This window comes from Leisingera sp. F5, from assembly GCF_001593695.1.
Genome location: NZ_LUKH01000003.1, coordinates 1 through 115,343, shown reverse-complemented (window position 1 = coordinate 115,343; position 115,343 = coordinate 1). Strand labels below are relative to the sequence as shown.

88 protein-coding genes and 2 pseudogenes (1 of these 90 running past the window's edge) are annotated in these 115,343 nt (G+C 62.4%); 42 read left to right on the top strand and 48 right to left on the bottom strand.

The genetic code is table 11. From position 1 onward, the window contains the following. Positions 1–1,801: the 3' portion of an autotransporter assembly complex family protein gene (locus A2I95_RS02990; protein ID WP_291727656.1), read on the top strand. 2 nt of this gene lie to the left of the window's left edge; the window shows 1,801 of its 1,803 coding nt (coding positions 3–1,803); its start codon straddles the left edge of the window (only 1 of its three bases is visible, at position 1); it ends in the stop codon at positions 1,799–1,801. Next, complete coding sequence (locus A2I95_RS02985; protein ID WP_367150664.1) at positions 1,798–5,424, top strand: translocation/assembly module TamB domain-containing protein; 3,627 nt, start codon at positions 1,798–1,800, stop codon at positions 5,422–5,424. The genes A2I95_RS02990 and A2I95_RS02985 overlap by 4 nt, the downstream gene beginning before the upstream one ends. A gap of 21 nt (positions 5,425–5,445) precedes the next feature. On the opposite strand, the gene A2I95_RS02980 is transcribed toward A2I95_RS02985, so the two are convergent. After that, positions 5,446–6,396 (bottom strand): glucokinase, encoded by a 951-nt coding sequence (locus tag A2I95_RS02980; protein ID WP_291727654.1) that lies wholly within the window; start codon positions 6,394–6,396, stop codon positions 5,446–5,448. A 197-nt stretch (positions 6,397–6,593) separates the two neighbouring features. Here A2I95_RS02980 and A2I95_RS02975 point away from each other — a divergent pair, with 197 nt between their 5' ends. Both A2I95_RS02975 and A2I95_RS02970 read left to right on the top strand, forming a co-directional pair. Further along, positions 6,594–7,586 (top strand): glycosyltransferase family 2 protein, encoded by a 993-nt coding sequence (locus A2I95_RS02975; RefSeq protein WP_291727652.1) that lies wholly within the window; start codon positions 6,594–6,596, stop codon positions 7,584–7,586. Next, positions 7,583–8,533: a glycosyltransferase gene (locus tag A2I95_RS02970; RefSeq protein WP_291727650.1), complete on the top strand. Its 951-nt coding sequence runs from the start codon at positions 7,583–7,585 to the stop codon at positions 8,531–8,533. Before A2I95_RS02975 ends, A2I95_RS02970 begins: the two co-directional genes overlap by 4 nt. A gap of 169 nt (positions 8,534–8,702) precedes the next feature. Here the strand turns inward: A2I95_RS02970 and A2I95_RS02965 are convergent, their stop codons facing one another. Next, positions 8,703–9,455 (bottom strand): WecB/TagA/CpsF family glycosyltransferase, encoded by a 753-nt coding sequence (locus A2I95_RS02965; RefSeq protein ID WP_291727806.1) that lies wholly within the window; start codon positions 9,453–9,455, stop codon positions 8,703–8,705. Between the two features lie 195 nt (positions 9,456–9,650). Here A2I95_RS02965 and A2I95_RS02960 point away from each other — a divergent pair, with 195 nt between their 5' ends. From A2I95_RS02960 to A2I95_RS02925, 8 genes are all read left to right on the top strand, one after another. Beyond that, the gene (locus tag A2I95_RS02960; RefSeq protein ID WP_367150660.1) at positions 9,651–11,114 is read left to right on the top strand and encodes a hypothetical protein; all 1,464 of its coding nucleotides are present in this window, start codon (positions 9,651–9,653) and stop codon (positions 11,112–11,114) included. A 261-nt stretch (positions 11,115–11,375) separates the two neighbouring features. Then, positions 11,376–17,807 (top strand): type I polyketide synthase, encoded by a 6,432-nt coding sequence (locus A2I95_RS02955; protein WP_291727646.1) that lies wholly within the window; start codon positions 11,376–11,378, stop codon positions 17,805–17,807. A gap of 5 nt (positions 17,808–17,812) precedes the next feature. Further along, positions 17,813–18,829: a glycosyltransferase family 2 protein gene (locus A2I95_RS02950; protein ID WP_291727644.1), complete on the top strand. Its 1,017-nt coding sequence runs from the start codon at positions 17,813–17,815 to the stop codon at positions 18,827–18,829. Further along, positions 18,826–23,403, top strand: a complete 4,578-nt coding sequence (locus A2I95_RS02945; protein WP_291727642.1) for a MupA/Atu3671 family FMN-dependent luciferase-like monooxygenase — start codon at positions 18,826–18,828, stop codon at positions 23,401–23,403. The genes A2I95_RS02950 and A2I95_RS02945 overlap by 4 nt, the downstream gene beginning before the upstream one ends. After that, positions 23,400–24,089, top strand: a complete 690-nt coding sequence (locus A2I95_RS02940; protein ID WP_291727640.1) for a 4'-phosphopantetheinyl transferase — start codon at positions 23,400–23,402, stop codon at positions 24,087–24,089. The genes A2I95_RS02945 and A2I95_RS02940 overlap by 4 nt, the downstream gene beginning before the upstream one ends. Beyond that, on the top strand, positions 24,086–25,024 hold the full coding sequence (locus tag A2I95_RS02935) for a hypothetical protein (protein ID WP_291727638.1): 939 nt from the start codon (positions 24,086–24,088) through the stop codon (positions 25,022–25,024). Before A2I95_RS02940 ends, A2I95_RS02935 begins: the two co-directional genes overlap by 4 nt. Continuing rightward, positions 25,021–27,537 (top strand): hypothetical protein, encoded by a 2,517-nt coding sequence (locus A2I95_RS02930; RefSeq protein ID WP_291727636.1) that lies wholly within the window; start codon positions 25,021–25,023, stop codon positions 27,535–27,537. Before A2I95_RS02935 ends, A2I95_RS02930 begins: the two co-directional genes overlap by 4 nt. Continuing rightward, complete coding sequence (locus A2I95_RS02925; RefSeq protein ID WP_291727634.1) at positions 27,534–28,370, top strand: glycosyltransferase family 2 protein; 837 nt, start codon at positions 27,534–27,536, stop codon at positions 28,368–28,370. The genes A2I95_RS02930 and A2I95_RS02925 overlap by 4 nt, the downstream gene beginning before the upstream one ends. Before the next feature lie 92 nt (positions 28,371–28,462). Here the strand turns inward: A2I95_RS02925 and A2I95_RS02920 are convergent, their stop codons facing one another. Continuing rightward, positions 28,463–29,671: a glycosyltransferase gene (locus tag A2I95_RS02920; protein WP_291727632.1), complete on the bottom strand. Its 1,209-nt coding sequence runs from the start codon at positions 29,669–29,671 to the stop codon at positions 28,463–28,465. A 235-nt stretch (positions 29,672–29,906) separates the two neighbouring features. On the opposite strand from A2I95_RS02920, the gene A2I95_RS02915 reads away from it, so the two are divergent. Then, on the top strand, positions 29,907–31,277 hold the full coding sequence (locus tag A2I95_RS02915; RefSeq protein WP_291727630.1) for an oligosaccharide flippase family protein: 1,371 nt from the start codon (positions 29,907–29,909) through the stop codon (positions 31,275–31,277). Here the strand turns inward: A2I95_RS02915 and A2I95_RS02910 are convergent. The 4 genes from A2I95_RS02910 to A2I95_RS02895 form a co-directional block, all read right to left on the bottom strand. Beyond that, on the bottom strand, positions 31,243–32,526 hold the full coding sequence (locus A2I95_RS02910) for a DUF874 domain-containing protein (RefSeq protein WP_291727629.1): 1,284 nt from the start codon (positions 32,524–32,526) through the stop codon (positions 31,243–31,245). The two genes, A2I95_RS02915 and A2I95_RS02910, sit on opposite strands and share 35 nt — an antisense overlap. 132 nt (positions 32,527–32,658) lie before the next feature. After that, on the bottom strand, positions 32,659–33,513 hold the full coding sequence (locus A2I95_RS02905) for an exopolysaccharide biosynthesis protein (protein ID WP_291727627.1): 855 nt from the start codon (positions 33,511–33,513) through the stop codon (positions 32,659–32,661). Positions 33,514–33,663: 150 nt separating this feature from the next. Beyond that, positions 33,664–34,431 (bottom strand): sugar transferase, encoded by a 768-nt coding sequence (locus A2I95_RS02900; protein ID WP_291727625.1) that lies wholly within the window; start codon positions 34,429–34,431, stop codon positions 33,664–33,666. Between the two features lie 395 nt (positions 34,432–34,826). Then, positions 34,827–35,843, bottom strand: coding sequence for an AraC family transcriptional regulator ligand-binding domain-containing protein (locus A2I95_RS02895; RefSeq protein WP_291727623.1), 1,017 nt, complete (start codon positions 35,841–35,843; stop codon positions 34,827–34,829). A gap of 360 nt (positions 35,844–36,203) precedes the next feature. Here A2I95_RS02895 and A2I95_RS02890 point away from each other — a divergent pair, with 360 nt between their 5' ends. Then, positions 36,204–37,046: a 2-dehydro-3-deoxygalactonokinase gene (locus tag A2I95_RS02890; RefSeq protein WP_291727621.1), complete on the top strand. Its 843-nt coding sequence runs from the start codon at positions 36,204–36,206 to the stop codon at positions 37,044–37,046. Positions 37,047–37,295: 249 nt separating this feature from the next. On the opposite strand, the gene A2I95_RS02885 is transcribed toward A2I95_RS02890, so the two are convergent. Together A2I95_RS02885 and A2I95_RS02880 are read right to left on the bottom strand one after the other, a co-directional pair. Then, positions 37,296–38,096, bottom strand: a complete 801-nt coding sequence (locus tag A2I95_RS02885; RefSeq protein ID WP_291727619.1) for a TIGR03084 family metal-binding protein — start codon at positions 38,094–38,096, stop codon at positions 37,296–37,298. A 91-nt stretch (positions 38,097–38,187) separates the two neighbouring features. Further along, positions 38,188–39,201: a hypothetical protein gene (locus tag A2I95_RS02880; RefSeq protein WP_291727617.1), complete on the bottom strand. Its 1,014-nt coding sequence runs from the start codon at positions 39,199–39,201 to the stop codon at positions 38,188–38,190. Between the two features lie 367 nt (positions 39,202–39,568). Between A2I95_RS02880 and A2I95_RS02875 the strand changes: the two genes are divergently transcribed. Continuing rightward, positions 39,569–40,870, top strand: a complete 1,302-nt coding sequence (locus A2I95_RS02875) for a hypothetical protein (RefSeq protein WP_291727616.1) — start codon at positions 39,569–39,571, stop codon at positions 40,868–40,870. Positions 40,871–40,941: 71 nt separating this feature from the next. Here the strand turns inward: A2I95_RS02875 and A2I95_RS02870 are convergent, their stop codons facing one another. Beyond that, positions 40,942–42,060 (bottom strand): class I SAM-dependent RNA methyltransferase, encoded by a 1,119-nt coding sequence (locus A2I95_RS02870; protein WP_291727614.1) that lies wholly within the window; start codon positions 42,058–42,060, stop codon positions 40,942–40,944. Positions 42,061–42,336: 276 nt separating this feature from the next. On the opposite strand from A2I95_RS02870, the gene A2I95_RS02865 reads away from it, so the two are divergent. The 9 genes from A2I95_RS02865 to A2I95_RS02825 all read left to right on the top strand — a co-directional run bounded on the left by A2I95_RS02865 (position 42,337) and on the right by A2I95_RS02825 (position 50,895). Beyond that, positions 42,337–44,070 carry an ABC transporter substrate-binding protein gene (locus tag A2I95_RS02865; protein ID WP_291727612.1) on the top strand — a complete coding sequence of 578 codons (1,734 nt, stop codon included), beginning with the start codon at positions 42,337–42,339 and terminating at the stop codon, positions 44,068–44,070. A gap of 168 nt (positions 44,071–44,238) precedes the next feature. Beyond that, positions 44,239–45,315 carry an ABC transporter ATP-binding protein gene (locus A2I95_RS02860; RefSeq protein ID WP_291727610.1) on the top strand — a complete coding sequence of 359 codons (1,077 nt, stop codon included), beginning with the start codon at positions 44,239–44,241 and terminating at the stop codon, positions 45,313–45,315. Positions 45,316–45,322: 7 nt separating this feature from the next. Continuing rightward, positions 45,323–46,417, top strand: coding sequence for an ABC transporter ATP-binding protein (locus tag A2I95_RS02855; RefSeq protein WP_291727608.1), 1,095 nt, complete (start codon positions 45,323–45,325; stop codon positions 46,415–46,417). Then, positions 46,417–47,280, top strand: coding sequence for a carbohydrate ABC transporter permease (locus tag A2I95_RS02850; RefSeq protein ID WP_291727606.1), 864 nt, complete (start codon positions 46,417–46,419; stop codon positions 47,278–47,280). The genes A2I95_RS02855 and A2I95_RS02850 overlap by 1 nt, the downstream gene beginning before the upstream one ends. Before the next feature lie 12 nt (positions 47,281–47,292). Then, a complete protein-coding gene (locus tag A2I95_RS02845; RefSeq protein ID WP_264212642.1) occupies positions 47,293–48,090 on the top strand; it encodes a carbohydrate ABC transporter permease in 798 nt (265 codons plus the stop codon). Further along, a complete protein-coding gene (locus A2I95_RS02840) occupies positions 48,090–48,368 on the top strand; it encodes a DUF2160 domain-containing protein (protein WP_027259960.1) in 279 nt (92 codons plus the stop codon). Before A2I95_RS02845 ends, A2I95_RS02840 begins: the two co-directional genes overlap by 1 nt. A gap of 304 nt (positions 48,369–48,672) precedes the next feature. Then, positions 48,673–49,089 (top strand): BlaI/MecI/CopY family transcriptional regulator, encoded by a 417-nt coding sequence (locus tag A2I95_RS02835; RefSeq protein WP_291727600.1) that lies wholly within the window; start codon positions 48,673–48,675, stop codon positions 49,087–49,089. Beyond that, positions 49,079–50,221 carry a M56 family metallopeptidase gene (locus tag A2I95_RS02830; RefSeq protein WP_291727597.1) on the top strand — a complete coding sequence of 381 codons (1,143 nt, stop codon included), beginning with the start codon at positions 49,079–49,081 and terminating at the stop codon, positions 50,219–50,221. Before A2I95_RS02835 ends, A2I95_RS02830 begins: the two co-directional genes overlap by 11 nt. 425 nt (positions 50,222–50,646) lie before the next feature. Then, the gene (locus A2I95_RS02825) at positions 50,647–50,895 is read left to right on the top strand and encodes a calcium-binding protein (protein WP_027259963.1); all 249 of its coding nucleotides are present in this window, start codon (positions 50,647–50,649) and stop codon (positions 50,893–50,895) included. Between the two features lie 118 nt (positions 50,896–51,013). On the opposite strand, the gene A2I95_RS02820 is transcribed toward A2I95_RS02825, so the two are convergent. Genes A2I95_RS02820 through A2I95_RS02795 form a run of 6 tightly spaced genes read right to left on the bottom strand, consistent with a single transcriptional unit; the run spans position 51,014 to position 55,898 of the window. Beyond that, complete coding sequence (locus A2I95_RS02820; protein ID WP_291727594.1) at positions 51,014–51,238, bottom strand: NnrT protein; 225 nt, start codon at positions 51,236–51,238, stop codon at positions 51,014–51,016. Beyond that, complete coding sequence (locus tag A2I95_RS02815) at positions 51,235–51,408, bottom strand: hypothetical protein (protein WP_291727592.1); 174 nt, start codon at positions 51,406–51,408, stop codon at positions 51,235–51,237. Before A2I95_RS02815 ends, A2I95_RS02820 begins: the two co-directional genes overlap by 4 nt. Before the next feature lies 1 nt (position 51,409). Further along, entirely contained in the window at positions 51,410–53,287 is a 1,878-nt protein-coding gene (locus tag A2I95_RS02810) for a VWA domain-containing protein (RefSeq protein ID WP_291727590.1), read from the bottom strand. 4 nt (positions 53,288–53,291) lie between these two features. Continuing rightward, the gene (locus A2I95_RS02805) at positions 53,292–54,086 is read right to left on the bottom strand and encodes a CbbQ/NirQ/NorQ/GpvN family protein (protein WP_291727588.1); all 795 of its coding nucleotides are present in this window, start codon (positions 54,084–54,086) and stop codon (positions 53,292–53,294) included. 3 nt (positions 54,087–54,089) lie between these two features. Then, positions 54,090–55,433: a cbb3-type cytochrome c oxidase subunit I gene (locus A2I95_RS02800; protein ID WP_291727586.1), complete on the bottom strand. Its 1,344-nt coding sequence runs from the start codon at positions 55,431–55,433 to the stop codon at positions 54,090–54,092. A gap of 12 nt (positions 55,434–55,445) precedes the next feature. Further along, a complete protein-coding gene (locus A2I95_RS02795; RefSeq protein ID WP_291727584.1) occupies positions 55,446–55,898 on the bottom strand; it encodes a cytochrome c in 453 nt (150 codons plus the stop codon). A 124-nt stretch (positions 55,899–56,022) separates the two neighbouring features. Between A2I95_RS02795 and A2I95_RS02790 the strand changes: the two genes are divergently transcribed. After that, a complete protein-coding gene (locus A2I95_RS02790; protein ID WP_291727582.1) occupies positions 56,023–56,229 on the top strand; it encodes a hypothetical protein in 207 nt (68 codons plus the stop codon). A 578-nt stretch (positions 56,230–56,807) separates the two neighbouring features. Here A2I95_RS02790 and A2I95_RS02785 read toward each other — a convergent pair. The 3 genes and pseudogenes from A2I95_RS02785 to A2I95_RS02775 form a co-directional block, all read right to left on the bottom strand. Next, positions 56,808–57,230 (bottom strand): hypothetical protein, encoded by a 423-nt coding sequence (locus A2I95_RS02785; protein ID WP_291727580.1) that lies wholly within the window; start codon positions 57,228–57,230, stop codon positions 56,808–56,810. Then, positions 57,199–57,495, bottom strand: a pseudogene (locus tag A2I95_RS02780) (transposase); the annotation flags it as partial. The gene A2I95_RS02785 and the pseudogene A2I95_RS02780, both read right to left, overlap by 32 nt. 166 nt (positions 57,496–57,661) lie before the next feature. Beyond that, positions 57,662–58,342 (bottom strand): autoinducer binding domain-containing protein, encoded by a 681-nt coding sequence (locus A2I95_RS02775; RefSeq protein WP_291727578.1) that lies wholly within the window; start codon positions 58,340–58,342, stop codon positions 57,662–57,664. 203 nt (positions 58,343–58,545) lie between these two features. Here A2I95_RS02775 and A2I95_RS02770 point away from each other — a divergent pair, with 203 nt between their 5' ends. Further along, on the top strand, positions 58,546–59,214 hold the full coding sequence (locus A2I95_RS02770) for an acyl-homoserine-lactone synthase (protein WP_291727576.1): 669 nt from the start codon (positions 58,546–58,548) through the stop codon (positions 59,212–59,214). A gap of 325 nt (positions 59,215–59,539) precedes the next feature. Continuing rightward, on the top strand, positions 59,540–60,328 hold the full coding sequence (locus tag A2I95_RS02765; protein ID WP_291727574.1) for a thioredoxin domain-containing protein: 789 nt from the start codon (positions 59,540–59,542) through the stop codon (positions 60,326–60,328). 216 nt (positions 60,329–60,544) lie between these two features. On the opposite strand, the gene A2I95_RS02760 is transcribed toward A2I95_RS02765, so the two are convergent. The 16 genes from A2I95_RS02760 to A2I95_RS02685 all read right to left on the bottom strand — a co-directional run bounded on the left by A2I95_RS02760 (position 60,545) and on the right by A2I95_RS02685 (position 76,670). After that, on the bottom strand, positions 60,545–61,918 hold the full coding sequence (locus A2I95_RS02760; protein ID WP_291727571.1) for an aspartate aminotransferase family protein: 1,374 nt from the start codon (positions 61,916–61,918) through the stop codon (positions 60,545–60,547). A 150-nt stretch (positions 61,919–62,068) separates the two neighbouring features. Next, positions 62,069–63,544 carry an NAD-dependent succinate-semialdehyde dehydrogenase gene (locus A2I95_RS02755; RefSeq protein WP_291727569.1) on the bottom strand — a complete coding sequence of 492 codons (1,476 nt, stop codon included), beginning with the start codon at positions 63,542–63,544 and terminating at the stop codon, positions 62,069–62,071. 121 nt (positions 63,545–63,665) lie between these two features. Continuing rightward, positions 63,666–64,451: an SDR family NAD(P)-dependent oxidoreductase gene (locus A2I95_RS02750; protein WP_291727567.1), complete on the bottom strand. Its 786-nt coding sequence runs from the start codon at positions 64,449–64,451 to the stop codon at positions 63,666–63,668. Positions 64,452–64,548: 97 nt separating this feature from the next. Continuing rightward, positions 64,549–65,028: an Lrp/AsnC family transcriptional regulator gene (locus A2I95_RS02745; RefSeq protein ID WP_027257891.1), complete on the bottom strand. Its 480-nt coding sequence runs from the start codon at positions 65,026–65,028 to the stop codon at positions 64,549–64,551. A 12-nt stretch (positions 65,029–65,040) separates the two neighbouring features. After that, positions 65,041–66,033, bottom strand: coding sequence for a N(2)-acetyl-L-2,4-diaminobutanoate deacetylase DoeB (gene doeB, locus A2I95_RS02740; RefSeq protein ID WP_291727562.1), 993 nt, complete (start codon positions 66,031–66,033; stop codon positions 65,041–65,043). 3 nt (positions 66,034–66,036) lie between these two features. Continuing rightward, positions 66,037–67,224: an ectoine hydrolase DoeA gene (doeA, locus tag A2I95_RS02735; RefSeq protein WP_291727560.1), complete on the bottom strand. Its 1,188-nt coding sequence runs from the start codon at positions 67,222–67,224 to the stop codon at positions 66,037–66,039. A 19-nt stretch (positions 67,225–67,243) separates the two neighbouring features. Beyond that, positions 67,244–68,236, bottom strand: coding sequence for an ectoine utilization protein EutC (eutC, locus tag A2I95_RS02730; RefSeq protein WP_291727558.1), 993 nt, complete (start codon positions 68,234–68,236; stop codon positions 67,244–67,246). Next, the gene (gene eutB, locus A2I95_RS02725) at positions 68,229–69,236 is read right to left on the bottom strand and encodes a hydroxyectoine utilization dehydratase EutB (RefSeq protein WP_291727556.1); all 1,008 of its coding nucleotides are present in this window, start codon (positions 69,234–69,236) and stop codon (positions 68,229–68,231) included. Before eutB ends, eutC begins: the two co-directional genes overlap by 8 nt. Before the next feature lie 18 nt (positions 69,237–69,254). Next, positions 69,255–70,019, bottom strand: a complete 765-nt coding sequence (gene eutA / locus A2I95_RS02720; protein WP_291727555.1) for an ectoine utilization protein EutA — start codon at positions 70,017–70,019, stop codon at positions 69,255–69,257. Positions 70,020–70,029: 10 nt separating this feature from the next. Beyond that, positions 70,030–70,467: a universal stress protein gene (locus tag A2I95_RS02715; protein ID WP_291727553.1), complete on the bottom strand. Its 438-nt coding sequence runs from the start codon at positions 70,465–70,467 to the stop codon at positions 70,030–70,032. A 12-nt stretch (positions 70,468–70,479) separates the two neighbouring features. Then, entirely contained in the window at positions 70,480–71,766 is a 1,287-nt protein-coding gene (locus tag A2I95_RS02710) for a TRAP transporter large permease (RefSeq protein WP_291727551.1), read from the bottom strand. Positions 71,767–71,776: 10 nt separating this feature from the next. Further along, a complete protein-coding gene (locus A2I95_RS02705; RefSeq protein WP_291727549.1) occupies positions 71,777–72,343 on the bottom strand; it encodes a TRAP transporter small permease in 567 nt (188 codons plus the stop codon). 69 nt (positions 72,344–72,412) lie between these two features. After that, the gene (gene dctP / locus A2I95_RS02700) at positions 72,413–73,429 is read right to left on the bottom strand and encodes a TRAP transporter substrate-binding protein DctP (protein WP_291727547.1); all 1,017 of its coding nucleotides are present in this window, start codon (positions 73,427–73,429) and stop codon (positions 72,413–72,415) included. 95 nt (positions 73,430–73,524) lie between these two features. Next, positions 73,525–74,889 carry a PLP-dependent aminotransferase family protein gene (locus A2I95_RS02695; RefSeq protein ID WP_291727545.1) on the bottom strand — a complete coding sequence of 455 codons (1,365 nt, stop codon included), beginning with the start codon at positions 74,887–74,889 and terminating at the stop codon, positions 73,525–73,527. A gap of 234 nt (positions 74,890–75,123) precedes the next feature. Beyond that, positions 75,124–76,221 carry a DegT/DnrJ/EryC1/StrS aminotransferase family protein gene (locus A2I95_RS02690; protein WP_291727543.1) on the bottom strand — a complete coding sequence of 366 codons (1,098 nt, stop codon included), beginning with the start codon at positions 76,219–76,221 and terminating at the stop codon, positions 75,124–75,126. Then, positions 76,218–76,670, bottom strand: a complete 453-nt coding sequence (locus A2I95_RS02685; protein WP_291727541.1) for an FdtA/QdtA family cupin domain-containing protein — start codon at positions 76,668–76,670, stop codon at positions 76,218–76,220. Before A2I95_RS02685 ends, A2I95_RS02690 begins: the two co-directional genes overlap by 4 nt. A gap of 260 nt (positions 76,671–76,930) precedes the next feature. Between A2I95_RS02685 and A2I95_RS02680 the strand changes: the two genes are divergently transcribed. Both A2I95_RS02680 and A2I95_RS02675 read left to right on the top strand, forming a co-directional pair. Beyond that, complete coding sequence (locus A2I95_RS02680) at positions 76,931–77,524, top strand: GNAT family N-acetyltransferase (protein WP_291727538.1); 594 nt, start codon at positions 76,931–76,933, stop codon at positions 77,522–77,524. Between the two features lie 322 nt (positions 77,525–77,846). Next, positions 77,847–78,857, top strand: a complete 1,011-nt coding sequence (locus A2I95_RS02675; protein ID WP_367150642.1) for a glycosyltransferase family 2 protein — start codon at positions 77,847–77,849, stop codon at positions 78,855–78,857. Between the two features lie 36 nt (positions 78,858–78,893). On the opposite strand, the gene A2I95_RS02670 is transcribed toward A2I95_RS02675, so the two are convergent. From A2I95_RS02670 to pcaQ, 5 genes are all read right to left on the bottom strand, one after another. Then, positions 78,894–81,539, bottom strand: coding sequence for a methyl-accepting chemotaxis protein (locus A2I95_RS02670; protein WP_291727536.1), 2,646 nt, complete (start codon positions 81,537–81,539; stop codon positions 78,894–78,896). A gap of 244 nt (positions 81,540–81,783) precedes the next feature. Then, entirely contained in the window at positions 81,784–82,242 is a 459-nt protein-coding gene (locus tag A2I95_RS02665) for a hypothetical protein (RefSeq protein ID WP_291727535.1), read from the bottom strand. Between the two features lie 153 nt (positions 82,243–82,395). Continuing rightward, positions 82,396–84,054, bottom strand: a complete 1,659-nt coding sequence (locus A2I95_RS02660) for a transcriptional regulator (RefSeq protein ID WP_291727533.1) — start codon at positions 84,052–84,054, stop codon at positions 82,396–82,398. 367 nt (positions 84,055–84,421) lie between these two features. Next, positions 84,422–85,333 carry an MBL fold metallo-hydrolase gene (locus A2I95_RS02655; protein WP_291727530.1) on the bottom strand — a complete coding sequence of 304 codons (912 nt, stop codon included), beginning with the start codon at positions 85,331–85,333 and terminating at the stop codon, positions 84,422–84,424. A gap of 128 nt (positions 85,334–85,461) precedes the next feature. After that, the gene (gene pcaQ / locus A2I95_RS02650; protein ID WP_291727528.1) at positions 85,462–86,388 is read right to left on the bottom strand and encodes a pca operon transcription factor PcaQ; all 927 of its coding nucleotides are present in this window, start codon (positions 86,386–86,388) and stop codon (positions 85,462–85,464) included. 88 nt (positions 86,389–86,476) lie between these two features. On the opposite strand from pcaQ, the gene pcaC reads away from it, so the two are divergent. The 4 genes from pcaC (at position 86,477) to A2I95_RS02630 (ending at position 89,134) form a co-directional block, all read left to right on the top strand. Further along, positions 86,477–86,875 (top strand): 4-carboxymuconolactone decarboxylase, encoded by a 399-nt coding sequence (gene pcaC, locus A2I95_RS02645; protein WP_291727526.1) that lies wholly within the window; start codon positions 86,477–86,479, stop codon positions 86,873–86,875. Then, complete coding sequence (gene pcaH / locus A2I95_RS02640; protein ID WP_291727523.1) at positions 86,872–87,609, top strand: protocatechuate 3,4-dioxygenase subunit beta; 738 nt, start codon at positions 86,872–86,874, stop codon at positions 87,607–87,609. The genes pcaC and pcaH overlap by 4 nt, the downstream gene beginning before the upstream one ends. Before the next feature lie 61 nt (positions 87,610–87,670). After that, positions 87,671–88,291, top strand: a complete 621-nt coding sequence (gene pcaG, locus A2I95_RS02635; RefSeq protein WP_291727521.1) for a protocatechuate 3,4-dioxygenase subunit alpha — start codon at positions 87,671–87,673, stop codon at positions 88,289–88,291. A 12-nt stretch (positions 88,292–88,303) separates the two neighbouring features. After that, on the top strand, positions 88,304–89,134 hold the full coding sequence (locus A2I95_RS02630) for a 3-keto-5-aminohexanoate cleavage protein (protein ID WP_291727519.1): 831 nt from the start codon (positions 88,304–88,306) through the stop codon (positions 89,132–89,134). Positions 89,135–89,238: 104 nt separating this feature from the next. Here A2I95_RS02630 and cueR read toward each other — a convergent pair whose 3' ends face one another. Together cueR and A2I95_RS02620 are read right to left on the bottom strand one after the other, a co-directional pair. Continuing rightward, positions 89,239–89,628, bottom strand: a complete 390-nt coding sequence (gene cueR, locus A2I95_RS02625) for a Cu(I)-responsive transcriptional regulator (RefSeq protein WP_291727517.1) — start codon at positions 89,626–89,628, stop codon at positions 89,239–89,241. Then, the gene (locus A2I95_RS02620; RefSeq protein WP_291727515.1) at positions 89,625–92,132 is read right to left on the bottom strand and encodes a heavy metal translocating P-type ATPase; all 2,508 of its coding nucleotides are present in this window, start codon (positions 92,130–92,132) and stop codon (positions 89,625–89,627) included. The genes cueR and A2I95_RS02620 overlap by 4 nt, the downstream gene beginning before the upstream one ends. Positions 92,133–92,489: 357 nt before the next feature. Between A2I95_RS02620 and A2I95_RS02615 the strand changes: the two genes are divergently transcribed. Further along, positions 92,490–93,602, top strand: a complete 1,113-nt coding sequence (locus A2I95_RS02615; protein ID WP_027257862.1) for an S-(hydroxymethyl)glutathione dehydrogenase/class III alcohol dehydrogenase — start codon at positions 92,490–92,492, stop codon at positions 93,600–93,602. Between the two features lie 113 nt (positions 93,603–93,715). Here A2I95_RS02615 and A2I95_RS02610 read toward each other — a convergent pair whose 3' ends face one another. From A2I95_RS02610 to A2I95_RS02600, 3 genes are read right to left on the bottom strand one after another with little or no spacing between them, the layout of a single operon-like run. Beyond that, complete coding sequence (locus tag A2I95_RS02610) at positions 93,716–95,230, bottom strand: SpoVR family protein (protein ID WP_291727513.1); 1,515 nt, start codon at positions 95,228–95,230, stop codon at positions 93,716–93,718. Beyond that, complete coding sequence (locus A2I95_RS02605) at positions 95,217–96,554, bottom strand: YeaH/YhbH family protein (protein WP_291727510.1); 1,338 nt, start codon at positions 96,552–96,554, stop codon at positions 95,217–95,219. Before A2I95_RS02605 ends, A2I95_RS02610 begins: the two co-directional genes overlap by 14 nt. Before the next feature lie 18 nt (positions 96,555–96,572). After that, complete coding sequence (locus A2I95_RS02600) at positions 96,573–98,507, bottom strand: PrkA family serine protein kinase (protein ID WP_291727508.1); 1,935 nt, start codon at positions 98,505–98,507, stop codon at positions 96,573–96,575. Positions 98,508–99,237: 730 nt separating this feature from the next. Between A2I95_RS02600 and A2I95_RS02595 the strand changes: the two genes are divergently transcribed. The 4 genes from A2I95_RS02595 to A2I95_RS02580 all read left to right on the top strand — a co-directional run bounded on the left by A2I95_RS02595 (position 99,238) and on the right by A2I95_RS02580 (position 106,603). Continuing rightward, positions 99,238–101,763, top strand: a complete 2,526-nt coding sequence (locus A2I95_RS02595) for an Ig-like domain-containing protein (RefSeq protein ID WP_291727507.1) — start codon at positions 99,238–99,240, stop codon at positions 101,761–101,763. A gap of 72 nt (positions 101,764–101,835) precedes the next feature. Then, positions 101,836–103,125 carry a TolC family protein gene (locus tag A2I95_RS02590; RefSeq protein ID WP_291727505.1) on the top strand — a complete coding sequence of 430 codons (1,290 nt, stop codon included), beginning with the start codon at positions 101,836–101,838 and terminating at the stop codon, positions 103,123–103,125. Then, a complete protein-coding gene (locus A2I95_RS02585) occupies positions 103,122–105,428 on the top strand; it encodes a type I secretion system permease/ATPase (protein ID WP_291727503.1) in 2,307 nt (768 codons plus the stop codon). The genes A2I95_RS02590 and A2I95_RS02585 overlap by 4 nt, the downstream gene beginning before the upstream one ends. Next, the gene (locus A2I95_RS02580) at positions 105,425–106,603 is read left to right on the top strand and encodes an HlyD family type I secretion periplasmic adaptor subunit (RefSeq protein WP_291727501.1); all 1,179 of its coding nucleotides are present in this window, start codon (positions 105,425–105,427) and stop codon (positions 106,601–106,603) included. The genes A2I95_RS02585 and A2I95_RS02580 overlap by 4 nt, the downstream gene beginning before the upstream one ends. Before the next feature lie 69 nt (positions 106,604–106,672). On the opposite strand, the gene A2I95_RS02575 is transcribed toward A2I95_RS02580, so the two are convergent. Next, positions 106,673–107,386: a trypsin-like serine protease gene (locus tag A2I95_RS02575; protein ID WP_291727499.1), complete on the bottom strand. Its 714-nt coding sequence runs from the start codon at positions 107,384–107,386 to the stop codon at positions 106,673–106,675. Positions 107,387–107,928: 542 nt separating this feature from the next. Between A2I95_RS02575 and A2I95_RS02570 the strand changes: the two genes are divergently transcribed. The 4 genes from A2I95_RS02570 (at position 107,929) to A2I95_RS02555 (ending at position 113,354) form a co-directional block, all read left to right on the top strand. Continuing rightward, positions 107,929–110,262 carry a methyl-accepting chemotaxis protein gene (locus A2I95_RS02570; RefSeq protein WP_291727497.1) on the top strand — a complete coding sequence of 778 codons (2,334 nt, stop codon included), beginning with the start codon at positions 107,929–107,931 and terminating at the stop codon, positions 110,260–110,262. Positions 110,263–110,726: 464 nt separating this feature from the next. Continuing rightward, the gene (locus A2I95_RS02565) at positions 110,727–111,272 is read left to right on the top strand and encodes a response regulator (RefSeq protein WP_291727495.1); all 546 of its coding nucleotides are present in this window, start codon (positions 110,727–110,729) and stop codon (positions 111,270–111,272) included. Between the two features lie 524 nt (positions 111,273–111,796). Next, on the top strand, positions 111,797–112,291 hold the full coding sequence (locus A2I95_RS02560) for a response regulator (RefSeq protein WP_291727493.1): 495 nt from the start codon (positions 111,797–111,799) through the stop codon (positions 112,289–112,291). Further along, positions 112,263–113,354: an ATP-binding protein gene (locus tag A2I95_RS02555; protein ID WP_291727490.1), complete on the top strand. Its 1,092-nt coding sequence runs from the start codon at positions 112,263–112,265 to the stop codon at positions 113,352–113,354. The genes A2I95_RS02560 and A2I95_RS02555 overlap by 29 nt, the downstream gene beginning before the upstream one ends. A 321-nt stretch (positions 113,355–113,675) precedes the next feature. Here A2I95_RS02555 and tnpA read toward each other — a convergent pair whose 3' ends face one another. Together tnpA and A2I95_RS02545 are read right to left on the bottom strand one after the other, a co-directional pair. Next, complete coding sequence (gene tnpA, locus A2I95_RS02550) at positions 113,676–113,987, bottom strand: IS200/IS605 family transposase (RefSeq protein WP_291727488.1); 312 nt, start codon at positions 113,985–113,987, stop codon at positions 113,676–113,678. A 415-nt stretch (positions 113,988–114,402) separates the two neighbouring features. Next, positions 114,403–115,218 (bottom strand): annotated as a pseudogene (locus tag A2I95_RS02545) (hypothetical protein); the annotation flags it as partial. Positions 115,219–115,343 lie beyond the last annotated feature (125 nt).

Genomic DNA, 115,343 nt, shown 5'->3' with positions numbered 1-115,343 from the left:
GAATTTTCCTTTCCGCCCGCGACTATTGGCGAGCACCATTGCTTTCAACTTGCTGACCTTTCTGCCGCCTGCCGCCTTTGGCGCCGAGGCGACGCTGCAGGCGCCCGGTGCGGACGAGGCCCTGGCCAGGCGGCTGCGCGGCGCCTCCTCTTCGGTGGCCGCCAGTGGTGAAACCAATGTGCAGGAGCTGTTGGCAGCGGCCCTGTCGGATTACCGCACACTGGTGCAGGTGCTGTATGATGCGGGTCATTTTTCGCCAGTGGTGAATATCCGTCTGGACGGGCGCGAGGCGGCACGGATCCAGCCGCTGAATCCGCCAAAGAACGTCAGCAAGGTGGAAATCACCGTTCAGCCCGGCCCGCGGTTCAGCTTTGGCACGGCAGATCTGGCGCCGCTGCCCCGAACCAGTGACGTGGAGATCCCCGCAGGCTTTGCCCCTGGACAGCCCGCCAGCACCGGAGTGATCCGTGACGCGGCTATTGCCGGTGTGCGGGCCTGGCGGCGCAGCGGCCACGCCAAGGCAACGGTGGCAGATCAGAAGATCACCGCCAACCACGTGCAAGCCCGGCTTGATGCGCAATTGCGGCTGGCGCCGGGGCCGCAGCTTCGGTTCGGGCAATTGCGGATCACCGGCGAAACCAACGTCCGCGAGGATGCCATCCGCCGGATCGCCGGGTTCCCGGAAGGCGAAGCGTTCCACCCCGATCTGGTCTCCAAATCCTCAACCCGGTTGCGCCGCACCGGCACGTTTTCCACCGTGGTCCTGCGCGAGGCAGAGCAACCGAATGCGGATGGCACCCTGGATTTCATCGCCCGGGTCGAGGATCTGCCGCCGCGGCGCCTGACCTTCGGGGCCGAGATCAGCTCCTCCGACGGGGTGGAACTGTCGGCCAGCTGGATGCACCGGAACCTGTTCGGTGCCGCAGAAAAGCTGCGGATCGAGGCACGGCTCAGCGGCATCGGCAGCAGCAATGACATCGACGGCCGTATTGCCATTCGTCTGGACCGGCCTGCGGCACTGGGTCCGGATGACAGCATCTTCTATCTGGCCGAGGCCGAACGGCTGGACGAGGAACACTACAGCGCCACCCAGGTGCTGGGGGCCGTCGGCGTGCGACGGACGTTTTCGGACCACTTCTATGCCGAGGCCGCTTTGGGCGTGACCTCCATCCTGGCTGAGGACGTGTTCGGCAAGCGGCGCTTCAAATACCTGGCAGGCCGGATCCGTGCGGAATACGACGGCCGCGACAGCCGGGTGAATCCGGCAAGCGGCTATTTCCTGCAGGGCGGCGCAACCCCTTTCATCGGCATTGACGGCAGCGACACCGGCCTGCAGCTCAAGGCAGACGGGCGTGCCTATTACGGGCTGGGCGCGGATGACCGGATCGTGCTGGCCGGGCGGCTGCAGATGGGGTCGGTGATCGGACCATCCCTGAGCGGGACCGCTCCCACCCTGCTGTTCTTTTCCGGCGGCGCGGGATCGGTGCGCGGGCATGAATTCCAATCGCTGGGCGTGCCGGCCAATGGCGGCACCGCCGGCGGGCGCGGCTTTCTGGCGCTGTCGGGCGAAGTCCGGGGCAAGGTCACCGACAAGATCTCCCTGGTCGGATTTTACGACCTTGGCTTTGTCGATGCTGACAGTTTCGTTTCCGGCTCATCCGCGCGCCACGCCGGCGCGGGCTTTGGCTTGCGCTATGATGTGGCAGGCATCGGCCCGATCCGGCTTGACCTCGCCTATCCGGTGGACGGCGGGTCCGAAGACGGGCTGCAATTCTATATCGGGATAGGACAGGCGTTTTGAGACAGTTTCTTGCCCTTGCCCTTGCCCTTGGGATGACGATTGCGCCGGCAGCGGCGCAGGACACCACGACCGAAGACGCCGGCGGGCTGCTGGTCGATTTCCTGGAGGACACGCTGTCCGGCGACAGCCGCTATATCAGCGTGACGGGCCTTGAGGGCGCGTTCTCCTCGCAGGCCAAGATCAAACGGATCACCGTGGCGGATGAGGACGGTATCTGGCTGACCGTTGAAGGCGCCGAACTGGACTGGAACCGGCTGGCGCTGCTGCGCGGACGGTTCTCGGTCAATGAACTGTCGGCAGAGCGCATCACAGTGGAGCGCGCGCCCAAGCCGCTGCCGCCGGATCCTGAATTGCCAGAGCCAGAGGCCACGCCCTTTGCCCTGCCGGAACTGCCGGTGGCGATTGAACTGGGCGAGATCAAGGCAGCCCGGATCGAGCTGGGAGAGGAACTGGCCGGTTCGGCGGCCAGCCTGTCGGTCGAAGGCTCGCTGATGCTGGCGGACGGTACGCTGGATACCAAGCTGGCCGCGAACCGGCTGGACAAACCCGGCGATCATATCCGGCTGGAGGCGGGCTATGCCAATGAGACCCGGCAGATCACTCTGGATCTGGCGGTGGATGAGGCCCCCGGCGGTCTGATTTCGCGCAGCCTGAATCTGCCGGGAAGCCCCGAGTTGCAATTGACCGCCAAAGGCAGCGGGCCGGTCAGCGATTTTACCGCTGATATCCGGTTCAGCACCAATGGCGCGGAACGGCTGGCAGGCCAGGTGGTGCTGGCAGCTGTGCCTCTGCCTGCCGGCGCCGCTCCCGGCGCCCCGCGCGACATCGGCTTCTCTGCCGGCCTGGGCGGCAACATCGACGTGCTGCTGCCGCCGGTGCACCGGCCGTTCTTTGGCCCCGGTTTGCGGCTCAACGTCAAGGGCACGCGCGCAGGCAGCGGCGCGGTGGCACTCGACACGCTGGCCTTGCGCACCAATGCCCTGCAAATCACCGGAGCCGCAGCGCTGGATGCGGGCGGCAATCTGGCAACCGCCAACCTGAAAACGGCCATCACCGCACCTGCCGGCCAGGCTGCTGTCACCCTGCCCTTTGGCGGCGGGTTGACGACCCTGGCGGCGGCAGACCTGCAATTGAAAAAGACCGCCGGGGGCAATTGGACCCTGGACGGGGTGCTGGACCAGCTGAGCCACCCCGGTGCCCTGGTGGGCCGGGCCGAGATTTCCGGCCGGGGCACGCTGGACCAAAGCAACACCTTTGCACTGAAGGGACGGCTGTCCGCCGGCCTCAGCGGTTTGCAGCCGCGCGATCCCGCGCTGGCCAAGGCCACCGGCAATGAAATCCGCTTTGAGGGCACGCTCAGCACCGAAGGCCCCGGCGCGTTGCAGATCACGGATATGGAACTGCGCGGCAGCGATTACCAAGCCGTCGGCGATGTGGGTTTCGACGGCCTGGAAGACGGCCTGAAAATCAGCGCCGACCTGACCGCGGGCCTGGCGGACCTGGCCCGGTTCTCGGATCTGGCCGGGCGTCCGCTGGGCGGCGCAGTGCAGGCTGCGGTCAAAGGCTCCTTTACGCCCCTGTCCGGAGCCTTCGACACCGACCTGTCGATGCGGGCGCAGGATCTGTCGGCAGGCATTGCCCAGGCGGATGAGCTGCTGGCCGGCACCACCACGCTGGCACTGAAGGCGGCGCGGGATGAGACCGGCATCGCCATCGACCATTTCGAACTGGCGGGCAGTGCTTTGCAGGCCCGCGCCGCAGGCACGCTCAACAGCGATGCCGGTCGGATGGAGATCGGCGCCAAGCTGAACCGGCTGGAAGTGCTGCTGCCGCAGGCTCCAGGCGCGCTGGAGCTGGCCACCACCCTCACCCGCAATGGCGATATCCTCAGCGGCGTGGCAGAGCTGAAAGGACCGCACACCTCAAGCGCCAAACTGGACGGATCGGTGACGCTGGAGGGCGATGCCGATTTCACCTTTGCCGCCGCCCTGAACGAGCTGGAGCGCTTTGTGCCGCAGCTGGCAGGCAAGCTGACCGCCCAAGGCACCGCCGCGCGCCGCAACGGGGAATGGCAGATTGCGGGTCAGGCTGCAGGTCCTGCCGCAATCGCTGCAGATATCGAGGGCCGCTTTACCGAAAGCAACGGCAGCACCGATCTGCGTTTTGATGCCGCGATCGGCCAGTTGCAGCGGCTGGTCCCCGACCTGCCCGGCCGCCTCGCCGCCAAGGGCACTGCGGCCCGGCGGGACGGCACCTGGACCATCGACAGCACCGCCAGCGGCCCCGCTGGCATCGACAGCCGCGTTGCCGGCAGCTGGAGCGAGGCCAAAGGCACCGCCGATGTGACCGCCAAGGGCACGCTTCGGCTGGAGGGGCTTAACCCGTTCATCTCTCCCAACCTGTTGCAGGGGCCAGCAAACTTTGACCTCGCGCTAAAGGGGGCACCGGCTTTGGACGGTGTGAGCGGCACCATCTCGGTGCCCGGCGCCTCGCTGGCCATTCCGGCGGCAGCGCAGCGGGTGGATGATATCAACGCCACCGTTTCCATCGCCCGTGCCAGCGCGCAGCTGCAGGTCTCGGCCCGCCCGCGCGACGGCGGCACGGTGCGGATCAGCGGCCCAGTGGGGCTGCTGCCGCCGTTCAACGGCAATTTGCAGATCGCCATCGGCGATGTGGTGGTGACTGATCATTTGTCTTACGAAACCCTGCTGAACGGAAGTCTGGCAATGTCAGGCGCGATGGCGGGCAGCAACCGGATCGAGGGGCGGATCGATGTGGGAGAGACCAATATCAACCTCAATACCGCCGGCGGTTCGGTCTCCGCTGCGCCGATCCCGCCAATCCGCCATACGGGCGCGCCGCGCGATGTGCGCCGGACCCTGGCCCGCGCCGGATTGACCGGCAGCAGCAGCGGCGGCGGCGGATCCGGCAGAACCGAGCTGGACATTCTGATCAGCGCGCCCTCCCGGATATTCGCCCGCGGCCGCGGGTTGCGCTCGGAACTGGGCGGCGAGATCCGCCTGCGCGGCACCACCGCGCGGCTGTCGCCCTCCGGCCAGATCAGCCTGATCCGCGGCACTTTTGACATCCTCGGCCGGCGGCTGGATCTGGATGAAGGCCGGATCACCCTCTTGGGCGACCTGAAACCCTATCTGGAGTTCAAATCCTCGGCTGCCACGGATCAGGGCACCGCAACGCTGGAAATCTCGGGCCGGGTCGACGCGCCCGAGATCAAGGTCACCTCTGACCCGCCCCGCCCCAGCGAGGAAGCCCTGGCGCTGTTGCTGTTCGGCGACAATATCCAGGACATCTCACCGTTGGCGCTGGCCCGTCTGGCCGGCTCGGCGCTGACCCTCAGCGGACGCGGCGGCAAGGCGCAAAACAAGCTGCGCAACGCCACCGGAGCCGATGACGTCGATATCGGCGCCGACAATCTGGGGGCCGGACAGCTTGGCCTGGGCGGCTATGTGGCCGAGAACGTCTATACCGATTTCAACGTCAACACCCGCGGCGACAGCGAGCTGAGCATCAACCTCGACATGACGGACAGCCTGACGGTGCAGGGCACGGTGGACAGCGAGGGCGAAACCGGATTCGGCCTGTTCTTCAAACGCGATTACTGACGGGTGGCCCAGCAGCCTGTTTCACACATCTGCCCCGGCGGCGGCCAGCGCCACCCGCGCAGCGCCGCCGACGCCTGCAGCATCATCCGTGATCAACCACAACGGTGTGCCTGCACAGACAGCCCCCAGCTGGCCGCCAGGCGCTGTGAAACTCTCCAGAAAATGGGACCGCGCGGGGGAGTTCAGAACGCCGCGCGCGACGCTGCCGGCAAAGAACAAACCCTGCGCCGGCAGGTAGGCCGCCGTCAGCGCGCGCGCCATCAGGCCCAGCAAATGCGCCCATTCGCAAACCGTCCGTGCCTCAGGCGAGTCCGGGCTTGCCAGACAGGCGGCGACGACCCCCTCGGCACTGCTGGCTGCCGAGCCGGTCAGGGCTTGGTGAAACCGCACCAAGCCAGCACCCGAGAACAGCATTTCTATGCTGGCCGCGTTCTCCGGCTCATGGTCCAGCAACTCCTGCAGGCGGCGGTACACGGCTTGCGGCAGGCTGGCCCGGCCCAATTCGGCCGCCAGCACCGCGCCGTTCAGCGCGGCTGAGACGTTGAACCCGGTGCCGATGCCCGCAACCAGTGCCTGACCACCGCCGTGCCGCCCCGGGTGCAGACAGGACAGCTGTCCCGGGATCAGCGCAGGCAAGGCATGGCACAGGGCTGCAAGGTCGTTAATCACAGTGGCCTTGGCACTTGCTGGCAGTTGCAATGCGGCGGCTATGCTGCCTGCATCGCCCTGCCAATTGCGGTTGCTGAGGTGAAACTGCCCCTCCCGGACCGGGCCTGCCACGGCCAGACAAGCCCCCTGCAGGGGCGGAAACCCCGGCTGCGCGCAATAGGCCTTCAGCACATCTTCCAAACTGGTGAAACTGTCATTGGCAAAGCTCTGCAGCGCAGTGACCCCGATGCCAGGGGCCGCCAGCGCCAGCCGGGTCCGGCTGCCCCCGACATCGCCAGCCAAAACGGTCAGCTCAGCCGCCATGCGCCGCGGTCCTCTCTGATCATTTTCGTGCCATCAAGACTGCAGCATTCCAGCCGCAATTGCAATTGAGCGCACCCGCAGTGCTTGCGGCCATCGGCGGAAGTCTGCACTTTGACAGGGAAATTCCAGGCAACCGCAAGACGGAACCCATCGTGCAGAAATCATTCGGCCAAAGGCTGGCAGCCCGCAGCGGGCGCATGGCACATGCCGCAAGGTTCCGCACGTCGCTGCGCCACCTGCATGGGCCCGCCCGCCGCTTCGCCGCAGCGGATCAGGTGGTGCTAATTGCCCTGGTGCGCAACGGCGCCTTTTACCTTGATGTGTTCCTTGAGCATTACCGGCGGCTGGGCGTTTCGGCTTTTGTATTCTTCGACAATGGCTCAACCGATGGCACGCTGAACCGCATCCGCCATGAACCGGACACAGCGGTGCTGCGTTCGCCCCTGCCCTGGCTGGACTATGAGAACACCTTCCGCGCCTATGCCGCCAACCGCTATGGCCGGGACCGCTGGTGCCTGTTTGCCGATATGGATGAGCTGTTTGATTTCGAAGGCAGCAGCACCGCGGGGCTGGCCGGCTTGACCCGCTACCTGGCATCGCAAAACTATACCGCCTTGCAGGCACAGATGCTGGAGATGTTTCCCAAAGGCCCGCTGGCGGCGGCCCGAAGTCTCAACTACGCCGAGGCTGTAGAGTTCTTCCGCTATGCCGACATCAGTGCGGTGCGGGCGGCGGACTACGGGTCTAAGGATACGGGGCTGTCCTATTACTTGCGCCAGAACCGCCTGCCGCCAGGCGGCGCAAAGATGCTGTACGGCGGCGTGCGCGGCAAGGTTTTCGGCGAGACCTGCTGCCTGAGCAAGCATCCGCTAGTGTTCAACGGGCCAGAGGTGCAAGCGGCAGTGCATCCGCATCTCTCTGCCGGTGTGCGGCTGGCGGATACGGACGGGTTGATCCGCCATTACAAATTTGCCGGTGACAGCCTGGCGCGTGATCTGCAAACCCAGGCCGAAGCCGTGTCCGAACACGGAGAAGACAGGCTGCGCGCCGGTCTGCTGCAGGTCCAGCCTGACCTGAGCCTGTGGTCGGATGCAGCTCTGGAAAACCCCGGTATAGAAACCCTCCAGCAGCGGGGTTTCCTGCGCCGGTCGGCTGACTATAGCGCCTTTCTGGCGGGCGGCGGCGCATGACCGCGCCCTCCGTCGCTGCAGTGGTCATCGGCCGCAACGAGGGCGAGCGCCTGATCCGCTGCCTGCGCTCCTTGCAAGGTCAGGCGCAGCCGCTGATCTATGTGGACAGCGGCTCCAGCGACGGCTCGGCAGCTGCAGCCCGGGCGCTTGGCGCCGAGGTGGTGGATCTGGACCTCGCCAGGCCGTTCACTGCGGCACGGGCACGCAATGCCGGGCTGGCAGCTTTGGGTGAGCGAGCCGGCTGCGTGCAGTTCGTGGACGGCGATTGCGAGGTGAACCCGGATTGGATCGCCACCGCGGCGGCCGTCCTGCAGGCCCGCCCCAGGGCAGCCGTGGTGTGCGGGCGGCGGCGGGAGCGGTTTCCCGATGCCTCGGTCTATAACCGGCTGTGCGATACGGAATGGGACACGCCCCTTGGCGAGGCCAAGGCCTGCGGCGGCGACGCGCTGATGCGGGTTGCGGCTGTCCGGGCGGCGGGCGGATACCGCGAAAGCCTGATCGCCGGGGAAGAGCCGGAACTGTGCCTGCGGCTGCGGCGGGACGGGTGGCAGATCTGGCGGATTGATGCGGAGATGACCCTGCATGACGCGCAGATGCAGCACTTTGGCCAGTGGTGGCGGCGCAGCCGCCGGGCCGGCCATGCATTCGCCGAAGGCGCCGCCTTGCATGGGGCGGGACCGGAACGCCATTGGGCCGCCGAAACCCGCCGCGCTCTGCTCTGGGGGGCGGCGCTGCCGGCGGGTATCATCTTGGCCGGTCTGATGAACCCGTTCTTGATGGTTGCTATACTGATCTACCCGGCACAGTTTCTGCGCCTTGCCCATCGCATGGGATACACGCGGGCGCTGTTTGCCGTCATCGGAAAATTCGCCGAAGCTGCCGGCGCTGTGGAGTTCTACTGGCGCCGCTGGCGCGGCAGGGCGCGCGGCATTCTCGAGTATAAGTAGCGTTTGCCGCATTCGTCAGGGGCTTTGCCCCTCTTGGCCTTACGGCCAATTCACCCCAGGGTTTCAAACCAGAAAGAAACAAGACAGGAAGCATCCCGTCTTCTTCTGGCCCGCAGTATTCCCTGAGCACGCGGCAGAACCTTGCCAAGAGAGTGAGCATTGCCAGGCATCACCGCGCCCGGATGCGCCAAGCCCTGAGCATCTGACCAGGCAGGATCATCAGGCATTTGCCATAGCGCGGCAGCAGCCGCGCCGGGCTGGACAGCGCCCGCCACAGCCATTCCATTGCAATCGCCCTGATCCAGCCAGGCGCCCGTTTCTGATGGCCGCCGAGAAAATCCAGCCCGGCTCCGATGGAGGCGAACCCCGTGCGCGGCGATATCCGGCGGCCGCGTTGGGCAAACCGTTCTTGCTTTGGCGCCCCCAGCGCCAGAAAGCACAACGCAATGCCGGTTCCCTCCAGCCGGTGCAGGATTTGATCCGCCTCCGGCCCGTCCGGGTCAAACCGGCCGGATGGCGCTTGGGTCCAAGCTATGTTCAGTCCCGGCACCTGTGCCAGCAAAGCGGCCTTGGCGTCCTGCAGCGCCGCATCCGTACTGCCCACGAGGGCCACCGGAACCCCGGCCTCTGCCGCCAGGCGGCACAAGGGCAGCACCATGTCCGAACCAGGCATCAGCTCCACCGGGCGGCGGGCAAGCCGCGACAGCCAGACAACCGGGCGCCCGTCTGCGACCACCAGATCCTGCGCCTGATAAGCAGCCAGGAAGCCCGGAGTCTCCGCCATCTTGACCAGGTGGTCCAGATTGACCGTGGCCAGCGCAAACCCCTGCGAGGCCTTGAACCGGGCCCGGACCTCGGCTTCAAGCATGGAACGCGCCGGCATGTTCACCGCAACCCGGCGGCCATGAAATTCGAAATACAATGCTGCCTCCAACGACAATGCCGTCTCCTCATACCGCCGGCACGGCGGCCAAGCCAGCGGCCCCGCATCCGCTGCCCCCTGAGCGTGGCAAAGCTGCACGCTGTTTACCTCTTCTTGCAATTCCGCGGGACAGGGCCGTCCGCAACCGGTAAACTTTGATGCAAATCCGGGGAATTGAGGGGGGGCACCAGGGCTTTGCCCAACGCTTTGGCTTATCTGATGCTGCTGGCCTGGCCGCTGGCCAGCCTGATCCTGTTCCGGCGCCTGCCGCTGGAGCGGGCAATCCTGTGGTGCCTCATCGCAGGCTATCTGCTGCTGCCGCCGCTGGCCGAGTTCGACCTGCCGCTGGTGCCGGATATGGACAAGTTTGCCATCCCTTCGGTGATGGCGTTCCTGTTGTGCCTGCTGCTGCTGCGCCGGCCGGTGCCGCTGCTGCCGCGGCATCCGGCGGTGCGGGTACTGGCATTGCTGTTTGTGTTCGGCGTCATCCCCACGGTGCTGACCAATGGCGAACCGGTTCTGTTCCGCAGCATCGCCAATTCCGAACCGATCATCTTTCTGACCAATCAGCTGCCGGGGCTGCGCTGGCGCGACCTGGGATCCGTGATCATCAACCAGATGATCGTGCTGATGCCGTTTCTGCTGGCACGGCGTTACCTCTCCACCCCCGAAGCACAGCGCGAGCTGCTGCTGGCACTGATGATCGGCGGGCTGGCCTACACCATCCCGTCGCTGATTGAAATCCGGCTCAGCCCGCAGATGAACGTCTGGTTCTACGGCTTCTTCCAGCATGACTTCAGCCAGATGATCCGCCAGGGCGGCTTCCGCCCCATCGTATTCCTGCCGCATGCCCTGTGGCTGGCGTTTTTTATGCTGTCGGCGCTGCTGGCCGCGACGGCCCTGGCGCGGGCGGCCTCTTCCGGCCAAAGGCTTCGCCTGATCCTGGCGGCAGTTTATCTGTTTGCCGTTCTGGTGCTGTGCAAGAGCCTCGCCTCGCTTGCCTATGCGCTGGCCTTCACGCCTGTGGTGGCGCTGGCGCCCCTGCGATGGCAGCTGCGGGCGGCGCTGCTGCTGGCGCTGATTGCAGTAGTTTATCCGATGCTGCGCAACACCGGGCTGGTGCCGACCGAGGCGCTGGTGGCGCAGGCCGAGGCAATCAGCGCCGAGCGGGCGCATTCGCTGAACTACAGGTTCGAGAACGAAACACAACTGCTGGCGCGGGCTGCGGAGAAACCCTGGTTCGGCTGGGGCGGCTGGGGCCGCAACCTGGTGCGCCACGCCGGGACCGGGCAGATCCTGTCGATCCCTGACGGGCGCTGGATCATCGTTTTCGGCACCTTCGGCTGGCTCGGCTATGCCGCTGAAATGGGCTTGCTGGCAGCGCCGCTGGTTCTTCTGGCACAAGCTGCGCGCCGCGCGCCGCGGGGCAGTATCTCGCCCTATGCCGCGCCTATTGCCCTCATCCTTGCGGCAACCATGGTGGATATGCTGCTCAACGCCACCCTGATTCCGATCACCTGGATGTGCGCCGGCTCGGTGCTGGGCTACGCCGAGCGGCTGCTCTACCCGGGCGTGTTCGGCAGGAAACCAGCCCTGTTCAGCGGGGCGCAGGCGCTGATGCCTGACACCGCCGGGCCGAAACGGCGCAGTATTCTGTGATGCCGCAATCTTTCCGCTTTTCAGGCTCAATTCAACACAATGCGTCCACAGGCTGGCCCTATGGATTGACGAAAATAAACCGATTGAAACCGGGTTGCAGCACAGATGGGGATCTGGTGCTGCCAGACCGGGACAAGCCGCCGGGGAGAACCCTGGCACCATAAATCAACCCGTCCGGCGGGCGGCTGCCAGCGCTGCAAAGCAGGCTGGCCGCAGTGCGCCGGGCTGTCTTTGAAGGGTCAGTGGGGTCAGGTATTGGCGATGCAGGACGGGAAACCCGCAGCGGGGGGCGCTGCCGGAGATATAGCAATTGTCGGGTTGTCAGTGACAGTCCCCGGCGCAAATTCTGCCGAGGTCTTCTGGCAGAACCTGCGCAACGGCATTGAATCGATTGAGATCCTGGACCGGGACACTCTGCTGGCGGCTGGCGAAAGCGCCTCCGTGCTGGCCGATCCGAACTACGTGCCTGCCTCTGCCAGGCTGCAGGGGTTTGATGAATTCGACGCCGAGTTCTTTGGTTTCAGCCCCAAAGAAGCCGCCATCCTCGACCCCCAGCACCGCAAGTTTCTGGAAGTGGCCTGGGGCGCGATGGAAAACGCGGGCCATCCGCCCGAAAGCCTGCAAGGCCCGATTGGTGTTTATGCAGGCTGCGGCATGGGCAGCTATTTCTATTTCAACATCTGCTCGAACCCGGCCCTTGTGGATGATGTGGGCATGTTCCTGCTGCGCCATACCGGCAACGACAAGGATTTCCTGTCGACCCGCGCCAGCCATGTCTTTGACCTGCATGGGCCCTCGGTCAACGTGCAGACCGCCTGCTCCACTTCGCTGGTCGCCGTGCATTACGCCTGCAAAGCCCTGCGCGAGGGCGAATGCAGCATGGCACTGGCCGGCGGTGTCACCATCGAGCTGCCGCAGGGCCGCGGCTATCTTTACAAGGAAAACGAGATCCTGTCGCCCGACGGCCATTGCCACGCCTTCGACCATAGGGCGCAAGGCACGGTCTTCGGCTCCGGTGCAGGGGTCGTGGCGCTCAGGCGGCTGGAGGATGCCATTGCCGACGGCGACCACATCTGGGCCGTCATCAAAGGCTCTGCCATCAACAACGACGGCGCCGGCAAGGCAGGATATCTGGCGCCCTCCGTCGGCGGCCAGTCCGCCGCGGTGCAGGCCGCGCTGCAGGCCGCCGGCACTCCGGCAGACACCATTGACTACGTCGAATGCCACGGCACCGGCACCTATCTGGGCGATCCGATCGAGGTTTCCGCGCTCACCGATGCTTTCCGCACCACCACAAACGACCGGGGCTATTGCAGCATCGGCTCGGTCAAAACGAATATCGGCCATCTGGATACCGCGGCGGGTGTCACCAGCCTGACCAAAACGGCGCTGGCGTTGCATCATAAGGAAATTCCGCCCTCGCTGGGCTATGAGGCGCCGAACCCGGCAATTGATTTCGAAACCTCGCCATTCCGCGTGAATGCCACCCTCACGCCGTGGCAACCGCATAAAGGGCCGCGCCGGGCCGGCATCAACTCGCTGGGCGTTGGCGGCACCAATGCCCATGTGATCCTCGAGGAAGCGCCGGAGCGCGCACCGTCCGAAGAAAGCGATTTCCCGTTCCAGATCCTTTGCGTTTCGGGCCAGTCCAAACCTGCGCTGGACGCCAATACCCAGACCCTGGCGGAGTATCTGAAGGCAAACCCCGCGGCTGATCTGGCCGACGTGGCCTATACGCTGAAGGAAGGCCGCCGCGGCTTTGCCAAACGCCGCGTTCTGGTGGCGGAGACTCCTGCCGAAGCCGCCCGGCTGCTGGAAGAAAACGATCCGCGCAAGGTCTTCACCCATGACCGCCTTGGCACAGCGCCCGAGGTGGTCTTCATGTTCCCCGGCGGCGGCGCGCAATACGCAGGCATGGCGCGCGATCTTTACGAAACCGAGCCGGTCTTTGCCGACTGGATGGACCGCGGGCTGGAGCATCTGCAAAAGAGCTTGGATTATGACATCCGCGCCATCTGGCTGCCGGAAGAGGGCGAAGAGGACACAGCCAACGCGCGCCTGCAGCAGCCCTCCGTTCAGCTGCCGTTGATCATGATCGTGGAATACGCGCTGGCGCAGCTTTGGATCAGCTGGGACGTGAAACCCGCTGCACTTGTCGGCCATTCCATGGGGGAAAACACCGCCGCCTGCCTGGCCGGCGTCATGAGTTTCGAGGACTGCATCGATCTGGTCCTCTTGCGCGGGCGGCTGTTTGACACCGTGCCCGCAGGCGGCATGCTGTCGATTGCCTTGCCCCTGGCAGAGGTTGAGGCCGTCCTCGCCGATGATCTGGACATTGCCAGCGTCAACGCGCCCTCCCTCACTGCTGTTTCCGGCCCGCAAGACGCTTTGGACCGGCTTTCGGCGGATCTGACCGCGCGCGAGGTCGAGCATCAGCGCATTGCCATCGACATTGCCGCCCATTCACGGATGCTGGACGGCATCCTGCAGGACTACGGCGACTTCATACGCTCCCTGACCCTGTCGGCGCCGAAACTGCCGGTGATCTCAAACCGCACCGGCGCACTGCTGACGGCGGATCAGGCCACCGATGCAGATTACTGGGTCGGCCAGCTGCGCAACACTGTGCGCTACGCCGACTGCATCGAGACCCTCGCCAAGACCCCGAACCGCGTGTTTCTGGAAGTCGGCCCCGGAAAGGCGCTCAGCGCGCTGGCGCAAATGTCGCCCGCCGTGCAGCCGGGCCAGGTGCTCAGCTCGTTGCGCCACCCCGATCAGGACGTGATGGATGACAGTTACTTCTTCGGCGTCATCGGCCGCCTTTGGGCCTGCGGGGTCGAGGCTGATTGGCAACAGATCTGGGGCGAAGCACGGCGCAACCGCCTGCCCCTGCCCGGTTACGCCTTTCAGCGCAGCCGCTATTTCATCGAACCCGGCAAACCCGCAGTTGAAGAAGACACGCCCCCGGCCCGGCACGAGGACCTGTCGGAGTGGGGCTACCGCCCCGCCTGGCGGCCCAGGTTCGCCGATTGCATCCTGGATGTGGCGCAAGAGCTGAATCAGGAACCGCATGTTTGGCTGATTTTCGAAGATGAAGCAGGCCACGCTGCCCGCGCGGCAGAACGGCTTGAGGCCGCAGCCCATGCCGTTATCCGCGTCCGCGCCGGGGACACTTATGCGCAGCTGTCCCCAACTTCCTACATACTGCCGCCGGAACAGGGCCGCGCGGCTTATGGCATGCTGCTGTCCGATCTGGCAGAGGCCGCGTTGCTGCCGCACCGCATCGCGCATTTCTGGCTGGTGACGGAAGGGGAAAGCTTCCGCCCCGGTTCGTCCTTCTTTGACCGCAATCTTGAGATGGGGTTCCATTCCCTCACTGCCTTGGCTCAGGAACTGGGCAATGCCGATCTGCCCGGCCCTCTGCACATCGACGTCTTCACCACCGGCGCAGCACAGGTGCGCATCGAGGCACTGCCCTACCCGGAAAAAGCGATGATTGCAGGCCCCGCCGGGGTCATCCCGCATGAGCTGCCAGGGCTGACATGCGCCACCATCGACATTGAACTGCCGCCAAAACCGCAAGGGCTGTTTGGGTTCCGGAAACCGGCTGAGGCCCCGGATATCACCCCCCGCCTGCTGGAAGAGCTGATGGCCGAACCCGCAAACGCCGCCGCCGCCTGGCGCGGGGAAAAGCGGTTTGAACTTAACTGGCGCCCGCAGCCGCTGCCCGAACCGGAGACGCCGCCCTTCAAACAAGGCGGGCATTATCTGATCACCGGCGGATACGGCGGCATCGGCCTGACCATCGCGGGCTACCTGATGCGCGAATACGGCGCCAAGGTCTCGCTGATTTCCCGCGAAGGCCTGCCGCCGCGCAATGCCTGGGATCGCTGGCTCAGCAGTCATAGCCCGGCCAACCGCACCGCTCTGCGCATACGTGCAGTCATGGCACTGGAGACGGGTGGCAAGGGCCAGGTGCTGCCGCTGGCCGCCGACGTCTGCAACAGCGGCGATCTGCGCGCGGCGCGCGAACACGCGGAGGCTGCCTTTGGCCCCGTCACCGGCGTGATCCACGGCGCCGGTGTCATCGATGACGGCCCGCTGCTGGCCAAGGACGAGGACCGGATCGCCCGGGTGCTGGCCCCCAAGGTCAGCGGGTTGCGGGCGCTGGATGCAGTCTTCCCCGATGGCAGCCTGGACCTGATGGTGCTGTTTTCCTCCTCCTCCGCCGTGACCCGGCCAGCGGGCCAGGTTGATTACATCGCAGCCAATGAATTCCTCAACGCCTGGGCCAAGCACCGCGCGGGCGGCCTCACCCACGTGATGGCAGTGGATTGGGGCGTCTGGTCCGATACCGGCATGGCCGCCGACGCCATGGCCAACCGCAACGGCGCCACTGCCGCCGGCACGCCGGAACCCTGCCAGCAGCCGCTGTTGCAGGAATGCGGATATGACACTGCCGGCAATCGCATTTTCACACCGCGTTTCAAGACCACCGATTGGCTGCTGGACGAGCACCGCACTGCTGATGGCACTGCGCTGATCCCCGGCACCGGCTATATCGAAATGGCGGCTGAGGCGCTGGCCGAAACCGGCATCGAAGAACCCTACGAAATCCGCGACCTCTACTTCATGCGCCCCCTGGTTGTAGCTGAGAGCAACCCGCGGAACGTCTTGGCCAAGCTTGAAGCTAATGAAAATGGTTATGAACTGTTTGTTTACTCCGCATGTACAAATGGTTACTCTCTAAATTGTCAGGCTATGCTGGCCTCCGCGGCGGCGGCAGAACGCCCCGCCGCACTCAACCTCCAGACGATTTTCACCCGATGCCCGGAGGAGCAGGCGCCAATCGACGGGCGCTTGCGCTCCGCGCAGGAGGCGCATCTGCGCTTTGGTCCGCGCTGGCATGTGCTGAACCGCGCGGCACTGGGAAATGGTGAAGGCCTCGCCACTCTCTCACTCCCGGGCATCGCGGCACAGGACGGCTGTCTGCTGCATCCCGGTCTGCTGGATCTGGCCACCGGCTGGGCGATGGGTCTGATCCCCGGTTATGACGCCAGCGCGCTTTGGGTTCCGGTCTCCTACCGGCTGATCCGGATTTTTGCGCCGCTCACCGCCAGCATTTGCAGCCATGTGCGGCTGGCGGATGCGCCGGATGGCAGCTCTGCCGCCTTTGATATCACGCTGACCGATCCGGACGGCACTGTTCTGGTCCAGATCGAAGGATTCCGGATGCAGCGTCTGGCCGCCGGGTTTGACGCCGCAGCCGCAACGGGACAGGCAGACGCAACCGCCGCAGAGCTGGGCCTGGAACCGTCCCCCGGCACGCACCCCCTGTCACCCGAGGAACGACGCCTGCAGTTGAACATCTCCAACGGCATCAAAGCCGCAGAAGGCGGCGAAGCGCTGGCCCGTGCCCTGGCCACCGGCCTGCCGCAGGTGGTGGTCTCCTCGCTGGACCTGCCCGCATTGATCGCGCAAGCACGGCAGACAGCCACCGCCGCAGAGGAGGCGCAGACATTCGAGCGCCCGCAGCTCGACACGGATTATGCCGCCCCCCGCAACCCGGTAGAGGAAGAATTGGCCAGCCTCTTTGCCGCCCTCCTTGGGGTATCGCAAGTGGGGATCGAGGACAGCTTCTTTGATCTGGGCGGCCATTCCCTGATTGCGGTGCGGCTGTTTGCCCAGGTGAAGCGCGGCTTTGGTGTGGAGTTTCCCCTGTCGGTGCTGTTCGAGGCCCCCAGCATCGCCGCGCTGGCGGAGCGGATCATAGACCGCACTGGCGGCGGGGTTGCCGCGGAACCGGGTAATCCTGCCGCGGCGGTAGAAAACAAACCATCCTTCACCCATCTGGTGCAGCTGCATCCGGGCGACGGCACCGGGCGGCGGCCGTTCTTCCTGGTGGCGGGCATGTTCGGCAATGTGCTGAACCTGCGCCAGCTGGCCCTGCTGGTGGGTAAGGACCGTCCGGTCTATGGCCTGCAGGCCAAGGGGCTGGTCGGCACTGACGCCCCGCACAGCCGGATTGAGGACGCAGCCCGCAGCTGCCTGGACGAGATCCGCCAGATCCAGCCCGACGGCCCCTATCTGCTGGGCGGGTTCTCCGGCGGCGGCATCACCGCCTACGAGATGGCGCAGCAACTGAAGGATCAGGGCCAGGACACCACCGCACTGATCCTGCTGGACACGCCCCTGCCCCTGCGCCCGCCCCTCAGCCGCCGCGACAAGGCGCTGATCAAACTGGCCGAGCTGCGCAGCAAGGGGGCTGGCTACATTGGCGAATGGGCCAGAAACCGTATCGCCTGGGAGATCGAAAAACGCCGCGCCCGCCCGGCAGAGACCGGCGGTCAGCCCGAATTCAACAACCGCAAGATCGAAATGGCCTTCCGCACCGCGGTTGAACGCTACGCCCTGCGCCCCTGGAACGGCCCGCTCACCCTGTTCCGCCCGCCGCTCGACCGCAAATGGCAGGTCAGCAGCGGCAATTGGGTCAGTGCCGCGCGCGAATATGTGTTTGATGACAACGACTGGACCCGCTGGGCCGCGCAGCTGGAGGTGGCCGAAGTGCCCGGCGATCACGACAGCATGGTGCTGGTGCCGAACGTCAGCGTGCTGGCCGCCGGCGTCAAAGCCCGGCTTGACGCGGCTGAAGCGGCGGCAGGCCTGGCACGCTATGCCGAAGCCGCGGAGTGACCCCCATGAACCAGCAACGCATCCTCACTATTCTCCTTAATTACCGCACGCCGGAAATGACCCTGCGGGCAGCAGAGGCCGCCCTGCGCGAAATGGAGGACCTGCCGGGCGAGCTGCTGATCATCGACAATGGCTCTGGCGACGGTTCGTATGAACAGATCCGTGCAGCAGCAGACACACGCGGCTGGCTCGGCAGCGGGCGGCTTCGGGTGATCGCCTCACCCGTCAATGGCGGTTTTGGTGCGGGCATGAACCTGGGGCTAAAAACCGGTCTGTCGGACGGCAGCGCGCCGGAATTCTACTACCTGCTCAACTCCGACGCCTTTGTGCAGGGCAGCACCATCCGCACCCTGCGCGATTTCCTGCTGGAACGCCCCGGCGCCGGGCTGGCCGGCTCTTACGTGCGCGGCACCGATGGCGTGCCGCACCGCACCGCTTTCCGCTTCCCCTCCATCGCGGGTGAATTCGAGGGCAGCGCGCGCACCGGCATTTTCACCCGGCTGCTGAAACCCTGGGTGGTCGCCATGGACATGCCGCAGAGCGAGGTGCAGGTTGACTGGACCGCCGGCGCCAGTCTGATGATCCGCCGCGACGTTATCGAGGCCGTTGGCGGCTTTGACGAAACCTTCTTTCTGTATTTTGAGGAAACCGACCTCTGCCGCCGTGCTGCCCGCGCAGGCTGGCGCACCCATTATGTGCCGGCCAGCGAAATCGCCCATGTCGGCTCTGCTTCCACCGGTATGAAAGGCTGGCAGCGCACGCCGCAGTACTGGTTCGACTCGCGGCGGCACTACTTCGTGAAACACCACGGGCACGCCTATGCGGCCGCCGCCACGCTGGCACGGATCACCGGCAGCCTGATTTATGGCCTGCGCCGCCTGATCCAAAACAAACCGCAGGCGGACCCGCCGCATTTCCTGCGCGATCTGGTCCTGCACGGCCTGCGCGCGATGGCCGCACCACGGCCAAAACCGCCGCAAGAAACGCGCGCGCCCTCTCCGGTTGCTAAGGAGCAGAAATGACGTCCTTCACATGTGCCCTGATTGGCAATGAATCCCTCCTGATCGGCTGCGCCGAGTCGCTGCTCGCACGCGGCCACCAAATCCGGGCCGTAGTGTCGCAAGACCCCGACATCCGGAGCTGGGCAGCAGCCAAAGGCCTGACGGAACTGGATAATCAGCGCGATTTGGCGCCTGGTTTCGACTGGCTCCTGTCGATAGCCAACCTCTCCGTGATCCCGGAGGAGGTCCTGTCGCGCGCCGCCAAGGGTGCGGTGAACTTCCACGACGGCCCCCTGCCCCATTACGCGGGCCTCAACACCCCGAACTGGGCGCTGATCAACGGCGAAGCGCAGCACGGCATCACTTGGCACCTGATCGAAGGCGGGGTGGATGAGGGCGATATCCTGGCCCAGCGGAGGTTCGATGTGGCTGCGGACGAAACCGCCTTCAGCCTGAACTCCAAATGCTACGCCGCCGCGATGGGTAGTTTCGGCGAAGTTGTCTCGCAGCTGGAAACCGGCGATCTGAACCGGCAACCGCAGGACCTGAGCCAGCGCCGCGTGTTTGCCAAATCCGACCGCCCTGCCGCAGGCGGGTTGCTCGACTTCACCCGCCCTGCGGCGGAGCTGGCCCGGCTGGTCCGTGCCTTGGACACTGGCGGCTACTGGAACCCGCTGTGCGCCGCCAAGCTGCGCGCGGACAGGGCAATTGTACTGACTGGCGCTGCAGAGGCGGCAGTTGGCTCCGGCGCCCCCGGCACAGTGCTGGACGTCCGTAAAGACAGCGTGACAATCGCCACCGCGGACGGCGCGCTGGCGCTGTCTCGGCTGACCACGCCGGCAGGCAAGCCGCTGGACGCCTCTGCCCTTTTCAAAGCCGGCGCCGTGCTGCCATCGCTGTATGAAGAGGAAGCCAGAACCCTTACCGTGCAGATGGCCGCCGCTCAGGGCGGCGAAAGCCATTGGCGGCAGCAGCTTTCCGTAATGCAGCCGGTACAAATACCGCTGGCCTCGGATACCGGCGGCCAAGGCTTTGCCAGCCGTGGCATAGCCCTGCCGGGCAGCCTCAGCGAAGCGCAAGCTGCTGTTGGTGTGCTGGCCTGGGCGCTGCTCAGCTGCGGGGAGACGGCTGCCGATGTGGCGTTGTCTACTGGCAGCATGAACGCTGTTCCCGGGCTGATCTCATCCTGGGTGCCGCTGCAGGCGCAACGGGATGAGTCGCTTGCCAAACTGGAAGTGAGTGCAAGGCAAGAAATTGACAAGGCGAGACAATTTGGAGGGTTTACAAGTGATCTCGTGACGAGGGCACCCGAAATCACTGCCCGGTCCCAGCCTGCAATCGGTCTTTCACTGGGCAAGGGCCAGCCCATCACAGGCTGCGCTGCAACCGTTGATTTCTCCGACGGAGCAATGGTCTTGTATACGGACAATTCCCAGCTGGATGCCAAGGCAGCGGAACTGCTCACCGCCCGGCTGGAGCTGGTGCTGAACGCAATCACCCAGGACACCAGCCAGCTGGTGTCCGCGATGCCCATCCTGCCGGATGCGGAACGCAAGATGCTGCTGGAGGATTGGAACCAGACCGCCACGGATTACCCCGCAGATCTGACCATCCACGCCGCGTTTGAAGCCCAGGCCGCCAAGACCCCGGAGGCCGCCGCGCTGGTCTTTGAAGACCAATGCTTCACCTATGCCGAGGTCAACGCCCGCGCCAACGCAGTGGCCGCACGCCTGCGTGAAATGGGCGTGAAACCTGGCACGCATGCGGGCATCCACATCCGCCGCGCGCCCGAGCTGGTCTTTGCTGCCTTGGGGGTGATGAAGGCCGGCGGCGCCTATGTGCCGCTGGACCCCGCCTACCCTGCTGACCGGATTGCGCATTACATCGCAGACAGCCGGGCAGAGGTAATTGTGACGCAATCCGCGCTGACCGGCAGCTTACCCGCTTCGGATGCACAGGTGCTGGAAATCGAAACGGTCCCCGCGGGGACAGACGCAGAAAACACCGATGGCGGTGCTGCCGGCAGCGATCTGGCCTATCTGATCTACACCTCCGGCTCCACCGGCCTGCCCAAGGGTGTGATGGTCACCCATGCCAACGTCGCGAATTTCTTTGCCGGCATGGACACCCGCATCCCGCATCAGCCCGGCGATGCCTGGCTGGCGGTCACCAGCCTTAGCTTTGACATCTCGGTGCTGGAGCTGTTCTGGACCTTGTCGCGCGGGGTAAAGCTGGTCTTGTCCAGCGATGAAAGCCGGCTGGAACTGTCCAAGGGGCCCGTTGCGAAATCGGACAGGAAGATGGATTTCAACCTGTTCTACTGGGGCAATGACGACGGGCCGGGGCCGCAGAAATACCACCTGCTGCTGGAGGGCGCCAAATTCGCCGACCAGCACGGTTTCAACGCGATCTGGACACCCGAACGGCATTTCCACGCCTTTGGCGGCCCCTACCCGAACCCGTCGGTAACGGGTGCTGCGGTGGCGGCGGTGACGCAGAACATTGGCGTGCGGGCCGGTTCTTGCGTCGCGCCCCTGCACCATTCCGCTCGGATCGCCGAGGAATGGGCGGTGATTGATAACCTGACAGCGGGCCGGGCGGGGATCGGTTTTGCCTCGGGCTGGCAGCCGGATGATTTTATCCTGCGGCCCGAAAACACACCGCCTGCGAACAAGCCCGCATTGTTCGAAAGCATTGAAACCGTGCGCAAACTCTGGCGCGGCGAGGAGGTCTCATTTCCCCGCAAGGACGGCAGCGAACACCGTGTCATCACCCAGCCCCGCCCGGTGTCCAAGGAACTGCCGGTCTGGGTCACCACCGCGGGCAACCCGGAAACCTGGCGCGAAGCGGGTGCGATCGGGGCAAATCTGCTGACCCATCTTCTGGGCCAGAGCATTGACGAGGTCGCGGGCAAGATCCGCATTTATCACGACGCCCTGCGCAATGCCGGCCATGACCCCGCGGATTTCAAGGTCACGCTGATGCTGCACAGCTATCTGGCCGGAACCCGCGAGGAAGCCCGCCAAGTGGCGCGGGAGCCGATGAAGGACTACCTGCGCTCTGCCGCCGGGCTGATCAAGCAATACGCCTGGGCCTTCCCGGCGTTCAAGAAACCTGAAGGGGTGAAGAACCCGTTTGAGATGGACCTGGGGTCGCTGTCGGAGGAGGAGCTGGAGGCGATCCTCGACTTTGCATTCGAGCGGTATTTTGAGGACTCCGGACTGTTCGGCACCATTCAGGACGCCTGCCAGCGGGTCGAGCAGCTGAAGCGCATCGGTGTGGATGAGATCGCCTGCCTGATCGATTACGGCATCGCGCCGGATGTAGTGCTGGAGGGGTTGAAACCCTTGGCTGAGGTGCTGCGCCTGTCGAACGCCCCGCAACAGCTGGCGGCGGATGACTTCTCTTTGGCCGCGCAGATCGTGCGCCATGGGGTCAGCCATGTGCAGTGCACCCCGTCGATGGCGCGGATGATTACCGCTGATGAAGGCGCCAGCGCCTGTCTGGGCCGGTTGCAGCATGTTCTTGTCGGCGGCGAGGCACTGCCGGGCGATTTGGTGCAGGCGCTACAGGGGGTAACCAACGCCGAGATCCTCAACATGTACGGCCCGACCGAGACGACGATCTGGTCGACGGTAGAGAAAATCAGCGCCGTCTCCGCGGGGATTGCCAGGATCGGCACGCCGATTGCCAACACGCAGGTCTACGTTCTGGACGAAAAACAAAGGCCTGTCCCCGCGGGGACGCCCGGCGAGTTGTATATCGGTGGAGCGGGTGTCACCGCAGGCTACTGGCAACGGGAAGAGCTGACTGCTGAACGCTTCGTTAACACAGCGTTCGCTGATACCCCCCTGTATCGCACCGGGGATCTGGTGCGCTGGGCGGCAGGCGGCACGCTGGCTTTTCTGGGCCGCACCGACCATCAGGTCAAGATCCGCGGCCAGCGGATTGAGCTGGGCGAGATCGAGGCCGCGATGGCCGCCTGCCCCGGCGTGACAGGGGCTGTAGTGGTGCCTCGCGGTGAGGCCGGCAGCGAGCAATTGCTGGGGTATGTCACGGCCTCTGCACCTGTGTCCGAGCCCCTCGTGAAACAGGCGCTGGCCGCGAAGCTGGCAGCGGTGATGGTGCCCGCCCGTATCGTCACGCTGGAGGCTTTCCCGCTGACTCCAAACAAGAAAATCGACCGCGAGGCGCTGCCGGACCCGCAGCCGGCGCGGGTTGAGGCCGCGAAAACTGTTCCGCTGGATGCAGGCGCGCAGGCCAGGATCGCCACGGTCTGGAGCCGCATTCTGGGTGTCAGCGGCATTGGTGCGCAGGACAACTTCTTTGCCCTTGGCGGCCATTCGCTGCTGGCGGTCCAGGCGCACAGGGAGCTGCGCGAAGAACTGGGCGAGGCGCTGGGCAATGCGAGCCTGTCGATCACGGATATCTTCCGCTTCCCGACGCTGGCCGGGCTGGCGGCCCATATCGAAGGGCTTGCAGGCACCCCGGCAAATGCGGAAGAACAGCCGCAGGACAGCGAAGGGCCCGACCGCGCCGGCACCATGTCGAAGCGGCGGGCAATGCGTGCAAACCGCAGAGCAAGGACCGGATGACAGAGGCCGAAAACAAACTGGCAGAGCGGCTGGCATTGGTCCGGCCGCTTTTTGCCGCCGATGTGGCGCTGGCGGCGGCGGATCCGCTGGGTGCCCCGCCCGCACCGCTGGCAGAGGAAGCTGCGGGGCTGTCGCCCAATGCAGTCGCCAAGCGGCGCGGCGAATTTGCCGCGGGCCGCGCGGCGGTGCATCAGGCGATGCGGCAGCTTGGGCTGGCGCCTGCTCCTGTGCCCGTGGGCCGCGACCGGGCGCCGGTCTGGCCCGCGGGGCTGGTCGGCTCGATCACCCATACCAAAAGCTGCGCCATGGCGGTGCTGGCGCAAGAGGGCGATGTTCAGGGTCTGGGGATCGACGTGGAAGAGGACACGCCGCTGAAGGACGAGCTGCTGCCTGCGATCTGTTCGGACCGCGAACAGGCCTGGCTGCGGCGTCAGGATAATCCCGGACAGATGGCCAAGGTGATCTTTTCCGCCAAGGAAGCCGCCTACAAATGCCAGTACACGCTGAGCCGGGCCTTCTACGGGTTCGACGGGATGGAGCTGGAGTTCGATCTGGCGGCAGGCGCGTTTCAGGCCGTGTTCACCGCCGGCCGGCCGCCGTTTGCGCGCGGCGAGGCGGTTTGCGGGCGCTTTGTTATTGGTGCCGGGCTGATCATCACCACGGCGGAAATCCGGGGCCGCGGATGATGGGGCGGCGCGGGTTTCTGGTGTGCGGCGCGCTGAGTGCAGCGCTGGGGCTTATGGCCTTTGCAACACGCAGCCGCAGCGTGCCGGTTCCGCCGCCGCTCTCGCCGCCTGATGCCCCTTTGCAGGTGTTTCATCTGGGCCATTCTCTGGTCGGCCCGGATATGCCGCATATGCTGGCGCAGCTGGCGCCTGCGGGGCATGGGTACAACAGCCAGCTGGGCTCGGGCACATCGCTGCGGGCGCATTGGGAACCGGATGAGGACATCCTCGATTTCGCAACCGCCAACCAGCCGCCCGCTTACCGGGACGCGCGGGAGGCCGTCGGGTCCGGTGAGTACACTGATGTGGTTCTGACCGAGATGGTCGAGCTGCGCGACGCCCTCCGCTATTTCGGCGCTGCTGAATACGTCGCGAATTGGGCCGGGCTTGCGCGGGCGGCGTCACCCGGCACACGCATTTATCTGTATGAGACCTGGCACAGGCTGGACGACCCGGACGGCTGGCTGGACCGGATCGATGGCGATCTGGACGCGCTGTGGGTGGGCAAGCTGCTGGGGCCGGACAGCCGCCGCAACCCGCAGCATCCGGTCTATCTGATCCCCGGCGGACAGGTGCTGGCGGCGGTGGCGCGGGCAGCGGAGGCCGGAGAAATCCCTGGTCTGGCTTCACGTGAATCGCTGTTTGCCCGCACGCCTGCGGGGGAATTGGACACGATACATGTCAATGATCTGGGAGCCTATGCGGTTGCGCTGACCCATTACGCGGTTTTGTACCAGCGCTCGCCCCTGGGCCTGCCGCATGCATTGACCCGCGCCGATGGCAGCCCGGCCCAGGCGTTTGCGGCAGACGCCGCCGCCAAGGTGCAGCAGATCGTCTGGGACGTGGTGCGCACCCTGCCCCGCACCGGAATCGCCACCGGGGGAGCGCCGGCATGACGCTGGAGGCGCTGATTACATCGGTTGTCATGATCGGCCATTCGCTGTTCGGGCCGGACAACCCGCAGATGCTGGACCAGCTTTTGGACGCGCGCGGACGGGCCACGGTAGAGGCGCAGATCATCAATGGCGCGCCGCTGAGCTATAGCTGGCAGCATAGCAGTACCGCCGAGGGCGTTGATTCACGTGAAAGACTGCGCCGGCCCGCAGATGCGGTGATCGTGACCGAGGCGATACCGCTGGCCAATCATCTGAAATGGAGTGATACCGAAGGTGCAGTTACCCGGTTTTATGAGCTCGCGCGGGCCGCAAACCCGGATGTGGACTTCTACTTGCAGGAAACCTGGCACAGCCTGGACAGCGGCACCGGCGCCGAGGTGCGCTTTGACAAGGGGGCGGATGTGCCCTGGCGCGAGAGGATCAGCCAGGACCTGCCGCGCTGGCAAGCGGTAGTCGATGAGGTTAACACAGCCACCGGCGGCACCGTGAAACTGCTGCCCGCGGGGCAAGCCATGGCGCGACTGGAGGATGCGATTCTGGCGGGCACCATGCCCGGCCTCAGCAGTATCCACGACGTGTTCGCCGATGATATCCACCCCAACGCCACTGGGTTCTATTTCCTGGCGCTGCTGCAATATGCGGTGCTGACCGGGCAGGACCCCGCTGGCCTGCCGCATCAGCTGAGCAACCGCTGGGGCAAGCCCTATCCCGCGCCGCCCCCTGAACTGGCGGCGCGGCTGCAGGACATTGCCTGGGCTGCGGCCCAAGGAACTGATGTGCGCACCGCAGCCCTGCCGCCGGAGCCTGCCGCGCGTCCGCGCGAGCCTGCTTTGCCCGCGCTTGACACGGCAGAGACTGCGGACAGAGCCGCGCCGCTGGCCACCCCCGCCCGCCAGCCCGTCGCCATAAATCTGGCTGCAATCGCGGATTGGAGCACCCAGGCGCCCTTCCTTGATCATTTCAAAACCGCACGCCCCTGGATCGGGCATCTGCCAAAACGCTGGGGCGGTGCGGATCACCAGGATCTGCTGGCCGCCGGCTATCTGGACCCGGACGGCTGGCCCACCGCCATCCCGCCTGAGCTGACATCTATCGGCACGGTGATCCTGACCGATCTGCCGGTGGAGGCCGTCTCGCTTGCGGGCCGCTATGTGCTGCGGTTCGAGGGCCAAGGCATTGTCGAGGTTGCGGGCCGGGCAGAAAATGTCCGCTACGGCAAGGGCGAAGTGCGGTTTGACTACGCCCCCGGCCCCGGCCCGGTGGAAATCCGCATCCAGCGGACAGGGCGGCGCAGCGGGACCGGCGATGACTATGTGCGCAGCATCCGGGTGGTGAAGGAAGAGCACCTGGAGGCCTTTGAGCAAGGCGCGCTGTTCAACCCGCTGTGGCTGGACCGGCTGGACGGGTTTGCCGCGCTGCGGTTCATGGATTGGATGGCCGCCAATGACTCGGCCCAAACCGGCTGGGAAGACCGGCCGCGGGTTCCGGAGTATACTTGGGCGCTGAAGGGCGTTCCGGCAGAGATCATGCTTGCGCTGGCCAACACGCTGGGGGCTGATCCCTGGTTCACCATGCCGCATATGGCGGACGACAGCTATGTCCGGCAATTCGCCCGGCTGGCAGAGCGCGGCTTGGACGAGGATCTGCGCGCCTATGTGGAATATTCCAACGAAGTCTGGAACTGGCAGTTCCAGCAGGCCGCCTGGGCTGATGCGCAGGCGCAGGCGCGCTGGGGCAGCGACAGCTTGTGGATGCAGTTCTACGGCGGCCGCGCCGCGGAGGTTGCGCAGATTTGGACGCAAATTTTTGGCGGGGAAAGCCGCCGGCTGGTGCGGGTGATCTCCTCGCAGACCGGCTGGCTGGGATTGGAAGAGCAGGTTTTGACGGCGCCGCTGTGGAAGGCCGAACAGGCGGGGCGCCTGGCCCCGGCTGCCTATTTCGATGCCTATGCGGTGACCGGGTATTTCGGCGGTATCCTTGGCGTCCCGGACCGCGCCGGACACGTCCGCGCCTGGATCGCAGACAGCCGGGAGCAGGCCCGGGCGGTGGCAGCGGAACGCGGGCTGACCGGGCCGGCGGCAAGCGCATTTGCAAAGGAACATCAATATGATGCAGCGACAGCCCAAGCCGGAGCGGAGTTGCGCGACGGGCTGATCTCGGGGGACGGCACCGACACATTGACCGACCTTCTGGGGCGTGTGCTGCCCTACCACGCCCAGGTTGCCCAAAAACACGGGCTGGGGCTGATCATGTATGAGGGCGGCAGCCATGTGGTCAGTATCGGCCCATTGGTGGAGGATGAGACACTGACCGGGTTCTTCACCCACTTCAACTATACGCCCGAGATGGGCAGGTTGTACCGGGACCTTCTGGCAGGCTGGAGCGCCCTTGGCGGGGGCCTGTTCACCGCCTATGCCGATGTTGGCGTGCCTGGGAAATGGGGCAGCTGGGGCGCCTTGCGGGTGCTGAGCGACGAAAACCCGCGCTGGGACGCGCTGGAGGCCGTGAAGTGACCAAAGGTGTTTCGGTGCTGATCCCGGCCCATGATGAGGCAGAGTATATCGCGGGGTGCCTGCAAGCGGTTTTTGCCTCGGATCCGCTGCCTGCGGGCATGGCTGCCGAGGTTCTGGTGCTGGCAAACGGCTGCCGCGATGAAACGGCCGCAGCGGCCCGCGCGCAGCAGCCACCTGCGGGCTGGGATCTGCGGGTGCTGGAATTGCCTGAAGGCGGCAAGCTTGGCGCGCTGAATGCCGGCGATGCGGCGGCCCGCGGCGGGATCTTGATCTATCTGGATGCAGATGTGGCGGTCAGCCCGGCGCTGATCCCGCAAATCACGGCAGCACTGGCGGAAAATGCGCCGCGTTACGCCAGCGGCTGTCCGCAGGTGGCGCTGGCGCGCAGTGCGGTGACCCGAGCCTATGCACGGCTCTGGACCCGGTTGCCGTTTGCCGCCGGCGGCGTGCCCGGGTTTGGCGTGTTCGCCATGAACCGGCCCGGACGGCAGCGCTGGGGGGACTGGCCTGATATCATCGCCGATGACGTTTTCGCCCGCCTGAATTTCGCCCCGTGCGAACGGGTCAAAGTGCCTGCTGCTTACAGCTGGCCGATGGTGGAAGGCTTCCGCAACCTCGTCCGGGTGCGGCGGCGGCAAAACGCCGGCGTGGCTGAGGTGGCAACAAAATTCCCGGACCTGCAGCAGAATGAAGACAAAATCCCGCCAAGCGCCGGCGCCGTGCTGAAGCTGCTGCTGACGGATCCAACCGGTTTTGTGATCTATGCGATGGTCGGTCTGGCCACAAAAACACCGCTGTTTGCCTCAGCCAGCCGCTGGACCCGCGGCCGCTGAGGCCTGGGTTTTGCCGCTGATCTGTCCCGGTGGTGCTCCCGCGCCCGCAGGGTGCCAAGGGTGCGCTGGCGACGGGCGGGAGTGCGCCGGTTTTATCCGGCAATGGCCTTGCGGAAATGGGCGGCGAGTTTGGCGGCCTCTGCGGCACTGTCATGACGTTTCAGCACGCGCCTGCGGCCCGCCTGCCCCATGTCGGTCAGCTGCGGGTGCGGGGTCTGTGCAAGGGTGAGGACGGCCTGTACCAGGGCGCCCTCACCCCCGGCCGGCAGCAGCCAGCCCGTTTGTCCTGCCACCACCAGTTCGGGCGTGCCTGCAATACATGTTGCAATCACCGGGCGCGCGGCGGCCATTGCCTCCATCACCACCATCGGCAGACCTTCGGCAAATGATGGCATCACCAGCGCATGGGAACTTGCCAGCTCTGCCTGCACCTCGGTTTCGGCAAGCCAACCGGTCAGGGTGACGCTGCCCTGCAAACCATGCGCTGCAATTGCGGCCTCCAGCGCAGGCCGCATACCGCCGTCACCAACCAGCGACAGATGCAAGTCCGGGATTTCCTGCACCAGCCGTGCCATGGCTTTCACCAGCACCATCTGGCCTTTCTGCTCCACAAACCGCCCGATCGCCACCAGCCGCAGCGGCCCCTGCGGCAACGGCGCAGGATCTGCAAACCGTTCCGGCTCAATCCCGCAATGCACCACTTTGAGACTGTCCCAATTGCCGAAAGCGGCCCAGCGGCTCAGCTGGCTTTTGCCAAAGCTGCTGACAGCCACAGTAAAAGCCGCACGGTTGATCTTCTCACCCAGCGACAGCGCTTTCGGCGCGTCGAACTCTTCCGGCCCGTGCACGGTAAAGCTGTAGCCCGGACCGCCCAGCGTATGGGCCAGCATTGCCACCGCCGCCGCATTGGTGCCGAAATGGGCGTGCATATGCTGCACGCCTGCCGCTGTGCAGCGCTGTTTCACATAGGCGGCTTCGCCCAGATAGATCAGGTGCCGCAGGAGGCCTGTGCCGGCGGCACGCGCCAGTTTCAGCGCCAGCCGCAGCGCGTGGGCAAAGCGGGCGGGTGACGCTGCCGCCTCTCTAGCGAGGGCGGCAAGCAGGCGCCCGGCGCCGGCCTGCAGCACATATTCCGTGCGCGCGGCCTCAGCCTGATCCTTGGGGTCCACCAAAGCCGCAGCCGAAGGGCGCATCGCCAGGCGCCGGATCTCCACGCCCTGACGCTCCAGCGCCTGCAGCTCACGCCGGATGAAACTGTGCGAGGGCTGAGGATACGTGTTCAGGACATAGGCAATTTTCAACGCGGCTGGTTCCGTGCAAATCTTGGGTCTTGGGCAGGTTAGCGGCGGTTACGCCGGTTGCCCAGCGTCCTGTTGCGCTTGTCGCGCAGGCGTGGAGAATGGGCTGCGGGGGCCATGATTGTTATGGTATTTCCGCCCCTGCATCCCGCATTCCTGTTGCAAGCGGCACTGTGATTGACGCCCCCTGCCCTGCCGCCTAGCCTGCGGAACCGGACGTTTGGGGATTGGCGCGGACATGCAGCGGGTTGCTTCGCTTTTTGCCGGTCAGGGGATGATGGCGCGAGTACTGCGCTCGGCCTCCTGGCTGATGATCGGATATGGCGGCGGCCAGGCATTGCGGCTGGCCTCCAACCTGATCCTGACCCGCCTCCTGTTTCCCGAGGCCTTTGGCCTGATGGCGCTGGTGACGGTGGTGACGGTCGGGCTGTCGCTGTTTTCAGACGTTGGCATCGGGCCATCGATCGCCCAGAACCCGCGCGGCGATGATCCGGACTTTTTGGACACGGCCTGGACCATTCAGGTGGTCCGCGGCTTTGGCCTGTGGGCATTGACGGCGCTGCTGGCCTGGCCTGCCGCGCGGTTTTACGGCGCACCGGAGCTGCTGGCCTATCTGCCCATTGCCGGCGCCGGACTGGCGATTGCCGGCTTCAACCCGACGCGGATCGAGACCGCGCACCGGCATCTGCTGGCGGGCCGGGTCACGGCGCTGGATCTGGCGGGCCAGGGTATCGGGCTGGCGGCAATGATTGCGCTGGCGCTGGCCACGCAGTCGGTGATCGCGCTGGTTCTGGGCGGGGTGATCCAGGCGGCGGCCAAGCTGCTGCTGTGCCACTATGGCCTGCCCGGTGCTGCAAACCGGTTCCGCTGGGAACGGGCCGCGGCGGGCGAGCTGATCCGTTTCGGCAAGTGGATTTTCCTGTCGACCGCCTTCTGGTTCCTGACCTCGCAAGGCGACCGGGCGATCCTGGGCAAGTTTGTCCCGCTTGAGGTGCTGGGCATCTACAACATCGGCTATTTCCTGGCGAGTTTTCCGATGCTGCTGGGCCATGCTGTGAACCAGCGGCTGATGATCCCGGTTTATCGCGACAAGCCCGCACAGGAGGGGCCGGCGAACCTGCGGCGGCAGCGGCAGCTGCGCACGGGGCTGACGGCGGGGATCCTGGCAGCGCTGATCGCAATGGCCTGGGCCGGACCCTGGCTGGTGCAGTTGCTGTATGATGACCGGTACCTGCAAGCGGGGCCGATGATCGTGCTGATCGCCCTGGCGCTGGCGCCTGCGGTGATCACGATGACCTATGATCAGGCTGCATTGGCAGCAGGCGACAGCCGCGGGTTCTTTGTGTTTTCGGCTGCCCGGGCCTGCCTGCAAACAGGCATGTTCCTGGGCGGCGTGGCCTGGTTCGGGCTGGCGGGCGGCATTGCGGCGTTGGGGCTGGCGATGCTGGCGGCCTATCCGGTGCTGGTGCGGCTGGCGCGCAGGCATCATGTCTGGGATCCGCTGCATGATGCGGGTTATGGGCTGCTGACCCTTATTGCCGGCGGTGCGGCGCTGCGCTGGCACTGGGATGCTGTCACGGCCATGGCAGCCGCAATGAGCTCTTCCTGACCTCAGGCCCCGCGCCTGAACAGTCTGAACAGCCCGCGGCGCGGCGGGCGTCCATTACCGGGATGGAGACCACTGGCATCAGGCCAGTTTCCCGCTCCATCTGCGCGGCGGTGCGCAAAACCGGGTGGCGCAGCTCTTGCAGGAAGGCCGCCAGAAGCGCCGCGATGACACTGGCCGCAGCGCCCAGCAGGGCCTTGGTCTTGCGGGCGCCGGTTACCGGAAAGTCCGGCAGCGGTGCGGGTTCGATCACTGTCAGCCGCTCGGCCTGGCGGCCGGTTTCCAGGCGAAAGCCGACTTCGGCTTCGTTAAGACGGGCAGTCATTTGCGCCAGTTCCCCCTGCGCCTGCTCCAGGCGGCGGTCATAAGCGCCCAGCCGGCGTTCAACCTCAGGCGTGGTCTGCAAGGAGGCTTCCAGCCCTCTCTTGCGCTGGGACAAAAGCTGCTCCTGGGCGTCCAGCGTGGCCAGCTGCTGTTCAGCCTCCGCCAGTAACCGGCGGGCAGTGGCAGGGCGTTCCGTGGCCTGGGCCTGATCGGCACCGCGACGGATTTCGATGCGTTCGCGGGCGATCTCCAGCAGGCCCTCATTCATCGTGGCGATTTCGGCCCTGCGGAATTCGATGGTGCCGGGCAAGGTCACGTCATTTTCATTCCGGTAGGCCGCGATTTCGTCTTCCAGGGCCGCAACCTGATCCGCAAGTGCGGCCTCCTTTTCGGCAAAGAAGCTGAGGGTTTCGCGGGCCTGGTCAATGCGGGTGGCAACGCTGAGTTCGATGGTGCGGCGGCCGAATTCGCTGGCGACCTGCTGCGCCTGCGCGGCGGTGGGCATCCGGGCGGTGATGGTCAGCACCGAAATGGTGCCGTCATCGGCAAAGCCTTCGCGGGCTGCGGCGACGCCGGTGATGCGGACCGAGTCCCGCAGCAGTGCCACCTTCTGCAAGGGGGTCAGCGTGCCCGTATCTGCGTAGAGGCCGAATTTTTCGATGATTTCCAGCACCGTGCCGCGCGCCATCAGCCGTTGTTCGATCAGCTGCATCCGACGGGCAGAGGAGCCTTCGACCGTTGACTTGGCCAGTTCGCCGGCAATCTGCGGCTGGGTGATCTGCAGCACTTCGGCGGTTTCAAATTCATGCTGCTGCCGGGCGGCAAACCAAAGCGACAGCAAGCAGCCCAGAACAAAGACGCAAGCGATGGTGAACAGCCTGCGCCGCACCATGTCCAGGAAATCGCCAAGCGAATAAATCGGGCCCATCTGTCTGCTCTCTTGCGGCTGCTGCGTGCCAGCCGGTTGCCATCCATGCCTTCGGGCAGCCCGCCGGCCGCTGTTGCCCGGATTTTGACCACAGCAACCGGGCAAAACTATGACCCCTGGCTGCCCTGGCCGTCAGTTCAGCGGGCCGTCCGTCTTGCGTGCGCGGTTCAATACCACACCCAGCATTTGCGTATGGCCCGCCAGCATCTTCTCGCAGGCGGCCAATTGGGCAGCAGTGGTGCTGGTGCCGTCCGCAATCAGCACCACCCCATCCACCTGCGGCAGGAAGGCGGCAGTGTCGTCATGCTCCAGCACCGGCGGCAGGTCGAACAGAGCGGTTCCGGCGCCCAAGCGCAGCATCATGTCCTCCAGCACTCCGGCACAGCTGCGGCCATGCAGGATTTCGGCGGCATCCTGATCCGTGGCGCTGTTCAGCCCGACAGCCAGCGACGGCAGCGGGCGCAGCAACTGATCCTCCAATGGAACGCTGCCGGACAAAAAGCCCGCCAGTTCCCCTGGCGCGGTCATTCCCAAGGCCTGCGCGGCACCGGGGCGGCGGAAGTTCATATCCATCAGCACCGTGCGGCTGTCTGGCACCCGTGCCAGGCTCAGCGCCAGGTTCACGGCCGTAAAGGTGGTGCCGCAGCCGGCGGCGGGCGCCGTCACGGCAACCCGTTTCCAGCCGCGGGCCTTCAGCGTGTGCAACAGCCGGGTGCGCAGAAGGTCAAAAGACTTGGCCGCAGGATCCGCGCGGAACCGGCTGACCAGAGGCAGACGCGCCTGAGCCTGAGCCGCAGCGTCGAAGGGCACCTGGCGGATCCTGTCCCAGGGTTCCGGCAGGGTTGCGGGCAATTGCGCAGGCGCCGCAGCAGCAGTGGCCGCGAGAGGCGCGGCCGAAGGCTGGCTGCCGCCCTCGCCAGCGGCAAAAGGCACGGCGTCCGCAGGAGCACTGCGGCGGCGGAACCGTCTGAAGCCCTGCTCGCTCATGCCGGTCTGTTCTCCCTCCTGCGGGCTGGCTGCCGGACCGGCAGCACATGCCCCTGATAGTGCAAAATGCTTCACAACCGCTTTCCCCGCAATGGCTGACCGGACTGCAGCGGGCACTCGGGCTGAGGCCTGCAGCGGATCAGGCAATGATTAATATCCCGTCCCTTTCAGCACCACGCCCGCTGTCCGCCAGATCAGCCCCAGATCCCGGCCCAGCGACAGGCTGCGCCGGTACTCGGTATCTGCGCACATGCGGCTGGCAAAGCCGGCTTCATTGCGGACCGAAACCTGCCAGATGCCAGTGATGCCCGGGCGCAGCTCGTTATAAGCGCTGGCATCACCGTACAGCGGCAGCTGTTCCGGCATCATCGGGCGCGGGCCGACCAGGCTCATGTCGCCAACGGCCACGTTCCACAGCTGCGGCAGCTCGTCCAGCGAGGCCGCGCGCAGGAAACGGCCAACCCCGGTGATGCGCGGGTCGTTCTTCAGCTTTTGGGTCTCGTCCCATTCCTGCCGCAGCGCCGGGCTGGTCTCAAGGTAATACTGCAGCAGCTGGTCTGCATCGCGCACCATGGTGCGCAGCTTCAAGATACGGAAAACCTGCCCGCCGCGGCCCAGGCGGGCCTGCGTATAAAAAGGCCGGCCGCCTTCCAGCCAAAGCGCGGCCGCACAGAGTGCAATCAGCGGCAGCACCAGCGGCAGGCTTAGAAACACCAGCAGCAGATCCAGCCCCCGCTTGCCGGCTGCTGCATAGGCCCCGCCTGAATTCCGCCTGGACCGTCCCGCCTGCGCGATGCCCTTCAAAGCCGCATTTATGTTGGCTGTTTGCACCGGGTGCGCGGCCATTGCTGGCCGCTGCCGTTCTATTTCAGCCTGCATAAAAGACAGCCCCGCCCCTCCGGGAACCATGTCTTTCATTCGAAAACCCCCGCTCTCCAGCCTCAAATCCTGCTGGACCGCCGCCTCAAAAGGCGGCCGTTCAAACTCAACCCCGCATTCCGCAAATCTTTGACCGCGCAATGCCATTACTGATTTTCAGATTGAGAACCGGGCACGCCCCCACGCGCCCGCCTCATTTTTGAAACCGCCCAATTCCCCGGCGGCAGTTCTGTGCTGCACCATTCTGCAGCCCGTCTTATTTAAAGCAAATTTTAGAAATTCGGCGCAAAATGTGAAAAAAGGCTGAAAAACTCCTAAAACCCCATTTGAATACAGATTGCCCGGAGACAATTCACGCTTATTGCAAACCATTGTTTACACGGGAGTGAGGTTCCGGTTTGGGAATCCGAGGATCTGCGGCGCCGCAAGCCGGGTTATTTCCCCCGGAACTGCCCCGGGCTTTGGCCTGTCCAGCGCCGGAAGGCGTCGCTGAAACTATTCAGCCCGGAGTAACCCAGGAGAAAGGCGATTTCGGCCAAGGCCAGGCTGCTTTCCCGCAAATAGCGTATTGCCAGCGCCTTGCGCAGGTCCTCAAGAATGGTGAAGTAGCTGGTCCCCGATTGCGCCAGTTTGCGCGACAGAGTCCGCGGGCTCATGCCGAGATCCGCTGCCACAGTGCCAAGCGTGGCCGAACCGCTGGACAGCCGCGCAGACACTGCGTCTTCGACCTGTGCTGCAAGACCAGTGTTATTGCGGCCCTGCGCCCGCCCCTCCAAAAGCTGATCCCCATAGGACCGCAGGACGCGCAGCAGAACACGGTCGGCGCTGATCAGCGGCAGTTCCAGATCTTCCGGCCTGAAGACAAACCGGCTGGCCGGGGCGCCGAACTCCACCGGGCAGCCGTAGAACGCCGAGACGTCCTCCCCTCCGTTGCTGCGCTGATGGCTGAAGGCTGCCTTTTGCGGTTCAATCCGGGCTTCAGTTCCATCACGGAGGGCGGCAAAGAACACCGCGGCCAGAAATTCGACATACTGATGTGCGTGCAAACCAGGCTCCGCCCTGCACGTCCAGGTGAACTCGCCGTGCGAGGCAAGGCGGGAGGTATCAAATTCCCAAACATCGCTCATGACACCGGCATACCGCGCAATGTTGCGCAAAAAGCAGCCGGCAGTTGGTGAACTCCGCGCAATGTAGCCCAAAAGTCCGGCCTTGCGCAGATCCGTTGCACTGCCGAGACGGAAGCCGAATAACGGGTCGCCGGTCAGTTCCGCCGCCCGTTCGAAAAAGCCCGCAATTGCGGCAAAAGGCGCCGTGGGATCTTCCTGGTTCAGCAGCGCCTGGCCAAAACCGGTTCCGGCAAAAACTGCCGCAGGCGTATAGTCGCGGGCCAGAAGATGGCGCGCGGCCAGCTGGGCAAAAATCGCATTATGCGGTGCCGGAGTGGCGGACATCTTTGCAGTACCTCCTGTCACTGTTACGCGTGCGCCGCCTGTTCCCGGCGCGGCACAAGCCGCCGGCTGGCCGTTCCCGCGTTCCGCACCGCCGCCCCTGGCAGGGGCTGTCCGGGATAGACAGCGTGCAGGGCCGGCGATGCTTTAACATTAATGGATTTTGCCGGCCGGGCGCAGAGCTGGACAGGCAGTCTTTTGTATAAATCCCGGGCACATTAGCCTATGGCGCGCATACTTGCGGACAGCACCTTCGCCATGCGGGTATTCAGACCCATACCGGCGGGCGGGGCGCGCCCTTGCCGGGGCAGAGAATCAGCGCCATAAGCCCGGTGACGCAATGGCACAGGAAGTGAGGGCATCATGCAGCCTCCCCGCAACGGCACCGGCTGGCTGGCCGCAAATCTGGACGGAGACACGCTCTCAGCCTGGGAAATGGCCGGCGGCACAGCGGGGCCGACCCAAGTGCTGCGCCTGCAGGACAGCCACCCGCCCGCGCTGGCGGCAGCGTTGCGGCAGGTGCTGGGCGGCGCACCGCGCCCGGTGCTGCTGGCCGGCACTGCCCTGGCGGCGCCGCAACCGGTTCCGGTGCGGCCGGCGCAGCTGCCTGCGGCCGAAACGGTGTTGGACGGCATGCCGGTGCATGTCCTGCCAGGGCTGCGCCAGGCCGCCCCCTGCGGGCTGATGCAGGGCCCCGTGGCTGCGGTCAGCGGCTTCTTGCGGCTGAACCCGGATTGGGACGGGGTTATCTGCCTGCCGGGCATGGTGACCCATTGGGTGCAGATCAGCGCCCGCGAAGCTGTCAGTTTTCAAAGTGCTCTGACCGCTCAACTGGCACAAGTTGCGATACAGGGCATGGCGCTGGAGGCGGCAGGAGCCTGGGACAAGGCAATATTGGCAGAGGCGGTGGCAGACGGCATTGCCAAACCCGAGCAGCTGGCGGCGCGGCTGGCTTCGGCTCAGGCGGCCGCGGCGCTGAGGCAACTGCCTGATGAAGCTGCGCGGGCGCAGATCTGGGGTTATCTCCTGGGCGCTGAATTGGCAGCTGCCCGGCCCTACTGGCTGGGCCAGAACCTGGCCCTGATTGCCGAACCGTCTCTGCAGGCGCTTTATGCCACAGCTCTGGACGCGCAAGCGCTGCCGGTCACCCTGGCGGACCCTGGCCGCATGACGCTGCAAGGGCTGATCGGCGCCTGGCCAGGTTAGATGTACCGCCTGCCAGCCTACGCTGCCGCGGCAGTCAGCGCCCAAGATTGTTTCATCAGGACAGAAGACCCGGAAGTTCCAAGACAAACCGGAACCCTCCCGCGCCTGCAGGTGTCCCGGCTGTGCCGGGGCTCCTTGGCAGCCTTGGGCGTGGCGCCGCACTTTGTGCGGCGCCACGCCCAACGGGCACAGGCTTTCCGTCAGGAAGGCCGAAGCCGGGCGGGAGCGCTCCGCGGCTGCCGGGACTATTCAAGTTTCTGCCTTATAACGGTTTCCCTTGCCGGGCGGAGTTTCCGGCGGGCCTGCAAAACACTGGGCGATGCGCATCCAGCTGACGGCGGCCTCGCCTGACAGCTCCAGACCGGTGTCGGCAAGACTGCGCACCTGCGTGACCACCCGGGCAAATTCCACCGCCGAGCCTTTGACAAATCCCGCGTCCTGCGGCGTGTTCCAGTCCCAGACCGCCCCGGACGGCCCGGTCAGCTGCACAAACGGCGCAGGCTCCGGCACCGCCAGCCCGCGGTTGCGAAAGCTCCAGCCATAGGTTGCCACGCCCAGATGCGCGATATTGCGGATACGGTCCTGCTCTTGCCGCTCCCGCCCCAGGAGGTCAAACACCTCCTGGCCATGCGCCCAGGTCTCCATCTGCCGGGCGGTGACTGAACTGAGCGCGCTCATGTCCGGCCCGATCCATTTCAATCGCTGTTTTGGATCCGCCTTGGCAAACGCATCGGCACAAGTCTCCGCCCCGAGCCGCCAGGCTTCAAACAACGCCCGGCCCGACAGGCCGTTCAGCCAGGGAAATTGACAGTTCAGGATGGGCTTGCCCGCTTGCATGTCCCGCAGCACCGGAGCGATGAAGGCGGCAAAGGCCGCGTCTCCCTGCGACGCCGCTTCTGCCGCGGCGTTGAACAGATGCAGATGCCCCAGCACGTGATCAATAGTCCACCCCTTGAACTGGGTCGCGCGGTGGAAGCCCGCCTCTGGCAGGTCCTCCAGAATGGCCGCCAAGGCGCGGCTTTCGGCACGGAAATCTTCGGCCTGCTGCATGTCTGTTCCCCGGTTGCGTCCGGCAGCAGACTAGCGGCAGGGCCATCAGGCCAGAACCCTGGACCGCACGTCACAAACGGAAGAAAGGCGTTCAGACCCCGGGCATTGACCGGAATGCACGCCCGGCAGCCTCGAAGTTGCGGCAGAGCGGCGCGGTCAGCCTGGACTGCGCGGCATAATAGGCGCCGGTGCGGCACAGCTGCGCGGCAAACTCCGGATGCACCCCGGCATCATCATATTTTCGCACCCGCTCCTGGCTGAGCCAGCCACGGCTCTTGACCTCCTTCTGGATCAGCTCCAACCGCTGGATGCAATGCAAGGCGGTATAGGCCGAGAGATACTCAAGATATGCGCCGATCTCATGGCCGCAGCCGGGGTCAAAAGTCTCGATCATCACATCGGCCATCTTGTCAGGCGCGACCGGCCAGGTCTCGTCGCCGATCAGCCAGGCGAAATCCTCGGCCCCGTGGCGCAGGCCCGCATATTCGAAATCAAACCAGCGCACGAATCCGTCGTCCCCGATCGCGGCATTGCCTGCGCGGAAGTCCCATTTCAGAAACTGAACTCCGGGCTGCTCCATGAATTCGGCGACTGCCGGATAGTCGAATGAATCGGGGATCCCCATGGAAACGGCCTCAAGAGCCCCGACCGAGCTTACAAAATTGCGGATCCAGCTGCGGTTGGCACCAAGATGCGGCAGGACGGTGTGCAGGTCCGTTTTGCGTGCTGCTGCCTGGATGCGGAAGATCGCGGCGCAGGCCTCTGCCGCCAGTTCCAGCTGGTCGCCCGGCTCATGTTCTATGATTTCTTCGCTAAGCCGGATCTGACCGGTGTCGGATTGAAACAGCACATCGTTGTGAACACCCAGCACCTGCGGAATGTCATCGCAATGGGGCGCCAGCTGCTCAAGCACAAAGGCCTCCAGATGGGTGCGGCGGAAGTTGGCGCGCAGGGTGGCGATCACGGTGCGGTCCTTGAAATGCAGCCGCAAGGAGGACCGCGACTTCCCGCCCGGTGCCGAGATTTCATGCGGTTCTTCGCCCAGAACCTCCCAGGCCGCCCCTGCGATATATGCAGAGCGGTTGTCAAATCTGCCATCAGCCATCCCTGGCACCCTCTCCCAGCCTGCCGCCCGAAAACCGGCGCGTTTCCCCATTTGCGAGTTAACACCCTGGCGGCAAAAGGCGGCGCTTTTCGGGACAGATTTGGGCAATTCCCGCGCTCCAAAAGCCGATTCGGACAGCAGCGGCCGGCACGCACCGGCCAATTGGAGGGAAAAGCCGGACAATGGCGCCGCAATCGGATTGTTTGTTTCCATACCTGGCCCCACTTGTTGAAATATTGACTAAAATGCGGTGGAAGTTTGGCCCCTCCGGCCCGTTTTCCTACTCTCGTTCAATCCGCGTTTGCGGCTGGCGGAAAGCTGCAGCGCCACAGTGATTCAAGATTTTTTCTGGGGGGGGTAGAAACACATGGGCCGGGGACATTTTTCAGATGGCTGGGGGTGCGGGAATGCGTCCTGGGGCGGCAAGCATGCTTGCGGCGGCAACAGCTATTACAACGGCGGCGTGCAAGGCGGTCATTTCGGCCGCTGGTACAACAGCAACCTGTCTGACCGTTATGGCTGGAAGGGCAAGGGCAGCAAAGCCTGGTGGCAAGACAAAGACCAGGACGAAGCCGGAGGCACCAAGGGATCCAGCGGTTCGAAAGGTTCCGGCGGCACAAAGGGATCCGGCGGCTCCTATGGGTCTGGCGGCACCAAAGGATCCGGCGGGACCAAGGGGTCCGGTGGCACAACGGGATCGGGCGGCACCAAAGGCTGTGGCGGATCCAAGGGCTGGGGCGGCAAGGGCCATCACGGCAAGAAGCACTGGTGGCACCGCGAAGAGGACGATTGGACCACAAATGGAACCGGCGGGTCTGGCGGCACCGGAGGATCAGGCGGATCAGGCGGCACGCATGGGTGCGGCTCCGGCACCAAGGGCACGGGCACTGGCGGTTCGGACGGCACCAAAGGGAGCGGCGGGACCAAGGGAGCAGGTGGAACCAAGGGCACCGGAGATGGCGGTGGCAATAGCGGCGGCGGTACTGGCAAAACCTCGGTCACCTTCGAGATCGGCGGCAATGGCGACCCCAGTGTCTCAGTCGAGGTGCTGCAGACCCCGCAAGGGCAGTTGTTCATCAAGATGGAGCCGACCTCCTGGGATGGCGAGGTTGCCGATATCGACGGGCTGTTTTTCAACATGGCGGATGACGCCAGCGTCGACGGTTTGAACTTCTTTCCGGATGAAAACGCGCTGCCAGTCACTGGGCATGCGGCCAGTGCCAACGCGGTCAATGCGCTGGACACCGGCACCACCGTGCCCGGAAATTTTGACGGCATGGTGCAATTCGGCCAGGCGCCGGACAGCACCGACGGCACCGTCACCAACGCCAACTTCACCCTGTGGTCCGATGCCGGACTGACGCTGGACGACATCGACCTTAGCAGCATGTCGCTGGTGGTCAGCAACCCGGACGGCTCGCAGCAGGTGCTGGAGGGCGGCTATGATCCAGCGGCAGCGGCCAGCAACGGCGCGTCTTATGCCAATGGCGGGGTGACCGGCGACGGGCTGAGCAACTGGTATGACGCCAAACTGGCCGGCCAGTTCCAGGGCAACGGCAGCGAGGCCGGCACCGAAGATATCATGGCGCTGATGAACCAGCCGGTGGGCGGCACCATGCCCGGCAGCGGAACCGAGGGCGGTGCGGAAGATCTTTATGAGATCGCCTGAACCGGCCTGACCTGTGCCGCACATCCAGCAAGAGGGCGCAGCAGGGCGCCCTCTTGACGTCTAAAACACTGTCAGGGCAGCGGATCCGTCTTGAACAGGCGGATTTTCAAGCCGCCATGCGCGACCGGGGCGCCAAAGGGCAGAAACGGCAGATTTGTCGCCTTGGCCAGCCCGGTTTCCGAGGTGACAATGCCCACACGCCAGCCGGAGAACCGTTCCTTCAGCACCAGGCCCAATGCGCCATAGAGGGCAAACAGCAGCTTCTTGTTACCGATCCGGGCACCATAGGGCGGGTTGACGATGACCAGGCCCGGCGGGCCGTCGGGACGCTGCAGATCACTGACAGCGGCTTGCAGAAACCGGGTGCAATCCGCAACGCTCGCGCGGTCCGCATTGGCCGCGGCCATTTCAACCGCGCCTTCGTTGCGGTCGGAACCGTGGAAAAACAGATCTGTCTCGCGGGTTTCACCTTGCTGCTTCAGCGCGGACCAGGCGCCGGCGTCAAACGTCGCCAGTTTTTCAAACGCAAAGCTGCGGCTGCGGCCCGGCATCAGGCCTTTGGCGATCTCTGCCGCCTCAATCACAAAGGTGCCGGAACCGCACATCGGGTCCACCACCGGCTCCGCCCCGGTATAGCCGCATTCACGCAAGAACATGGCCGCAAGGTTTTCGCGCATCGGCGCTTTGCCAACGGCGGATTTATGGCCGCGCTTATGCAGCCCCTCGCCCGAGGTATCGACGCTGAAAACACAGAGGTTGTCCTCGATCCGCAGCTTCACGGTCAGTTCCGCGTCCTTGGTGACAGGTGCGCCGAGGGTCTCGGCAATGGCTTTTTCCACCCGTTGGGCGGCGGCGCCGGCGTGGTAGATCTTGGACTTTTTGTTGGTGGCAACCTCCACCTTCACCGGCACATCCGGGCGCAGAATGTCGCCCCAGGGAAATTTGCGCGACCGTTTGTCGAGCTGGGCCAGGTGGAAGGCGCGGAACTCGCCGATCCGGGCCAGCACACGGGCGGCGCCGCGCACCGACAGGTTGGCGCGCCAGACCTCGGTCCAATTCCCCTGCACCGTGACCCCGCCCGGCACCGCCTTGGGGGCGGCAAAACCCAGCTCCTTGGCCTCGGCCAGCAGCGCCTGTTCCAGTCCCGGCGGGGCGGTCAGGAAAATCTCAAATGTGCTTTCTTGCGTCATGCCGCCTCCTTAGCTGCAAAGCCTGCGCACGGCGACTGTTTTTTCCGCAACCGCATAAGCGGAAAGTACCGTGGCGCCACAACCGTCGATGCTGCAATGCGGCATGCTTTCCGCCGCCAACTTCAGTCGGAAGAGGCGTTAATTTCACAATAAAAACAGATGCATACGCATTACTAAAAAATTAGTTTGACAACATATTCCAACCTATGAAAGCTCTATAGCAGTCAGGTGCAGTGCATGCACAACTGGCCTTAAGCGACTTTCAGGGAGGAAAAGATGCGTAAGTATCTTTTGTCCGCAGCTGCCGTTTGCGCGATGGTTGCCGGATCAAATGGCTATGCCGACGAAATGGCGGCCAAAAAATGGATTGATGAAGAATTCCAGCCTTCGGTGCTGACCAAGGATGAACAGCTGTCTGAGATGCAGTGGTTCATTCAGGCAGCCCAGCCGTTCAGCGGCATGGAAATTAACGTGCTGTCGGAAGGCATCCCGACGCACTCCTACGAATCCGAAGTGCTGACCAAAGCCTTTGAGGAAATCACCGGCATCAAGGTGAACCACCAGATCCTGGGTGAAGGCGAGGTCGTTCAGGCCGTGCAGACCCAGATGCAGACCAAGCGGAACCTCTATGACGCTTATGTCAATGACTCCGACCTGATCGGCACTCATTCGCGTCTGCAGCTGGCCTATAACCTGACCGACATGATGGCAGGCGACTTCAAGGACGTGACCAACCCCGGTCTGGACCTGGGCGACTTCATGGGCACCCAGTTCACTACCGGCCCGGATGGCGATCTGTACCAGATGCCCGACCAGCAGTTTGCGAACCTGTACTGGTTCCGCAAGGACTGGTTCGACCGCGAAGACCTGCAGGCCGCGTTCAAGGAAAAATACGGCTATGACCTGGGTGTGCCGGTCAATTGGTCCGCCTATGAGGACATCGCCGAGTTCTTCAGCACGCACGTCAAGGAAATCGACGGCACCGCGATCTATGGCCACATGGATTACGGCAAGCGCGCGCCTGACCTGGGCTGGCGGATGACCGATGCCTGGCTGTCGATGGCCGGTGCCGGTTCCAAGGGTGAGCCGAACGGCGTGCCGATCGACGAATGGGGCATCCGCATGGAAGCCGGCACCTGCAACCCGCAGGGCGCCAGCGTCAGCCGCGGCGGGGCCGCCAACGGCCCGGCGGCGGTCTATGCGATCCGCAAGTGGGACGAATGGCTGCGCAAATACGCACCTCCCGGTGCGGCGTCTTATGACTTCTACCAGTCGCTGCCGGCACTGGCACAGGGCAACGTGGCGCAGCAGATCTTCTGGTACACTGCGTTCACCGCCGACATGGTGAAACCGCAGTCCGAAGGCAACAACACCGTTGACGAGAGCGGCACGCCGCTGTGGCGGATGGCGCCCTCGCCGCATGGCCCCTACTGGGAAGAAGGCCAGAAGGTCGGTTATCAGGACGTTGGCTCCTGGACCTTCCTGAAGTCCACACCCGTAGACCGCGCGCAGGCGGCCTGGCTTTATGCCCAGTTCGTTGTGTCGAAAACCGTGGACGTGAAGAAATCGCATGTGGGTCTGACCTTCATCCGCGACAGCTCGATCAACCACGAAAGCTTCACCGAGCGTGCCCCCAAGCTGGGCGGCCTGGTCGAGTTCTACCGCTCGCCCGACCGTGTGGCCTGGTCGCCGACCGGCGTGAATGTGCCTGACTATCCGAAGCTGGCCCAGATCTGGTGGCAGCAGATCGGTGACGTCAACTCCGGCGCCTTCACCCCGCAGGAAGCGATGAACCGTCTGGCCGAGGAAATGGACATCACCATGGCCCGGATGCAGCGTGCGGACGAGCAGGCCAGCGTCTATGGCGGCTGCGGCCCGCGCCTGAACGAAGAGAAGGATGCGGAGTGGTGGTACGCCAATGGCGGCGCCAAGCCCCCGCTGGAGAACGAGAAGCCCGCAGGCCAGACCGTCAACTATGACGAGCTGGTAGCCCGCTGGGCGACTGAGTAAACTTCTCCTCCCGGCCCGGCCAACGATCCCCATCAATTGGCCGGGCTTTGCAGGGCCCCGGAGACTCTTTCCCGTCTTCCGGGGCCTTCTTCCCCAAAAGACTGCGCGCCCCCGCCCCCCGCAAGCATCCGGGCGCAAACAGGCCGCCTGCCAGAAAGTCAAAGCAAGATGGCACTCGAACTTAAGGGTGTGACCAAGCGCGTCGGCGCCATTCAGCACATCAAGGACACCTCGCTGGTGCTGGAACCCGGTCACTTCAACGTCCTTCTCGGCGCCACCGGCTCCGGTAAGACCTCACTCATTAAGCTGATGGCAGGCCTCGACCCGATGGCCAGCGGCCAGGTGATCTTGGACGGCGAGGATGTCAGCCGTCTCAGCACCCAGAAGCGCAAGATCAGCCTGGTTCATCAGTTCTTCATCAACTACCCGCATATGACGGTGTATGAGAACATCGCCTCGCCGCTGAAAGTGGCTGGTATGGCGAAGTCCGAAATCGAAGCCCGCGTCGAGGAAGCTGCTGCGATCCTGCAGCTGAAGCCGATGCTGCACCGCCGCCCGCATGAGCTGTCCGGCGGCCAGCAGCAGCGCTGCGCGCTGGCCCGCGCGATTGCCAAGGAAAGCCGCGCGGTGTTCCTGGACGAGCCGCTGGCGAACCTTGACTACAAACTGCGCGAGGAACTGCGCGACCAGCTGCCGGATCTGTTCGCGGGCCGTGGCGCGGTGGTGGTCTATGCCACCTCAGAACCCGAAGAGGCACTGCTGCTGGGCGGCAAGACCGCGCTGATGCGCGACGGCCGTGTGACCCAGTTCGGTCCGACCGCCGAGATTTACCGCAATCCCGGCAATGTCGATGCGGCGCGGGTGTTCTCCGACCCGCCGATCAACACCGCCGAGATTACCAAGCAGGGCCGCATGGCCCGCCTGGGCACTGGAGTCACCTGGGAGCTGAGCGGCGACGCTGCCGGTCTGACAGACGGCACCTACACCATCGCCGTCCGTCCGCACCATGTGCTGCCTGTGGCGAAAAACGGCGCCCAGGTGCAGCTGTCGGGACAGGTGCAGGTAACCGAACTTTCCGGCTCTGAAAGCTCAGCCCATTTCGATATGGGCACAGGAACGGATACCGGCAGCTGGGTATCGCTGGCCCACGGCGTTCACCCCTACCGCGTGGGTGAGGCGCACGACTTTTACATGGACCCCGCGCAGGCATACTTCTTTGCCCCTGACGGCAGCCGCGCGGCGTGAGGCATCAATGGCTAAAATAACACTCTCAAAACTGCGCCACAGCTATCTTTCGACACCGAAATCCGACTCGGACTATGCGCTGAAGGAAATCGATCTGGATTGGAACGATGGCGGCGCCTATGCGCTGCTCGGCCCATCGGGCTGCGGCAAATCCACCCTTCTCAACATCATCTCGGGCCTGCTGGTGCCGTCAGAGGGCCAGATCCTGTTCGACGGCAACGACGTGACCGCCCTGCCCCCGGACCAGCGCAACATCGCTCAGGTGTTCCAGTTCCCGGTGATCTACGACACCATGACGGTCTACGACAACCTGGCCTTCCCGCTGCGCAACCGCGGCCGGGACGAAGCCACCGTGCACGAACGCGTGATGGCAATTGCCGAAATGCTGGAAGTCACCGAGATGCTGGATCAGAAGGCCGCAGGCCTGTCGCCTGACAACAAGCAGAAGATCTCCATGGGCCGGGGCCTGGTGCGCGAGGACGTGAACGTGGTGATGTTCGACGAGCCGCTCACCGTCATTGACCCGCACCTGAAATGGAAGCTGCGCTCCAAGCTGAAGGAACTGCACCAGCGGGTGAAGGCGACGATGATCTACGTCACCCACGACCAGACCGAGGCGCTGACATTTGCCGATCAGGTGGTGGTGATGCAGCTGGGCGAAGTGGTGCAGATCGGCACGCCCGTCGAGCTGTTCGAACGCCCAGCCCATACGTTTGTCGGCCATTTCATCGGCTCTCCGGGGATGAACATCCTCCCCTGTGAGTTGCAGCAAGGCGCTGCGATGTTTGCGGGCCAGGCTGTTGCGCTGGAAGGCCCCATTCAGGGTGCCGCGAACGGCAAGACTGAAATCGGCATCCGCCCGGAGTTTGTCGCGCTGGCGGACCACGGCCTGCCCGCCACGGTCACCAAAGTGTCCGACGTGGGCCGCCATACGGTGGTGGAATGCGAGGCCGGCGGCCAGCGCGTCAATGCCGTTGTCGAAGCCAACGCCCCGGCCAGGGGCAGCGCCGTGCATCTGGCCTTTCGCCAGGACATGACCCGGCTTTACGTGGATGGCTGGCTTGCCACCTCCCCCGCTGCAGACGAACAAGGAGCGGCCTGATGAAAACCGAAAACCAGAAAGCCTGGTTCTTTGTGCTGCCAGTGCTGCTGCTGGTCGCCTTCAACGCGCTGATCCCGATGATGACGGTGGTCAACTATTCGGTGCAGGAGACCTTTGGCGACAATGTGTTCTTCTGGCAGGGGCTGGACTGGTTCCAGCAGATCCTGCGCTCGGACCGTTTCCACGCCGCCCTTGGCCGCCAGTTCATGTTCACCTTCCTGATCCTGATCATCGAAGTGCCGCTGGGCATCGCGATTGCGCTGTCGATGCCGCGCAAGGGCTTCTGGGTGCCTGTCTGTCTGGTACTGATGGCGCTGCCGATGCTGATCCCGTGGAACGTGGTGGGCGCGATGTGGAACATCTTCACCCTGCCCGACATCGGCCTGCTGGGGTATTTCCTGAACCACACGCTGGGCATCAACTATGACATGACGCAGGATCCGGTCGCGGCCTGGGTGACCATTGTCACCATGGATGTCTGGCACTGGACCTCGCTGGTGGTGCTGCTGGCCTATGCGGGCCTGGTGTCGATCCCTGACGCCTATTATCAGGCGGCCAAGATCGACGGCGCCTCCAACTGGGCGGTGTTCCGGTTCATCCAGCTGCCGAAGATGAAAACAGTGCTGACCATCGCCATCCTGTTGCGCTTCATGGACAGCTTCAACATCTACACCGAGCCGTTTGTGCTGACCGGCGGCGGTCCCGGCAACTCCACCACGCTGTTGTCCATCGACCTGGTGAAAATCGCGCTTGGCCAGTTCGACCTTGGTCCCGCCGCAGCAATGTCGCTCATCTATTTCGCAATCACGCTTCTGGTCTCCTGGCTGTTCTACACGCTGATGACCAAAGACGATCTGAACTAAGGGAGGGATATGATGCAGAAACGATCCATCGTCCCCATCATCTATATCCTGTTTCTCATGCTGCCGATCTACTGGCTGGTCGCGATGAGCTTCAAGACCACAAACGAAATCCTGTCGGGCTTCTCGCTGTTCCCGCAGACCTTCACGCTGGAGAATTACGCAACCATTTTCACCGATCCCAGCTGGTACTGGGGCTACATAAATTCGATTGCCTATGTGTCGATCAACACGGTGATCTCCATCGCGGTTGCGCTGCCTGCGGCCTATGCCTTCAGCCGCTACCGGTTTCTGGGCGACAAGCAGCTGTTCTTCTGGCTGCTGACCAACCGGATGGCGCCGGCCGCGGTGTTCGCTTTGCCGTTCTTTCAACTCTATTCGGCGGTGGAATTGTTCGACACCCACCTGGCCGTCGCCCTGGCCCATTGCCTGTTCAACATCCCGCTGGCGGTCTGGATCCTCGAAGGTTTCATGGGCGGCATCCCCAAGGAACTGGACGAAACCGCCTTTGTCGACGGCTATTCCTTCCCGCGCTTCTTTGCGACGATCTTCATCCCGTCGATCAAGGCGGGCGTGGGTGTGGCAGCGTTCTTCTGCTTCATGTTCTCCTGGGTGGAACTGCTGCTGGCCAAGACCCTGACCGCCGTCGCTGCCAAGCCGATTGCCGCCACCATGACCAAAACCGCGTCCTCTGCGGGCTATGAGCTGGGTCTGCTGGCGGCTGCTGGAACTCTGACAATCATTCCGGGCGCCATCGTGATCTGGTTCGTCCGCAACTACATCGCGAAGGGTTTCGCGATGGGGAGGGTGTAATGTTTTCATGGATGGCCTGGACCTGGCCCACTGCCCTGCTGTTCATCGGCATCTTCAGCGCCATCGGCGTGCTGATCGCCGTGGAAATCCGCCACCCCGGCGGCGCGGCCCGCAAGGGCGTGCTCGGCCTCACCACCACCCGCGGCGACCGGCTGTTTATCAGCCTCTTGGGCACCTCCTACATCTTCCTGGCCTGGCTGGGCCTGGTGGGAATGCCGCTCTGGTGGCCCTTGGGTCTGGCAATCGCCTGGGGCGTCTTCTGCTTCTGGAAAGTCTGACGCCGACGGATCGGGTCAAGGGGGCCAAAGGCCCCGCCGCAGGCGGCTTGCCCTTGATGCGCGAAACCCAAACACAATCGGGACAGGCCTTGAAGGCAAACCTGCCCTTCAAGGCCTTCTCAGCCAAAACACCAACGGATATGCCAAGCACCGCCACCCAAAGGCCGGCACGGCACGTCTCAGCACACAGAATAAGAGTGCGCGGAAGCGCACAATTTTGCAACCTCAGCCCCGCCGCCCCGCGTCTCCTAAAAAAATAGTTTTCATGGGAGCCCCCTTCCCCTAGCATGACTGGAACCAACAAATGAGCCGGACAGCCGAGGCAATGCGCAAGAAACACGATCATTCCCTGCTCACCGAAGTGGAGCTGGAGTTCATGACCGCCGTCTGGGACATGGGCGGCGGCACCGTGCGCGATATCCTGGCAGAACTGAACAAGGTGCAGGAACGCGCCTATACCTCGGTGGCAACGGTTCTGAAAATCATGGAGCAAAAGGGCTTCCTCACCAGCGAGCGCAAGGACCGCTCTTTGGTTTACCGCCCCGTCGTTCCCAAGGCAGAGTATCAAAAAACATCTCTGAAAAACCTTTCGAGCAAGCTTTTCAACGGCGCGCCGGCGGCCCTGGTGGCACGGCTGGTCGATGATGAGGATGTGACCGACGAGATGCTCGAGGAGATGCGGGCGCTCTTGGAGGAAAGGCTGGGGGACAATGCCAACTGATGCTCTGCTGAATGCCTATTTTGACCTGAATATCCTGCTGCTGGCAGGGGCTGCTTTGTGGCTCACAGCGCGCAAGCTGCTGGCGCGCAGCAAACTTGGCCGCGCCTACCGCCCGCAATTGCGGTTGCTGAACGGGATGACGGTGCTGCTGGCAGCGACGCCAGTGCTGATCATTGCCTTCACGCATTTCGTCGTTCCCCATCCGCCGAACTTCTCCGACATGCTGGTCTCGCAATACTTGCAAGGCAATGTCAGCATGAGCGCAGGCACGTTCGAAACCCTTCTGGGCCTGCGCGAGGATACCGTGCGCGGCCTCACCAGTTTGCAGCCGTTTTGGGCCCAGGCCCTGTCCGCAGCGTTTGCCACCGGAGCGCTGATCTGCCTGGCCCATGTGGCTGTCTCCATCTTCCGCCTGCGCCAGAACCTGGGCTGCGCCTTTGTCTGGAAACGGATCGGCCGGGTGCAGCTGATGGTCTCTGACACAGTCCGCGTTGCCTATTCCACCCGCGGTCTGTTTTGCCGTTATGTGGTGCTGCCTTCGGCTCTGCTGAGCGATCCGCGCGATCTGCGGCTGACCGTTGCGCATGAACTGCAGCATTTCCGCCAGCGCGATATCGAATGCGAATTCCTGCTGGAGATGCTGCGCCCGCTGCTGTTCTGGAATCCGGCGTTTTATCTGTGGCGGCATGAAGTGCGGCTGCTGCGCGAGTTTGCCTGCGATCAAGCGCTGATGGCACGGCCGCAGTTCGATGTGCGTGCCTATTGCGAGTGCCTGATCCGCGCCTGCGCCCTTGCCGCCCGCGGACCGGCCCTGTTTACCCGCCGCAGCCCGGCGGTGGCGCTGGTCGACCGCCGCGAAACCCGCCGCGGCGCTTCGCTGCAGCGCCGTATCATTGCGGTAACAGCCACACAACCGCAGGGGAAGAACTCCTTGGGCTGGGGCTTGGTGTCTTTGGCCATGGCCGGGGTGGTGCTGGCCACAGCCATGCTGCTGCAGAGGCCCAGCGACTGGAGCCATGACCGCATCATGCTGTCGACCATCGTCAACCTGGAACGCATGGCCAGCCGCAGCACCTCGCCCGCGCTTGCCGTCAGTGCGCTGAACGGCGGCTTTGCCGTCCCCTCCCAGTAGGCAGCCGGTTCCCGGTACCGGCCGGTACAGCCGTCCCAGCCTTTCAGAAATACACCGCCCGTCCGGCCATCATCGTCCAGCAACGGTCGCTTGATGCCGCCTGAAGGCCAGTTTGCTGTCGGGGTCCCCAAGGCAAGGCACAGCGGTTCCCGCCCTCAGGTTTCAAGACGCGGCCAGGTATCGCAGCCGGTACAGGCAGATTTCTGCAGGCCCGGCCCCAGGGCTTGAGCGGAGAAAGGACCAGGAAAAATCCAGGGCGGCAAAGCGCCTAAGGCACAGGCGTGTTCAGGCAGTCCGGCGCCGGAAATTGCTTCGCCGGCTCAAGGGGATAGAACCCGGCTCTGCGGCAGCCTAGCTCTATGCCACGGCACACGGAACACCGTGGCCGCTGGTAACGAACCAAACAAACGAATGGAGTGTCTCACATGAAAAAATTCGCACTGACTGCCGCCGCCTTTGCTGTTCTGACCGCTGCGCCGCTGGCCGCAATGGAATCCATCACCGAGGCCGACGTGGACGGCAACGGCACCTATTCGCTGGAAGAGCTGCAGGCGGCGTTTCCTGATCTGACAGCAGAAACCTTTGCCACCATCGACGCCAATGCCGATGGCGAGGCTGACCTGGCCGAGGTGAAGGCAGCGGCGGATGCCGGCCTGCTGGCAGCGGCCGGCTGAACCCGCGGCAAGGCGGCTCTCCCCCCGAAACCGGGCCGCCTTGCCACTTTGTGTCTCCTCCCCTGTTAAATAGTGCCAGGCCCCGCGTTGCGGGGCCTTTTACGTGTGATAATGCTGCTTAGCCTTTGTCAGCCTGTTGCATCAGCCGGGCAATGTGGCGGGCGAAGACAAATGTGGCGGGCAGGCCCAACAGCAGCCCCCAGGCGACGGCTTCATAGGGGCTGAGCACCCGCCAGCCGATCCAGCTGCCTATCAGAGAGGCAAAGAAGATATTGACTGCCGCCGCGCCTGCCCCGAACGGGTAAAGCGCTGCCAGCAGGCGCCAGGAGGGCTGCGGTGTCATCGCCGGCTCACCAGGTACTGCACCAGGCCCAGGCTGATGATCAGTGCGATGGAGGCGGCCAGGAACCAGAACTCGGCGGTTTCGGTCTGCGGCTGCGGGATCGGCCGCTCGAAACTGGCGGCAAAAGCGCTGGAGGGGGCCAGCAGGGCGAGGGCAAAGAAGCGTTTCATCTCAGTGCTCCATGGTCAGGGATTGATAGATTTCCGGCAGCGCGCGCGGCAGCCGGGCCGGGTCAGGCAAGAGGGTAAAACCGGCACGGCCAAAGATGCGGGCAAACCAGTCCTGCCCGTCAGCGTCGATCACCACGCCATGCACCGACTGGCCCAGGGCGCGGGCTTCGCGCACCGCCATGCGGCTGTCCTCGATACCGTGAACGCCTTCGTAGTGGTCCAGGTCGTTGGGCTTGCCGTCTGTTATTACCAGCAGCAACCGGCGTTCAGCGCCTTCTTCGGCCAGTTGGGCCGAGGCATGGCGGATTGCGGCGCCGAGCCTTGTGTAGTGGCCGGGTTTGAAGCCGCCGATGCGGGCAGTGACCGCCTCCGACATCGGATCCTCGAACCCCTTGGCGCGTGTCAGGAACACCCGGTCGCGGCGCAGGGAGGAAAAGCCCCAGATGCCCAGCCGGTCGCCCGCGGTGGCAATACCGCTGGCAAGAGCCGCCAAGGATTCCCGGGCGGTTTCGATCACCGGGCGGTCGCCCACGGTGGCCTCGGTGGAGCGGGAGCAGTCCATCAGCACCGCCACGCTCAGGTCGCGGGCCATCGGGCGGCTGGCCTGCCAGACCCGGTCGCTGCCCTGCTGGCCGCAGGCCAGATCGACATGGGATTTCACTACCGCTTCCAAATCCAGCTCGTCACCGTCCAGCTGCCGCGGCAGCATCACCCGGCGCGGGTGCAGCGGCGCGAACTGGCGGCGCACGCGGGACACCAGTTTGGGGTCGGGCTGGAAGCTGTCGGCGGGCTTGCCCTCAGCCTCCAGCACGCGAGCGTGGGCGGGCATGTGCTTGCCCAGGCGGTGATTCCATTCCGGATAGGTGAACTGCCCCGCCAGCCGTTCGTGTTCGGCATCCTGCGGCGACAGGTCCAGCGAGATCCGCAGCCGGGAGGCGGCGCGTTTCATATGCTGCGAGAGGGTGAGATTGTCCTGATCCTCCGCCGCTTTCTGGGCGTTTTCGTTGTCGTCGTCATCGACCATGCGGTTGATGTTCAGGCTTTCGGCCCAGGACAGGATGGATTCAAACCGGTGGACGATGAAGCTGTCCTTGCGGGTGGTCTGGTCCTGGTCCTGACGTTTGGCCGTCTTGCGGGTGGAGACCGTGAGGCCGGGCGTTTTCATCTCCTCCGCTTCGGGAGCTGCCCCCTTGCCCGCCTGCGGCACCGGCAGGCGCAGCCAGAACGGCACCGGCTGATAGGTCCGGTAGCCGCGCGGGGCGGTGCAGGTGCAGGGTTCGGCAATCCGGCAGTCAGAGCCGATTTGGTCCAGCACCATCCGCTCAATCCGCGCCTCGGACCGCGGCAGGCCGCTGCGTTTGCGGGTCTCGGCGGTATGGGCGCAGAATGCCCCATAGGCGGACCGCAGCCCCGGACAGGCGGCAAACACCTTGTCCGCAGCCCGGGCATTGGCGGCGATCTCCAGCTGGTCGGCCTGATAGCGGTCCTCGTTGCGCTCCGGCAGGTCTATCGCGGCGGCCATCGCCGCCAGCCACAGATAGGCCTTGCGGTTCAACTCGCGGCTGGGAAAGGCCGCCATTTCCGGCGGCAGGCGCAGGCGCTCACCGTCGAAGCTGGCCATATGCGCCATTTCCCGCGGCGTGCCGATGCGGCGCAGCAGGTCCGGGCGATGGTCCGACAGCACCGCAGGCGCGGGTTGAATTTCCACGCCCCCGGCCCCGCCCAGCGCCCGGAACAGCGCCGCCACACTGGCGCGCATGTCCTCGAACCGGACGGTGTGTTCGGTTCCGTCCTCGCCGGCGCCGATCCGTGTGGCCATGCCGTGCCACAGGTTGCCAACCGTTTCTTCGGGTTCCAACAGGTCGAGAGCGTGGATCATGGCATCACCCGTAGACGCTGGCGGCGAGGTCGCGCAGCGCCTGCTGCACATCACCCTCGTCGCTGAGGGGTTCGATGATGGCGGCTTCCACTGCGCGCTCCACGCCCATGCCCTTGGCAATCAGCGTGGCGGCGTAGATCAGCAGGCGAGTGGAGACCCCTTCCTCCAAGTCCATGCCAGAGAGCTTGCGGATATGGCCCGCCAGCCGCACCAGCGCGGCGGAGCGGTCCTCGTCCAACCCGCTTTCAGACGCAACCACCGCGGTTTCCGCCAAGGCTTCGGGGAAGTCGAAGCCGATCGACAAAAAGCGCTGCCGGGTTGAGGGCTTCAGCTTCTTCAGGATGTTCTGGTAGCCGGGGTTGTAGCTGGCGACCAGCATGAAGGGCTTGGGCGCGGCCAGCTCCTCGCCGGTGCGGTCAATGACCAGGCGGCGGCGGTCGTCGGTCAGCGGGTGCAGCACCACGGCCACGTCTTTGCGCGCCTCGACCACCTCATCCAGGTAGCAGATGCCGCCCTCGCGCACCGCGCGGGTCAGCGGGCCGTCGACCCAGACGGTTTCCCCGCCTTTCAGCAGGTAACGTCCGATCAGGTCGGCCGCGGACAGGTCGTCGTGGCAGGCAACGGTGTGGAGGGGCAGCCCGAGCCGGGCTGCCATATGCTCCACGAACCGCGTCTTGCCGCAGCCGGTGGGCCCCTTCAGAAGAAGGGGCAGACCGTTGGCTTGGGCCATCTCGAAGACGGTGCATTCATCGCCTGCGGGACGGTAGAAGGGAACGGAAGGCATATTCATCGCGTTCATGGCTTACTCTCCCGGTACGGCCGCGGGGCCGGGTTTGATGACTTCGCGGCGGACCACGACGGTTGCGTAGATGAACAAGAGCGCGCCCAGGACCACCACCGCACCAGAGCCGAGGCGCATCAGGTAGAACAGTCCCAGCTGGTCCTGCACATCCATGTAGTAGTCGCCGACAATGCGCTGCATGTGGGTCTGGATGGTGCCGGCAAAGGTCAGCACGAAGGTCATGAAGGCCATGCCGCCGGTCATCAGCCAGAAGGACGCCATGTTCAGCACCTGGTTATAGGGATCGCGGTTGCGCAGTTGCGGCATCGCATAGGTGAACATCGCCAGGTTCATCGCCACATAGGCGCCGTAGAAGGCAAGGTGGCCGTGGGCGGCGGTGATCTGGGTGCCGTGGGTATAGTAGTTCACCCCGTGCAGCGTGTGCAGGAAGCCCCAGACGCCGGCGCCGAAGAAGGCCACGGTGGAAGCCCCCAGCGACCACAGCAGCGCGGCCTTGTTCGGGTGGTTCTTACGGCCTTTCCAGACCATGACAAAGGCAAAGCTCATCATCGCGAAGAAGGGGATCACTTCGAGGGTCGAGAAGATCGAGCCGATCCACTGCCAGTAACCCGGTGTGCCGATCCAGAAGAAGTGGTGACCGGTGCCAAGGATGCCGGAGAACAGCGCCAGGGCAACAATGACATAGAGCCATTTTTCCACCACTTCGCGGTCAACACCGGTCAGCTTCAGCATCAGGTAGCCCAGGATCGCAGCCATCACCAGCTCCCAAGTGGCTTCCACCCACAGGTGCACAACAAACCACCAGTACATTTTATCAAGGCTGAGGTTGTCAGGGTTGATGAAGGCAAACACCCACAGGAGCGACAGCAGCCACAGGCCCATCAAGAGGATGTTGGTGATCGCGGTTTTGCGGCCCGCCAGCACGGTCAGGGAGATATTCACCAGGAATATCACCGCCGCAACAAGAATACCGAACTTGACCCACAGGGGCTGTTCCAGAAACTCCCGCCCGCCGTGTATGCCGACGAGATAGGAGCCGACCGCACCCAAAGTGCCGACGACGAGAATAGCCAGCTGGATATAGGCGAGTTTGACTGAGAACAGCTCGCGCTCGGATTCTTCAGGCACCAAGTAATAGGCGGCACCGAAGAAACCCAGCAGCAGCCAGACGATCAGCGCGTTGGTGTGCAGCATCCGCACGATGTTGAACGGCAGAAGCTCGCTCAGTGTGTTGGGCCAGACATAGATCCACCCGGCCAGCAGACCGCCAAGAACCTGGATTGCAAACAGGCCCATTGCCACCATGAAATAGGCATAGGCCACTTTTTGTGATTGGTACTTCATTGTTTTTCTCCCTCAGCCCGCGTCATTCGGCGGCCAGTTCTGGGTATCGGTCTGATCCGCCCAGCGCAGGAATTCAGCAAGGCCGCGCATTTCTTCCTCGGTGATCTCGAAATGCGGCATCTGGCGGCGGCCCTCGACGCCGGACGGCTGGGCTTCCATCCAGCCGTTCAGCATTTCATAGGCATCCTCGGCGTCCTCCAGCACGCCCCAGCGGGTCATCACGTTGCCGACTTCGGGCGCGAAATAGGCACCCTCGCCATGCAGGGTGTGGCAGTTGATGCAGGAGTGGCGCTCCCACACGTGTTTTCCCAGACGCACCGCGTCGGTCAGTTCCATGCCAGCAGTGGAGGTCTTGACGATGTAGCGGTGGCTGTGCGCGGTCATGGCCACGAACACGACGACGAAGAACAAGGAGCCCCCGTAGAACACGTTCCTGGCCCGCGACTTGGTAAGTATCTCTGACATATCGCGGTCCTGAGTACAGTTGCGGATAGGTTCTGCCTAAACCCGCGCACCGCCGCGTATGTTGTTGAAGCGCAAAGACCGCGCCCATTGCTGCACGCAAGATGCAGGAAAAGGAGGACACGCCATGCGCCGCCCCGATTTCGACAACCCGGACCTGCCCTTATCCGAGCTGTTTTTGCACTGGCCCGCCTGCGCGGGCGAGTTCATGCGCCGCCAGATGCTTTGCCCTGGCTGCCCGATCGCGCCGTTCCACACAGTGATTGATGCCTGCGAGGAATACGGGCTGGAGGAGATGAAATTCCGGGAGCAGTTAAGAGGGGAGATGGGGTGAGGTCGGATCACTTGGCGCAGATAGCGACATCTGCAAACATTGGCGAACGCACTGAAGCGGTTATTGGGCAAGAATGTAGCTAAAGCTCAGTTCGAGCCCAATGTATGTACCGGCTGCTGTTCGCAAGTGATCAATTGCACGTCTTCAGGATGCCGCTCATATGTATCCGGCCTTTATCTCGGCTTGTTGATTGCCGTGGCCCTGTTGGGAGTGCGCACGCGCCGCTGTCCCATTACTATCGAGATCAATGATAACCCAATGGGCTCTCAGACTTTGGGTGCGTCCTTATTCCGTTCCATGCAGTTGAGGTTCACGAACATCGAGGCGGCTGCGATCTGCTTAGATTGCGGCCGCTGCCATTCCCGGAGTGCCCTTGCTCTTGGTTGGCTTACTTCCGCATCATCACTTCAACGTCTTGCATTTCGTAGGCAGCCGGCGGTTAGAACGCGGGCTGCCGGTATTCCTGTTTCTTTGTCAGCATCGCCCGGATGGACCGGGCGGCTTTGTGGGCCATGGCTGTTGCTGCGAGGCGGAATGGTTTGTCTGCAATGATACTGGCGGTCCACAGATCGACCTCTTCAGGTGAGCGTTTCGCCATCACCGCGCGTGATGTCATACCGGCGACCAACAGCTTGCGAATGCAACGACCACCCTGCTTCGTGATCTTGCCCAGACGCTCCCTGCCGCCAGATCGCGTCCCTGCCGGAACTGTTTTGCATCGCCAATCGTTGCGATAATCGCCGGTGCCGTGATCGGGCCGATGATGAGCCATTTGTGCGCCATTGGCTCAAGCACAATGGCGAATGCATGCGCATCAATCTGCGCGCATCTGCATTCAGCAGGGCATGTTGTTCGATCATCTTCGAATAGCCGTCGATGCGTTCGTTCAGACCGATGAACTGATAGCACTGGATACCGGGCATGCCGTTGGCAATCTCAGGCATATCTGGATAGTCACCATCAAGGCGGCGCTTTGCAGATTGCCTCAGCATCAACGGCATCGTTCTTGCCACGCTTCACGTATGGTTTGACGTATCCAGCGGGCATGAGCGTCACGCCGTGCCCGAGTTTGCGCAGCTGGCAGCCCCAGTGATGGGACGATCCGCAGGCTTCCATCCCGACGGTGCAGGGCGGAAGCGTCTCAAAGAAGCTAAGCAGTTTTACGCGTTTGATGGCCTTGCTGAAGATCACGCGGCCATTCCCGGAAATGCCGTGAACTTGAAAAACATCCTTGGCCAGATCCAGGCCAGCGGTTTCAACTGTCATTGGGTGGCTCCTTTCCTAGCAGCCGGTAACAACTGCACTTTGGCACATTCGATGCCGGTGGTGCAGGAGCCACCCACCTCATCCGCTTTGGCAAAGTTCCCGGTTCGTTGCACCGCTCGTTTTCGAAACGACCCCAAGACCATTTAATTGAGGCCAGCCAATAAGATCAGCGCGGCTCTACCCCAAACAAGTTGCGCTCTTTGGCAAGATAGGCGAGGCGCGCGGTTGACTTGCAGCCGAACTTCTGGCGCATCCGCAGAAAGCTGGTTTTTACCGCTGATAGAGAAAGCGTGAACTGCACGGCAATCTCATCATAAGACATTTCCTGCTGGATATGCAGGCGCAGCATCTCCAGTTCTTTCTCGGAAAGCGACGGGGGCGGAAGCAGCGAGTCAAAAAATTCCGTGACAACCATGCTCAGCGTGCGCATCTCGGTATCTGAAAGCTCCCTGTCGTGACGGCCTACAAACACCATCGACCTTTTCGAACCCGTCAGAGCCGCAAAGGCAGCGCCGTACGCCAAACCGTACCGCTGCGATTTCTCGAGTATGTGCAGCGGGTCAGGCAGTTGCACAGCCGACCAGCGTATCGCGCCCTCATTCTTCAACGCCCAATTGAAAACAGGGTCATGAAGGAAATAGTTTTCCCGGTCATACTGTTCCTTCCATTTTTCGTGGAAGGAACATTCGAAGTGCTCATACCCCATGATTGAAAAGTTGACCATGAGGGTGAAACCTGAGGTGCTTACTTCGTCGATTGCGGATCTGCAGGCCGAAAAAGCCTCAGCAATCTTTGTGCTGTTTGCTCCGTCTGAGGGCAGATTCGTTGTTATTACAGATTTTGGCATTTCGTTCTTCCACCCCGAATGACTTGCGACTTAGGTCTCTCCACCGGCAACCTTGGTTGCCCTGCCTGCGACTTAGGTCGCATTTTGTGCGACCAGAGTTGCAAATAGAATGCAGCATTAAGGTAGTTATGGACAACCAAAAATCCACCATTAGATGTATTTGCAGCGCAGGGAAAATCGGAACCTGTATTGGAGATACACTTATGCAGAACGGATACGCCAGGAGCGACGCCGGAGCCCGAACAGATATTGAAACCATGGTCGTTCAGTTTGAGTCCGTGCGGCTGCCAAAATCCCTGAGAAGTCCCGACCAGGATGTGCTGGACGCGTTTATGTCGTTGCGCAAGAGCGTATTTGCGGAAGGCAAAAACTGGCGCGTGTGGCTGTCCTGCCGAAGCGATCTGGATCAATACGATCATCTGGACGCCTACTATATTATCGCATTTGACCCTGCCACGAGCGAAGCGCTGGCTGGCGCGAGGCTGCTGCGCACAGATCGCGGGGGCCACCATCCCAGCAGATCCGAAATGACTTACATGGTGCGTGATGCGGCCCGCGGCATGCTGCCAGGGCTGCCTTCGGACTTGTGCGATGCCGAGCCGCCGTGCGATCCCTCCGTTTGGGAGCTCACCAGATTTGCCTCGAATGGCGCTGCGGGAGCAGGACAGTTGGTGCTGCAGCGGCTGCGGACATTCCTGCTGGAACAGCGCGGAGAGCGTTTCGTATTTCTGTCTCCGCCGGTTATTGCACGGCTCGCCAAGTCTTCAGGCTTTACAAACGTCGTCCCGCTTGGCCCGCTTAGAGGTGATCAGAACGGCAAATACCGCGTTTATTCTGCCGACGTTCCCCAGCCAAGAGGCCAAGGAGCGTGAAACGCCTGCGTTCATTCCGCAGACAGCGCGGCCGAGCCTGCACCTATGGCACCAGGCAACAATCCGAGTAATCCCGTATGTTAAGGACCAGTACTCAGCGATGTGTTTCCGACTGGCGCATTCTGTCCGAGCTTCGGGGCATTCCCAGGGCGTCTCAATTCGTTGCAATGGGGGGCGAAGTCAGGCTGGCACGCGAGGAACAATCAGCCGCGTCCGAAAAACGGTGGTCTGTTCAGCTTCATGGGTTTTCAGCACGCGGCGACACGTTGCGGGATGCGCTGGACAGCTGGATTATGATAGCTGGACTAGGCCCCTTCGGCTTGCCATGAGCACTGGCCTTGCAGTCACTGCGCATTGGCTTGCGTCAGGCTGCCGGTGGATTACGAAGGCACTCTGGAAGCCATGCCGCGCAGCATCTCTTGCCGCCGTTGCAGGACTTGCCTTTCATCTTTCTCCAGCAAGTGCAGAAGCCGCAGCTCCTAACCCGGAGTTCGACCAGCAGGTACGCGACGTTCTAATGCGCAATCCTGAAGTTGTTTCGGACATGCTGGCTCTCCTTGAAAAAAGAGATGAAGCTGCCAATGGTCATACGGATCAGAAATTGATCGCTTCGCTGGCATACGAATTGTTTGCCGGGTTCGATCTGGAGGCACCAGTCCTGGTTGAATTCTTGGATTACAACTGCAGCCAGTGCAGGAAGACCCAATTGTCGGTGGCGGCACTGAAGGCACAGGCACCGGACTTGCGGCATGTGATTATCGTACTGCCTGTTTCGGGCCCTAGCTCTGAGTTTACGGCCAAGGCCGCATTGGCGCTGAAATCTCTTGAGGGGACAGAGGCTTATTACGAATTCTCCAACGCCATGATGAAAGTGGAAGGGCGGGCTACCGCGGTAACTGCCATCCGGGTTTTAAGTGGGCTGGGCTATGACGCGGAAGCCGTCGCCGCAGCAGTCAGGGAAGGCTTCGGAGCAGACGAGTTGCAATTGGCAGAAAGCTTGGCAGCTGCCCTCAATGCAGCGGATACTCCGTTTTTCGTTGGACCTGGAGGCATCATCCGTGGCGTCACATCCGCCAATAGGCTGAAGGCAATCTCGAAAGCTGCAAACAGGTAACTGTATACAGGTAACTGTATAAAGCAGACACGCCAAACAGCCCTAGCTGCGCCTGCGGCGAACGGCCGGCAGGTCCCGTAGCCCGGATGGGTTTCAGCAATTGGCCTCGATCCGAGCGGATATTGGCATCGCCGGAAGATCAGGCATGCGAACCCCAAAGCCCGCACTCTTCGATGATTGGCGCAATATTTTCAAGAATGGTGGGTATGACCAGTTTCACCCCAACACAGCTTGTACAGCCCGCAGCGTCGCTGCCACCACCTGATCAGCTTCCGCACGGCTAAGACAGAACGGAGGTGCAAAGCCCAGGATATCGCCCTGCGGCATGGCGCGGGCGATGACCTTGTCCTGTTCCAGCAGTTTGGCCGAGATCTGCGGTCCGATCTTGTCTGCGGCATCAAAGAAAGTGCGGCTGTCCTTGTCCTTCACAAATTCCACCGCACACAGCATACCCTCGCCGCGCACATCACCCACATTGGCGTGACCGGACAGTGCCTCTGCCATGGTGGCCTTCAGATAGGCGCCGACCTCGCCTGCGTTCTGCACCAGGTTCAGCGCGTCAATCAACTTGAGGTTCGCCACCCCAGCTGCCGCCCCTATGGGATGCGCCGAATAGGTCCAGCCGTGGCCGATCGGGCCGTTCTCGTCGGTGCCCTGCTCCAGCACCTTCCAGACCTTGTCACTGACAATCGAGCCCGACAGCGGCGCATAGGCCGAGGTGAGGCCCTTGGCGATGGTGATGATGTCGGCCTCGATCCCATAGTGATCCGAGCCGAACATGCTGCCAAGGCGCCCGAAACCGGTGACCACCTCGTCGGCAACCAGCAGGATATCGTGCTTCTTCAGCACCGCCTGGATCGCCTCCCAATAGCCCGCCGGCGGCGGCACAATGCCGCCGGTGCCCAGAACCGGCTCACCAATGAAGGCAGCGATAGTATCCGCGCCCTCACGCTCGATCAGTGCCTCCAGTTCGGCGGCGCAATGAGCGGCGAACTGCTCCTCGGACTGGCCCAGGTTGTTGCGGCGGAAGTAGTACGGCGCCTCGGTGTGGATCACCTGTTCGATTGGCAGATCGAATTTCTTGTGGAACAACTCCAGCCCGGTCAAGGAACCGGTGACCAGCCCGGATCCGTGATAGCCGCGCCAGCGGGAGATGATCTTTTTCTTCTCCGGGCGGCCCAGGATGTTGTTGTAATACCAGATCAGCTTGACGTTGGTTTCATTCGCGTCCGAACCGCCGAGGCCGAAATAGACCTTGGACATGTTCGCAGGCGCGCGGTCCAGGATCATCTTGGACAATGTGATCGAGGCTTCGGTGCCGTGGCCAACATAGGAATGATAATAGGCCAGCTCCCTGGCCTGATCCCCGATCGCTTCGGCGATTTCCTGGCGGCCATAGCCCACGTTCACGCAGTAGAGGCCGGCAAAGGCGTCCAGCAGCTTGTTGCCGTCGCGGTCTTCGATGAAGACACCGGATGCGGTTTTGATCACCCGGTTCGGGCTTTCGCCGCGGGCGTGCTGGGCCAGATGGGTCGAGGGGTGGAAAAAATTCTCGCGGTCCCATTGGTCGAGTTGGTCATTCTTCAGCATCGTGTTTCCTTTATCAGTTCTGCGGCAAGACGGAATTCTGCGAGAATTCCGGCCCGAATTCCGGCGCGGAATTCGGGAGTGTCCCGCCTCTTTGATGATCCGGATTTGCCGTGCAAATCCGGGTCGAAATCCGTGCCGGATTTCGGTGTTTCAGGCCCAGTCCCGGCAGACGTATTTGATCTCGGTGAATTCCTCCATGCCCAGACGGGCGCCTTCGCGGCCAAGGCCGGATTGCTTGGTGCCGCCAAAAGGGATCGGCGCGCCGGTCACTTTGGTGCGGTTCACTGCCACCATGCCGTATTGCAGCGCCCGGCTGAGGCGATAGATGCGGCGCGGGTCGTGGCTGTGGAGATAGGCCACCAGCCCGTATTCGCTTTCATTGGCGCGGGCGATCACCTCTTCCTCGGTATCGAAAGGGGTAATGGGGGCGACGGGGCCAAATGTCTCCTCAGACATGATCAGCGCCTCCGCCGGCACGCCGGTCAGTACCGTCGGCTCATAAAACAGCACCCCCAGCGGATGCCGTTTGCCGCCGCAGGCAAGCGTGGCGCCCTTGGCCAGCGCGTCCGCCACATGCTCCTCCTGCTTTTGCACCGCCTTTTCATTCATCAGCGGCCCCAGGTCACAGTCCTCCAAGCCCTTGCCGATGGTCAGGGCCTTGGCAGCTGCAGTGAACTTCGCGCAGAACTCCGCATAGACCGGCCGCTCCACAAAGATCCGGTTGGCGCCCAGGCAGTCCTGGCCGGAGGTGGCGAATTTAGCCTTGATCGCCTCATCCACCGCCTTGTCCAGATTACAGCCTTTGAAGACGATCACCGGCGCATGGCCGCCCAGCTCCATCACCAGCCGTTTCACCGTGCCGGCGGACTGACGGTACAGCAGCTTGCCGATATTGGTGGAACCGGTGAAAGAGAGGGCGCGCACGCGGGTGTCGCTGGTCCAGGGTTCCACGATTGTGGGGGCATTGCCAGTTACCACGTTGAAGACACCGGCAGGGAAGCCAGCGCGCTCGGCCAGCTCTGCCAGCGCCAGCGCGCTGAACGGGGTCTCGCCGGAGGGGTGCGCCAGCACAGTGCAGCCTGCCGCCAGCGCGGCCGCCGCTTTGCGGGTCAGCATCGCGGAGGGGAAGTTCCAGGGCGTGATCAGCGCCGCCACGCCCACCGGTTCACGCCACAGCTCCACTTCGGCGTCGGGCAAATGGCTGGTCACGCCTTCGATGTTAGGGCGTTTGGTCTCTTCGGCGTAGAATTCCACAAAGGCGGCGCCATAGTCGATCTCGCCGCGCGCCTCGGAGAGGGGTTTGCCCTGTTCCAGCACCATGATGCGGGCGAGGTCTTCCTTGTGTTCCAGCTGCAGCTCAAACCAGCGGCGCAGGATAGAGGCGCGCTGTTGCGGCAAAAGGCCTGCCCAGGCCGGGAAAGCTGCCTGCGCCGCGTCCACGGCGGCAGAGGATTCTTCTGCAGACAGGCTGGCCACATGGCCAAGTTCAGCACCATCCGCCGGATCGCTGACCGGGAAGGTTTCGCCGTTTGCAGCTGCGCGCCATTTTCCATTTATGTATGAGAATGAACGAACTAAAGCCTTGTCGGCAATGTCTGCGCGGGCAGAGAGAGCAGTCGCTGTCATGGAAGTTCTCCTGTGCTTTACAGAAGAATTTGCCTGATGCTGGCAGAAGAAGTGTCTGAAGTTTCCGGAAACAGCAGAAGAAACAGCTGGCTTCTGCACCAACCAGCTTGATTTGAAGGTATTACCCGCCGGACGGGTTCATCTGCCGCTTGATGACGCCGGCTCCCATGAAGCCGCCATCGATCGGCAGCACAACTCCGCTGACGTAAGCAGCCCCGGAACTCAGGAGGAACTCCGCCGCAGCACCAACTTCATCCGGGGCTCCGTAGCGGTTGGCAGGAATACCGCTGCAATAGGCCGTTCTGGTCTCCGCGTCATGCATGCGGCTGACCAGCTCGGTTTCAATGGCGCCGGGCGCCATGGCATTGACCGTGATCCCTAGTTCGGCCAGCTCAACCGCCATGACCCGGGTCAATGCATGAACGCCCCCCTTGCTGGCCCCGTAAGCAGAACGCCCGGTTCCTCCGCGTTCACCGGCGGCGGACCCCATCAGCAGGATGCGGCCATAGCCTTGACCGGCCATCATCCGCGCCGCGCCGCGCGCACACAGGAATGTCCCGGTCAAATTGATACCGATCAGCCGGTTCCAATCATCCAGCGAGGTGTCGAGGATGGTTTTTTCCACACCGATTCCGGCGCAATGCGCCATTCCGTGCAGTGTGCCACCAAATTGCTGAACCGCCGCGAACATCGCCTCGACGTCGGCTTCGCGGCTGATATCAGCCTCAATCGCCAAGGCGCCGGCGCCTGCATCGCGCAATCCGGAAGCCGTGGCTTCGGCTGCTTCCGCGTTGCGGTCCGCAATGGCCAGTTTGGCACCGGCATCTGCAAGCCGATGGGCAATTGCCTGCCCGATCCCGCTTCCGCCGCCTGTTACCAGGATATTTTGCCCCGAAAACGTACCCATGCCGCAGCCTCCTCCACCACCCTGACACCCAGCCTAACCTGCTGCCCGCCACCTGTTTGGGTCTGCATACGACTGGATTCCACCTGAAACTGCCGTTTCAGTCCTGCCGCAGCAGAACATCCAGAGGCGGTGCGCCGGCCCCTTTTACAGGTTTGGTCACAACATAGGTGAAGTAACGGGAAAGTCCGATACGGGCGTCCAGCATCTCGTCGATCAGCCGCTGGTAGGCATCGATGTCGCAAGTCACGATCTGCAACAGGTAGTCGAACCCGCCCCCCAGCGCCCAGCAGGCGGTAACTTCGTCATAACGCTGCATCGCGGCTTCAAACGCGCGGAAGCTGGCAGCGGTGTGGTCGGCAATCTCAGCTGCGACAAACACCGTCACATGCGGCGCCAGTTTCTTGAGGTTGATGCGGGCGCCGTAGCCTTCGATCAGCCCGGCCTGCTCCAGCTTCTTCAGCCGGTCCCAGCAGGGCGTCGGCGACAGGCCGATCCGGTCGGCCAGCGCGGCCTTGGTAATGCGGCCCTCGGTCGAGAGCACGCGCAGAATGTCGAGGTCGCGCTGGTCCAATTGCATGTCTTCCGCCTATCAGCCGCCGGTGACGCCGACAACCGCAACGCAGTCGCCGGATTTGATCAGCCCCGGGAAATGGCGGCTGATCACCAGCCCGGCGCGGCGGGCGCGGTACTCCATCGGCGGCTGGCCGGTGCGGTCCAGCGGCCAGACCCGGGCGACCAGATCGCCCTTGGCCACTGGCGCGCCCAGATGGGCCATGATCTCAAACAGCCCGTCGCCCTCGCTGAACAGGAAGCAGTCATCGTCCGGCATCGTCAGGCTGACGGTTGCGTCGATCTGCATCTGCCCCTTCAGGATGCCCGCATGGATCAGCACATTGCGCAGCCCCTTCTTGGCAATCGCATTGCTGCGCGCGGAGGACGACCCGCCGCCGCCCAGTTCCGTGGTGACCAGAACCTTGCCCATCTCCTCGACCGCGGTGTCGTACATGCCGCCGCTGTCGATCTCCAAAAGCTCCACCGAATAGGGCGCGTTGAACGCCTTCATGGCGGCAAAGCAGGCCTCCTGCGTTGCCTTGTTCTCCAGGATATGGGCAGCGGCAAAGGGCACGAAGTCCAGCGTCTTGCCGCCGGAGTGGAAATCAACCGCCAGATCCGCCATCGGCAAGAGGGTGCGCTGGAAGTAATCGGCGATCTTCTCGGTCACGGTGCCGTCGGGGCGGCCCGGAAATGACCGGTTCATGTTGCCCTTGTCGATGGGCGAAGTGCGGGTACCGGCCCGGAATGCCGGGTAGTTGAAGGCCGGCACGATGATCAGACGGCCGGTCACGTCTTCGGCGCGGATGGTGGCGGCGAGTTCGTGCAAGGCAATCGGGCCTTCATATTCGTCGCCGTGGTTGGCGCCGGTCAGCAGCGCTGTCGGGCCGTCGCCGTTCCTGATCACGGTCAGCGGGATCATCACTGAGCCCCAGGCTGAATCATCCCGGCTGTAGGGCAGCTTCAGGAAACCATGGTGCACCCCATCCTGATCCAGCGGGATGGTGGGGGAAATCGGGTTCGCCTTCATGGATCAGTCCTTCACAAACATTTTACGCGGCACATCGGACAGGCACTCCGGCCCGTCCACCCCGATGCGGATGCTTTCGGTGATCTCAAATCCCCAGTCCTCCATCCAGAGGCCCGTCATGAAGTGGAAGGTCATGTTTTCCTGCAGCACGGTGGTGTCGCCCGCACGCAGCGACATGGTGCGCTCGCCCCAGTCCGGCGGGTAGCTGACGCCGATCGGATAGCCGGTGCGGCTGTCTTTTTCGATGCCGTAGGTTTTCAGCACCTTGAAGAACGCCTTGGCAATGTCCTCACAAGTGTTGCCGGCCTTGGCCATCTCAAGCCCGGCTTCCATGCCCTCCAGCACGGCCTTTTCCGCATCCAGGAAGGTTTGCGTCGGCTTGCCCAGGAACACGGTGCGCGACAGCGGACAGTGATAGCGGTGCACCACGCCTGCGATTTCAAAGAACGTTCCCTCGCCGGATTTCATCGGCAGGTCATCCCAGGTCAGATGCGGCGCGGCGGCGTCCGGCCCCGAGGGCAGCAGCGGCACAATCGCCGGGTAGTCGCCGCCAAAACCCAGCCCCTCGTCATAGCGCAGCGCGGCGTCATAAATCTCCGCCACCAGATCGCATTTGCGCATCCCCGGCTCGACCTTGTCAAAGATCCGCTGATGCATCCGCTCCACGATCCTGCCGGCCTGCCGCATGTAGGTAAGTTCAGCCTCCGACTTCACTGCGCGCTGCCAGTTCACCAGCGCGTTGCTGTTGGCAAAGCGCGCATTCGGCAGATGCGCCTGCAGGGAGGCATAGGCGGCAGCCGTGAAATAGTAGTTGTCCATTTCAACGCCGATGGTGCCGTTGTCCATGCCCCGGTCCGCCAGCTGCGCCGACAGGTAATCCATCGGGTGGCGTTCAGCCGATTGCACGTAATGGTCCGGATAGCCAATGATACCGGCGGGTTCCATGAAGCAGGTGCGCAAGGCGCCGTTGGCATCCTGGCCGCGGCCGTACCAGATCGGCTCGCCCTCCAGGCCCAGCACGACGCACTGATGCACATAGAACGACCAGCCGTCATAGCCGGTCAGCCAATTCATATTCGAGGGATCGGTGACAATCAGAAGGTCGATGCCGCGGCGGGCCATCTCAGACCGGGTTTTGTCAATACGCGCCTGGTATTCAGTGCGGGAGAAATACAGCTTGGGGTCTGCCATATGCGTGGTTCCTGGTTGATCAGCTGGTAAAAGTGGTGCCGGCGCCCGCCGCATCTGCGCGGGAGCCGGCAAGTGTTGCGATGACGGTGTCCTGAACACCGGTGCCGGTCAGGTCGGCAATGATCAGATCACTGTCTGAATGGCGTCCGGCGGCCTTGCCAGCGGTGATATCGCCCAGTTCGGTAAAGATGCAGCTTTCTGGGATCAGCCCTGCTTCGATGGCACTGCGCAGCTCGCCCTTGACGGCGCATTGCGCCTGGCTGTCGGGCACGTAGAGGTCCGCCTTGGTCAGGTAGGCAGGCTCAAGCTCGCACTTGTGCTCCTGATCCGACCCCATGGCGATGACCAATTGACCCGGCTGCAGCCACTCCGCCTTGATCAGAGGTTCGGCTGCGGGGGTGGTGGTGACCACGATGTCAGCTGACAATACTGCTTCTCTGATGTCCGTGCTGACAGAGGTTTCCAGCCCAAGCTCCTCGCGCAGACTGGCAGCCGCCGCCTCAGCCTTGGCTGTGTCCCGCGCCCAGATCACCGCGCTTTTGATCCCGCGCACCAGGGTCATCGCCTTCAGCTGCATCTTTGCCTGCACGCCCGCGCCTATGATACAGACATGCGCCGCATCCTCCCGCGCCAGGTGGCGTGCGGCGACCGCCCCCGCAGCGGCGGTGCGCACATCGGTAAGATACCCATTGTCCAGAAGCAGCGCCTCGAGAATGCCGGTTCTGCTGGAAAACACCACCATCAGCCCCGTAGTGCTCGGCAAGCCGAGTTTGGGATTGTCGAAAAACCCCGGGCTCATCTTCATCGCAAAACTGCTGATCCCCGGCACATAGGCGGTTTTGACACACACCTCTCCGTTATGGTCGGAGACGGGCAGCGTCATGATCGGCGGCATCACCACCCTGCCCCCGGCAAGCGTCGTGAAGCCCTGCTCAACGCAATCCACCGCATCACTATCAAGCGGCACCAGATTACGCAGATCGGTTTCTGTCAGGATCTTGATATCAGGCATCCGCGCCTCCCTTAGTCTCCGCCGCCACATCCACATCTTCACCATCAATGATCCGCTTGTGCAGCGCCATGTCGATGTTCTGGCCGCTGACGAGCGACACACAGCACCCCGGGTTTTCGATCTTACCCGCCAGCAGCGCCGCGATGCCAACACTGCCGGAACCTTCGATCACCTGCCGCTCTTCATAATACGCATGGCGGATGCCAGCGGCGATCTCCGCTTCGGAGACCAGCACCACCTCATCCACCAGCGCCCGCGTCATCGCGAATGTATAGGCATTGTCCAGCCCGATGCCGCCGCCCAGGGAATCCGCCAGCGTCGGCAGCTCCTCGACCTGAACCGGCTTGCCGGCCTGCAGGCACTGATACATCGCAGCACCGCGCTCCATCGAAACGCCGATCACCCGGATCGCCGGATTCACCGCCTTCATCACCATCGCCACCCCGGAAATCAGTCCGCCGCCCGACAAGGGCACCAGCACGGTCTCCAGATCCGGCGCCTGCTCCAGCATTTCCAAACCCACCGTGCTTTGACCGGCGATGATATCGCGGTGGTCAAAAGGCGGCAGCATTGTCATGCCCTCCGCCACCAGCCGGTCGACCTCCACCTGCGCGTCATCCTGCGAGCGGCCCGTGATGCGCACCTCGGCGCCGTGGGACTTGATGCCTTCGACCTTGTTCTGCGGCACCAGCTCCGACATGCAGATGATGCAGCGCACCCCGGCCTGCGCCGCCGCATAGGCCAGCCCGCGCCCGTGGTTGCCGGTCGAGACGCCAACCACACCCGCCGCGCGCTGTTCATCGGTCAGCGACAAGACCGCGTTGGTGGCACCGCGCAGTTTGAAACTGCCAGTGATCTGGGTGCTTTCCAGCTTCAACGAAACCTCTCCGCCGCAAAGCGCGCTGAGAGAGGGCGAAGATACCAGTGCCGTCTGCCGGATACGCCCGGCAATCCGCGCCCGGGCCTGATAGCTGTCCTGAAGGGTGATTTTGTCAGTCATTGGACCTGTTTAGCCTATCTAGAGTTCGAAAAGCCTGCCGAAACCACTCACCGGATCCGTGATCCCGGCCAAGCGCAGGCACCGCCAGACCATCGCCTGGTTTGAGCTGACAACCGGCTTGCCCAGCCGGTCCTCAATCCGCTCAATGCAAACAGCCGCCCGCAGAGCGGTGCAGGACAGGAACAGTGCATCGGCTGATGAATCACAGGCGGCGATCCCGGCCTCGATGATGCTGTCCTCGGAGATCCGCGCCATCCGGCGGTCGTCGGTCAGGCCGAAACAGGCGGCATTGACCACCTCCGGGCCGTGTGTGGCAAAATACTGCGCCAGCTCATCCGTCACCTGCGCGCTGTAGGGGGTCAGCACCGACACCCGCCTGGCGCCCAAGGCCTCAAACGCATCAAAGGCGGCAGAGCTTGGGGTGACACAAGGCGTATCCGGCTTGGCCGCGTTCAGATCGCGCGTAACCGCATCATTGCCCAGCACGATGGAGGCCGCGGTGCAGCCAAAGACCACCACATCCACCTCTTCCTCCGGCAGGATTTGCGCTGCGGCCTCAGTCAGCCGCGGGCCGGTCTGCAGCAGGGTTTCTCTGGTGGTCGGGTTCTCAAACGCGATGCGGTTCACATAGACGCCCACCTGGTCCGGGTCGCAGATCCGGGCAAAGTCGCGCTCCGACGTGTGGTCAGTCGCCAGCGCCACCAGCGCGATCCGCTTTGGCACCGGGCGGCCGTCCAGCCGGGCTGGAACACGCGACGGCGCGGAATGGATATCAAGAGCCATTTTTGCCTTCCTAAACAACAAGAACCGGGGTTTCCGCGAGGCTCGTCACCTTGTGGGAGACACTGCCCAACAGCACCCCTTCAAGTGAGCCAAGGCCGCGGCTGCCGATCACGATCAGATCATTGCCGTGCTCCGTGGCAAACCCGGTGATGGTGCGCGCCACCGGCCCGGCTTTGACAAAAGCGCGGGGCTTTTGAAGGCCGCCCACCACCGCCAGCGCCTTGCCGCGCTCGGCCACCTCCTTGGCGTGGCTGCGCATGATTTCGTCCAGGTCCTCAGGCTGATCCGCGCGCACCATATGCATCGACGCCTCCAACAGCGAATGATGCCGGTAGACCGTCAGCAGCGTCAGCTCCGCACCGCACAGCTGCGCCAGCCCAGCCGCCTTGGCCAGCGCGGCCTCCGCCCCTTGCGAGCCGTCAAAGGGCACCAGAATGGATGTGAACATCGCTGCGGCTCCCTATTTGGCAAAGGCCAGGTCGCGCAGGAACAGCGCAATCTGCGGAAAGAAGATCAGCGCCACCGACACGCCCAGCAGCATCAGGATAAAGGGCGGCGTGCCGCGCACCACCTCGGCATAGGGGCGTTTGAACACGGCAATCGCGGTGAAGATATCGCAGCCGAAGGGCGGCGTGGCCGATCCGATGGCCACCTGCAGGGTGATTATGGTGCCGACCAGCACCGGGTCCAGCCCCACCGATTTCACCACCGGCGCAAACACCGGCACCAGCACCAGGATCACCACGATGGGATCGACAAACATGCAGCCGATGAAAAACGCGATGGAGATCACGAACAGCACCCCGATGGCGCCCATCTCGGCAATGCCGATGGCCCCCAGGATCTGTTGCGGCACCTGCGCAAAGGAAATCACCCAGGAAAACGCCGCCCCTGCCCCGACCAGGATGAACACGATGGCGGTGATCAGGCCGGTGGACTTGGCAGTGTCATAGACATCCGCCAGCGCCATTGAGCGGAACACCAGAACCTCCAGGATCAGCGCATAGAGCACACAGGCCGCCGCTGCCTCGGTCGGGCTGAAGACGCCGCCATAAATGCCGCCGATGATGATCACCGGGAATCCCATCGGCCACAGCGCCTGCCGCATGGTCCTCAGACGCTCGCGCCAGGTGGCCTTGGGTTCGGTCGGCACATTGTTACGCACCGCGTAGATATAGGCGTAGGTGGAAAACAGCAGCAGGATCAGCAGGCCGGGACCGATGCCCGCAATGAACAGCTCGGCAATCGAGGTGCTGGAGACCACCCCATAGATGATCATGCCGATGGAGGGCGGGATCAGAAAGGCGATGTCGCTCGCGTTCACGATCAGCGCCAGCACAAAGCTGTCCTTGTACCCGGCCTGCAGCATCCGCGGCCTGAGCGGCGAGCCGATCGCCACCACTGTTGCCTGCGTCGATCCCGACACCGCCCCGAACATGGTGCAGGCCGCCGCAGTGGAGATCGCCAGCCCGCCGCGGATGTGGCCCATATAGGCCATCACCACATTGATCAGCCGCCCGGCCGACTGGCCGCGAGTCATGATGTCGGCGGCAAAGATAAACATCGGCACCGCAATCAGCGAGGCAGGCCGGATACCGGCCAGCATCTGCTGCACCATCGTCTCGGTCCGGGCCAGATCGCCGAACAGCATCAGAAAGCCGATAAAGGCGCCGGCAATCAGCGGGATCATCATCGGAAAGCCCAGAAGCAGCAGGACAATCATGGTCAGGAATATTGTTGCAGCCATCGGATCGCCCTCAGATTTCGATTTCTTCCGTGCTCTCGTATCCCTCTTGCACATGGGTCGAGAGATAGATGCCGGGGGACGTCAGATTACGCACGGCGGTCAGCAGGTATTGGGCACCGGTCATGAAGAACCCCGCTGGCACCCAGACCAGAATGATCCAGACCGGGATCTGCAATGCGGGCAGCACCCGCCCGCGCGATGCCTGCGAACCGATGTATTTCACCGCATAGAAACACAGCAAAAACATAAATCCGGCGGTGACCACGGAAATCACCACCACCATTACCTTGCGCAGATGCGGCGGCAGCAAGTCATAGATCGCCGACATCCGGATGTGGCGGGCGTTGCGCGCGGCATAGCTGATGCCGGCAAAGGTGATCAGGATGATCAGGATCCGGTTCAGCTCTTCGGTAAAGAAGATGGAATTGCCCAGAACAAACCGCCCCACCACATTGGCCACGGTATTGGCGGCCATCAGCAGAACGCCCGCCGCTAGCAGGAATGATTCAATTCGGCTGATGGCGCTGTCGATCACACCCAGAAACCCGGGCAGCGCTGACTCGTGTGACTGTTGCATTCCTTCCTCCCCGGGCCCGGATGCTGCTGAGCAGGCAGGACCCGCTCAGCACTGTTTACAGGACAGGCGTCAGTTGGCGGTGGCCGCCAGGTCTGCCTTCAACTGCTCCAGGATCGCAGCGCCGCTGTCGCCGGTCATCTCGATGAACTTGGCCTCGACCTCAGCCGCTGCTGTCTTGAAGCAGCTGCGCTGATCGTCGTTCAGCACAGTCACCTGCATTTCCGGTTTGGCTTCCATGATCTTGGCCAGCTCACTCTCGGCAGCCTGCTGCTGGTAAACCACGGTGTGGTCATAGGCGGCCTGCGCCGCGTTCTGCACAACCTGCTGCTCCTCGGCGCTGAGGCCGTCATAGAAGTCCTTGTTCGCCATCACAGCAGTGGTGAAGTTGTTGTGGCCGGCATAGGTGATGTAGTCGGTAACCTCATAGATCTTGGTCGAGTACAGGAAGAACGTCGGGTTCTCCTGCCCCTGGATCACATTGGTCTGCAGCCCGCCGTAAACCTCACCCCACGGCAGCGGTGTCGGGGTAGCGCCAAAGGCCTTGTAGCTTTCGACCAGAAGCGGGTTGGTCATCACCCGGAACTTCACCTCGTCCAGATCGGCACAGGTGGTGACTGGCGTCTTGGTGGTCATCGCCACTTCGCCTTCGGGGAACATGTTCAACAGTTCCAGCCCCTGCTCGGCATAGAGCGGCTTGAACATGCCGTTGATCGCCTTGCTCTCCTTGTAAAAGCGCGCCAGGTGATCCTGATCGGTTGGCAGCAGGTAGGGCACAAAAAACACCTGCGCCTCGGGAATCAGCGAGCCGGTAAAGCCCGGCGACTGGTCCACGAACTGCAGGATGCCGTCCTGGGTCTGCTCCATGATGTCGGCGGATTCGCCCAGCGTGCCATAGGGGAACAGCTGGATCTCGTGATCCGAGTTCGCCTCGATCTCTGCCTTGAATTTCTGCGCATAGACGCCCTGCACATCGGTCATCGCCTCCTCAAAGGCGTACCGCCAGGTGTCCGCCTGCGCCGCGCTGCCCGCCAAGGCAATCCCCGCCGCCGCCAGGGCGCCGAAGCTGAATGTGACTGTCTGAGCCATGATTTCCTCCCAAGTCTCGCCGGTGCCTGCGCACCGCTGCGACAGACTTGAGAGAAATTGTACTGCATGTCAATTTTTTTATTGTTGCAGGACAATTAGTATGTGAAGGGCGCAACCCCCTCCGGCGGGCGGCCCAGCATGCCGGCAATCAGCTCCAGCGCCTGCCGGAAGCGGTCCTGGTCCTGAATGCTGCCCAGCGAGATCCGCACCGCATTCTGCGGCGGGGTCCTGGGGGTCAGAAACGGCGCATCCGGCGCCACCGCCACCTTCAGCTCCTGCGCATAGGAGACAAAGCTGGCGGTGGTCCAGCCCTCGGTCAGCGGCAGCCACAGGTGCAGCGCCGACGGGTGGCCTTGCCAACGCCAACCCTGCAGCACGTCTTCGGCGATGGCATAGCGCTCCGCCAGCGCGCGCCGCTGCCACTGCGCCAGCTCCAGCGCGGTGCCGTCCTGCACCCAGCGGGTGGCCAGTTCGCACATCAAGGGCGTCGCCATCCAGCCGAACACGACAATCCGCCCGGTCAGCGCGGGCAACAGATGCTCCGGCGCTGCCATGTACCCGGCCCGCAGCCCCGAGACGGTGCATTTGGTAAAGGTCGTCAGGTAAATCGACCGCTCCGGCGCCAGCGCCGTCACCGGCACCGGGCGGTCTTCGGCCACCGGTCCGAAGGCATCGTTTTCGATGATGTGCAGATCGTGTTTGCGGGCGACCTCCACCAGTGCACGGCGGCGTTCCTCTGGCATCATGCCCGCTGTCGTGTTGGCCAAGGATGGAAGCAAAAACAAAATCTTAGGGCTGTTCTCCTGGCAAAAGCGCGCCAGCGCATCCGGAAGGATGCCATCCGCATCCACATCAATCCCTGCAAGGTTCAAGCCCAGATAAGAACAACCCGAAACCAGCAAGTGATGTGTAACCTTGTCTGACACCACCGTGTCGCCTGGCCGGGTCAGCGCCGACAGCGCCGCAGACATTCCGTGACTGACCCCATTGGTCATGATGATCCGCTCCGGCGGCACTTCCAAACCGCAGTGCCGCAACCACTGCGCCCCGGCGGCGCGGTGGGCGTCATGACCGATATTCGGGCGGCAGGATAAGTAGTAGCTCGGGTCCAACCCCTCCGGCAGCTCCCTCAGCGCTTGCTCGAACCGCTCGGCGTGCTGCTGTGAAAATGCCGGGCGTGAAATCGACAGATCGAAACCGCCGCCGCGTTCAGAGCTCAGCTGAAACGGCTGATCGTTGGTCATGTCAGGATCCAGAACGTAGCTGCCCCGGCCGACCTGGCCATCAATCAACCTTTGCCGCCGCAAACTTTCGTATGCCTTGCTGACGGTGTGGACGCTCAGCCCGAGATCATCGGCCATTTTGCGGTGGGTCGGCAGCTGCGTCCCCTTCGGCAGCTTGCCGTCTGAGATTGCCTTTGCAATGGCCAGCGCAAGACTCGCATGCAGGGGGGAGGTCAAGGTGGAAGGATCAGGATGCCATATTGTCATGCGACATTTTACAATTGGCGGCCCCGGCTTCGCAATACAATTTCCACACTACAGGCTTCCAAAACGCCGGCATTGATCCAACTGCAGGCTTTGCACTGGTCAAATTCAGCCGCCTGTTGATGCAATGACCAGCCGCCTCACCCCTGGACAAAGCACACTTGCAGGTTCAAAGGACCGGGCGTCAGAAATACCGGTGTGCGCCGGTCACGCCAGTTTCAGCACCTGTTCGATTACATATTCGGTTTGCGCGTCAGTCTGAGCAGGCCCGATCGGCAGGCTGATCACCTGCGCAGCCAACATCTCCGAAACTGGGAACGCCCCCTTGCCATAGCCAAGCCCGGCATAGGCGTTCTGCAGATGCGGCGGCTTGGGGTAGTGGATGACGGTGCCGACTCCTGCAGCTTCCAGCCGCGCGCGGAAAGCATCCCGGTCCGGATGGCGCACCACAAAGAGGTGCCAGACCGGGTCCGCCCATTGCGGCACCGCAGGCAGCACCAGACCGGCCCCAGACAGCGCCTCCAGGTAGCGCGCCGCAATCGCCTGGCGGCGGGCGTTCCAATCATCAAGCACTTGCAATTTCACCTGCAACGCCGCCGCTTGAATCGGATCCAGGCGGCTGTTCTGGCCGGCCAGCTCATGTTCGTATTTAACTGCCGAGCCATAGTTCCGCAGCATAGAGACCCGCTCTGCCAGCTCCGGCGAGGTCGTGGTGAACCCGCCGCCATCCCCCAGCGCCCCCAGATTTTTGCCTGGGTAAAAGCTCCAGCAGGCGGCCTCGCCGAAGCTGCCGATCCTCCGGCCCTTGTATCCGGCGCCATGCGCCTGGGCCGCGTCTTCGAGCAGGTGCAGCCCGTGGCGGTCCGCCAGCTGCAGCAGCGGGTCCATATCCGCTGGCTGGCCATAGAGATGAACCGGAATGATTGCCTTGGTTCGGGGCGTGATGGCGGTAGCCACTGCATCCGGGTCGATATTGTGAGTGGCTTCCAGCGGTTCCACCGGGACAATGGCTGCACCGCAAAAGCTGACTGCCAGCCAAGTCGCGATATAGGTGTTCGCAGGCACGATCACTTCATCGCCCGGGCCGATCCCCATCGCCTTGAGCGCCAAAATCAGCGCGTCCAAGCCATTGCCAGTGCCCAGACAATGCGGCGCACCGGTATAGCGGGCGAAATCCGCCTCAAACGCCTCCACTTCGGGGCCTAGAATAAAGTAGCCAGAACGCGCCACCCGCAGCACGGCTGCCTCCAGCTGATCCTGAATTTCAGCGTGAGCGCCTGCGATGTCGAGGAAGGGAACCTTCATACCGCACCTGCGGCGGCTTTGAATTCATCATAGTCGCGGATGTAGTCCGCTTCGTCGTACACTTCCGAAGTCAGCACCATACAGACCGCCCCGGAGGAAAAGTTATCCAGGTAGCGCCACATCATCGGGCAGACATACAGCCCGTAGTATGAGCGGTTCAGGTGGAAACGCTTAGTCTCGAAACCGTCGTCCAGCAGGATGTCGAAACTGCCCGACATGCAGATAATGAACTGATGCAGCGCCTTATGCGCATGCTCGCCGCGGTCGGCCCCGCCCGGCACATCGTAGAGGTAGTATACCCGCTTGATATCAAAGGGGATATGATTGCCGCCCTCGACAAAAGTCAGGTTGCCCCGCACGTCAGTGATTTTGGGCAAGTCAATGATTTTGCAGTCAGTCAGAGGCACAGAAACCGCCTTCGCATTTGAATGTCCCTTGTGTATATGCATATCTGAACCGGACCAGCAAGCAGCGCCGGCCGCCAGGGCCGCCTCAATCAAGGACAGAGACCCTCCCATGAGCAAAAAGCTACTGATCATCGGTGCGGGTGAAATGCAGCAGCGTCGTTAAAGACTTCGCCACGGCCTGGAGCCAGCTTCGATCCAGCGCTTAGTTTTGCGACCCGACCCGAGAAACACAGTGAAAACAGCTTTGCCACACTCATGCAGACACGTGACAACTGGTCAAAATTTTGAAGGGCGATCGGTTTATGCAGATTGATAGAGTTTTGAGTTCTCCAGCACTTGACCAGAGTTATCAGTCACACCTGAGACTGGTTAAACCATCGGACGCTGCATTTATTTGCCAACTTCGAGCTGACCCTGCCTTAAACAGGCATCTCAGCCCGTCTTCCAGTGTTGTGTTAGATCAGGCTGAATGGATCACACACTACAAGGACAGAGAACGGCGCGGAGAAGAATACTACTTCGTTATATCCTGCAAAGAAGTGGATTATGGCGTTGTTCGTGTTTATGATTTCCACGACAACCCCCGTTCGTTTTCTTGGGGAAGCTGGATAATCAAACCCGCACGCCCAGCTGGCCTTGTCACTTTTTCAGCGGTAATGGTCTATGAAATAGGCTTCGAAACTCTAGGATTCGAACAAGCCCATTTTGATGTTAGAAAGGGCAATAGCAAAGTTCTCAACTTCCATCTGCGGTCTGGTGCTGTCGAGACAGGGGAAACAGAACAAAACCGGCTTTTTGTTTTCCCAAGAATATCTTGGCCTGGATTTCGGCAAGCAAGCTCCAGCCAGATCAAAGAGCATCGCACTCGTAGAGCGGCCTCAACGGAAGCGTGGTGAAACTCCATTTTCCGTCCGGAGAGCCCCAAAGATTGTGCATCGCAACCAAACCCGGCGGAAACAGCCCAAAGGCCGGAACAGGCACTAATACGCCTATCGGCACCTTATCCAGGTTCCCTCCAAACGCTGCAAGTCAAGCCGGGTAATTACCAGAAAAAGTTATCATTTTTCTGATCGCGCTTCGTCGTCGGAAATTTACCATGACGCGGCGAGACCCGGCCTTTCTGTTCCACCTTATGCACTACGGCAGTTCGGACGGAATCCGATGTTCACCGTGCACGACAAAGTATATTAGAAACAAGGTCGGCAGTTCCCCTGACATGTGCGGACTGCTTCCCGGTCTGCGCCGAAGCGGAAAGACAAGAGATGCGTCGCCCGCAAAACTAGAGGATTACAAGTGTCACAAACACCCGCCGCCACTTTCATCCTGCTGTCCTATTGCCAGGAGGATACGATCACCGAGGCCGTTGAGTCCTTGCTGGAGCAGAATTGCGAGCCGATCGAAATTATCATTTCTGATGACGCCTCGACTGATGGGACTTTTGACAAGATCCAAGAGCTGACAAACAGCTATCGGGGCCCGCATTCTCTCAAAGCCCGGCGCAATGATATGAACCTGGGCCTCAACCGCCACATTGAACTTGCAATTTCCCTCGCAAGTTCCGACCTGATGATCTGGGCCGCTGGTGACGACCGGAACGCCCCCGGCAGGATTCAAAAAATTGTCGATTGCCATCGGAAAACCGGTGCAAAACTAATATTTTCAGATGCGGAAACGGTTGGACCTCAGGGTGGCCCTGGCGGAAACGCCTACAAACGCGCTCTTTTTTACAAAAATTTCAACACGCTCGATGCAGCAACGTCTTTTTCTTTGTTCCTGGGCGCGACAGCGGCCTGGCACAAAGATTTATACCGTAAGTATGGCGGTCTTCCCGAGGACAGCGCCTATGAGGATCTCATTCTCGGCTTCCGCGCCCTGCTGGAGGACGGCCTGCACTACATTCCCGAGAAGCTGGTGATCTACAAGGAAGACGTCGGCATCTCAGCCCAGCTGACCAAGAAGATCAGCACTCTGACCAATCAGGAGCGCCGGACACGGATGCTGAAAGGCCAACTGGCCGTCTTGGAGCAGCGCCTTGCGGATGCCAGAACGTTTGGCCTGGCGGAAAATTCACCGGTTGTCAGGAAGATGACACAAGCTGCCGGCAAGATCCGCGCCCGGTTGGATTTCTATGACGGTATCGGCGCCGTGCTGGCCAGCGGGCACTATGGCTGGGGGGCAAAGCTGCAGGGCATCGCCAGCGAAGGCATGCGCAGGCTGCGCAACAGGTAACGCGGCAGGCCAAAATGCCGGCCAGTCCGCAAGTTGTCAGGCTTGCAGCCTCCAGGGATCTTCCTGTTCCAGACCGCCTGAAGCCGCCTCGGAATCTGCATTTGTCCTGAAGGCGCCGATGGCTCCGGCCATGGCCTGCGCTTCTTTGGACAGGCCCAGGCTTGAGGAGGTGACCTCCTCGAACAGGGCAGCATTGCGGGTGGTGGCATCGTCAAGATTGGACATTGCCGAATTGATCTCCTGCAGGCTGCCGGATTGCTCGGAAGAGGCCTGGGAAATAGTCTTCATCAGATCCGCTGCGCTGTCGACAGAGGCGGAGATTTCGCCAATTGCCGTGCGGGTCTGTTCAACCAGATCGGCACCAAGTTCGACATTCTGGCCGGCCTCATCCACCAGAGCCGAAATTTCAGTCGCAGCTTCTTTCGACCGGTGCGCCAAGGTCCGCACTTCCGAGGCCACCACCGCAAAGCCCTTGCCAACAGTGCCAGCGCGTGCGGCCTCAACCCCGGCATTCAGCGCCAATAGGTTGGTCTGCTGGGCAATCGCCTCGATCATGCCGATGATCCGTGAGATTTTCTCGGAGCTTTCCTTGATTGCTTCCATTGCGCCGTACGTTCGCTTCACCACCTCAATGCTGGCGCTGGCATTCTCGCGGGCCGCTTCAACAGAGGCTGACGCCTCCCCCGAGGCCTGGGCGGTGCCGGTAATGGAAACCGAGAGCTGGTTCACGGCGGCAGCCGTGCCTGCCAGCGTCTGCGCAGTACGCTCCGAGCGCTCGGACAGATCGCGGGAGGCCGAGGAGATTTCGGTGCTGCCGCCAGCAATCGACTGGCCGCTTGTGCTGAGGCTGCTGACGGATGCCTCCAGCTTCACCAGCGCCGCATTGAAATCATCACGCAGCTTCGTATAGCCCTCGCCCATTTCCCCGTGGATCCGGGCTGTCAGATCGCCTTGCGACAGCTGCTCCAGCCCTTCGCCAATGGCCGCCACCGCCGCAGTCTGCTCTGCCAGGCGGGCGTCACGTTCCGCATCCGCTGCGGCCTCAACTTCTGCCTTCTCCACCAGCCCGTCGCGAAACACCGACAGCGCGGTGGCAATCCGGAAGATTTCGTCGCTCGACCGGTCGTACCCCGTTACAGGACGCAAGTTGCCTGCAGCCAGCCGCTCGGTTGTGCCGCTGATATCAGCCAGAGGGCGCAGGATAAGGATCCGCGTCAGAACCAGAGACGCCAGGAACACAGCTGCGGCCACAGCCGCCAGGATCTGCAGCTGTTGCTGCGCCGCCTTCACATCACCCGCAAGCCCCCCCGCTATGGACGCGATCTCCAGCCGGCTTTCGGCCCCCAGACTGGTTGCGTGATGTGCAAATTCCAGCACCGCATCCACAGTTGCCTGCGACGCCGCAGCAGCCGCAGCCGTAGCCTCCAGCGACGCCACCTTGAAGACCGGCAATCCCTCGGACGGATCGGCAAGGCCAACCAAGTCCTTAAGCTCCTGCGCAAAGACCCCATTATTGAAACCGGCATACCCCTGCAGCGCCTTGGCAGCTTCCTGAAGCGGGGCAGCAGCAGCATCGGCAGCATCAATATCATGCGCAGCCGCCACATCCAGCGCCGCCACCTGGAAGGCGCTGATCCAGCCGTTGATCTCCAGCAGCTGCTGCAGCACGCCAACCTGGTTGTCCAGCAACCCCTGGATCGCCATCCGGTTATCGGAGCTGGCCTGGGTTGCCGCAACAGACAGGGTGAACACCATGCGTTCCATCGCCTGGGTCAGCGGGCGGACGCTGGCGTTGCGGGCGCTCAGAACTTCCTTGCGGCTGTCCTTCAGCTCCTTGCGGCTTGCGGTGAGGGTATAGCGGAACAGTTCCACACCGGCGCGGACCTTCTTGGCCCTGAATGCATCCAGGCCAAGCTCCTCAAGCCGCCCCATGACCGGTTCCAGCCGACTCAAAGCGTCATTGGCCATCTTTTTGAGCGCCCGCTTGGTCGGCACGTCGCGCACATGGCCCAGCGCCAGAGCCGCACCGGACAAAATGCTGATATCGGCGCGGGCCTCCAGCAGCGTTTGCAGGCTGCCGAACTGTTGCTCCACCAGGTTTTTGAGCACCTCGTCGACCTGGCCGATTGTGTCCTCGCCGCCTGCCATCAAACTGTCGCTGGCCTCCGATGCGACCTGCACCAGCTTTTCCTGCACTGTTTGGCTAAGTGTCTGCAAGCTGGCGGTCTGAGAGTCGATCCAGGCCTGGTTGCGAAAGGCGCCGTTGCGGGCCGCGATCAGATTGTTGAGCATTTCCGAGGCCGCGTCAGCCTCCGGCCTAAACATGGCCCGCTCTGCCGCAGGCAGTTCTGCCAGGCTGCTTTCAAGATGCGCAATAGCTGCAGCCGCTTCGCTTTCGGCCTGGGCCAGCCCATCAACTGATCCAGCTTGCAAGACTGCGATCATAGCATCCTTTGTCCGGCTTCCCGCTTTGACAAGGCGGCCGCTCAGCTCCAGCCGGGGCACTTTCTGTTCGGTCAAAACCTCCATCTGGCGGCCGGTCTGAGAAAAGACCAGAGTAACCAGAACACCGCCAACTGCTAAAGCAGCCCCCATTGCCATCAGGATCAGCGTGATTTTTGCGCCAATGCTGGAAACCAAACGGAAACCGCGCTTGGCGGGAAGTTTTTTCTTTGCAGTCATTATATCACCCAAGGCATCCGCCCATATTCCGTGCCAAGACCGGACAAGCTTCCGGCCTCGCCGCCGTCATCGGCAGGCCAGGCATTCAATGGTGCAGGACCGCTGCCGTACAGCTGCCCGCGTCTCCCATACAAAAGGGCCGCAAGAACGTAAAAAAAGCATGAGCGGCAATCGGGAAATCTGTTGGATTTTAGCGACTGACCATAACCGAAGCCTGCTGCAAAGGCCGTTTCACCTTTACCGGTCAGGTCTCTCCGGAAAGACGGCGCACCGCATGCAGGGGCAAATTTGTGGCTTCGGTGACAGGCCGATAACCGGATAGCGGATCAAAGATATGCCGGATCTGCCCGCCTTCGCGGCAAGTGGTCAGCAGAACCGGACGGCCATTCACCTGCTCGCCGGACACAGTAACCGGCAAAGTGCCTGTCAGCCAGCCGCCGTAACTGACGGTCCCGCTGCCGCTGCGGATGACAATCTCAAAGTAATCCAGCGCAGCCATTCTGAAGATCAGATCCGGCACTTCGCTCGGCCCGCCGCCCAGATGCTCGACCGTCAAGTCGGCACCGATAAGATTTTGCACCGAATAACCCCAGCGGTGCATGAAATCCTCAACAACATCCAGGATCTCTTGTGTCCGCTCTTCGGGCTGCACACCCGGGCCGTATTCCGAAAACCGGCGTTCAAAAGACAGGTTCTCCGGCACGCCGCCTCCTAGACCTTGGTTCAGGGCCAAACTGCCCGATTTGCTGCTGGTTCCGCTAAAGCCTAGCACGCACAGCCGCTTCCCGCACAAACGATATTTTCGGAATACAGGTTACACTGCGTCACCGTGGCTTTTGCAAAATTGCTTGACCGGCTATTCCGGCACGCCCGCCTGCCGCAAAGCAGAAGCCCACTCCTGTCCTGCCGGGCTCATCGCTGCAGGATTGTCACGCTGAAACTGCGACAGGCAGAATTCCGGCGCCGCCTCAAGCAGCCTTTGGACTGTGCTGCGGGCTTCAGCACCCCGACCGGACATTTGCAGGGCGATCGCCTTGGAACGCAACGGCACCGGGAAGGCTCCCTTGGCTTCCAGCGACCGTTCAGAAAGTTCAATCGCACGGCCAAAGTTGCGGGCAGACAAATACGCCAGCGCCGAGAGCGCATCAAAATAGTACCGCTGCGGTCCCAGAGGCGTCAGCCGCCGGGCCGCGTCAGTCATTTGCACTGCTTCATCCGGCATATCCTGATAGGCCAGTGTCGCCCCTTTCAGCAGCAGCGCCAACGCCTCGTTCGGATTGTCGCGCAGCGCCAGGTCATAGGCGTCCTGGGCCAGATCGAAGCGGAACGTCAGATGGCTGGAGATAAGCCCCTTGAGCGTATGAGCCAACGAGAAGCCCGGCGCAGCTTCGATCGCGGCCTCTGCCATCCGGCTGGCCAGGCGGCTGTCCTCTCCACGGTTCGGAGACAATCCCTTTTCAACCCGCATCACATGCCAAAATCCCATCCAAGTCAGCGGCAGCACATGCTTTGGCTCCCGTTCAAGCAGATGCGACAGGATTTCATGTGCTTGCTGGAATTTGCGCGCGTCCATTTCCTGCATCAGAGAAATCGCCGCCATCAACAGGGTATGGCTTTCCAGGGTGGGCAGCGGCTTGAAACCCGCCAGCCGGACAGCTTCGCCCGCGGCGGTCTGTCCGATTTGCTGCGTTGCATTGCGCAGCACGGCACTGCGGCCCTCCATCAGGCTGCCTTTGCTGCCCTCGAAACTGCGCGACCAGATCACTTTTTCGCGGACGGCATCATGCAGATCGATCTCAACCCGGAACCGGTTGCCGTCGCAGCTGACGGTGCCCGACACCAAGTAATCAACGCCCGCGACAGAAGACACTTCGGCTGGACGCACTGTTTCCGGATCAAACTGGCGCGATGCCAGGTATGAGGTGACTGAAAACGCCCAACTGCGCGACAAGTACCGTGACAATTCTTCAGACATCAGCGATCCCAGCGGCACAACCGCGTCGCCCGGGGCACGATGCACAAAGGGCAGCACCGCAATGGAAGGCAGCAGCCCATCCAGGATAACACGGCCTGGCGATGCTCCTGCCTGCGGCCCAGACCGGGCAGCACCACGGGCAAACTCTGCCCGGGCTTCGCTCAGCCAAGTGTTAAAAGCGGTCTCATGAGGCAGTTCAAACCCTTCCATGAAATTCGCATTGCCCGCGCAACTGTCCAACTCCACCCGGGTCAGGTCGAGGATAACCCGCTCCCGGTTTGCATACAGCAGCTTGGCCGCTTCGGGGCCCAGATGCCGGCGCAACGTCGACAAGGCTGTCCGCAGGCTTGCCTTTGCCTGTTCGGGCTGCGCCAGGCACCACAGTGTCTTCTCCAGAAACGCCCGCGTGCGGATCCCGCCGTCAGCCGAGGACAAAAGCGCCAGCAGCGCCTGATGTTTCGCCCCAAGCTGAACATTGGCTCCATCCGCGTGAAAGACGCCAAACGCGCCAAACCGGCATATCTTTAGGAAGACAGTCATCCGTTAACCCCACAATAATCCGTGTCGCACTTGAAATTAAAGTAACGTTACATTGCATTACGGCAATATGTTTTGCAATTACCGATTGCATTTTTTCTCAATTCACTTCAAAAGCAACACCTGACAACCATCAGGTGCGTCTGAGGGTTAACACTATAGCCCAAACGACATGGCACGGTAAGCTGACTGTTTGGAGCAACCTGATTTAATGAAACAATGCAGATCCTTTGCAACAACCATGGCCTGATCTGCTAAGAAGAGCAGCCGCACACGCAAAAACTGTAATTCACTATCCAAGCGGAACAGCGGGGCTGTCTGCCAGAATCGAAAATCAAGCCTTCGGCTTGTGTTGCCTTGATATCCGCCCCTAAACCGCTGGCACGAAGCGGTAGCCGCTGCCCATGCGCTCTGCCCGCCCGATACCGCCGCCGGGCAGATGATAGCCGATCAACTGCATTTGTTCGGCGGCAAGCCGGTCCAGCAAACGCATACGTGCCGCAGCAGCCGTTTGCGGCTCCTGGTCGGCACCAACCAGCCTGGCAGGGTCAGCAAAGCTCACATGATGATTACCCACTGCATCCCCTAGAACCAGGACACTGTCACTGCCATCCCGGACTTCAAATGACATATGCCCCGGCGTGTGGCCTGGCGTGGCATGAGCTGCGACTCCAGGCAGGATCTCCTCGCCGTCCCGGAAAAGCTGCACCTTGTCTTCCAGCCGCTCCATCCTGCGCCGGGCCCCAATGGCCATGCCCGTCCTGCTGCTGCCAATGCTGTCTGCAGTCTGCGGGTCGAACCAGTAATCCCATTCCCCCTGCCCCATCAGATAGGCCGCGCCAGGGAACAGCAGATCGTCAAAATCATCCAGCACCCCCCACAGGTGATCCGGATGGCAATGTGTAAAGACCACATGCGTCACCTGGTCAGGCGTGACGCCAAGAACATCCAGCGCGCCGGGCAGATTTCCTGCACTATCCTGAAACCCCGGCCCAGCGCCGGCATCGAACAGAACAACTCGGCCCTCTTCGCGCAGCAGGGTTACATTCACTTCCGGCGTCAGCGGCCCGGCTGCAAGCCCGTACTGTTTCAACGCTTGTTGCAAAGCGTCCGGCTCAAGCCCGTCAAACAGAAACTCCGGCGGCAAAGTGAGATACCCGTCTGAAACCGTCTCAATCCGCTTGTTGCCCAAAGTGATCCGCGCCGAAGCCCAGCCGGGGACAGCAGCAGCCGCCAGCCCCGCTGCAGCCGACAACCCAAATTCACGCCTGGTGAACGCCATACCGTTTCCTTTCCGTATCCCCGCGCAATCAAATGCACAAATATTGTTTGATGAATATTACTTCATGACGGCAGTAAGGGAAACACACGGCAATGCCGCAACCCGGCATGCCGGAGTACAGGCGGCTCCTAAGCCAGCCCCTGCGCGGTGCAGGCCCTGCGCAGGGCCGCACAAAACCGCTGGGCTGCAGCCGAAAGCTGATGCTCCCGCCGGACACACAGACCCACGGGGCCAAGAGTGCTGTCGGTATTCAAGGGCAGCGCTGCCATGCTGCCAGCCTCCAGCTCCGGCCGCACCACACCGTGGCTGATGATCCAAATCGCCTGATGCGCCAAGACAAAGCGCCGCCCAAATGTGGCGGAAACGGTTTCGATCGGGAACCGGGGCAGTGCCAATCCCTGCTCAAGAAACATCCGCTCGACCATCGGCCGGATTATCGATCCTTCAGACGGCATCAGCACCGGGTAATCCTCAAATGCTGAAGGCGGCACGTGCACGGCGCCGGCCAAAGGATGGTCCCGCGCGACAACGACGGCCACCCGCTCGCGGTACAGCGGGTCGAATGCCACGCCCGCCATGGCTTCCGGCGCAGGCATCCTGCCAACCACCACATCCAGCCCGCCCCGGCGCAGCTGGTCGATCAGGTACTGATTACCCCCGGACATCACCATGAACCGCCCCGGCGCGCCGCCGCCACGCAGCTGCGCCAGCGTGTCTGGGACCAGATCGGCGCCGACGGTGGGCAGTGCGCCAATGGCAACCAGCGGTCCGTCTGCCTCGTCCAGGCCGCGCAACAGCGCCACCCCGTCACGAGCCAGCGCCAGGCTGCGCCCGGCATGATCCCGGAACAGCTCGCCATACCCGCTGAGCCGAATACCCCGGCCATGCTTTTCAACCAGCGGCTTGCCGCAAACGTCCTCCAGTTCGCGCAGCGCCCGTGTCACCGCAGGCTGGGTCATACCCAAGGCCCCGGCGGCCTGGGTGACGCTCATCTTGCGGGCCACTTCGACGAACACCTCAAGATGGCGCAGTTTCAATGAAGACGATAGCCGCATACCGGTCCGGTTATGATTTCATGTGTCATTCAAGATTATACAGATCATCCCCGGCATGCGATACTTTATCCAGCACGGGGAGACCAGGATGACGCAGAAAGACCGGTACAGCCAAGGCATGCAGATCAGGCGCAAAGTGCTTGGCGACGCCCACGTAGAGCGCGCAGAGACTGCCAAAACAGCGCTGGACGCCCCCTTTCAGGAACTGATCACCGAAGCTGCCTGGGGCACGGTCTGGGCCTCTGACCGGATTTCACTGCGGGAACGGTCCATGCTGACACTGGCGCTGCTGGCTGCCACTGGGAATTTCGACGAAATTCCGATGCACATCCGCGCCACCGTCCGCACCGGTGCCAGCCAGGAGGACGTGATTGAAGCCTTCCAGCATGCCGCCATCTATGCCGGAGTGCCACGTGCAAACCGTGCGCTGAAGCTGGCCAAGGAAACCTATGCCGAAATGGCCGCTGAGGAAGGGAGAACCGCATGAGCACACCGCCGGAACAAGGGGAGTTCTACCAGCGCGACCGCCGCTGGCACCCGCCAGCGCTGTCGCAAGATTACAAGACCTCGGTCACCCGTTCGCCGCAACTTCCGCTGATCAGCCTGGAGAACACCGCCAGCGAGATCACCGGCCCGGTGTTCGGCCACAGCGACATCGCCGCCGCCGACAATGACCTGCTGACCAACTTTACCCAACCCGGAGAAAGCCCCATCGGCGAGCGGATTATCGTGCATGGCCGGGTGCTGGATGAAAACGCACGTCCCGTGCCGAATACGCTGGTGGAAATCTGGCAGGCCAATGCCTCTGGCCGCTACCGGCACAAGAAGGACAGCTACCTGGGCGCGCTGGACCCGAATTTCGGCGGTTGCGGGCGGACGCTGACGGATGAAAACGGCTGCTATAATTTCCGTACCGTGAAACCCGGCGCCTACCCCTGGCGCAATTGGGTGAACGACTGGCGGCCCGCGCATATCCACGTCTCGGTCTTCGGCACCGGTTTTGCCCAGCGGCTGATCACCCAGCTCTACTTCGAGGGCGACCCGCTGATTGCCCGCTGCCCGATCGTGAACACCATCCCGGACCGGGAAGCGGTGGAGATGCTGATTGCCCGGCTCGACATGAACGCGACCATTCCGCTGGACACCATCGCCTACCGCTTTGACATCGTGCTGCGCGGGCGGCGGTCCACGCTGTTTGAAAACCGGCTGGAGGGGAACTGAAGCATTTCCAGGAAAAGTGGGAACCGGTTTTCCGGTTCGGAAATGCGGCAAGGAGAATGTTATGCGCCAAAAGCTTGGATACCTGAAGGAAACCCCCTCGCAGACCGCCGGCCCTTATGTCCACATAGGCCTCGCCCCCGGTGCAGCAGGGTTTGAGATTTACGATCAAGAGCTTGGCTGGGACATTGCCGGCCCCAACGCCAAGGGCGAGCGCATCCGGGTTGAGGGCGTGGTGATCGACGGCACCGGCTCGCCGGTCAAGGACGTGCTGCTGGAGGCCTGGCAGGCCAATGCGGATGGTATCTATGCCCACCCGGAACATGTCGGCACTGTGGATGAGGGTTTCCGCGGCTGGGGCCGGGTCATTAGCGATTTCGAGACTGGAGAATGGGGATTTGACACCGTGAAACCCGGCCCGGTGATGGGCCGCAACGGCCAAAAAATGGCGCCGCACATCTCCTTGTGGATCGTAGCCCGCGGCATCAATACGGGGCTGAATACCCGGATTTATTTCGAGGATGAGGGTGAAGCCAATGCTACCGACCCAATATTGAATGTGATAGAATGGGAGCGCCGCCGGACCACCCTGATCGCCAAGCGCCGCGAACGCGGAAACAAGCCCGTCTACCGTTTCAACATCCGCCTGCAAGGTGAGGACGAAACCGTGTTTTTCGACATCTGAAGGGGATCAATCATGAGCAAACCCTGCATCATCTGCGTCGCCATCACCGGCTCGGTCCCGACCAAGGCCAACAACCCGGCGGTACCCGTCACCATCGAAGAACAGATCGAAAGCACACAAGAAGCCTTTGAGGCCGGTGCGTCGATTGCCCATTGCCATGTGCGCAACGACGACCAGACACCGACCTCGGACCCGGAAAGGTTCGCGCGGCTGATGGAGGGACTGCAGAAACATTGCCCCGGCATGATCGTGCAGCTGTCGACCGGCGGCCGCTCCGGCGCAGGGCACGAGCGCGGCGGCATGCTGCCGTTGCGCCCCGACATGGCGTCGCTCTCAGTCGGCTCCAACAACTTCCCCACCCGGGTCTATGAAAATTCTCCCGATTTGGTGGACTGGCTGGCCTCTGAGATGCGCGCTTACGACGTGAAGCCCGAGATCGAGGCCTTTGACTTGTCGCATATCCACCAGGCGGTGGAGATGAACCGCGAGGGCCGCATTCCCGGCACCCTCTATGTGCAATTCGTGATGGGGGTGAAGAACGCGATGCCCGTGGATAAGGACGTGTTCGACTATTACGTCAAAACCATGCAGCGGCTGGCGCCGGAAGCCCAGTGGTGCGGCGCCGGAGTCGGGCCAGGGCAGATCCTGGTCAACGAATGGTCGATCGCTGCGGGCGGTCACACCCGGACCGGGCTGGAGGACAACATGCGGCTGGACCGCGCAACACTAGCCCCCTCCAACGCGGCGCTGGTGAAGCGCGCGGCAGAGCTTTGCGAAAAATACGAACGCCCCGTCGCCACCTGGCAGCAGGCCCGGGAAATCCTGGAGCTGCGCCCCGCCTGAGGATGCCCGCTTCGGGCCGTAAGGCCCGAAGCCAGGCCCAAGCCCGCCAGGCAGCCCGTCAGGGCAGCCGCGGCGCGGGAGCTCCCCCGCCCCATACGGCACGCTCATTCTTCTCCTGACAAATCCTTCAGGATCGGGCAATCCGGGCGGTTGTCGCCTGCGCAGCCTTTGACCAGTTCGCCCAGCGTGTCGCGCATCGCTTGCAGATCGGCGATCTTCTCCTCGATCTTGCCCAGATGCTCCAGCGCCAGCTGCTTCACGTCAGCACTGGCGCGGCTTTCATCCTCGTAAAGCGCCATCAGCGTACGGCAGTCCTCGATGGTAAAGCCTAGCGCCCGGGCGCGGCCCAGAAAGGCCAGCTTGTGCAGATCGGTCTCGGCAAAGCAGCGGTAGCCGTTGGCGCTGCGGTGCGGCTTGATGAGGCCGATGTCCTCGTAATAGCGGATGGTCTTGGCGGGCAGGCCTGAACGGCTGGATACGTCCCCGATGTTCATGCGCGTGCCTCCTGCTTGGTGTCTGCCTTGGGTGCCGGTGCGGCCTGACCCTCATCTATGGCCGGTTTCAGGCGGCGCAAGCGCAGCGCGTTCGACAGCACAAAGACACTCGACAGCGCCATGGCACCCGCCGCCAATGCCGGCGACAGAAGCGGCCCGCCGAATGGGTACATCACACCTGCCGCCACCGGCACCAGCAGCACGTTATAGCCAAAGGCCCAGCCCAGGTTCTGGCGGATGTTGCGCATGGTGGCGCGGCTGACGGTCAGCGCATTCACCACCCCGCGCAAATCGCCCGAAACCAGCACCACATCCGCCGCTTCAATCGCGACATCGGTACCGGTGCCGATGGCAATACCCGCATCCGCTGCTGCCAGCGCCGGGGCATCGTTGATGCCATCCCCGACAAAAGCCAGCGTGCCGTGCTCCGCCTGCAGCTCCTGCAGCGCCTTAACCTTGTCCGCGGGCAGGCATTCGGCCTTTACCGCATCAATGCCCAGCCGCGCGGCAATTGCCTGCGCCGTGGCCGCCGCATCACCGGTGATCATGGCGACCTTCAGGCCCTGATCGTGAAACGCCCTGATCGCAGCAGGAGTGCCCGGCTTGATCGGGTCCGCCACCGCAATCACTGCCGCAAGCTGACCGTCAATGGCGGCATAAAGCGGCGTTTCTCCACGTTCGGCCAAGCGCGCGCCTTCTGCCTCCAGCGCGCCAAGCGCAATGCCTTCGCGCGCCATCAGCCGGGCTGCACCTGCCAGTACCACGCGCCCCTCGACCTCTGCCCGCAGGCCATAGCCTGGAACAGCCTCAAAGGCGTCTGCCTTAGGCAATCCCTTGCCCGCCGCCGCCGTGATGGCGCGGGCAATGGGGTGTTCGGACTGCGCCTCCGCCGCGCCGGTCAGGCGCAGCACCTCGCCGCGGGTGAAGCCCTCAGCGCAGATCAGCCCGGTCAGCGCCGGGCGCCCCTCGGTCAAAGTGCCGGTCTTGTCGAGCGCCACAACGCGCACGTCCTGCAACCGCTGCAGCGCGTCGCCCTTGCGGAACAGAACCCCCATCTGCGCGGCGCGGCCAATGCCCACCATGATCGAGGTCGGTGTGGCCAGCCCCATAGCGCAGGGGCAGGCGATAATCAGCACCGAGACACCGGCCACCAAGGCCAGCGGCAACGCCGGCGCCGGGCCGAAAACAGACCAGGCCAGCACGGTCAGCGCCGCAACCGCAATGACTGCGGGCACGAACCACAGGGTGATCCGGTCGACCAGTCCCTGCACCGGCAGCTTGGCGCCCTGAGCCTGCTCCACCATGCGGATGATCTGCGCCAGCACGGTGTCGCGCCCGACGCGGGTCGCGTGGAATTCCAGCGCCGCGTTGCCATTGATGGTGCCTGCCGTCACCTCATCGCCGCGGGACTTGGCAACCGGCACCGGCTCGCCGGAAATCATGCTTTCATCCACGTAGGAATTGCCGGAGGTGATCTTACCATCCACCGCGATCCGCTCGCCCGGGCGGACCCGGATCAGGTCGCCGGTGCCGATCTCTTCCACCGGGATCTCATTGGCATCGCCGGCTGAGACCACCATTGCGGTCTTTGGCTGCAACCCCGCCAGCTTGCGGATCGCGGCACCGGTGCGGCCCTTGGCGCGGGCTTCCAGAAAGCGTCCCGTGAGGATCAGCACCACGATGACCGCCGCAGCCTCATAATAGACATTGGCCGTGCCCGCAGGCAGCAGCCGCGGCGCGAAGGTGGAGATCACCGAGAATCCATAGGCCGCGGAGGTGCCCAGAGCCACCAGCGCGTTCATGTCGGGGGCGCCCCGGAACAACGCCGGGAACCCTTTGGTGTAGAACTGCCGCCCCGGACCCGCCAGCACCAGGGTGGTGAGGACGAATTGCAGCAAGTAGCTGTTCTGCATGCCGATATTTACCATGACCCAATGGTGCAGCGCCGGGATCATGTGGCTGCCCATCTCGATCAGGAACACCGGCAGCGTCAGCAGCGCGGCGATCAGCACCTGGCGGCCAAGTGCGGAAATCTCATCTGCCTTGCGCTGGCTGACCTGTTCTGCCTCATCCTCCGCCGCGCCGCTGAGACGGGCCGGATAGCCGGCTTCTGTCACCGTGCGGGCGAGATCGGCGGCGCGGGCCATGCCGGTCAAGTAACTGACCTGGGCCGTCTCATTCGCCAGGTTCACGCTGGCCGATAGCACCCCCGGCACCGCCAGCAGCGCCCGTTCCACCCGGCCCGCGCAGGACGCGCAGCTCATGCCGCTGAGCACCAGGGAAGCTTGCGCCTCTGCCGCCGGATAACCCGCAGAGGCCAAGGCGCCGGTCAGATCCGTCAGCGCCACATCTGCAGCGGCCTCTAACTGGCCGGTGCAATTGGCGAGGTTCACGGAGGCCGATTGAACCCCCTTGACCGCAGCCAGCGCGCGCTCTGCCCGCCCGGCACAGCCTGCACAGCTGAGGCCGGTGATATGCAAGGAAATTTGGATCGTGTCTGACATTCGGAGTCCCGCCGGTTCTGGTCCTTTGACAAGGGATATGAGGGTTCCAGTCAGGGGAAGGTCAAGGGGCGGCGGCCATATTCCTTCCCATACCTAGAATCTTCCTAGCAAGTTGCTGGAAACCAGCAGTTTTTCATCACACAGGAATGGCGCGGACCGTTGGCCGGCTGTCGCATTCAGGGCAAAGCCCGGCACCCTGCACCTGATAGGATGCTGAGGCAATGCTTGCGTGCGCCGGCCTGCAAATGTAACGCTGGGTCATTCCGGCCCGCGGTCCTGCCGCTGGCTGCGCATTCACCCGGACCCGCCACACGGCGGCCCGGCCCCGGAGAATATGGACGAAGGACCAGTCACATGATCAAGACCCGCGCCGCCGTTGCGGTTGCCCCCGGCAAACCGCTGGAAATCATGGAAGTGAACCTCGAAGGCCCGAAAGCGGGCGAGGTTCTGGTGGAAATCAAGGCAACCGGCCTGTGCCACACCGACGAATTCACCCGTTCGGGCGACGACCCCGAAGGCATCTTTCCGGCGATCCTGGGCCATGAGGGCGCAGGCGTTGTGATTGAGGTCGGCGAAGGCGTCACCAGCCTGAAGCCCGGTGATCACGTGATCCCGCTGTACACACCCGAGTGCCGCGAGTGCGACTATTGCCTCAACCCGAAAACCAACCTGTGCCAAGCGATCCGCTCGACCCAGGGCGCGGGCCTCTTGCCCGACGGCACCACCCGGTTCTCGATGCAGGACGGCACCCCGATCCACCACTACATGGGCTGCTCGACCTTTGCGAACCACACCGTGGTTCCGGAAATCGCACTGGCGAAAATCCGTGAGGACGCGCCCTTCGACAAGGTCTGCTACATCGGCTGCGGCGTCACCACCGGCATCGGCGCAGTGATCAACACCGCCAAGGTGGAAATCGGCTCGCGCGCCATCGTGTTCGGCCTCGGCGGCATTGGGCTCAACGTGATCCAGGGCCTGCGCCTGGCCGGTGCGGACCAGATCGTCGGTGTCGATTTGAACCCCGGCAAGGTCGAGATGGCCACCAAGTTCGGCATGACGGATTTCGTCAACCCGGCTGAGGTCGAGGGCGACTTGGTGGCGCATCTGGTCGAGGTGACCGGCGGCGGTGCCGATTACACCTTTGACGCGACCGGCAACGTGAACGTGATGCGCACCGCATTGGAAGCGGCGCACAAGGGCTGGGGTGAATCGATCATCATCGGCGTGGCGCCCGCCGGGGCCGAGATTTCCACCCGCCCGTTCCAACTGGTCACCGGCCGGTCCTGGCGCGGCACCGCCTTCGGCGGCGCGAGCGGTAGAACCGACGTCCCCAAGATCGTCGACTGGTACATGGACGGCAAGATCGAGATCGACCCGATGATCACACACAAGCTGACCCTGGATCAGATCAATGAAGGCTTCGAGCTGATGCACGAGGGCAAATCCATCCGCGCAGTCGTGGAATTCTAATCCCTTTCCGGGATCGCAAACAGCAAAACGCAGGCCCCTGGGCCTGCGTTTTCAATTCTGCGGCCAGGCAGAAAGACTGCCGTCAATATGCGGATCCAGCCCTGTGAAGAGTGTCAGTTTTCGAAGGCGGTCTCCACCGCATCCAAACTGACATCGTACCCCCAAAGGCGGCGCAGGTGCTTCAGCACCTCTTCCTGATCCTCCTCATCCAAATGGATGCCGTCGCGAACAGTGTGGGTCAGCTTCAATTCCCGGTCACCGCGCAAATCCGCGTCTGTCACCTGAATATCCGGCTCCAGGTAAGCCAGGTCATACTGTTTTGCCAAATCGCGGCGGATCGCCTTGTAACCCGCCCGGTTGTGAATCTGGCTCACGACCAGATTGGGCAGATCGGCGTCATTGGTCAGCGTGAACAGCTTGAATTTCCGGATCAGATGCGGCGACAGGAACTGCTGGATAAAGCTTTCATCGCGGTAGTTCGCCCATGCATCGCGCATCACTTTCCGCCAGTCGGGATCACCGGCAAAATCGGGGAACCATTCGCGGTCCTCATCGGTCGGGTCCTGACAGATGCGGCGGATATCCTGCATCATCGCAAACCCCAACGCATAAGGATTGAGGCCGGAGAAGCGCGGATCGTCAAATTCCGGCTGCAGCACCACATTGGTGTGGCTGTGCATCATCTCCATATAGGCGCCTTCGGTGATCTGGCCCTGCTCATAAAGCTTGTTAATGATGTAATAGTGCACGAAGGTCGCGCAGCCCTCGTTCATCACTTTGGTCTGTTTCTGCGGATAGAGATACTGCGCCAGCATCCGAACGATGCGCAAAAGCTCGCACTGCCAGGCCTCCAGCACCGGGCTGTGCTTTTCCAGAAAATAAAGCACATTCTCCTGCGGCAGGTTCATCTGCTTACGGCGCGCACTGAAATCGGCATCCTCAACCAGTTCCAGCTTGTCCCGGCCCAGGGTTGTATCCGTCCAGATATCCAGCACGCTCTGGCCGCTTTCATAGCCTTCGCGCACCTTCTGCATGGCCACCAGTTCCTCGGTGGTCGGCTTGGGCGGGCGCCCGTAGCGGAACACGCCTTGGGACTGCAGCGCGTGGGCCGCATCCAGAACCTCTTCGACTGCGCAAGGGCCATACCGTTCTTCGCAAGCGGCGATGTAATTCTTGGCAAAGGCCAAGTAATCATGAATACCCGCGGCATCAGTCCACTGCTGGAACAAATAGTTGTTCTTGAAGAAATGGTTATGCCCAAAGGCCGCATGCGCCATCACCAGCGTCTGCATCGCCATGGTGTTTTCTTCCATGTTATAGCTGATGCAGGGATTGGAATTGATAACGATTTCATAGGCCAGACCCTGACGGCCGGTGCGGTACAGCGCCTCGTCGCGGGCGAAATGCTTGCCGAAGGACCAATGCTGATACATCAGCGGCAGGCCGACACAGGAATAGGCATCCAGCATCTGCTCGGCCGAAATAATTTCGATCTGATTGGGATAAACATCCAGCCCAAGGTCGCCCAGCGCGATCTCCTCGATCGCGTCGCGCGCTGTTTCCATCAGTTCAAAAGTCCACTCCGGCCCGTCGAACAGCGGCTTGCGCGCCTTTTCAGCTGCCTGCATTCTGCGCCCCTTTCACCTTGGGGAGGAAGAACTCCCGGAAAATCGGATAGATGTGGCCGGGCTGCGAGACCCGCTGCATTTCGAAATGCTGCGCCTGGCCCTTCACGTCACGGTAGTTCTGCCACAGGTCTTCGCCCGCTTCAGGATTGTTCAGCAGCATTTCCGCCGCCTCATCGACGATTTCCACATAGGCATAAAACTGGCTGACCGGCAGCAGATCGTTCAGCAGCAGGTTTTTGCAGCGCACCGAGTCATTGCCGAAGTTTTCACCATCCGAGGCCTGCGCCCCATAGATGTTCCATTCATCCGGCGGGTAGCGTTCCTCGATGATCTCCTTCATCTTCTCCAGCGCGGTGGACACAATGGTGCCACCGGTTTCCCGGGCGTAGAAAAAGGTTTCCTCGTCGACTTCCTGGGCGTGGTGGGTGTGCCGCACGAACACCAGTTCGGTGTGTTCATAGCAGCGTTCCAGGAAGAGGTGCAGCAGCAGGAAGAACCGCTTGGCCAGATCCTTCTCCCGCTCCTGCATGGAGCCTGAGACATCCATCAGGCAGAATACCACCGCCCGGGAATTGCGGATCTTTTCCGGCACAAAGGTGTCGTACCGCAGATCCAGAGGGTCGATATAGCCGACGACCTTACGCTTGCGGAGGATGCCTTCGAGTTTCTTTTGCAATTCGGCCAGAAATGCCTCCTGCGGCGGGCTGCGTTCCTCCAGCGCTTCCAGTTCGGCGATCTGCTCTTCCAAATCCCGCTGCGACTTGGTGGTCGGACGCTGCAAGGCAATCCGGCGCCCCAGAGAGTTGCGCATGGTGCGCACCAGATTGAGGTTATTGGGCGTGCCCGCAGTGGTCAGGCCGGCCCGGCGGGTGCCGATGGTTTCGGTCTCCACCGTGGCCTTTTCCACAAGGTCCGGCAGCTCCAGCCCCTCAAACAGGATTTCGAGATATTCCTCCTGCGTGAGTGTGAAGGAAAACTCATCCGCACCATCGCCGTCCTCGGAGGCCTTGCGGCCGCCCTCGCCAGCACCGCCGTCCGGGCGCTTGATGGTGTCACCGACAACAAAATCCTTGTTGCCGGGCAGAACATGACGGCGCAGACCGCCCTTGGAGGAATGAAAAAACCGCGGCTCCTTCAGCCCTCTGGTCGGGATTGTGACCTTTTCGCCTTCGTCCGGGACACCGCTTCCGCTTTGGATCGATTTCCCCCGGACCGACTGGTCGACGCGTTCCTTAATATTCTCCCGGGCCCGCCGCAGGAACCGCTGGCGGTTCCCGAGGCTCTTGCCCTTCGGATTGGCGCGCCTGTCGATGAAATGATGCATATGCCACAGCGCTCCTCTTTAGCCCGCCTTGTTAACGCGCATGTACCATTCGACCAGACGCCGCACCTGGCGGTCGGTATAGCCATGGCCGCGCATACGCTCGACGAACTCCTGATGTTTGCCTTCGGTCTTGCTGTCCTTCTTGCTGCCGAAACTGATCACCGGAAGCAGTTCCTCGACCTGGCTGAACATGTGTTTTTCAATCACATCGCGCAGCTTCTCATAGGAGTTCCAGGCCGGGTTTCTGCCGGTGTTTGCGCGATGGCGCAGGGCAAATTTCACGACCTCGTTGCGGAAGTCCTTGGGATTGGCGATGCCAACCGGCTTTTCGATCTTTGATAGCTCCGCATCCAGCACTTCGCGGTTATAGAGCTGGCCGGTGTCGGGATCCTTGTAGTCCTGCTCTTCGATCCAGGCATCGGCATAGGAGATATAGCGGTCAAAGACGTTCTGGCCGTATTCGGTATAACTTTCGAGGTACGCCTTCTGGATCTCATTGCCGATAAACTCTTCATAGCGCGGCGCCAGCTCGGTCTTGATGAACTCAAGATACTTCTGCTCGGTCTCCTGCGGAAACTGCTCGCGCTTGATCATTTGCTCCAGCACATACATCAGATGCACCGGGTCCGCCGCCACCTCGTTGGTGTCGAAGTTGAAAGTGGTGGACAGCACCTTGAAGGCGAAGCGGGTTGAGATGCCATTCATCCCCTCGTCCACGCCGGCCCGGTCCTGGTATTCCTGCACCGTCTTGGCCTTGGGGTCGGTGTCTTTCAGGCTTTCGCCGTCATAGACCCGCATCTTGGAATAGAGGTTTGAATTCTCATGCGGTTTCAGGCGGGTCAGCACCGAGAAGCGGCTGAGGATCTTAAGCGTCTCCGGTGCGCAGGGCGCATCCCGCAACTCGCTGAACTCGATCAGTTTTTCATAAATCGACGATTCATCCGAGACCCGCAGGCAATAAGGTACCTTGATGATCGACACCCGGTCGATGAAGGCCTCGTTATTCTTGTTGTTCTTGAAGGACTGCCATTCGCTCTCGTTGGAGTGCGCCAGGATCAGGCCGTTGAAGGGGATCGCGCCAAAGCTTTCGGTGCCCATATAGTTGCCTTCCTGGGTCGCCGTCAGCAGCGGGTGCAGCATCTTGATCGGCGCCTTGAACATCTCAACGAATTCCAGAATCCCCTGGCTCGCGCGGTTCAAGCCGCCGGAGAAGCTGTAGGCATCCGGGTTGTCCTGGCTGAAATGCTCCAGCTGGCGGATATCAACCTTACCAACCAGAGTGGAGATGTCCTGATTGTTCTCATCACCCGGCTCAACTTTGGCCACACAGATGCGGCGCAGGCGCGACGGATACATGCGCACCACAGAGAACTTATTGATGTCGCCGTCGAATTCATCCAGCCGCTGCACTGCCCAGGGCGACATCAGCCCTGGCAGACGATGCTGAACAATTCCGTATTCATCTTCCAGGATCTTGCCCATGCGGACCGGGTCAAACAGGCCCAGCGGGCTTTCGAAGATCGGCGAGATCTGATCGCCGGCTTTCAGCACATAAATCGGCTGATCCTCGACCAGGCGTTTCAGCCGCTCCGCCAGCGAGGATTTGCCGCCGCCAACCGGGCCCAAAAGGTAAAGGATCTGCTTGCGCTCTTCCAGACCTTGTGCGGCGTGGCGGAAATAGCCGACGATCCGCTCGATCGTGTCTTCCATGCCGTAGAAGTCGTGGAAGGCGCGGTAGCGCTTGATCGTTCTGTTCTGAAAGATTGGCCCGAGCCGCGCGTCCTTGGACGTGTCTACCAGCTCCTCTTCGCCAATTGCCTTCAGCATCCTCTCGGCGACGTTCGCGTACAGGCTTGGATCGTCGCGGCAGGCGTTCAAATACTCCTGCAGCGGCATCTCCTGCTCGCGGGTTTCGCCGTACTGCTCTGCAAAAAGTTCGGCAATGTCTTTCATCTTGAATCAAGCCTCCTGGTTATCTGGCGCCGTTCCTCCTGGCGTGTCAGTTCGCGCACAGACAGACTACGCCCAGTACGTGGGCATGGGTGTCCGCGTCAGTGTTGAGTTCTGATTTCTGCTCGGCGCCGTTTCTGGCGTTATACGTCCGGCTGGCCGCTCTTTGCGGCGGCCTGCGCCCGGATACCAGGCTGGCGGCGTCGTGATACTTACTCTCGAGCTTACACCAATTACGAACTTCTTACTATCTGAAAGTGGTGTACTTTTAATTAATTGCCAGAAACTTTTGCAGGAAATTTTCATCACATCGCGGCGATCACTGGTGTTGCAACCGCCTTCTGCGCCGCGGCAAATCCGGGACGTCCCGCCGCGTATCCACTGCCGGCTGCAGGCACATAAGGAGCTTTGCCCTTCTGCTTCTCGCGTCCGGACAACAGGGTTAGCACTGCGCAACGCCAGGCAAGACGGCCAATTCCTCCGGTGCAGGCTCCCCGCGCGGCCACATCACGGCTGCGTGAAAAGCCTTAGAAATTCTGCGGCACTCAAGACACGGTTGCCGCCCAAATTGCTTGAAGCCCGCCCCTGAAGCACTGGACAGCACAATAAAAATCATCACAGTATGGCCTCAAAATGGCCGCAAAAGACGGTCGAAGGGCAAACGTACAGGCAACGGAACGACGCAGCACCTGCCAATTTGCGGCGGCGCAGCGCACAGATGAGTGGTATTACAATGAGCACGGTCGCATTTATTTCCCGCGATATGGCGGGCACTACACAGCATGGGAACTTTTCCGAAGGCACCCCGGCACGTATTGACGCCGCCCATGCCAAGGATATCTCGCTGAACCTCAGCCCTGCAGATGTCGAAAGCTATTCCCGCCAGGGCAGCAACCTGCACATCAGCCTGGCCAATGGCCAGGAACTGGTGATTGAGAACTATTACTCCTACGGCTCATCCGGCGGGAAGAACCTGTTCCTCAGCCAGGACGGCGAATTCACCGAAGTTGTCCTGGAAGACAAGTCCAGCGGCATGCTCTTTGCCACATATGAGCCGCTTGATCTGACCGGCAAGTGGAGCGCCTACGATGAGATGGTGTTCCTGGACGTTGACCGTATCGAGCCGGTGGTCGCACCACTGGCCGCGCCGTTGTTCGGCGGGCTGGGTGCGGCCGGAGCCGCGGCCGGCGTCGTCGGCGCGGCGGCAATTGTGGGTGGAGGCGGCGGTGACGGCGGAGGCGGCGGGACGAACGGCATTGTCCCGACAGTCGACGATCCTGATGCGACTTACCCTGTATCGGGTTCCACCACCGAACCGGTGATTATCACCGGCACCGGCGCACCGGGATCGGATGTGACCGTCACTGTCGGCACGTCCACAGCCACCACAACCGTCGATGACGACGGCAATTGGAGCGTCACCTTCCCGGTCGATGATCTGCCGGAAGACGGAAACTATGATACCACTGTGCATGTGGTTGACCCGAACGGGACCGAGTTCGACCTGGATGGTCCTGCTGTCGTAATCGACACGGTTGCCACCGTCGGCCTCGACGAGGGCCAGGCAGGCGGCGACGACATGATCAATGCCGCCGAAGCAGCCGATGGCGTGACCCTGACCGGTACTGCCGAGGCGGGCGCCACAGTGGAAGTCACTTTCCAAGGTGTAACCCGGACGGTTACCGCGACCGAAAGCGGGACTTGGAGCGCTGACTTCGCAGCTTCGGAAATCGCCTCCGGGGAATATGACTCGGAGGTCAGCGTCACCGCGACCGATACATTCGGCAATACTGACAGCGTCACCGGCACGATCCGCGTAGATACGACCACGGCCGTAGACATCGACAATGGCCAGGCGGGCGGAGATGACATTGTCAGCAATGCGGAAGCAACTGCTGGTCTGACATTGACCGGAACCGGCGAGGCCGGCGCAACCGTCAGCGTCACCGTTGAGGGCGTGACCCGCTCCGCAACCGTGGATGCAGACGGCAACTGGGCCGCAGAGTTCGAAGCAGGCTCCCTGCCTGCCGGCGAATACGACACCACTGTCAGCGTCACATCCACCGACGAAGCCGGCAACACGGCGACCGCCACGGCTGATCTCCATGTCGATACCGTGGTCGATCCACTCACCCTGAACTCCGGCAGCATTGAAGGCGACAATATCGTCAACGAGACCGAACGCAGCGACGGGGTGACCCTGACCGGCACGGTTGAGCCGGGCTCGACGGTTGTTGTGCAACTGGGTGATGCAACTGAAACCGCCACAGTTGATGCGGACGGCAATTGGAGCGTATCCTTTGCAGCCGCTGACATTGCCGAGGGCAGCTACGATGCAGCGGTTGTTGTGTCCGCCACAGACGCCGTGGGCAATACGTCGGAAATCACTGACACCCTGGCAATAGACACCGAAGTGGTGCCCTTCACCTCGGACAGCGTGACCGATGATGATGTGGTGAGCCTTGCGGAAAGTGCTGCGGGCCTCTCGATGTCCGGCACCGTCGAACCCGGATCGGCAGTACAAGTTACCATTCAGGGTGTAACCCGGAACGCGCTGGTGGATCCGGACGGCAACTGGACAGCCGAGTTTGAGGCCGGCGACCTGCGCGAAGGCACCTATGAGGCCACAGCCGAAATCACGGCCACGGACCCGGCAGGCAACACGCAGACCCTGACCGAGGGCTTCAGCGTCGACACCGAATACGATGCCCCTAACATTGGCGACGTGATCAGCACCGGCACCAGTGTCAGCGGCGTTTTCAGCGACGATTTCGAGGCCGGCGACACAATCCATGAGCTGACCAGCACTGGCAGTGTCTCAGATGTCAGCGGCACCGAAACCGACCTTGGCAACGGCCAGACCCTGTACGACTTCGATGCGGATGTGCCGGATGGCTCGCACCTTGTCGTGAACCGGGTGGATGACGCGGGCAACAGCTCTGGTACAATGGTGGTGCTCGAAGACGGTGCCGGCGCGGCTGTGCTGGATCATTCGGGCCTTTCGCAGTTCAACATCGACGAGCTGAACCTGGTTCATGCCGACGCCGTCGACCTGACCCTGACCGAAGCCGATATCAATGCGCTGTCAGGCAACTCCGACAAGCTCACCGTGCACGGCGAAGCTGACGACACGCTCACCATCACGGGGGCCACCGCTGCGGGCACCGAGACTGTCGATGGCGAGACCTACAATGTCTACACAATCGGCGATGACGGCACCACGCTGTCCGTGGATGAAGACGTTAACGTTGTGATCTGATCTATCGGCCCGGCGGTCATTGCCGCCGGGCCCAATCCAACAAAAGCCTAAAACAAAAGGGCATGTGGCAGGATGCAACCGGGACGCTTTTTTTGCGCCATCGCAGTGATGTGCAGCCTGTCGGCCTGCGCCCGGACGTTGCCGTCCGGCGGCGGAGAAAACGCGGAAACCACGCCGCGCAGCAATTTTGCACAATCGGGCGAGGCCTCATCTGAGGTGATCCACGATCTGATGGGGCGCCGGTCCCTGCTGGCGCAGGACAGCGCCTATGGGCAAGTGGCCGAGGCCGCAATTGCCGCCTCATCCCGCGCCGCCGAGGCAGAGCTGATCAGCGCCAAGCTGCGCGCCGAGGCGGCTTCCAAGAACTGGCTGCCAACCCTTGGCCCATCCGTCAGCCTGACTGATCTGGGGGATTTGGTGGCTGGCCTGCTGATTGAGCAGGTGCTGTTTGACAATGGCCGCCGCAAGGCCGAGCGCGCCTTTGCCGCTGCCGATGTCGAGGTGGCCGCTGTCAGCCTGTCCCAGGATATGAACAGCCGCGTCGAAACCGCTGTCGGGCTGTATGCGGCTGCTTTGCGCGGCGATGAAAAGGCCGCCTATGGCAACCGCGCCCTGCGCCGGATGCAGGAATTCCGCCGCATCGTTCAGGGCCGTGTCGACGGCGGCGTGTCGGACCGCGCCGACCTCAATGTGGTGGACAGCAAGATCAGCGGCATCCGCACCGCCACGGCCACCGCCCATGATGCCGCCGCAACCGCACGCGCCGAACTGCAGGCGATGACCGGCCAGACCTTTGCGCAAAAGCCCTCGCATCTGGGCATTGCCACGCCGCCGGAGCAGGTGCAGTTTCTGGCTGTGCTGAAGGCAAGCGCCGAAGCGGACCGCACCATCGCCCAGGCCAAATCCGGCCGCGCCGGGCTGCTGCCCCAGATCGCGGCCTCAGGCAATGTGACCTCCGACGGATCCGGTGCCGGGCTGACCCTGGGCGTTGGCCAGCCGCTGGGATTGGGCACACCCGCCGCCATTCAAGCGCTGGAAGCCACCAAGGAGGCCGCCACCCGCCAGATTGGCGAGACCGAAGAGATTGCCCGCCGCACCTACAGCCGCCAGATCCAGCAAATTGCATCCTACCAGCGCCAGGAGGGTGAGACCGCCGCGCTGGTGCGCCGCAGCCGCGAGACTTACGGCCTGTTTCAAAAACAGTTCGAAGCGGGCCAGCGCCCGGTGATGGAGGTGATCCAGGTTTATGAAGAGCTGGTGCGCCGTGAACAGGCCTATATCGACGCAAAGTATGAGGTTGTGCTGATCCAGCTGCAGCTGGCACGCGACCTGGGGCTGCTGGCCGATGGGGACAAGATTTGACCGACACAATACAACAGCCGCCCCGCCCCCTGCCCGCCTCCGGCAAAAAGCCGGTGCTGCGGGCGGTACCTGTCTCCGGGACCGGAACACCGCAGGCAATGCAGCCGGCCAACACGCCCGCCCCCGCGCCGGATGCCAAACCGCTGCCAAAAGCCCCGCCGCAGGACGCCCAGCCAGAAGTCGGCTCGCTGCTGGAGGGCGCCGCAACCCGCATTCAGCATCGCGCCAGTCTGATTGCCACCCTGGCCGCGCTGAAGGGCAGCGAAGTGCCGGTCAGCGACGTCGCCGCCTTCCTGTGGAGTGAAACACCCGGCGACCTGTCGCTGCACACGCTAGCCAAGGCGCTGCACACGACCGGGTTGCAGCCGAAGATCCTGGAAAAGCAAACCTTGAACCCGGCCCTCTGGCCCGCGCTTGCGGTCATGTCCGGCGGCCAATGCGTGCTGGTGCTGAGCCAGGTCGAAGAAACACTGACCATCTACGACACCTCTTGCGCAGACAACCGCACAGAAGTGCCGCTGGCAGACTTCAGCCCCTATTTCACCGGCACCGTTCTGTCGGCCCGCCCCTCGCTCAAGCAGATGGCGGCAAAACACACGCCGCAGATCGACCCCGGCCACTGGTTCTGGAGCGAATTCCCAAAATACCGCCGCCAGGTCGGCGAGATCATGCTGGGCTCGCTGGTCGCCAATATCCTGGCGGTTTCGGTCGCACTGTTCTCGCTGCAGGTCTACGACCGGGTGGTGCCGCACCAATCGCAAGCCACCCTATGGGTGCTGGCGGTCGGTGCCTTTCTGGCAATTGCGCTGGAGGCGATGCTGAAGCTGGCCCGCGCGCGGCTGACCGATGCCGCCGGCCGCCAGATCGAGCTGTCGGTGCAACACAACTTGATGCGCCGCCTGATCGGCATGCGCTCTGACAAGAAACCACTGCCGCCGTCCGGCCTGTTCGCTGCAATGCGCGATTTCGGTTCGGTGCGGGAGTTCTTCACCTCATCCACAATCTCCACCCTGGCCGATATCCCGTTCATAGCAGTCTTCCTGCTGCTGGTTGCCTCAATCGCCGGGCCGGTCGTCTGGGTGATTGTCGCCGGCGGCATCCTGATGCTGCTGCCTGCCTATTTCATGCAGAAGAAGATGATCGCCCTGACCCGCCAGACCCAAGGCGCCAACGCCAAGGCCGGGCGGCTGCTGCATGAGGTGGTCACCGAACTCGACACCGTAAAAACCCAGCGCGGCGAAGAACGGGTACTGCGGCTGTGGGATGAGCTGAACACGCTGTCCTCGCATTCCGCGACCGAGCAGCGCAAACTGTCCAGCGCCCTTACGTACTGGTCGCAAGGGGTGCAGCAGGCGACCTATATCACCGCTGTGGTTCTGGGCACGCTTTTGGTGTTTGCGGGCGAATTCACCGTCGGCACCATCATCGCCACCGGCATCCTGACCAGCCGCACCCTGGCGCCGCTGACGCAGTTTGCGGCCACGCTGGCACGCTGGAGCAACGTCAAGGCAGCGCTGGAAGGGCTGGACGCCATTGCCCAGGCGCCGCAGGAGAAAGAGAAGGAACGCACCTACCTGCGCCGTCAGAAAATCGAAGGCCGGTTCGACCTGCGCGAGATCCTGTTCCGCTATGAGGACGACGCCGCACCGACGCTGGATGTGCAGGCCGTGGCAGTCACCCCAGGTCAGCGGGTTGCAGTGCTGGGCGTCAATGGCTCGGGCAAATCCACCCTGCTTAAGCTGTTGTCGGGGCTTTATGCCCCCGATCACGGCCGGATCCTGCTGGATGGCACCGATATGGCGCAAATCGACCCGCGCGACCTGCGGGCGAACATTGGATATCTCAGCCAGGACGTGCGCCTGTTTGCCGGCACCCTGCGCGACAACCTGAACCTTAACCAGCTGGAGCGCGATGACGACCGGCTGATGGAAGCACTGGAATTTGCCGGCCTCGGCGCCCATGTGCGCAACCACCACAAGGGTCTGGATCTGGAAATCAGCGATGGCGGCCATGGCCTTTCCATCGGCCAGCGCCAGTCCATCGGCTGGGCACGGCTGTGGTTGCAGGATCCTTCGGTGGTGCTGCTGGACGAGCCTACCGCAGCCCTGGACCAAACACTGGAGCGCACCCTGGTCAGCCGTCTGGAGAGCTGGCTGGAAGGCCGCACCGCAGTGGTCGCAACCCACCGGATGCCGATCCTGTCGCTGACCAACCGCACCCTGATCCTGCAATCGGGCCGGATGGTTGTGGACGGGCCGCGAGATCAGGTCCTGGCCCATCTGGCCGCCGGGGAAGGCAAATGACCATGTCCCTGCACGACCCATACGGCACCGCAGAGACTCCGCGCAGCGCCAGCCGCATCATCTATTTGGTGCTTGCTGCCCTTCTGACCTTCCTGATCTGGGCCGCGTTTGCCTCGATTGACGAAATTGTCCGCGGCGAGGGCCAAGTGGTTTCTTCGTCCCGCGCCCAGATCGTGCAGAACCTCGAAGGCGGCATCCTGGCTGAACTTCAGGTGCGCCAGGGCGACATCGTCACCGCAGGCCAGGTGCTGGCCAAGCTGCAGGATACCAAATTCCGCGCCGCAGCCGATGAGCTGCAAAACCAGATCGATGCGCTGGAGATCAAACGCCACCGGCTGGAAGCGCAGATGAAAGGCGCCTTTGAATTCACGGTGCCGGAGATGCTGGCGCAGCGCTCACCCGGCATCCTGTCCTCTGAACGCGGACTGCTGACTGCCCGCCAGACCGATTTCACCAGCCGCCGTGACAGCGCCAAACAGATCCTGGACCAGCAAAATGCCGAGCTGGCCAATATGGAGCGGCTCTACAAGCAGAAGATCGTGGCCTTGATCGAGGTGAACAAGGCCCGCAAACTGTCCACCGATGCCCGCGCCAAATACAACGAGATCGGCACCCAGGCAGAGTTGGAACAGGCCGAGGAGTACTCCCGGACCTTGCGCGAGCTGACCACCCTGCGCCAGGAGCAGCGTCTGGCGGTGGATCAGCTGAACCGCACCATCATCACCTCGCCGATGGCCGGTATCGTCAACAGCCTGTCCGTCACCACGATCGGCGGCGTGATCCGTCCCGGCGAAGAGATACTTGAGATCATCCCCCTGGGCGAAGAACTGTTTGTCGAAGCCCGCATCAAGCCTGAGAACATCGCCAGTGTCCAACCCGGTCAGGACGCCACGATCAAGCTTTCGGCCTACGATTACACCATCTACGGCTCCCTGCGCGGCAAGGTGGATTTCGTTTCCGCCGACACTTTCGAGGACGAGCGCAATCCGCGCGCCGAGCCTTATTACCGGGTGACGGTCCGGGTCGACAAATCCGGTTTTACCGAACGCCAGCAAACCATCGAGATCCGCCCGGGGATGCGGGCAACCGCAGAGCTGCAGACCGGCGCCAAAACCGTGCTGCAATATCTCCTGAAACCGCTTTACAAGTCCCGCGAAGCCCTGCGCGAGCCTTGATGCCAAGGAAAACGCCTGCCCCCGGTTCCGGCGGCAGGCAGAAAGCTGTGCTTTATACGGCTGGGTCCCTCAGCCTGCCCGCCGCATCAGATCCCGGAGCGTCGAATCCAGCGCCGTTCCAATCGACACCCGGCGGTTGCCCATCGCTGCCTTGGCCGAGATGACCGAAACCAGCCGCGGCGGCAATCCTGGGCGCATTTCCAGCACCGGCGAGCCTGAAGCACCGAAATCCACCAGGCAGGACATCACCAAGGTCCGGCTCTGCCGCGCCAGGACGCTGCAGGACCGCTCCAGACTGGGCCGGGTCGCATGCCTGCGGGTGTAGGACAGAACCCCCAGGATATCCCCCCGCGCTGCGCCGCTGGACATTGTCAGCGGTTGAACCTGGCTGCGGCTGATCGGCCGGTCAAGTTTCAGCACCGCCAGATCGCTGCCGATCTGATGGGTGCCTGCAGGCCGGTAACGGTACTGCGGGTGCATCACCGCTTTCACCACTTGCCGCAGGGCCACGGCCTGCCGCCCGGACAGGCCCGCTTCGAACCTGATGGTGGACGGGTCGACCCGCGCCCCCGTCCTGGGATCGAACAGGCAATGCGCCGCCGTCAGCACCAAATCTGGTGCGACAAGCGCCCCGGTGCACATGTTCTTGTTGGAGATGTTCAGCCGTCCAACGGCCTCCCACCCTTCCATTGACCTGACGTTCGACCGCGAATCATCCGCAGCCACGCCATCGGGCATGCCCAATGACAGGCACGCCGCAATCGCAGCAATAAGAAGTCTCATTATCCACTCCAGCTTCCCACAGACGCATCGTTATTCAGGCGTGCGGCTGGAATGAGGCCCAATGTTGCCAGGCTGAGACGGATTCATGGACAGAATGTGGCAGCGTTAACAATTCCCTAACCCCCCGGTTATTGATGCTTAACCATGGCAAAAAAGCCCCCCGCAGCGCCAGAGAAAGTGAACAATTCGTTAATATTTTTTCCAAACCATCAACAAACAAGGAGAATTCCGCAGCCGTTCACCGGCCTGAGACCACTCGATCCGGGCTATCCCCCCCGAATCGAGGCTCTCAATCTTCGGATACGTTAACGATTTCCGCGCTTTCGAAGCAGAACCGTGCACCGGGCACATCAGCTCGCTGGCTGCGATGCTGCCCAAATGGTTAACGTTCTTTATCCGGAACCGATGCTGCCCGCCCAGCTCATTCCTGGAAAAATCAGGTGTCTTAACGGATCAAAAATCTATCTGGCGTTGTATGGGATCAAATTTCAATTCCTGCATCCACCGCCCGGCGGATGCGTCCCGGAGGTCGCAAGTTAGAAATGTTCCGTTCTTTGAAACTGGCCCACAAGCTGCCGATGCTTGTCATCGGTTCCGCACTCACTCTGACAGTTGTCCTGATTGCTTTCAGCAGCAGTTACTTCCGGCGCAGTGTTGTTCACGATGCCGAAATATTCATGCAATCGATGATACAGGATCGCGAGGCGGCGTTGCAGTCTTATCTCGCGTCCATCGAATCCGCGATCCTGACAATTTCTTCAGTCCCATCAACCGCCAAAGCAATGAAAGACCTCGCAGTGACCTGGGGCACACGTGAAGGCTCCGGGCAAGATGCGGTTCAGAATCTTTCAATGTTTGCCTCCGCCGCTTCGCCGTATGATGTTCACTTCGAACGCAACCACCCTGCCTTCAAAAAGATGATGGAGCGGCTTGGGTTCTACGACATTTTCCTGATCAGCCCGCCGGGCGACGTGATCTTTTCTGTTACCAAGGAAGCCGATTACACGACGAACATGACTGCCGGCCCCTTCAAGGAGTCTGGTCTTGCCCATGCTTTCCAACTGGCTGCGGCTGGTGAGAAAGACACTGTCTATTTTTCCGACATCGCATCTTATGAGCCCAGTGCCGGTGCTCCCGCAGCATTTGCCGCCACCCGTATCGTGGACAGCGGCGGGCGCTACATCGGTGTCTTTGCGCTGCAGGTCGCAATTGACGGCATCGCCGGAATCACCTCCAGCTACACCGGGGAGCTGAACACGCTGGACGTTTACCTTACTGGGCAAAATCTCAAGGCCCGGACTCCGTCCCGGCTGGAAGACGGGCATGCCCTGCTGGAGGAATTGCCGCCTCTGCCCCATATACAAGGTGCCTTTGCCGCAGCGCCCGTGCCGGCCGGAGACGAAGAACCCAGAGCTGCTGGAACATTTTACCCTTCAATTGCCCGGGCCGATGGCCGGAAAATTGCCGCCGTTTCAATGCCGGTGGCCTTCCGCAACCTCCAGTGGGCGCTGGTCGCGGAACTTGACCGGGCGGAAATACTGGCCCCGGCCGTAACGCAACGGCGGATGATGATCCTTATCTCCCTCACCTGTGCAGCGTTGGTTTCATTGGCGGGCTGGCTGTTTGCGCGTTCGGTCACCAAGCCGATCGACCGTATTTGCACAGATATGGAAGCGGTTTCGTCAGGAAACCTGGAGATCGATGTCGAAGCAGCCCACCGGTCCGATGAGATCGGCAAAATCGGCAAAACGCTTGTCTCGATGCAATCAGACCTGAAACAGGCCCGCAGTGCCGAGGAGCATCGCAACAAGCTGCAGCGGGATCAGCAAACGGTGGTCGAAAGCCTCAGCGCCGGGCTGGTCAGGCTGTCGGCCGGTGATTTTTCCCAGCCGATCACCGAAACATTCCCCCAGGATCACGAGCAACTGCGCTTTGATTTCAATCTGACGCTCGAAACCCTGAACGAGACCGTGCAGAAGGTTGTCGAAGCTTCTGCCAGTATCCGAAACGGCGCTGCCGAGATCAGTCAAGCATCTGATGATCTGTCGCACCGCACCGAAAGCCAGGCAGCAACGCTGGAACAGACGGCCGCAGCCCTGGATGAGCTGACTGCTTCGGTGAAATCCGCCGCAGACGGCGCCCGCAGCGTCGAGGCCACCATGGACGAAGCGCGTTCGGAAGCTGAGACCAGCGACGCCGTTGTCCGGAATGCCGTTTCCGCAATGACCGGGATCGAGCAGAGTTCGAACCACATTTCGCAGATCATTTCTGTCATTGACGATATCGCCTTCCAGACCAACTTGCTGGCCTTGAATGCAGGCGTCGAGGCCGCGCGGGCAGGCGAAGCCGGCAAGGGGTTTGCCGTAGTCGCCTCTGAAGTGCGCGCGCTGGCGCAGCGGTCTTCGGACGCGGCAATGGAGATCAAAACGCTGATCGGCGACAGTTCCAAACAGGTGGAGCGCGGGGTCGATCTGGTCGGCAAGGCCGGCGAGGCGCTGCAAAGGATCGTGTCGCGGGTTGCTCATATCACAGAGCTTGTCTCCGGAATTGCCGAAGGGGCTGCGGAGCAGTCGACAGGCCTGCATGAGATCAACACCGGTGTTACTCAGCTGGATCAGGTGACCCAGCAGAACGCGGCAATGGTGGAACAGGCAACCGCCGCTGGGCACATGCTGAACAGCGATGCCGGCAAACTGGCAGAACTTGTGGCGCATTTCACGATCAAAGGCCAATCGCAGACTGCGCAGAGCATTCAAATGCCTGCCGGGAGCAGCACGCCCGCGGACAACTCAGCGGCGGATACGTTCACAACAGATCAGTCCTTCGCCTCTGCATCAACAGGAACGGACGGTATCGCCAAATGGGAGAACTTTTGACCCCAGCCGCAAGAACTGTGTCTCTTGATGGCCCGAAAATGCCTGTTTCTGTGTTCCGCGTCTCTCTAAAAGAGCCTGCCACCGCTCTCCGTACCGCAAGGGGCTGACGCCGCCGCTTTGTCCGCCGTAAACGATGCTGAGCGGCATGCCCGGCCCCAGATTCTACTGTTTTCTGCTGCGGATTGGGTCCGCAAGCGCAAAATACCTGCAAAACAGCTTTGAATTTTGGCCTGTCAAAATGGGTGCGGCTGCCTTTGCGGCGGCAGCTCTGCCCAAAATACAGAGCATCTTCCTCATTCCTGCAGGGCGGCAGCATTGGTACCGGACCAATCCCCCCGCCTCGCAAAGACGTCCCAAAATGGAGGAGCCACAGCGCAATTCAGCGCAAAAGCCGACGCTCTATCCGTGGCCTCGGCTTTCTTAAGTCAAATTCGTCAGGATAATTAACCTATGCGATAGCCGCTATGTGGCACGCTATTCTTATACGGGTAGCTCCGGACACTCACATCCTCGGGCAAAATGTGTTTCACAATGGGAACAGAATGAGAAATGCTAACCTTTCGGACATGACTGCCCCGCCGGCTCTGCAGCCGGTCATACTCAACATCCTGTCTGTGGACGATGACGAAATCGACAGGCTTCGCCTGAACAAACTGTGCCGCAAAGCCGGAATGAAGGCCGAGTTCTTTGAGGCTGCCAACCTGGAAGAAATGCGCCAGCAGCTGGAGATCGAGCAATTTGATCTGGTGTTTCTGGATCATAACCTTGGCATGGATACCGGGCTTGACGCACTCAAAATTCTCTTGACGCATGAAGAACAAGTCCAGGCCGTGCCGATCATGCTGACAAGCATGACCAACTATCAAATTGCCGTTGAAGCCATGCGCCGCGGCTGCGCCGACTACATCGTCAAGGAAGAGCTGTCCGCCGACACGCTGATCAAATCCATTGCCTCCGCGATTGAACGGCGTGCGCTTTATGGCCAGCTCAGCAGTGCGCGCGCATCTTAAAACGAGCTGCGGCGGATCTTCAAGCGCTTCATTGTCGGCTGCGGGCCTGACCTTCGGCTGCTGCTGAGCCGCACGCTTGCCGGTGTTCGAATGGTCAAGACACAAGCCCGGCAGGATGACACCGTGCCATCCGCCATTTTATCCGACGTCTCACTAGCTTGAGCGAAGCTGCAAAGATCTGGTTGTATTTATGGATGATTTGGAAAGCGTCATCTCAGACACGCGGGAAATTACTGCAAAAGCGAATCCCAGCATGATCCAGTAAAATCCTGCTTTGCACCTCCGGTGCAGAAGACCCTTAGACATGTCCAAGGGGTCCATGAAACTGAAGGCCGAAATTGTGTTCACTGTCTTTTGTGCCAAGTGGGGCAATCACCTGCGGCATCCCCTTGCAGACTGCCCCGCTCCGAGACGCCGGCTACAGAAACAGGCTGCGGTAATGCCGGGCCTCAACCAGGACATCCCAAAGGGACCCGCTGCAAGATGAAGTGGCCGCAGAAAGCGCTAATGAAGGATATGGCAGCATGATTTCCAGTTCCCAAACCGCCGACCGCCCGGCCCTGAACATCATCCTTGTCGAAGATGATGACGGTGATGCAAAAGCCCTGCACCGTGCGTTCGACCGAGCCCGGATTGCCAACCCGATCAAACGGTTCGTGGACGGTGTAGAGGCCCTGGCCTTCCTGCGCGGTGAAATGAACCAGGTGCCGCCACCCAACTTCGTCGTGCTGAGCGATATCAATATGCCCCGCAAGAACGGGATTGAGCTGTTAAGGGAAATCCGCGCTGACCCGGTGCTGCACAAGGTTCTTTTTATTGTGCTGACAACCTCTGCCGATGAGCGGGACATTTCTGCTGCCTACGCCAATAATGTCGCCGGGTACATTCTCAAATCCAAGGCAGGCGACATGTTTGTCGACTTGATGGCAACCCTCGACAATTACTGGCGGATTGTAGAACTGCCCGATATCCACATCAGAAAGGTGTCCGATGACGGTCCTCAACATCCTAGTCATTGATGATGACGCCGGAGACCGGAAGCTTGCGCGCAGGCTGCTGCAGCATCTCTATCCGGATGCCAATGTGATTGAGGCCGACTGCGGAGAGGATGCCCTGTCTCACTCCGGTCTTCCCGTGGAAGTGATCCTGCTGGACTATCTCCTGCCGGATGGCACCGGGCTCGACCTGATTGCGCAGCTGACCGAAACCTGGCCGCGGGCGGTTTTGTTCATGACGACCGGTCAGGGAGACGAAGAAATCGCCAAAAGTGTCATTTTGGCCGGCGCCAGCGACTACATTCCTAAATCTGCGATCACTTCCGAAGCCCTGATGCGGATGATCACGAACGGGCAGAAAGTCGCAGACATGCGTTGGCGGATCCAGGAACAGCAGAACGAGCTGCGCCTTTTCTCCGATGTGCTGGTCCATGACATGCGGGCGCCAATCCGGGCCATCAAGTTTCTCAGCGACCAAATACACGAGGATTACCAGAACGGCGATCTTGAGGAGATGGCCCGGCAATTCGAATTGATGAAAAAATCGGTGCGCAAAACATCTGAACTGATCGAAGGGCCGGCCTCCCATATCAACCCGCACAGCAATGGCAAACCTGCCTATGTGACCGTCGACAGCCTCTTTGACAGCTTACGGGCAATCTTGGCGCAGGATCTTGCGGAATCCGGCGCCCGGATAACATGGCACTCCAACAGGCTGGCTGGCTTGTGCTTCCCGCCGGACATCGTGCAATTGCTGCAAAACCTGATTGGTAATGCGATCAAATACAGCGGCGGCAAAACCGCTGAGATTTCCGTAACGGCGGAACGCGCCGGGTCCGGATTGATGATATCCGTTGCGGACAACGGTATCGGCGTTCCAGCGCAATACCGGGAAAAGATTTTTGAACCCTTCAAGCGGCTGCAGCGTGGCAGTGATCAACCAGGCAGCGGTTTGGGCCTGGCGACCTGCGCCAAGATCGCCAAGCGTCACAACGGAACGATCTGGTGCGACCCGGAGGCGGACACGGGCACTACGATCGGCTTCACAATCGACCTTGAGGCCGGGCTGGCACAGGAAACGGCTTGATAGCAGTACTCCTCCCTCCCGCAGCAGGCAGCCCTGTAACAGTTAAGGCAGACCGTGGCTGCATTCCGCTCCATACCTGCTGAGTAGAAAGAACTTCCAGAGATCCTTCCCCCGGAGTCTTCAACGCGGATAGCAGCCATGCGGTTTCCTGTCCCGTGTTCTAATAACAAACTGAAACCTCGATGCAATCCGGCCACCCCAAGGAAACCGGCACATGACCAGAATGGTGATCGGCCTTGCAGGCATCCCGCTTCCGGTTATGCTGTTTCGGCGTTGGCCATCCCCGCCGCAACGGCCGGCAGTGGCCCAAATACTGAGCGACTACCGGCAGCCCCAGTAGCGTCTGCGGATCGCCGGAAATTCCCGCTGCGCCCGGTAAGACGAACGGCCCTTCATCTTGCGCACCAGATCCGAAATGGCCAACTTGGGCGGCACCGGGACGAACATATGCACGTGGCCGCCCGACAGCACCCCGCGCAAGAGGCTGACACCGTTCTCAGTACAGACCTGGCGGCAAATGTCGCGCACCCGCAGACGCAACGCCCCGCGCAGCACCTTGCAGCGGTATTTGGCGGACCGCACGATGTGATAGCGGTGGCAGAAAACGCAGTGTTTGCCGGTATCATATTGCATGGCCTTACCGGATTCCCTCACGCTAAAGCGGTTCCGGCTGGAAGCCGGAGGGTTTGCTTCAGAAAGTGGATACTAAAACAGTGGCATAGAGGCTGCATTGACTGCCGCAGCCTCATTGGAACCGCCAGTCATCTCTCGGATGAGCAGGTCCGGGATGAACGGCAAAGAACAAGAGCGCGGGGAAAGTGCAGAGGCATAATGCCGGCCAGCTCTAGCCCTGCCAACAGTCCCGCCAGCCCGCAGCGCACCGGCCAGCGAGGCGAGGCTGGTCGCGCCGCTTGTGCGGTATGCAGATCTGCAGCCGCATCCCCCAACCGCATGCGCCCCTGCGTCACGCCACAGGTCTTTTCTGCCTGGATCAGCGGCGGTACCGAATGGCAGACTGAGGCGTAGCGGAACGGCTGTGCAGCAAAGGCTATGCCCCATAGGTGTTCAGTACCGGCATCTGGTGGATCGGATTCAGGGTGAATCGATCTGACTCAGAAGCCCATATCTTGCAGATGTATTCGCAGGGCGTGAGACGCGTTCAGCGTCTTGAGACTGCGGCCGAAGTCGCAGGCTGCCATGAAACCGGCAAGGTGTGTTCGCAACGGGTCGAGGTTGCCGTAGTGGAAACGTTTGACGGTCGCCTCCTTGATCGTTCGGTTCATCCGCTCGACCTGGCCGCCGCTCGGGCAAACAGTCCCCCGGACTGTTTGCCTTTCCTCGCAGCTCCATGGGTGGTTTGGCTTGGTCAGCCGTTGCTCGATCTCATTGGCCTCGCAGATCATGCCGACGCGCATCTGCCGCGAATATGCTGTGTTCCGGTTGCGGGGCTGCTCGGCGAACTGGATGCCGCCCGCCATTGGGCTTGAACCAATGGCGCCATCAATGGCGCGCTCGGTCAGGATCGTATGTATCCGGTAGGGAACGGCCTTGAGCAGATGTTCGAGGAACTCCCAGGCTGTTTTGCGATCTGCCTTGGCCACGAGTCGTGGTGACAGCGAACTTGCCGGTCCGGTCAATGCCCGCGAAGAGATAAAGCTTGCCCTCCACCGTCTGAATCTCGGCGATGTCGATATGAAAGAAGCCCCCTCTCATGCATGTGAACATGCACTGCCGGGCTGTGGATGGGGTAGCGCTTAAACCGCTGCCGCTTTGGCTTGTCACCCTCGACATCCGGCAAGCGCCAGATGCCATGCCGCTGAAGACACCGATGGAGCGCCGGCCGCGTCAGATGCGGAAACGACGGGAGTGTCATGAACTCTGTGTATCTGACCCGGCCCATGCAGGTTTCAGATACGATCACGCATTGAAGCGCTCCTCGAACATGATAGCGAATTGATTTCGGGCGGCAAACCATTCCCGGACATTCCT

What these genes read in the sequence shown, in the direction of transcription:
- A2I95_RS02980 (WP_291727654.1), bottom strand. Translation starts at nt 6,396, where the DNA reads ATGGCGGCTGAGCTGACCGTTTTGGCTGGCGATGTCGGGGGCAGCCGG.
- A2I95_RS02975 (WP_291727652.1), top strand. Translation starts at nt 6,594, where the DNA reads ATGGCACATGCCGCAAGGTTCCGCACGTCGCTGCGCCACCTGCATGGG.
- A2I95_RS02970 (WP_291727650.1), top strand. Translation starts at nt 7,583, where the DNA reads ATGACCGCGCCCTCCGTCGCTGCAGTGGTCATCGGCCGCAACGAGGGC.
- A2I95_RS02955 (WP_291727646.1), top strand. Translation starts at nt 11,376, where the DNA reads ATGCAGGACGGGAAACCCGCAGCGGGGGGCGCTGCCGGAGATATAGCA.
- A2I95_RS02950 (WP_291727644.1), top strand. Translation starts at nt 17,813, where the DNA reads ATGAACCAGCAACGCATCCTCACTATTCTCCTTAATTACCGCACGCCG.
- A2I95_RS02945 (WP_291727642.1), top strand. Translation starts at nt 18,826, where the DNA reads ATGACGTCCTTCACATGTGCCCTGATTGGCAATGAATCCCTCCTGATC.
- A2I95_RS02940 (WP_291727640.1), top strand. Translation starts at nt 23,400, where the DNA reads ATGACAGAGGCCGAAAACAAACTGGCAGAGCGGCTGGCATTGGTCCGG.
- A2I95_RS02935 (WP_291727638.1), top strand. Translation starts at nt 24,086, where the DNA reads ATGATGGGGCGGCGCGGGTTTCTGGTGTGCGGCGCGCTGAGTGCAGCG.
- A2I95_RS02930 (WP_291727636.1), top strand. Translation starts at nt 25,021, where the DNA reads ATGACGCTGGAGGCGCTGATTACATCGGTTGTCATGATCGGCCATTCG.
- A2I95_RS02915 (WP_291727630.1), top strand. Translation starts at nt 29,907, where the DNA reads ATGCAGCGGGTTGCTTCGCTTTTTGCCGGTCAGGGGATGATGGCGCGA.
- A2I95_RS02910 (WP_291727629.1), bottom strand. Translation starts at nt 32,526, where the DNA reads ATGGGCCCGATTTATTCGCTTGGCGATTTCCTGGACATGGTGCGGCGC.
- A2I95_RS02905 (WP_291727627.1), bottom strand. Translation starts at nt 33,513, where the DNA reads ATGAGCGAGCAGGGCTTCAGACGGTTCCGCCGCCGCAGTGCTCCTGCG.
- A2I95_RS02900 (WP_291727625.1), bottom strand. Translation starts at nt 34,431, where the DNA reads ATGAAAGACATGGTTCCCGGAGGGGCGGGGCTGTCTTTTATGCAGGCT.
- A2I95_RS02895 (WP_291727623.1), bottom strand. Translation starts at nt 35,843, where the DNA reads ATGTCCGCCACTCCGGCACCGCATAATGCGATTTTTGCCCAGCTGGCC.
- A2I95_RS02890 (WP_291727621.1), top strand. Translation starts at nt 36,204, where the DNA reads ATGCAGCCTCCCCGCAACGGCACCGGCTGGCTGGCCGCAAATCTGGAC.
- A2I95_RS02885 (WP_291727619.1), bottom strand. Translation starts at nt 38,096, where the DNA reads ATGCAGCAGGCCGAAGATTTCCGTGCCGAAAGCCGCGCCTTGGCGGCC.
- A2I95_RS02880 (WP_291727617.1), bottom strand. Translation starts at nt 39,201, where the DNA reads ATGGCTGATGGCAGATTTGACAACCGCTCTGCATATATCGCAGGGGCG.
- A2I95_RS02875 (WP_291727616.1), top strand. Translation starts at nt 39,569, where the DNA reads ATGGGCCGGGGACATTTTTCAGATGGCTGGGGGTGCGGGAATGCGTCC.
- A2I95_RS02870 (WP_291727614.1), bottom strand. Translation starts at nt 42,060, where the DNA reads ATGACGCAAGAAAGCACATTTGAGATTTTCCTGACCGCCCCGCCGGGA.
- A2I95_RS02865 (WP_291727612.1), top strand. Translation starts at nt 42,337, where the DNA reads ATGCGTAAGTATCTTTTGTCCGCAGCTGCCGTTTGCGCGATGGTTGCC.
- A2I95_RS02860 (WP_291727610.1), top strand. Translation starts at nt 44,239, where the DNA reads ATGGCACTCGAACTTAAGGGTGTGACCAAGCGCGTCGGCGCCATTCAG.
- A2I95_RS02855 (WP_291727608.1), top strand. Translation starts at nt 45,323, where the DNA reads ATGGCTAAAATAACACTCTCAAAACTGCGCCACAGCTATCTTTCGACA.
- A2I95_RS02850 (WP_291727606.1), top strand. Translation starts at nt 46,417, where the DNA reads ATGAAAACCGAAAACCAGAAAGCCTGGTTCTTTGTGCTGCCAGTGCTG.
- A2I95_RS02845 (WP_264212642.1), top strand. Translation starts at nt 47,293, where the DNA reads ATGCAGAAACGATCCATCGTCCCCATCATCTATATCCTGTTTCTCATG.
- A2I95_RS02840 (WP_027259960.1), top strand. Translation starts at nt 48,090, where the DNA reads ATGTTTTCATGGATGGCCTGGACCTGGCCCACTGCCCTGCTGTTCATC.
- A2I95_RS02835 (WP_291727600.1), top strand. Translation starts at nt 48,673, where the DNA reads ATGAGCCGGACAGCCGAGGCAATGCGCAAGAAACACGATCATTCCCTG.
- A2I95_RS02830 (WP_291727597.1), top strand. Translation starts at nt 49,079, where the DNA reads ATGCCAACTGATGCTCTGCTGAATGCCTATTTTGACCTGAATATCCTG.
- A2I95_RS02825 (WP_027259963.1), top strand. Translation starts at nt 50,647, where the DNA reads ATGAAAAAATTCGCACTGACTGCCGCCGCCTTTGCTGTTCTGACCGCT.
- A2I95_RS02820 (WP_291727594.1), bottom strand. Translation starts at nt 51,238, where the DNA reads ATGACACCGCAGCCCTCCTGGCGCCTGCTGGCAGCGCTTTACCCGTTC.
- A2I95_RS02815 (WP_291727592.1), bottom strand. Translation starts at nt 51,408, where the DNA reads ATGAAACGCTTCTTTGCCCTCGCCCTGCTGGCCCCCTCCAGCGCTTTT.
- A2I95_RS02810 (WP_291727590.1), bottom strand. Translation starts at nt 53,287, where the DNA reads ATGATCCACGCTCTCGACCTGTTGGAACCCGAAGAAACGGTTGGCAAC.
- A2I95_RS02805 (WP_291727588.1), bottom strand. Translation starts at nt 54,086, where the DNA reads ATGAACGCGATGAATATGCCTTCCGTTCCCTTCTACCGTCCCGCAGGC.
- A2I95_RS02800 (WP_291727586.1), bottom strand. Translation starts at nt 55,433, where the DNA reads ATGAAGTACCAATCACAAAAAGTGGCCTATGCCTATTTCATGGTGGCA.
- A2I95_RS02795 (WP_291727584.1), bottom strand. Translation starts at nt 55,898, where the DNA reads ATGTCAGAGATACTTACCAAGTCGCGGGCCAGGAACGTGTTCTACGGG.
- A2I95_RS02790 (WP_291727582.1), top strand. Translation starts at nt 56,023, where the DNA reads ATGCGCCGCCCCGATTTCGACAACCCGGACCTGCCCTTATCCGAGCTG.
- A2I95_RS02785 (WP_291727580.1), bottom strand. Translation starts at nt 57,230, where the DNA reads ATGCCGTTGATGCTGAGGCAATCTGCAAAGCGCCGCCTTGATGGTGAC.
- A2I95_RS02775 (WP_291727578.1), bottom strand. Translation starts at nt 58,342, where the DNA reads ATGCCAAAATCTGTAATAACAACGAATCTGCCCTCAGACGGAGCAAAC.
- A2I95_RS02770 (WP_291727576.1), top strand. Translation starts at nt 58,546, where the DNA reads ATGCAGAACGGATACGCCAGGAGCGACGCCGGAGCCCGAACAGATATT.
- A2I95_RS02765 (WP_291727574.1), top strand. Translation starts at nt 59,540, where the DNA reads ATGAGCACTGGCCTTGCAGTCACTGCGCATTGGCTTGCGTCAGGCTGC.
- A2I95_RS02760 (WP_291727571.1), bottom strand. Translation starts at nt 61,918, where the DNA reads ATGCTGAAGAATGACCAACTCGACCAATGGGACCGCGAGAATTTTTTC.
- A2I95_RS02755 (WP_291727569.1), bottom strand. Translation starts at nt 63,544, where the DNA reads ATGACAGCGACTGCTCTCTCTGCCCGCGCAGACATTGCCGACAAGGCT.
- A2I95_RS02750 (WP_291727567.1), bottom strand. Translation starts at nt 64,451, where the DNA reads ATGGGTACGTTTTCGGGGCAAAATATCCTGGTAACAGGCGGCGGAAGC.
- A2I95_RS02745 (WP_027257891.1), bottom strand. Translation starts at nt 65,028, where the DNA reads ATGCAATTGGACCAGCGCGACCTCGACATTCTGCGCGTGCTCTCGACC.
- doeB (WP_291727562.1), bottom strand. Translation starts at nt 66,033, where the DNA reads ATGAAGGCGAACCCGATTTCCCCCACCATCCCGCTGGATCAGGATGGG.
- doeA (WP_291727560.1), bottom strand. Translation starts at nt 67,224, where the DNA reads ATGGCAGACCCCAAGCTGTATTTCTCCCGCACTGAATACCAGGCGCGT.
- eutC (WP_291727558.1), bottom strand. Translation starts at nt 68,236, where the DNA reads ATGCCTGATATCAAGATCCTGACAGAAACCGATCTGCGTAATCTGGTG.
- eutB (WP_291727556.1), bottom strand. Translation starts at nt 69,236, where the DNA reads ATGACTGACAAAATCACCCTTCAGGACAGCTATCAGGCCCGGGCGCGG.
- eutA (WP_291727555.1), bottom strand. Translation starts at nt 70,019, where the DNA reads ATGGCTCTTGATATCCATTCCGCGCCGTCGCGTGTTCCAGCCCGGCTG.
- A2I95_RS02715 (WP_291727553.1), bottom strand. Translation starts at nt 70,467, where the DNA reads ATGTTCACATCCATTCTGGTGCCCTTTGACGGCTCGCAAGGGGCGGAG.
- A2I95_RS02710 (WP_291727551.1), bottom strand. Translation starts at nt 71,766, where the DNA reads ATGGCTGCAACAATATTCCTGACCATGATTGTCCTGCTGCTTCTGGGC.
- A2I95_RS02705 (WP_291727549.1), bottom strand. Translation starts at nt 72,343, where the DNA reads ATGCAACAGTCACACGAGTCAGCGCTGCCCGGGTTTCTGGGTGTGATC.
- dctP (WP_291727547.1), bottom strand. Translation starts at nt 73,429, where the DNA reads ATGGCTCAGACAGTCACATTCAGCTTCGGCGCCCTGGCGGCGGCGGGG.
- A2I95_RS02690 (WP_291727543.1), bottom strand. Translation starts at nt 76,221, where the DNA reads ATGAAGGTTCCCTTCCTCGACATCGCAGGCGCTCACGCTGAAATTCAG.
- A2I95_RS02685 (WP_291727541.1), bottom strand. Translation starts at nt 76,670, where the DNA reads ATGCATATACACAAGGGACATTCAAATGCGAAGGCGGTTTCTGTGCCT.
- A2I95_RS02680 (WP_291727538.1), top strand. Translation starts at nt 76,931, where the DNA reads ATGCAGATTGATAGAGTTTTGAGTTCTCCAGCACTTGACCAGAGTTAT.
- A2I95_RS02670 (WP_291727536.1), bottom strand. Translation starts at nt 81,539, where the DNA reads ATGACTGCAAAGAAAAAACTTCCCGCCAAGCGCGGTTTCCGTTTGGTT.
- A2I95_RS02660 (WP_291727533.1), bottom strand. Translation starts at nt 84,054, where the DNA reads ATGACTGTCTTCCTAAAGATATGCCGGTTTGGCGCGTTTGGCGTCTTT.
- A2I95_RS02655 (WP_291727530.1), bottom strand. Translation starts at nt 85,333, where the DNA reads ATGGCGTTCACCAGGCGTGAATTTGGGTTGTCGGCTGCAGCGGGGCTG.
- pcaQ (WP_291727528.1), bottom strand. Translation starts at nt 86,388, where the DNA reads ATGCGGCTATCGTCTTCATTGAAACTGCGCCATCTTGAGGTGTTCGTC.
- pcaC (WP_291727526.1), top strand. Translation starts at nt 86,477, where the DNA reads ATGACGCAGAAAGACCGGTACAGCCAAGGCATGCAGATCAGGCGCAAA.
- pcaH (WP_291727523.1), top strand. Translation starts at nt 86,872, where the DNA reads ATGAGCACACCGCCGGAACAAGGGGAGTTCTACCAGCGCGACCGCCGC.
- pcaG (WP_291727521.1), top strand. Translation starts at nt 87,671, where the DNA reads ATGCGCCAAAAGCTTGGATACCTGAAGGAAACCCCCTCGCAGACCGCC.
- A2I95_RS02630 (WP_291727519.1), top strand. Translation starts at nt 88,304, where the DNA reads ATGAGCAAACCCTGCATCATCTGCGTCGCCATCACCGGCTCGGTCCCG.
- cueR (WP_291727517.1), bottom strand. Translation starts at nt 89,628, where the DNA reads ATGAACATCGGGGACGTATCCAGCCGTTCAGGCCTGCCCGCCAAGACC.
- A2I95_RS02620 (WP_291727515.1), bottom strand. Translation starts at nt 92,132, where the DNA reads ATGTCAGACACGATCCAAATTTCCTTGCATATCACCGGCCTCAGCTGT.
- A2I95_RS02610 (WP_291727513.1), bottom strand. Translation starts at nt 95,230, where the DNA reads ATGCAGGCAGCTGAAAAGGCGCGCAAGCCGCTGTTCGACGGGCCGGAG.
- A2I95_RS02605 (WP_291727510.1), bottom strand. Translation starts at nt 96,554, where the DNA reads ATGCATCATTTCATCGACAGGCGCGCCAATCCGAAGGGCAAGAGCCTC.
- A2I95_RS02600 (WP_291727508.1), bottom strand. Translation starts at nt 98,507, where the DNA reads ATGAAAGACATTGCCGAACTTTTTGCAGAGCAGTACGGCGAAACCCGC.
- A2I95_RS02595 (WP_291727507.1), top strand. Translation starts at nt 99,238, where the DNA reads ATGAGCACGGTCGCATTTATTTCCCGCGATATGGCGGGCACTACACAG.
- A2I95_RS02590 (WP_291727505.1), top strand. Translation starts at nt 101,836, where the DNA reads ATGCAACCGGGACGCTTTTTTTGCGCCATCGCAGTGATGTGCAGCCTG.
- A2I95_RS02580 (WP_291727501.1), top strand. Translation starts at nt 105,425, where the DNA reads ATGACCATGTCCCTGCACGACCCATACGGCACCGCAGAGACTCCGCGC.
- A2I95_RS02575 (WP_291727499.1), bottom strand. Translation starts at nt 107,386, where the DNA reads ATGAGACTTCTTATTGCTGCGATTGCGGCGTGCCTGTCATTGGGCATG.
- A2I95_RS02570 (WP_291727497.1), top strand. Translation starts at nt 107,929, where the DNA reads ATGTTCCGTTCTTTGAAACTGGCCCACAAGCTGCCGATGCTTGTCATC.
- A2I95_RS02565 (WP_291727495.1), top strand. Translation starts at nt 110,727, where the DNA reads ATGTGGCACGCTATTCTTATACGGGTAGCTCCGGACACTCACATCCTC.
- A2I95_RS02560 (WP_291727493.1), top strand. Translation starts at nt 111,797, where the DNA reads ATGATTTCCAGTTCCCAAACCGCCGACCGCCCGGCCCTGAACATCATC.
- A2I95_RS02555 (WP_291727490.1), top strand. Translation starts at nt 112,263, where the DNA reads ATGACGGTCCTCAACATCCTAGTCATTGATGATGACGCCGGAGACCGG.
- tnpA (WP_291727488.1), bottom strand. Translation starts at nt 113,987, where the DNA reads ATGCAATATGATACCGGCAAACACTGCGTTTTCTGCCACCGCTATCAC.